At 69.2% G+C, this 111420-nt stretch carries 116 protein-coding genes; 47 read left to right on the forward strand and 69 right to left on the reverse strand.

The window, feature by feature from the left end:
- On the reverse strand, positions 1–486 hold a 486-nt coding region (locus MX571_RS00005), incomplete at its 3' end, for a transcription initiation factor IIB (protein ID WP_282594439.1).
- A 211-nt stretch (positions 487–697) separates the two neighbouring features.
- On the opposite strand from MX571_RS00005, the gene MX571_RS00010 reads away from it, so the two are divergent.
- The gene (locus MX571_RS00010; RefSeq protein ID WP_247413546.1) at positions 698–1234 is read left to right on the forward strand and encodes a DUF84 family protein; all 537 of its coding nucleotides are present in this window, start codon (positions 698–700) and stop codon (positions 1232–1234) included.
- A gap of 26 nt (positions 1235–1260) precedes the next feature.
- Here the strand turns inward: MX571_RS00010 and MX571_RS00015 are convergent, their stop codons facing one another.
- Together MX571_RS00015 and MX571_RS00020 are read right to left on the reverse strand one after the other, a co-directional pair.
- The gene (locus MX571_RS00015; RefSeq protein ID WP_247413547.1) at positions 1261–3066 is read right to left on the reverse strand and encodes a flippase-like domain-containing protein; all 1806 of its coding nucleotides are present in this window, start codon (positions 3064–3066) and stop codon (positions 1261–1263) included.
- Positions 3067–3117: 51 nt separating this feature from the next.
- Positions 3118–3627 carry a hypothetical protein gene (locus tag MX571_RS00020; protein WP_247413548.1) on the reverse strand — a complete coding sequence of 170 codons (510 nt, stop codon included), beginning with the start codon at positions 3625–3627 and terminating at the stop codon, positions 3118–3120.
- A 420-nt stretch (positions 3628–4047) separates the two neighbouring features.
- Here MX571_RS00020 and MX571_RS00025 point away from each other — a divergent pair, with 420 nt between their 5' ends.
- Positions 4048–4659, forward strand: a complete 612-nt coding sequence (locus MX571_RS00025; protein WP_247413549.1) for an acetate uptake transporter — start codon at positions 4048–4050, stop codon at positions 4657–4659.
- Positions 4660–4721: 62 nt separating this feature from the next.
- Here the strand turns inward: MX571_RS00025 and MX571_RS00030 are convergent, their stop codons facing one another.
- Positions 4722–6449, reverse strand: a complete 1728-nt coding sequence (locus MX571_RS00030; protein ID WP_247413550.1) for a radical SAM protein — start codon at positions 6447–6449, stop codon at positions 4722–4724.
- Between the two features lie 127 nt (positions 6450–6576).
- Here MX571_RS00030 and MX571_RS00035 point away from each other — a divergent pair, with 127 nt between their 5' ends.
- Positions 6577–7473 carry a hypothetical protein gene (locus tag MX571_RS00035; RefSeq protein ID WP_247413551.1) on the forward strand — a complete coding sequence of 299 codons (897 nt, stop codon included), beginning with the start codon at positions 6577–6579 and terminating at the stop codon, positions 7471–7473.
- Between the two features lie 10 nt (positions 7474–7483).
- Here the strand turns inward: MX571_RS00035 and MX571_RS00040 are convergent, their stop codons facing one another.
- From MX571_RS00040 to MX571_RS00050, 3 genes are all read right to left on the reverse strand, one after another.
- A complete protein-coding gene (locus tag MX571_RS00040) occupies positions 7484–8668 on the reverse strand; it encodes an NAD(P)/FAD-dependent oxidoreductase (RefSeq protein WP_247413552.1) in 1185 nt (394 codons plus the stop codon).
- Positions 8665–9399 carry a creatininase family protein gene (locus MX571_RS00045; protein ID WP_247413553.1) on the reverse strand — a complete coding sequence of 245 codons (735 nt, stop codon included), beginning with the start codon at positions 9397–9399 and terminating at the stop codon, positions 8665–8667. The genes MX571_RS00040 and MX571_RS00045 overlap by 4 nt, the downstream gene beginning before the upstream one ends.
- 87 nt (positions 9400–9486) lie before the next feature.
- Complete coding sequence (locus MX571_RS00050) at positions 9487–10317, reverse strand: DUF429 domain-containing protein (RefSeq protein ID WP_247413554.1); 831 nt, start codon at positions 10315–10317, stop codon at positions 9487–9489.
- Positions 10318–10373: 56 nt separating this feature from the next.
- Here MX571_RS00050 and MX571_RS00055 point away from each other — a divergent pair, with 56 nt between their 5' ends.
- Together MX571_RS00055 and MX571_RS00060 are read left to right on the forward strand one after the other, a co-directional pair.
- Positions 10374–10532, forward strand: a complete 159-nt coding sequence (locus MX571_RS00055; protein WP_247413555.1) for a DUF7559 family protein — start codon at positions 10374–10376, stop codon at positions 10530–10532.
- Between the two features lie 54 nt (positions 10533–10586).
- The gene (locus tag MX571_RS00060) at positions 10587–11246 is read left to right on the forward strand and encodes an Hsp20/alpha crystallin family protein (protein ID WP_247413556.1); all 660 of its coding nucleotides are present in this window, start codon (positions 10587–10589) and stop codon (positions 11244–11246) included.
- A 66-nt stretch (positions 11247–11312) separates the two neighbouring features.
- Here the strand turns inward: MX571_RS00060 and MX571_RS00065 are convergent, their stop codons facing one another.
- From MX571_RS00065 to MX571_RS00085, 5 genes are all read right to left on the reverse strand, one after another.
- Positions 11313–12131: a DUF7388 family protein gene (locus MX571_RS00065; protein WP_247413557.1), complete on the reverse strand. Its 819-nt coding sequence runs from the start codon at positions 12129–12131 to the stop codon at positions 11313–11315.
- Between the two features lie 633 nt (positions 12132–12764).
- Positions 12765–13364 carry an NUDIX hydrolase gene (locus MX571_RS00070; RefSeq protein WP_247413558.1) on the reverse strand — a complete coding sequence of 200 codons (600 nt, stop codon included), beginning with the start codon at positions 13362–13364 and terminating at the stop codon, positions 12765–12767.
- A 96-nt stretch (positions 13365–13460) separates the two neighbouring features.
- Positions 13461–14003: a DUF7109 family protein gene (locus tag MX571_RS00075; protein ID WP_247413559.1), complete on the reverse strand. Its 543-nt coding sequence runs from the start codon at positions 14001–14003 to the stop codon at positions 13461–13463.
- Positions 14000–15097: a glycosyltransferase family protein gene (locus tag MX571_RS00080; protein ID WP_247413560.1), complete on the reverse strand. Its 1098-nt coding sequence runs from the start codon at positions 15095–15097 to the stop codon at positions 14000–14002. The genes MX571_RS00075 and MX571_RS00080 overlap by 4 nt, the downstream gene beginning before the upstream one ends.
- Before the next feature lie 69 nt (positions 15098–15166).
- Complete coding sequence (locus tag MX571_RS00085) at positions 15167–16438, reverse strand: MFS transporter (protein WP_247413561.1); 1272 nt, start codon at positions 16436–16438, stop codon at positions 15167–15169.
- A 184-nt stretch (positions 16439–16622) separates the two neighbouring features.
- Between MX571_RS00085 and MX571_RS00090 the strand changes: the two genes are divergently transcribed.
- Positions 16623–16793 carry an HVO_0758 family zinc finger protein gene (locus MX571_RS00090; RefSeq protein ID WP_247413562.1) on the forward strand — a complete coding sequence of 57 codons (171 nt, stop codon included), beginning with the start codon at positions 16623–16625 and terminating at the stop codon, positions 16791–16793.
- A gap of 12 nt (positions 16794–16805) precedes the next feature.
- Here the strand turns inward: MX571_RS00090 and MX571_RS00095 are convergent, their stop codons facing one another.
- The 14 genes from MX571_RS00095 to MX571_RS00155 all read right to left on the reverse strand — a co-directional run bounded on the left by MX571_RS00095 (position 16806) and on the right by MX571_RS00155 (position 31122).
- Complete coding sequence (locus MX571_RS00095) at positions 16806–17897, reverse strand: aldo/keto reductase (protein ID WP_247413563.1); 1092 nt, start codon at positions 17895–17897, stop codon at positions 16806–16808.
- A 72-nt stretch (positions 17898–17969) separates the two neighbouring features.
- The gene (locus tag MX571_RS00100) at positions 17970–18869 is read right to left on the reverse strand and encodes an SDR family oxidoreductase (RefSeq protein ID WP_247413564.1); all 900 of its coding nucleotides are present in this window, start codon (positions 18867–18869) and stop codon (positions 17970–17972) included.
- Complete coding sequence (locus MX571_RS00105) at positions 18866–19294, reverse strand: DUF5791 family protein (RefSeq protein WP_247413565.1); 429 nt, start codon at positions 19292–19294, stop codon at positions 18866–18868. The genes MX571_RS00100 and MX571_RS00105 overlap by 4 nt, the downstream gene beginning before the upstream one ends.
- Positions 19295–19398: 104 nt before the next feature.
- On the reverse strand, positions 19399–22344 hold the full coding sequence (locus MX571_RS00110) for a DUF7286 family protein (protein WP_247413566.1): 2946 nt from the start codon (positions 22342–22344) through the stop codon (positions 19399–19401).
- A complete protein-coding gene (locus MX571_RS00115) occupies positions 22341–23150 on the reverse strand; it encodes a DUF7284 family protein (RefSeq protein WP_247413567.1) in 810 nt (269 codons plus the stop codon). Before MX571_RS00115 ends, MX571_RS00110 begins: the two co-directional genes overlap by 4 nt.
- On the reverse strand, positions 23147–23566 hold the full coding sequence (locus tag MX571_RS00120; RefSeq protein ID WP_247413568.1) for a DUF7285 family protein: 420 nt from the start codon (positions 23564–23566) through the stop codon (positions 23147–23149). Before MX571_RS00120 ends, MX571_RS00115 begins: the two co-directional genes overlap by 4 nt.
- Entirely contained in the window at positions 23544–24017 is a 474-nt protein-coding gene (locus MX571_RS00125) for a DUF7283 family protein (RefSeq protein WP_247413569.1), read from the reverse strand. Before MX571_RS00125 ends, MX571_RS00120 begins: the two co-directional genes overlap by 23 nt.
- Positions 24018–24087: 70 nt before the next feature.
- Entirely contained in the window at positions 24088–25902 is a 1815-nt protein-coding gene (locus tag MX571_RS00130) for a type II secretion system F family protein (RefSeq protein WP_247413570.1), read from the reverse strand.
- Positions 25896–27791: an ATPase, T2SS/T4P/T4SS family gene (locus tag MX571_RS00135; protein ID WP_247413571.1), complete on the reverse strand. Its 1896-nt coding sequence runs from the start codon at positions 27789–27791 to the stop codon at positions 25896–25898. Before MX571_RS00135 ends, MX571_RS00130 begins: the two co-directional genes overlap by 7 nt.
- On the reverse strand, positions 27721–28239 hold the full coding sequence (locus MX571_RS00140) for a DUF7311 family protein (protein ID WP_247413572.1): 519 nt from the start codon (positions 28237–28239) through the stop codon (positions 27721–27723). Before MX571_RS00140 ends, MX571_RS00135 begins: the two co-directional genes overlap by 71 nt.
- 3 nt (positions 28240–28242) lie before the next feature.
- Complete coding sequence (locus MX571_RS00145; protein WP_247413573.1) at positions 28243–28716, reverse strand: hypothetical protein; 474 nt, start codon at positions 28714–28716, stop codon at positions 28243–28245.
- A 131-nt stretch (positions 28717–28847) separates the two neighbouring features.
- Positions 28848–30197, reverse strand: a complete 1350-nt coding sequence (locus MX571_RS00150; protein ID WP_247413574.1) for an alkaline phosphatase family protein — start codon at positions 30195–30197, stop codon at positions 28848–28850.
- A 107-nt stretch (positions 30198–30304) separates the two neighbouring features.
- Positions 30305–30430, reverse strand: coding sequence for a hypothetical protein (locus MX571_RS22255; protein ID WP_282594440.1), 126 nt, complete (start codon positions 30428–30430; stop codon positions 30305–30307).
- A gap of 158 nt (positions 30431–30588) precedes the next feature.
- Positions 30589–31122, reverse strand: a complete 534-nt coding sequence (locus MX571_RS00155) for an inorganic diphosphatase (protein ID WP_247413575.1) — start codon at positions 31120–31122, stop codon at positions 30589–30591.
- A gap of 206 nt (positions 31123–31328) precedes the next feature.
- Between MX571_RS00155 and MX571_RS00160 the strand changes: the two genes are divergently transcribed.
- Positions 31329–31691: a PadR family transcriptional regulator gene (locus MX571_RS00160; RefSeq protein ID WP_247413576.1), complete on the forward strand. Its 363-nt coding sequence runs from the start codon at positions 31329–31331 to the stop codon at positions 31689–31691.
- Positions 31692–31724: 33 nt separating this feature from the next.
- On the opposite strand, the gene MX571_RS00165 is transcribed toward MX571_RS00160, so the two are convergent.
- Both MX571_RS00165 and rnhA read right to left on the reverse strand, forming a co-directional pair.
- Positions 31725–32348, reverse strand: coding sequence for a DUF7108 family protein (locus tag MX571_RS00165; RefSeq protein WP_247413577.1), 624 nt, complete (start codon positions 32346–32348; stop codon positions 31725–31727).
- On the reverse strand, positions 32341–32931 hold the full coding sequence (gene rnhA / locus MX571_RS00170) for a ribonuclease HI (protein WP_247413578.1): 591 nt from the start codon (positions 32929–32931) through the stop codon (positions 32341–32343). The genes MX571_RS00165 and rnhA overlap by 8 nt, the downstream gene beginning before the upstream one ends.
- 162 nt (positions 32932–33093) lie before the next feature.
- On the opposite strand from rnhA, the gene MX571_RS00175 reads away from it, so the two are divergent.
- The 3 genes from MX571_RS00175 to MX571_RS00185 all read left to right on the forward strand — a co-directional run bounded on the left by MX571_RS00175 (position 33094) and on the right by MX571_RS00185 (position 35617).
- Positions 33094–34050 (forward strand): transcription initiation factor IIB, encoded by a 957-nt coding sequence (locus MX571_RS00175; protein ID WP_247413579.1) that lies wholly within the window; start codon positions 33094–33096, stop codon positions 34048–34050.
- 146 nt (positions 34051–34196) lie between these two features.
- On the forward strand, positions 34197–35468 hold the full coding sequence (gene nreA / locus MX571_RS00180) for a DNA repair protein NreA (protein WP_247413580.1): 1272 nt from the start codon (positions 34197–34199) through the stop codon (positions 35466–35468).
- Positions 35465–35617 (forward strand): hypothetical protein, encoded by a 153-nt coding sequence (locus MX571_RS00185; protein WP_247413581.1) that lies wholly within the window; start codon positions 35465–35467, stop codon positions 35615–35617. The genes nreA and MX571_RS00185 overlap by 4 nt, the downstream gene beginning before the upstream one ends.
- A 101-nt stretch (positions 35618–35718) precedes the next feature.
- Here the strand turns inward: MX571_RS00185 and MX571_RS00190 are convergent, their stop codons facing one another.
- Both MX571_RS00190 and MX571_RS00195 read right to left on the reverse strand, forming a co-directional pair.
- The gene (locus MX571_RS00190; protein WP_247413582.1) at positions 35719–36162 is read right to left on the reverse strand and encodes a DUF302 domain-containing protein; all 444 of its coding nucleotides are present in this window, start codon (positions 36160–36162) and stop codon (positions 35719–35721) included.
- A 217-nt stretch (positions 36163–36379) separates the two neighbouring features.
- Positions 36380–36787 carry a DUF5789 family protein gene (locus tag MX571_RS00195; protein WP_368408961.1) on the reverse strand — a complete coding sequence of 136 codons (408 nt, stop codon included), beginning with the start codon at positions 36785–36787 and terminating at the stop codon, positions 36380–36382.
- A gap of 72 nt (positions 36788–36859) precedes the next feature.
- On the opposite strand from MX571_RS00195, the gene MX571_RS00200 reads away from it, so the two are divergent.
- From MX571_RS00200 to MX571_RS00210, 3 genes are read left to right on the forward strand one after another with little or no spacing between them, the layout of a single operon-like run.
- Complete coding sequence (locus tag MX571_RS00200) at positions 36860–37297, forward strand: DUF5788 family protein (RefSeq protein WP_247413583.1); 438 nt, start codon at positions 36860–36862, stop codon at positions 37295–37297.
- Positions 37294–39069, forward strand: a complete 1776-nt coding sequence (gene polX, locus MX571_RS00205; protein ID WP_247413584.1) for a DNA polymerase/3'-5' exonuclease PolX — start codon at positions 37294–37296, stop codon at positions 39067–39069. The genes MX571_RS00200 and polX overlap by 4 nt, the downstream gene beginning before the upstream one ends.
- A gap of 3 nt (positions 39070–39072) precedes the next feature.
- On the forward strand, positions 39073–39585 hold the full coding sequence (locus tag MX571_RS00210) for a Mut7-C RNAse domain-containing protein (protein ID WP_368408962.1): 513 nt from the start codon (positions 39073–39075) through the stop codon (positions 39583–39585).
- Positions 39586–39645: 60 nt separating this feature from the next.
- On the opposite strand, the gene MX571_RS00215 is transcribed toward MX571_RS00210, so the two are convergent.
- From MX571_RS00215 to lonB, 3 genes are all read right to left on the reverse strand, one after another.
- Entirely contained in the window at positions 39646–40548 is a 903-nt protein-coding gene (locus tag MX571_RS00215) for a cell division protein CdpA domain-containing protein (RefSeq protein ID WP_247413585.1), read from the reverse strand.
- Positions 40549–40629: 81 nt separating this feature from the next.
- A complete protein-coding gene (locus MX571_RS00220) occupies positions 40630–41640 on the reverse strand; it encodes a CPBP family intramembrane glutamic endopeptidase (protein ID WP_247413586.1) in 1011 nt (336 codons plus the stop codon).
- 7 nt (positions 41641–41647) lie between these two features.
- Entirely contained in the window at positions 41648–43678 is a 2031-nt protein-coding gene (gene lonB / locus MX571_RS00225) for an ATP-dependent protease LonB (protein WP_247413587.1), read from the reverse strand.
- Between the two features lie 168 nt (positions 43679–43846).
- On the opposite strand from lonB, the gene MX571_RS00230 reads away from it, so the two are divergent.
- Together MX571_RS00230 and MX571_RS00235 are read left to right on the forward strand one after the other, a co-directional pair.
- Entirely contained in the window at positions 43847–44371 is a 525-nt protein-coding gene (locus MX571_RS00230) for a nicotinamide-nucleotide adenylyltransferase (protein ID WP_247413588.1), read from the forward strand.
- A gap of 79 nt (positions 44372–44450) precedes the next feature.
- Positions 44451–45254: an SAM hydrolase/SAM-dependent halogenase family protein gene (locus MX571_RS00235; protein WP_247413589.1), complete on the forward strand. Its 804-nt coding sequence runs from the start codon at positions 44451–44453 to the stop codon at positions 45252–45254.
- Positions 45255–45335: 81 nt separating this feature from the next.
- On the opposite strand, the gene MX571_RS00240 is transcribed toward MX571_RS00235, so the two are convergent.
- From MX571_RS00240 to MX571_RS00260, 5 genes are all read right to left on the reverse strand, one after another.
- Positions 45336–46127: an alpha/beta hydrolase gene (locus MX571_RS00240; protein ID WP_247413590.1), complete on the reverse strand. Its 792-nt coding sequence runs from the start codon at positions 46125–46127 to the stop codon at positions 45336–45338.
- A 141-nt stretch (positions 46128–46268) separates the two neighbouring features.
- Positions 46269–47828 carry a thermosome subunit alpha gene (thsA, locus tag MX571_RS00245; RefSeq protein WP_247418395.1) on the reverse strand — a complete coding sequence of 520 codons (1560 nt, stop codon included), beginning with the start codon at positions 47826–47828 and terminating at the stop codon, positions 46269–46271.
- 167 nt (positions 47829–47995) lie between these two features.
- Positions 47996–48970, reverse strand: a complete 975-nt coding sequence (locus MX571_RS00250; protein ID WP_247413591.1) for a glycosyltransferase family 2 protein — start codon at positions 48968–48970, stop codon at positions 47996–47998.
- Positions 48971–49003: 33 nt separating this feature from the next.
- A complete protein-coding gene (locus tag MX571_RS00255) occupies positions 49004–49711 on the reverse strand; it encodes a class I SAM-dependent methyltransferase (RefSeq protein ID WP_247413592.1) in 708 nt (235 codons plus the stop codon).
- 134 nt (positions 49712–49845) lie between these two features.
- Positions 49846–50244 carry a PPOX class F420-dependent oxidoreductase gene (locus MX571_RS00260; RefSeq protein ID WP_247413593.1) on the reverse strand — a complete coding sequence of 133 codons (399 nt, stop codon included), beginning with the start codon at positions 50242–50244 and terminating at the stop codon, positions 49846–49848.
- Positions 50245–50514: 270 nt separating this feature from the next.
- Between MX571_RS00260 and MX571_RS00265 the strand changes: the two genes are divergently transcribed.
- From MX571_RS00265 to MX571_RS00285, 5 genes are all read left to right on the forward strand, one after another.
- Entirely contained in the window at positions 50515–50802 is a 288-nt protein-coding gene (locus tag MX571_RS00265) for a MarR family transcriptional regulator (protein WP_247413594.1), read from the forward strand.
- A 41-nt stretch (positions 50803–50843) separates the two neighbouring features.
- Complete coding sequence (locus tag MX571_RS00270) at positions 50844–51647, forward strand: MBL fold metallo-hydrolase (protein ID WP_379750588.1); 804 nt, start codon at positions 50844–50846, stop codon at positions 51645–51647.
- Between the two features lie 82 nt (positions 51648–51729).
- Positions 51730–52401 carry a YkgJ family cysteine cluster protein gene (locus MX571_RS00275; protein ID WP_247413595.1) on the forward strand — a complete coding sequence of 224 codons (672 nt, stop codon included), beginning with the start codon at positions 51730–51732 and terminating at the stop codon, positions 52399–52401.
- Positions 52402–52441: 40 nt separating this feature from the next.
- Positions 52442–52837, forward strand: a complete 396-nt coding sequence (locus tag MX571_RS00280) for a TRAM domain-containing protein (RefSeq protein ID WP_247413596.1) — start codon at positions 52442–52444, stop codon at positions 52835–52837.
- Positions 52838–53149: 312 nt separating this feature from the next.
- Positions 53150–53386, forward strand: a complete 237-nt coding sequence (locus MX571_RS00285) for a DUF7123 family protein (protein WP_247413597.1) — start codon at positions 53150–53152, stop codon at positions 53384–53386.
- Positions 53387–53463: 77 nt separating this feature from the next.
- Here MX571_RS00285 and MX571_RS00290 read toward each other — a convergent pair whose 3' ends face one another.
- The 12 genes from MX571_RS00290 to MX571_RS00345 all read right to left on the reverse strand — a co-directional run bounded on the left by MX571_RS00290 (position 53464) and on the right by MX571_RS00345 (position 66184).
- Positions 53464–54078: a winged helix-turn-helix transcriptional regulator gene (locus tag MX571_RS00290; protein ID WP_247413598.1), complete on the reverse strand. Its 615-nt coding sequence runs from the start codon at positions 54076–54078 to the stop codon at positions 53464–53466.
- Between the two features lie 45 nt (positions 54079–54123).
- Complete coding sequence (locus tag MX571_RS00295) at positions 54124–55380, reverse strand: SPFH domain-containing protein (protein ID WP_247413599.1); 1257 nt, start codon at positions 55378–55380, stop codon at positions 54124–54126.
- Between the two features lie 72 nt (positions 55381–55452).
- A complete protein-coding gene (locus MX571_RS00300; protein ID WP_247413600.1) occupies positions 55453–56061 on the reverse strand; it encodes an NfeD family protein in 609 nt (202 codons plus the stop codon).
- Between the two features lie 50 nt (positions 56062–56111).
- Positions 56112–56378, reverse strand: coding sequence for a DUF7312 domain-containing protein (locus tag MX571_RS00305; RefSeq protein ID WP_247413601.1), 267 nt, complete (start codon positions 56376–56378; stop codon positions 56112–56114).
- Between the two features lie 83 nt (positions 56379–56461).
- The gene (gene metG, locus MX571_RS00310) at positions 56462–58549 is read right to left on the reverse strand and encodes a methionine--tRNA ligase (protein WP_247413602.1); all 2088 of its coding nucleotides are present in this window, start codon (positions 58547–58549) and stop codon (positions 56462–56464) included.
- A 258-nt stretch (positions 58550–58807) separates the two neighbouring features.
- Entirely contained in the window at positions 58808–59485 is a 678-nt protein-coding gene (locus MX571_RS00315) for a LiaF transmembrane domain-containing protein (protein WP_247413603.1), read from the reverse strand.
- Between the two features lie 101 nt (positions 59486–59586).
- On the reverse strand, positions 59587–60165 hold the full coding sequence (locus tag MX571_RS00320) for a YqaA family protein (RefSeq protein WP_247418398.1): 579 nt from the start codon (positions 60163–60165) through the stop codon (positions 59587–59589).
- A gap of 87 nt (positions 60166–60252) precedes the next feature.
- On the reverse strand, positions 60253–61314 hold the full coding sequence (mfnA, locus tag MX571_RS00325) for a tyrosine decarboxylase MfnA (protein ID WP_247413604.1): 1062 nt from the start codon (positions 61312–61314) through the stop codon (positions 60253–60255).
- Between the two features lie 96 nt (positions 61315–61410).
- Positions 61411–62322, reverse strand: coding sequence for a DUF7537 family lipoprotein (locus tag MX571_RS00330; RefSeq protein ID WP_247413605.1), 912 nt, complete (start codon positions 62320–62322; stop codon positions 61411–61413).
- A gap of 170 nt (positions 62323–62492) precedes the next feature.
- Positions 62493–64781 carry a phosphoenolpyruvate synthase gene (gene ppsA / locus MX571_RS00335; RefSeq protein ID WP_247413606.1) on the reverse strand — a complete coding sequence of 763 codons (2289 nt, stop codon included), beginning with the start codon at positions 64779–64781 and terminating at the stop codon, positions 62493–62495.
- A gap of 156 nt (positions 64782–64937) precedes the next feature.
- Positions 64938–65834 carry a PhzF family phenazine biosynthesis protein gene (locus MX571_RS00340; RefSeq protein ID WP_247413607.1) on the reverse strand — a complete coding sequence of 299 codons (897 nt, stop codon included), beginning with the start codon at positions 65832–65834 and terminating at the stop codon, positions 64938–64940.
- Positions 65835–65950: 116 nt separating this feature from the next.
- Positions 65951–66184, reverse strand: coding sequence for a hypothetical protein (locus tag MX571_RS00345; RefSeq protein ID WP_247413608.1), 234 nt, complete (start codon positions 66182–66184; stop codon positions 65951–65953).
- Between the two features lie 142 nt (positions 66185–66326).
- Here MX571_RS00345 and MX571_RS00350 point away from each other — a divergent pair, with 142 nt between their 5' ends.
- The 3 genes from MX571_RS00350 to mtnP all read left to right on the forward strand — a co-directional run bounded on the left by MX571_RS00350 (position 66327) and on the right by mtnP (position 68449).
- Positions 66327–66719 carry a pyridoxamine 5'-phosphate oxidase family protein gene (locus tag MX571_RS00350; protein ID WP_247413609.1) on the forward strand — a complete coding sequence of 131 codons (393 nt, stop codon included), beginning with the start codon at positions 66327–66329 and terminating at the stop codon, positions 66717–66719.
- A gap of 91 nt (positions 66720–66810) precedes the next feature.
- A complete protein-coding gene (locus MX571_RS00355) occupies positions 66811–67503 on the forward strand; it encodes a phosphoribosyltransferase (RefSeq protein WP_247413610.1) in 693 nt (230 codons plus the stop codon).
- A gap of 97 nt (positions 67504–67600) precedes the next feature.
- The gene (mtnP, locus tag MX571_RS00360; RefSeq protein ID WP_247413611.1) at positions 67601–68449 is read left to right on the forward strand and encodes an S-methyl-5'-thioadenosine phosphorylase; all 849 of its coding nucleotides are present in this window, start codon (positions 67601–67603) and stop codon (positions 68447–68449) included.
- A gap of 51 nt (positions 68450–68500) precedes the next feature.
- Here mtnP and MX571_RS00365 read toward each other — a convergent pair whose 3' ends face one another.
- The 3 genes from MX571_RS00365 to MX571_RS00375 are packed head-to-tail and all read right to left on the reverse strand — an operon-like array spanning position 68501 to position 73511.
- Positions 68501–69655: a segregation and condensation protein A gene (locus tag MX571_RS00365; protein ID WP_247413612.1), complete on the reverse strand. Its 1155-nt coding sequence runs from the start codon at positions 69653–69655 to the stop codon at positions 68501–68503.
- Positions 69648–73214 carry a chromosome segregation protein SMC gene (gene smc, locus MX571_RS00370; RefSeq protein WP_247413613.1) on the reverse strand — a complete coding sequence of 1189 codons (3567 nt, stop codon included), beginning with the start codon at positions 73212–73214 and terminating at the stop codon, positions 69648–69650. The genes MX571_RS00365 and smc overlap by 8 nt, the downstream gene beginning before the upstream one ends.
- Positions 73215–73241: 27 nt before the next feature.
- On the reverse strand, positions 73242–73511 hold the full coding sequence (locus MX571_RS00375) for a DUF7518 family protein (RefSeq protein ID WP_247413614.1): 270 nt from the start codon (positions 73509–73511) through the stop codon (positions 73242–73244).
- A 149-nt stretch (positions 73512–73660) separates the two neighbouring features.
- Between MX571_RS00375 and MX571_RS00380 the strand changes: the two genes are divergently transcribed.
- The 4 genes from MX571_RS00380 (at position 73661) to MX571_RS00395 (ending at position 79027) form a co-directional block, all read left to right on the forward strand.
- A complete protein-coding gene (locus MX571_RS00380; RefSeq protein WP_282594442.1) occupies positions 73661–74530 on the forward strand; it encodes an alpha/beta fold hydrolase in 870 nt (289 codons plus the stop codon).
- A 660-nt stretch (positions 74531–75190) separates the two neighbouring features.
- Positions 75191–76672 (forward strand): Asp-tRNA(Asn)/Glu-tRNA(Gln) amidotransferase subunit GatB, encoded by a 1482-nt coding sequence (gene gatB / locus MX571_RS00385; RefSeq protein WP_247413615.1) that lies wholly within the window; start codon positions 75191–75193, stop codon positions 76670–76672.
- A gap of 150 nt (positions 76673–76822) precedes the next feature.
- Positions 76823–77431 (forward strand): ArsR/SmtB family transcription factor, encoded by a 609-nt coding sequence (locus MX571_RS00390; protein WP_247413616.1) that lies wholly within the window; start codon positions 76823–76825, stop codon positions 77429–77431.
- A gap of 6 nt (positions 77432–77437) precedes the next feature.
- Complete coding sequence (locus MX571_RS00395) at positions 77438–79027, forward strand: S8 family serine peptidase (protein WP_247413617.1); 1590 nt, start codon at positions 77438–77440, stop codon at positions 79025–79027.
- 130 nt (positions 79028–79157) lie between these two features.
- On the opposite strand, the gene MX571_RS00400 is transcribed toward MX571_RS00395, so the two are convergent.
- The gene (locus tag MX571_RS00400; protein WP_247413618.1) at positions 79158–79652 is read right to left on the reverse strand and encodes a hypothetical protein; all 495 of its coding nucleotides are present in this window, start codon (positions 79650–79652) and stop codon (positions 79158–79160) included.
- Between the two features lie 283 nt (positions 79653–79935).
- On the opposite strand from MX571_RS00400, the gene MX571_RS00405 reads away from it, so the two are divergent.
- Entirely contained in the window at positions 79936–82425 is a 2490-nt protein-coding gene (locus MX571_RS00405; RefSeq protein ID WP_247413619.1) for a DNA topoisomerase I, read from the forward strand.
- A gap of 43 nt (positions 82426–82468) precedes the next feature.
- Here MX571_RS00405 and MX571_RS00410 read toward each other — a convergent pair whose 3' ends face one another.
- Positions 82469–82801, reverse strand: a complete 333-nt coding sequence (locus MX571_RS00410) for a winged helix-turn-helix transcriptional regulator (protein WP_247413620.1) — start codon at positions 82799–82801, stop codon at positions 82469–82471.
- Between the two features lie 148 nt (positions 82802–82949).
- On the opposite strand from MX571_RS00410, the gene MX571_RS00415 reads away from it, so the two are divergent.
- The gene (locus tag MX571_RS00415; protein ID WP_247413621.1) at positions 82950–83588 is read left to right on the forward strand and encodes an NAD(P)-dependent oxidoreductase; all 639 of its coding nucleotides are present in this window, start codon (positions 82950–82952) and stop codon (positions 83586–83588) included.
- Between the two features lie 40 nt (positions 83589–83628).
- Here MX571_RS00415 and MX571_RS00420 read toward each other — a convergent pair whose 3' ends face one another.
- Positions 83629–84117, reverse strand: a complete 489-nt coding sequence (locus tag MX571_RS00420) for an ester cyclase (protein ID WP_247413622.1) — start codon at positions 84115–84117, stop codon at positions 83629–83631.
- A gap of 135 nt (positions 84118–84252) precedes the next feature.
- On the opposite strand from MX571_RS00420, the gene MX571_RS00425 reads away from it, so the two are divergent.
- From MX571_RS00425 to aspS, 3 genes are all read left to right on the forward strand, one after another.
- On the forward strand, positions 84253–84969 hold the full coding sequence (locus tag MX571_RS00425) for a phosphoglycerol geranylgeranyltransferase (protein ID WP_247413623.1): 717 nt from the start codon (positions 84253–84255) through the stop codon (positions 84967–84969).
- Between the two features lie 139 nt (positions 84970–85108).
- Positions 85109–85642, forward strand: a complete 534-nt coding sequence (locus tag MX571_RS00430) for a helix-turn-helix domain-containing protein (RefSeq protein WP_247413624.1) — start codon at positions 85109–85111, stop codon at positions 85640–85642.
- 39 nt (positions 85643–85681) lie between these two features.
- A complete protein-coding gene (gene aspS, locus MX571_RS00435) occupies positions 85682–86986 on the forward strand; it encodes an aspartate--tRNA(Asn) ligase (RefSeq protein ID WP_247413625.1) in 1305 nt (434 codons plus the stop codon).
- 66 nt (positions 86987–87052) lie between these two features.
- Here aspS and MX571_RS00440 read toward each other — a convergent pair whose 3' ends face one another.
- Positions 87053–87607: a DUF8159 domain-containing protein gene (locus MX571_RS00440; protein WP_247413626.1), complete on the reverse strand. Its 555-nt coding sequence runs from the start codon at positions 87605–87607 to the stop codon at positions 87053–87055.
- A 112-nt stretch (positions 87608–87719) separates the two neighbouring features.
- Here MX571_RS00440 and MX571_RS00445 point away from each other — a divergent pair, with 112 nt between their 5' ends.
- The 4 genes from MX571_RS00445 (at position 87720) to MX571_RS00460 (ending at position 91756) form a co-directional block, all read left to right on the forward strand.
- A complete protein-coding gene (locus MX571_RS00445; RefSeq protein ID WP_247413627.1) occupies positions 87720–88973 on the forward strand; it encodes a cation:proton antiporter in 1254 nt (417 codons plus the stop codon).
- Between the two features lie 63 nt (positions 88974–89036).
- Entirely contained in the window at positions 89037–89870 is an 834-nt protein-coding gene (locus MX571_RS00450) for a pantoate kinase (RefSeq protein ID WP_247413628.1), read from the forward strand.
- Between the two features lie 56 nt (positions 89871–89926).
- Entirely contained in the window at positions 89927–90922 is a 996-nt protein-coding gene (locus tag MX571_RS00455) for a M48 family metallopeptidase (protein ID WP_247413629.1), read from the forward strand.
- A 60-nt stretch (positions 90923–90982) separates the two neighbouring features.
- Positions 90983–91756: a 4-phosphopantoate--beta-alanine ligase gene (locus tag MX571_RS00460; RefSeq protein ID WP_247413630.1), complete on the forward strand. Its 774-nt coding sequence runs from the start codon at positions 90983–90985 to the stop codon at positions 91754–91756.
- A 6-nt stretch (positions 91757–91762) separates the two neighbouring features.
- Here the strand turns inward: MX571_RS00460 and MX571_RS00465 are convergent, their stop codons facing one another.
- On the reverse strand, positions 91763–92422 hold the full coding sequence (locus tag MX571_RS00465; protein WP_247413631.1) for a hypothetical protein: 660 nt from the start codon (positions 92420–92422) through the stop codon (positions 91763–91765).
- A 178-nt stretch (positions 92423–92600) separates the two neighbouring features.
- Between MX571_RS00465 and MX571_RS00470 the strand changes: the two genes are divergently transcribed.
- The gene (locus MX571_RS00470) at positions 92601–93527 is read left to right on the forward strand and encodes a thiazole biosynthesis protein (protein WP_247413632.1); all 927 of its coding nucleotides are present in this window, start codon (positions 92601–92603) and stop codon (positions 93525–93527) included.
- 97 nt (positions 93528–93624) lie between these two features.
- On the opposite strand, the gene MX571_RS00475 is transcribed toward MX571_RS00470, so the two are convergent.
- The 7 genes from MX571_RS00475 to truD form a co-directional block, all read right to left on the reverse strand.
- The gene (locus MX571_RS00475; RefSeq protein ID WP_247413633.1) at positions 93625–93882 is read right to left on the reverse strand and encodes a DUF3194 domain-containing protein; all 258 of its coding nucleotides are present in this window, start codon (positions 93880–93882) and stop codon (positions 93625–93627) included.
- A gap of 4 nt (positions 93883–93886) precedes the next feature.
- Positions 93887–94291 carry a prefoldin subunit beta gene (locus MX571_RS00480; protein WP_247413634.1) on the reverse strand — a complete coding sequence of 135 codons (405 nt, stop codon included), beginning with the start codon at positions 94289–94291 and terminating at the stop codon, positions 93887–93889.
- A gap of 129 nt (positions 94292–94420) precedes the next feature.
- Positions 94421–94720 carry a KEOPS complex subunit Pcc1 gene (locus MX571_RS00485; RefSeq protein ID WP_379750603.1) on the reverse strand — a complete coding sequence of 100 codons (300 nt, stop codon included), beginning with the start codon at positions 94718–94720 and terminating at the stop codon, positions 94421–94423.
- A 2-nt stretch (positions 94721–94722) separates the two neighbouring features.
- Positions 94723–94857, reverse strand: a complete 135-nt coding sequence (locus tag MX571_RS00490) for a DNA-directed RNA polymerase subunit P (RefSeq protein ID WP_247413635.1) — start codon at positions 94855–94857, stop codon at positions 94723–94725.
- Between the two features lie 23 nt (positions 94858–94880).
- Positions 94881–95156: a 50S ribosomal protein L37ae gene (locus tag MX571_RS00495; RefSeq protein WP_247413636.1), complete on the reverse strand. Its 276-nt coding sequence runs from the start codon at positions 95154–95156 to the stop codon at positions 94881–94883.
- Positions 95157–95437: 281 nt separating this feature from the next.
- Positions 95438–96160: a DUF2103 domain-containing protein gene (locus tag MX571_RS00500; protein WP_247413637.1), complete on the reverse strand. Its 723-nt coding sequence runs from the start codon at positions 96158–96160 to the stop codon at positions 95438–95440.
- A gap of 71 nt (positions 96161–96231) precedes the next feature.
- Positions 96232–97611 (reverse strand): tRNA pseudouridine(13) synthase TruD, encoded by a 1380-nt coding sequence (gene truD, locus MX571_RS00505; RefSeq protein WP_247413638.1) that lies wholly within the window; start codon positions 97609–97611, stop codon positions 96232–96234.
- 190 nt (positions 97612–97801) lie between these two features.
- Between truD and MX571_RS00510 the strand changes: the two genes are divergently transcribed.
- On the forward strand, positions 97802–98890 hold the full coding sequence (locus MX571_RS00510) for an NADH:flavin oxidoreductase/NADH oxidase (RefSeq protein ID WP_247413639.1): 1089 nt from the start codon (positions 97802–97804) through the stop codon (positions 98888–98890).
- 118 nt (positions 98891–99008) lie between these two features.
- Here MX571_RS00510 and pth2 read toward each other — a convergent pair whose 3' ends face one another.
- Positions 99009–99347: a peptidyl-tRNA hydrolase Pth2 gene (gene pth2 / locus MX571_RS00515; protein ID WP_247413640.1), complete on the reverse strand. Its 339-nt coding sequence runs from the start codon at positions 99345–99347 to the stop codon at positions 99009–99011.
- A gap of 85 nt (positions 99348–99432) precedes the next feature.
- Here pth2 and MX571_RS00520 point away from each other — a divergent pair, with 85 nt between their 5' ends.
- The 7 genes from MX571_RS00520 (at position 99433) to MX571_RS00550 (ending at position 105608) form a co-directional block, all read left to right on the forward strand.
- The gene (locus MX571_RS00520) at positions 99433–100155 is read left to right on the forward strand and encodes a Yip1 family protein (RefSeq protein ID WP_247413641.1); all 723 of its coding nucleotides are present in this window, start codon (positions 99433–99435) and stop codon (positions 100153–100155) included.
- 63 nt (positions 100156–100218) lie between these two features.
- Entirely contained in the window at positions 100219–100806 is a 588-nt protein-coding gene (gene dcd, locus MX571_RS00525) for a dCTP deaminase (protein ID WP_247413642.1), read from the forward strand.
- Complete coding sequence (locus MX571_RS00530) at positions 100803–101699, forward strand: thiamine-phosphate synthase family protein (protein ID WP_247413643.1); 897 nt, start codon at positions 100803–100805, stop codon at positions 101697–101699. The genes dcd and MX571_RS00530 overlap by 4 nt, the downstream gene beginning before the upstream one ends.
- Positions 101696–102418, forward strand: coding sequence for a class I SAM-dependent methyltransferase (locus MX571_RS00535; protein ID WP_247413644.1), 723 nt, complete (start codon positions 101696–101698; stop codon positions 102416–102418). The genes MX571_RS00530 and MX571_RS00535 overlap by 4 nt, the downstream gene beginning before the upstream one ends.
- Before the next feature lie 140 nt (positions 102419–102558).
- Positions 102559–103413, forward strand: a complete 855-nt coding sequence (locus tag MX571_RS00540) for a hypothetical protein (RefSeq protein ID WP_247413645.1) — start codon at positions 102559–102561, stop codon at positions 103411–103413.
- Between the two features lie 55 nt (positions 103414–103468).
- Positions 103469–104341: a DUF7537 family lipoprotein gene (locus MX571_RS00545; protein ID WP_247413646.1), complete on the forward strand. Its 873-nt coding sequence runs from the start codon at positions 103469–103471 to the stop codon at positions 104339–104341.
- A gap of 1 nt (position 104342) precedes the next feature.
- Entirely contained in the window at positions 104343–105608 is a 1266-nt protein-coding gene (locus tag MX571_RS00550) for a hypothetical protein (RefSeq protein ID WP_247413647.1), read from the forward strand.
- A 431-nt stretch (positions 105609–106039) separates the two neighbouring features.
- Here the strand turns inward: MX571_RS00550 and engB are convergent, their stop codons facing one another.
- On the reverse strand, positions 106040–106657 hold the full coding sequence (gene engB / locus MX571_RS00555) for a GTP-binding protein EngB (RefSeq protein ID WP_247413648.1): 618 nt from the start codon (positions 106655–106657) through the stop codon (positions 106040–106042).
- 217 nt (positions 106658–106874) lie between these two features.
- Here engB and MX571_RS00560 point away from each other — a divergent pair, with 217 nt between their 5' ends.
- Positions 106875–108083 (forward strand): inorganic phosphate transporter, encoded by a 1209-nt coding sequence (locus MX571_RS00560; protein WP_247413649.1) that lies wholly within the window; start codon positions 106875–106877, stop codon positions 108081–108083.
- A gap of 180 nt (positions 108084–108263) precedes the next feature.
- Here MX571_RS00560 and MX571_RS00565 read toward each other — a convergent pair whose 3' ends face one another.
- Together MX571_RS00565 and MX571_RS00570 are read right to left on the reverse strand one after the other, a co-directional pair.
- Positions 108264–108956 (reverse strand): universal stress protein, encoded by a 693-nt coding sequence (locus MX571_RS00565; RefSeq protein ID WP_247413650.1) that lies wholly within the window; start codon positions 108954–108956, stop codon positions 108264–108266.
- Positions 108956–110377 carry an APC family permease gene (locus tag MX571_RS00570; protein ID WP_247413651.1) on the reverse strand — a complete coding sequence of 474 codons (1422 nt, stop codon included), beginning with the start codon at positions 110375–110377 and terminating at the stop codon, positions 108956–108958. Before MX571_RS00570 ends, MX571_RS00565 begins: the two co-directional genes overlap by 1 nt.
- Before the next feature lie 209 nt (positions 110378–110586).
- Between MX571_RS00570 and MX571_RS00575 the strand changes: the two genes are divergently transcribed.
- Entirely contained in the window at positions 110587–111288 is a 702-nt protein-coding gene (locus MX571_RS00575; protein ID WP_247413652.1) for a 5-formyltetrahydrofolate cyclo-ligase, read from the forward strand.
- Positions 111289–111420: the final 132 nt, after the last annotated feature.

Below are 111420 nucleotides of genomic sequence, written 5' to 3' on the forward strand. Positions count from 1 at the left end.
GATGACGCTCGCGGTCTCCCGGACGTTCTCGGGGAGGCCGAGGGCGCTCGCCATGCGGTCGATCTCGCCGAGCGCCTGCTTGAGGTTGCGCTCCTTGGAGTCGCGGGTGCGGAACCGCTCGTTCCACTTCCGGAGGCGCTGCATCTTCGCGCGCTGGCGACTCCCGAGCGAGTTGCCGTACGCGTCCTTGTCGCGCCAGTCGATGTTGGTCGAGAGCCCCTTGTCGTGCATCATGTTCGTCGTCGGCGCGCCGACGCGGGACTTCTGGTCTTTCTCCGCGGAGTCGAACGCGCGCCACTCGGGGCCGCGGTCGACGGCGTCCTCCTCGACGACGAGACCGCAGTCCTGACAGACCGTCTCGCCGTGCTCGCTGTCGTCGATTAGCTGACCGCCGCACTCGGGACAGTCGAGTCCCTCTCGCTCGTCGGTCTGCTCGCTCTCCGCCTCGGTCGTTCTCTCTCGGGTTCGTGTGTTCGAATCACTCATTGGTCGAGGGCGCACGCTATCCGGGCAGGTATCCCCCGAAAATCCCGGACAACTGGTTAGTACAGTAGCTTCGCCCAAAACCTTCTTAACCATTCCGATACTCCGACGTAGGGAAACCAGTCTCGTCGGCACTGTCCCTCCGGGGCGAAAATACAACTGAGAGACACTTCAGTTCGCAAGAGCGAACTTCTCCTCGCGCGCACCGTCACTCATGCACGTCGCAGTCGGGAGTGCGAACCCGGTGAAACGCCGGGCCGTCGCCTCGGTCGTCGCGGGGGAGTGGACCGTCGAGAGCGTCGCCGTCCCCTCGGACGTCGCCGAACAGCCACGGGGTCACGTCGAGACGCGGACCGGCGCGGAGAACCGGGCGCGAGCGGCGTTCGACGCGACGGCAGAGACGTCGCCGTCGTCGCCGAGGCTGGGTGTCGGTATCGAGGGCGGCGTCGCAGACGTCGAGGGCTGTGACGCGCTGTTCCTCGTCAACTGGGCGGCCGCTACCGACGGAGAGCGCCTCACCCGTGCGACCGGTCCGTCGTTTCCCCTCCCCGACCACGTCGCCCGTCGCATCCGCGACGGCGAGGAGCTCGGCCCGGTGATGGACGACGAACTCGGCGAGTCGGACGTGAAGAAGAGGCAGGGCGCGGCGGGCGTGTTCACCGCCGGGATGGTCGACCGCGAGGCGAGTCTCGCGACCGGTGTGGCCGCGGCGCTCGGCCCGTTCGTCTCCGAGCAGTACGAGTCGCGCTGAGGGAGTCGCCGTCGTTTCCGAATCGCTCAGTCGTTGGTCTTCGCGGCGTCGGGCGAGACGTCGCGGGACTCCTCGACGGCCGTCGTCAGCGAGACGTTCAGCAGGAGCGTCGAGGCGACGCCGCCGACGAGGGTGACGACGTTCTTCACCGCGTGGTCGACGACGGCCGCGCCGATGACCACCGTCGACGGGACGGGCGTGAACGCGACGACGATGAGCGTGAACGCCCCCTCGTAGAGGCCGACGCCGCCCGGCGTCAGCGGTAGCACCTTCGCCAGGTTCCCGACGCTCACCGCGAAGAAGCCGACCGAGACGAGGACGACCGGCGAGAGGCCGACGTCGAACGCGGCGAACACGAGGAGCGCGGTCACCACGTCGAGCGTCCAGATGGCGACGCTCGACGTGCCGACTCGGACGAACGCCGCCCGGTTCCCGGCGACCGTCTGGACGTCGCCCACGAAGCGTTCGATGACGCCCGCGACGTAGTCGGCGTAGGAGTCAGAACTCAGCCGTCGGACGCCGCGCCGGACGAGGTTCGTCTCGGCGCGTGCGCTGGCGAGGATGAGCGACACCGCGCAGAGCGTGGCGACGCCGACGAACGCGGCGACGTACAGCGCCGTCTGTCCGCTGTCGGCGTACTGGTCCGGTGCGGCCCCGAGACCCGACGGGTCGGCCAACCCCGACACGGCCAGTCCGACGAGCACCGTCCCGGCGAGCACCGTGATGGTGAGCAGGTCGAACACGCGCTCGACGGCCAGCGACGCGAACCCCGACGGGTAGGGGATGTTCCGGCGTGCCTTCACGATGTACGCCCGGACGGCGTCGCCGGCCCGTGCGGGGAACACGAGGTTCCCGGTCTGGGAGATGAACACCGCGCCGGTGAGGAACTTCACGTTCTCGTGGTAGCCGAGTTCCGCGAGGATGTCGCGGTAGCGCGCCCCGCGGAGCGGCCACGAGAGGAGGTAGACGACGGCCGCACCCGCGACGTACCGCGGGTCGGCCGTCGCCATCTCGTCGAGGACCTGCCCGAAGTCGATGTAGAACGTCATCAGCAGCACCGCGACGGCGACCAGGAGGGACCCGGCCGCCATCGTCGCCCGCGGCGTCGCCCGCGGTTTGACGGAGAACTCGTACCAGCACCGCAGAATCTGGCTCCCCATCCCGAACACGTCGCGGACGAGGTCCACCTTCGTGTCGCCCTTCGGCGTCCAGCGTACGGGGAACTCGTTGATGCGGTAGCCCTGGCGCTGGGCGCGGACGAGCACCTCGGTGTCCCAGAACCAGTGCTGGTCGGCCACGTCGTCGAGCAGGTCGAACAGCGCCTCGCGGTCGAACGCCTTGAACCCGCACTGGTGGTCGCGCAGGTCGGAGCCGAGCATCGTCCGCGTCAGCGTGTTGAACCCGCGGGAGGGGACGCCGCGCTTGCGGGGGCGTTCGGCCACCTCGCCGGGGATCCAGCGCGAGCCGGTGGCGACGTCGTACTCGCCCGAGCGCACCGACTCGACCAGTTCTTCGAGGTGGCCCATGTCGGTGGCGAGGTCGGTGTCGAAGTAGACGAGGGTCTCGCCGTCGGCCTCCCGGAACGCCCGGACGAGCGCACCGCCCCGCCCCAGTCGCTCGTCGGAGTGGACGTGTCTGACTCGCGGGTCCCGCCCGGCGAACCGCGCGGCTATCTCCGGGGTCCGGTCGTCACAGCCGTCCTCGGCGACGATGACTTCGAACGAGTCCTCGGGGAGGAACGAACCGAGCGTGTCGAGGGTCGTCTCGATGGTGCCCTCGATGGTCGCCTCCTCGTTGTACGCGGGGAGGACGACGCTCACCTCGACGGTCATTGCGCCGGAGTTGCGCACTGTGACGTATCAACCTTCTGGGTGCGTAGCGTGTCACGTTCGAATCGCTGTCCCGTCGACGCGCCGTATCGCCTCCGTGCTGACGAAGTACGTGGCTTCGGCGGTGAGGTCTGCGTTGGACTGCTCGGCGACCTGCGTCCCGTCGACCGTCGACCGAACCGTCCGGGTCCACGAGTAGCCACGTCGCACCCGGACGTAGACCCCGCCGTCCGCACGGTCGAGGACGGTCGTCTCAGCACCGAAGACGCCGCCGAGGCCGTAGCTGTCGACGTCGCTCGCCGCGAGCGCGTTCAGGACGAACGTCTCCTCGTACTGCAGTGCCGCCTGCGTCGCGGACTGGTTCGTCAGGGTCGAGGGCGGGTCCGGGTAGCCGTTCGGACCGGCCTGTTCGGTCCAGCGTGCGGTCGGGGGGGTGGGGTCCGGGCGTGTGGTCTCGACCGTCGTCTCGTCCGTGGCGCTCGGCGGAGCGCCAGAACTCCCACCGAGACAGCCGGCAGTGAGGAGGACCGCGACGAGGAGCAGTGAGTGGATGCGGAGGGCCATACCGGGGGTAGTCCCATCAACCGATAAGTATCTTCAGGTGGAACGTTCCCGCTGTTCAGCTGTCCGACACGACGCCGTCGGGTTGCTTTCGACAGCCAGCAACCGAACGCAACGAACGGAGCGGTGTCGCCGACCCGTCTCGTCGAGCGAGGTGTTCGACCGGGCACGAGAGCGTCGTCACCTGGTGGAGCGGCGTCGGTCCGGCGAACCGCCGCCACGACCAGCGAACTATCGACGGCAGTCACCGACGCGACGGTGCCATGCACTGGCAACCCACACATCTACTCGACTCACGCTGGTAGCGCCGGACGAGTTGCCGACCGGGGCGAAGGCCGGTCCGGGCGGTCCACCCCGATTCGTGCGTCGCGCGCGACGGCCTTCGGTACTGGCGTGACCGGTCGACAACGGCGGGTCAACACCATGCCTAAGGAAACCAAACTCGCGAATCCGGCACCGCTCGGCCTCATGGGTTTCGCACTGACGACGATGATCCTGAGCCTCATCAACGCCGGGCTGTTGCCGGACGAAGGCGGTATCGCCGTCGTCATCCCCCTCGCGATGGCCTACGGGGGGACGATGCAGATAGTCGCCGGTATCCTCGCGTTCCGGAAGGGCGACACGTTCGAGACGATGGCGTTCAACACCTACGGCGCGTTCTGGTGGTGGTTCGGACTGGCCGAACTGTTCGCCGTGAACGGTCTCCTCTCGCCGAGCACGACGGCCATCGGCGTCACCCTCGTCGGGTTCGGCGTCATCACCACCATCCTGCTCGTCGGGACGCTGAGACTCAACTGGGCGCTGTTCGCCGTGTTCGCGACGCTGGCGGCGACGTTCTACCTCGTCGGCGTCGGCGACTGGCTGGGCATCGACGTCCTGGTCACCGCCGGGGGCTACGTCGGCATGGTGACGGCCGTGCTCGCCGCGTACACCGCCGCTGCCGAGGTGCTCAACTGGACATTCGGCGAGGACCGCATCCCGCTCGGAGGCAGTCCGACGAGCGGCCGGCGAACCACCGCGCAGACCGCGGACTGACGGGTCGCTGTCGACCCGAGGTTCCGCTTTCCGGAGAACTGCGACCGTCCCGAGCGCCTCGCTCAGTCGGCTCCCTCGGGCGACCGGACCTCAGCGAAGTCGGCCAGCGCCACCTCGACGCGCTCCTCGGCGTCCGAGAGCGACGCGAACGGCCGGTCGACGACGAGGTTGCCCGCCCGCTGCTTCCCGAGGCCCGGAATCGCGGTGAGTTCGTCCATCGACGCCGCGTTCACGTCGAGGGGGTACGGGACGCCCGACACGGACCGGAACCCGTGGTCCGTGACCGCGACGTCGACCGTCCGACCGAGTTCGAGTTCGCCGGGAATCCCCACCAGCAGCGGGTAGGTCCCCAGCTGTCGGCCGAACGTCTTCCCGTCCTGGTGGTACTCCAGGTGGACGTCCGGCAGGCGCGTCCCGGCGGGCGCGACCCGTCGGAGCATCGGCCGGTCGATCTCCTCCCGAACGCGCGTCTTGTACTGCTTGAACAGCTTCTTGTGGTCCTTCGCTATCTGCGACCCCGTCTCGGACATCTCGGTGCCGTCGAACGCCATCACCTGCCGGATGTTGACCCGTCGGAGCATCAGGCCCGCGTCGTACACCCGGTGGAGGAACTGCTCGTTCAGGTCGTACGTCTCGCGGGTCTCGCCCTTCAGTCCGTGGAGCAGGTTGATGCCCGGCAGGAGTTTCGGGAGGCGATTCACCGCCTCGTCGCCGTGGGTCGGTGCCGTCGAAGAGTCCTCGCCGGGTCGCCACCCGGCCGCCTCGTTGACGATGCGGACCGCCTCGAAACACTCGTCGGCGGTGACGTTGAGGTTGTTCTCCTCCTGGACGACGGGGTCCGCGCTCTCCAGACCGAACGCCGCGGTGTCGCCGGGCGTGTTGTGCTTCGCGATGACCTCGATGCCCTCCCGCGAGCGCTCGGGGTACTCGACGACGGTGATGGGGTTCATGTTGTCGAGGTGGAGCGTCCCGAGGTCCGGGGCCACCTCGCGGATACCGCCGTAGAGGTCTCGCAGCGCGTCGGGGTTGGGGGCCTCGCCGTCGCCGCCGTAGGCGAGGATGTCGGCCTGCCGGCCGAGCCGGAAGTGCCGGACGCCGCGTTCGTACAGCGCCTCGACCTCGGCGACGACGGTCTCTGGCGGTCTGAACGTCGGGTTGCCGTACAGCGGTTCCGTGCAGAACGAGCAGCGGTACGGACAGCCCCGTCCAGTTTCGAGTTCGGCGATGAGGTAGTCCGGGTGGTTCGGGTGGTTCTCGACGACGAACGCGCCCTTGCGCGCCCAGCGCGTCACCTCTTCGACGTCGCGCATCCGGTTGTTGAACCCCTCCAGCCCGCTCTCGACGAGGTCGTAGGCGGCGGCCTCGACATCGCCCTTGGCGACGAAGTCGTAGTCGAGGTCCTTGCGCTCCATGTCGCTCGCGCCCTCGTTCTGGTCGCCGACGCCGAAGCGGACGGGACCGCCCATCAGCGTCGTGCCGTCGGCGGTCCACGCCATTCGACGCACCTCGTCGGGTTCGGCGGGCGTCCCTCCGACGTACTTGCCGGGGACGGTCATGCCGCCGATGTATATCAGCAGGTCCGCCTCCTCCACGTCCTGCCACTTCGCGGGCGTCTCCCGCAGGGCGTCGATGGTGTGGTACGTGATTCGTTCGTCGGGGACCCCGGCGTCGACGAGCGCACCGGCGGTGTACCGGGGGTACGTCGAGACGTACGGCGGCACCCCGAAGTGGGCGGGCTCGTCGACGTAGCCGTCCACGAGGGTGACGTCGAGCGTCGCCGGGTCGGTCATGGCCGTTCCTACCGGTCGGACGGGTAAATCGGTGACGACACGCCGGGTCGAGGCCGAACGGGCCGTGTCACCGTCGTCCACGAGGCCGCAAGATACACGGTCGGACGGCGTACAGTGTCCACTCGCAATGCCCTCCCGACGAGCCGTCCTCGGTGGCTGTGCTGGCCTCCTCGCCTCCCTGGCCGGCTGCAGCCTCCCCGCCCTCCCCGGCGAGGAGCCACACCCCACACGCGAGTGGCTCTACGCCCCCGGCCGCTTCGCCGACGACTGGCGGCGGTATCGCGTCGTCAACCGGACGCCCGTGCTGTGGGACGACCACCGCGAGTGGCTGGACGACCAGCGGGTCGCAGACGCCATCGGTACGCACCGGCCGTACTACGGGCCGTTCGGCGTCGAGACGCGCGACGTCGACTGGCAACTGCGCGTCGGGGGCGTCGACCGGTCGCTCCCACGGCTCTGCGTCTCCGCCGCCGCGTTCAACCGAGGACGCCTCGAAGACGCCATGAACGCCACGACCGAGGAACGCGTCGACGACTACCAGACGATGGCGATGTACCGGACCCCCGACCACGACAGGGCGTTCGCCGCTGGCGGGGACTACCTCGTCGACTGCCAGTACGACGGTCCCGACGACCCGGCCACCGCGCTCCGGACGTGCATCGACACGCAGACCGGGTCGGTGGACCGCTTCACCACCACGAGCGAGCACTGTCGGCTCCTCGCCGACGCGCTGGCCGACGACGCCGAGTTCGCCTTCGACGTGTTCGACGCCCCCTCGAACGGTGTCGTCGGCCGCGGCTGGCGACGGCTGTTCGACGAGGAGACGACCCACCTCACGGCCGTCGTGCTGTTCGCTGACGAGGCGAGCGCCGCCGAGGCGAGCGTCCGCGACTCCGTCTCGCTGCCCTCGTGGCGACCCGACAGGGAGACGTCGGTCGACGTGGACGGGCGACTCGGCGTCGTCATCGCCAGCAGGCCGACCGAGACGGTCCGACTCGACGCGCCACCGTTCCAGTTCGCCTAGTGTAGTCCGACTAGTCCAGTTCCATCCCCTCGACGACGGCGAACTCCTCGTCGCCATCGAAGCGCTGCGGGTCGAACGCGTCGATACCGGGGCCGGCCCCGACCACCTGCGCCGCGAGTCGTTCCGCCAGCGCCGGGGCGCGCATGAACCCGTGGCCCTGCCAGCCGGTGGCGACGAACACGCCCGGCGCGCGTTCGCCACAGAGCGGGTGGCCGTCGGGCGTCGCCGTGCAGAGGCCCGCCCACGCGCGAGCGACGGGGTAGGACCGCCCGAGCGTGGTCTCCTGGTAGCCGGCACAGTCGGCGAGGAACCAGTCGTCGGCCTCCCGGTTCCAGTCGTCCGGGTCGCGCTCGACCGGTTCGGTCCCGTCACCGACGAGCAGACCACCGTCCCGCGGTCTGAGGTAGTACCCGCCGGTCGCGTCGAAGCACATCGGCACGCGGTCCGTGACCGGGTCGGGGTCGGTCACGAGCGCCTGTACCCGATAGGGTTTCAGCGGTATCGGTAGCCCCGCCTCGGCCAGTACCCGTCCCGAGTGCGCACCAGCGGCGACGACGACGGCGTCGTACACCTCGCTCCCGTCTTCGGTATCGACGACCGGGTCGTCCTCGCCGTCGTCCCGGTGCAGACCGACGGGCGTCTCCTCTCGAATCTCCACGCCCTCCGAGCGCGCAGCGTCGGCCATCGCGGCGGTGTACGCGCCGGGGTCGGCGTACCCGGCGTTGCGCGCGACGGCCGCGAGAGCGACGTCGTCGGTCCGGAGGGACGGGAACTCCCCGGCGAGTTCGGCGGGGGCGACCAGCGACACGTCCCGGTCGTGGTCGCGCATCCGACCGACGCCCTCGCGGATGGCGTCGGCGCGGCGCTCGTCCCCCTCGCGGACGAGGATAACGTACGGACAGTCGGTGAACTCGAAGCCGCCGGTCCCGGAGAACTCGCGGAACCGCGCCATCGCGCGGTCGCCGAGTTCGGCGTCGATTCGGTCCGCGTAGGCGTCGTAGCAGACGCCCGCCGCGCGGCCGCTCGCGCCGTCCGCGACCGACCCGCGCTCGTACAGCGTCGCGTGGGCTCCGCGCTGGGCGAGGTCGTGAGCGGTCGTGACGCCGACCGCGCCGCCACCGACGACGGCCACCGTCGGGGCGCGGTCGGTGTCGGCCGACGCGACGCTCGTCGGGGTGTCCGCCGCTTCGCTCATCGGTGCGGTTCGGCCAGCAGGTCCTCGAACGGGCGCTCGGTCAGCCAGTCGACGAACGCGTCGAGTTCCGCGACGCTCTCCTCCAGGAGGTCCTCCCCGAGCATCGCCGTCCCCTCTGTCGGGTGGCCGACCGCGCCGCTCTCGGAGAAGTCGGCCGTGTCGAAGCCGATGGACGCGCCGTGGACCGTCTTGCCCCAGGAGGTCGCCCCCTCCGCCTCCGCCTCTGCGGCGTGTTCCTCGTCGACCAGGTCCTCGGCGAGGTGGAGCACCAGACTCGTCTCGTGCTGGTCGGCGTGGCCGATGACGTAGTTGGCCGCGTCCCACCAGTGCCACGGTGCGAGGAACGCCGTCTCCTCGGCGCGGAGCGTGCGGGCCGCTCGCTCCAGCGCCCCGATGTTCCCTCCATGCCCGTTGACGACGACGACCTTCCGGACGCCGTGGTCCGCGAGGCTCTCGACCGTCTCGCGGACGAACCGCTCGAACGTCTCCTCGCTCACCGACAGCGTCCCGTGGAACTGGCGGTGGTGGCCGCTGACGCCGATAGCGAGCGTCGGCAGGACGGTGGCGGCGTCGTGGTCGAGGTCGGCGGCGACGGCCTCGGCGACGAGGTGGTCGGTCGAGAGGGGGAGATGCGGGCCGTGCTGCTCGGTCGAACCGACCGGCAGGACGCCCACCTCCACGTCGTCCAGTGCGGCGGCGAACGACCGCGTGGTGTGGTCCGCGAGGTGCATACGGTCTTGCTGACCGCCGAGGGGCTTAACTCTCGGCGGACGGCGACCGCTGGCCCAGTCCGCCGACAGTCGGCAGCGCTTCCCGTCTCAGACGTAGATGTAGCCCTCGGCGGGGTGGAACTCCCGGTCGGTGGCGAACCCCTCCCGGACCGCCCGGTACGTGGCGTAGGCCGCCAGCACCGCGTCGAGGGCGTCCCCGCCGGTGTCGTCGAGCGCCGCCGTCCGGACCGACGGGGTCAGCGTGCAGTCGTCGGGTATCCCCGCGACGATGCGCTCGCGACGCTCGGCGTACGCCTCGCGGTCGGCCGCGTCGGCGCCCTTGTAGCGCTCGTCGGGCAGGTCCAGCGAGCGGAGCGTCGCGGCGGGGTAGACTTCACAGAGCGTCGGCCGGTCGTCGGCGTCGCTCTCGCGCTCCTGCATCGGCGCGACGGTGACCGCGCCGTCGGTCACCAGCGGTCCGAGGACGTCGCGGACGCCGTAGAACGTCTGGTGAGCGACCAGCCAGTGGTACGGCGAGGACGCACCCACCTGCTCGTCGGTCGCTCGGCCGACGTACGACCGTTCGCCGTCGGTGCGGTACTCGACGCGCTCTCGACAGCGCGCCCGCAGGTCATCGGGGCCGTCGAACTCGCCGGGGAACCAGCGCAGGAACTCCGGCCACGAGTCGCAGTCGTGGACCCCGAACGGCAGCCCGAACGAGAAGTCCAGTCCCGCGGCCGTCGGTTCCTGCAGGCGCTCGCGGAGTTCGGCGAGTGCTGGGGCGCGGTCGGCGGTACCCGCGAGGTCGGTCAGCGAGCGAACGGTCTCGACGCGGAGGTGGCCGTCGCCCTGCTCTGTGCCCTCGACCGTGGCTGACGCGAGCCACGTCGTCCGGCCCGCGTCGGCCGCGCCGCTGAAGTCGACGCCGTAGACGTCCATACCCTTCCCACGGGGTCGCCGTCGAATTGATTAACGGGCGCGGCGTACGTCGGTTCATGCCGAAGACGATGGAGGTCAAGTGTACCGAGTCGGACTGCGAACTCGACATGTTCGAACTCCACTACACATACGACATGCCAGACGAGACCGGTGTCGAGGACTTCAGCTGCCCGTACTGCGGCACGGGGGACGGCCTCGAAGAGATAGTGCTGTGAGTCCCGTGCACACCGCGGGGAACGACTAAGACCATGACGAGCGAATCCACGAACATGTTCAAGGAGTTGGGCGAGCGCGTCGAGAGCGCCGTTCTCGAAGGCATCGGGCGCTCGTCGGCCCGCTGGCAGGAGAAGACGCCGCTGAAGGTCGACCTGCTGGAGAGCGAGGACGCCTTCCTCGCCGTCTTCGACGCCCCCGGCGTCCACCGCGAGGACGTCGAGGTCAGGTTCGACGAGAACACCGTCTTCGTCCGCATCGACCGCTTCCGTGACTTCCACGACGAGTTCGACATGCGCCTGCCCGGTCGCGGCCTCTCGCTCGACGGGTCCGTCGACCTCCCGGCCGACGCCGAGGTGGACGCCCGCGAGGCCGACGCCACCGTCACGCAGAACGGCACGCTCCGCGTCCACGTCCCGAAGACGGAGTCGGGGCGCTCCGTGACCGTCGGCGACGAACCGGGCGACGGCCCCCTCGACGGGGGCGCACCGGGCAGCGGCGGTGACGCGACCGGCGCGGACGACGGACCCGTCGAGGTCTCCACCGGCGACGCCGGGGTCGACACCGACGAGTCGGACGACACGGACCTCGGCAGCGACAGTACCGACCTCGGCAGCGACGACGCCGACCCCGAGACCGGGCTGAGCGAGGACGAGGTCCCCGACGGACCCGAGGACGACGAGTTCGACGGCCTCGACGGCGACGACGAGAAGTGAGGTAACTGGTCGCCGAGGAGCGACCGTCGACGCGACGGGTCGCCGAAGCACGACGTTCCGGCGACGCTATCGGAACGCGTCGAGACCGCGAGCGGGGTAGCCGACGACGGTGTCGACGCCCGCCTCGTGGAGCGACGCGACCTGTTCTCCGACCGCCTCCGGCGTCCCGGCGAGCGCGTAGTCGCGACACGCCGCCACCAGCACCTCGCGGGCGCGACCCGTCGCTCCGCCGTCCGTAGCCGCCCCGTCGGGCAGTGCCGCCCGGACCGGCCCCCGTCGGGCGACGTAGCCACCCAGCGCGTCCAGTAGCACGTCCTCGTCGTCGGTGAGGAGCGTCGGCGCGTAGACGGCGACGTCGCCCTCGTACCCCATCCGGCGCATCGCGCGGACCTCGCCCGCCGTGGAGCGGTCGAGCAGGTCGTACTGGACCGCGTCGTCGCCCGCCGCCAGCGCGACGCGTTCGATGCTCTCGGTGCCGACCCACGGTTTCGTCGCCGGCGTCCGGTCGGCGTCCGCCGAGCGCTCGGCGTGCCAGTCCAGCGCGGCCCGGAGGCGCGGTGCGATGGCTCGCGCGCGCTCCTCGGCCGTGAGGTACGCGCCGTGACCCGCGACGAACGTCAGGCCCACCTCGGCCGGCACCTCGCGGAGCAGGCCGTCGTCCCCCAGCGGGTCGAACCCGTCGGCGCGGACCGGCGCGGTGAGCAGGAGCGTCCGGTCGGCCGCGAGCGCCCGGAGCGTCTCCTCGCCCGGGAGCGCCTCGCGGCCCTCGTAGTCGAGCGCGAGCACGTCGACATCGAGCGCGGCCGCCGCGTCGAGGTCGTGCTCCGTCGGTTTCAGCGCGAGCGCGTCCAGTCCGGTTCGGGCGTAGGTGTCACTCGTCAACATAGATTCCACCGGGTCGAGAAAGCGTGGCTAGTGACCGCGCGGAACGCGACCAGCCGCGTGTGCGACCATGGATTTCGTGGGTGGCGGGACGGTAAGTGCGTGTCGATGACCGTCAGAAATTGCCCTCGGTGACGGAAACGTGTGGCGAGCCACACTCGCACCGAGCTTTGAGAACCGTTCTGAAGCCCTCGCGCTACACCCTACGCTGAACTCGCTGCTTCACCGGCGACTCCGTCGCCGGTTTCCCAGCGGGACCTTCGGTTCCGCGCGGCTCGTTCAGCGAGTTCCCGTTCGCTCCGCTCACGGGAACCCCAGGACCGCGACCGCATCGCACCTACCTTTCCCGTCGGCCGCGCACGAGCGCGCGGCCAGCCGTCGCGGTCGGTGGTCGATTTCGGTGCAGTGGCCGGGAGCGCGTGTCGCCCCAGCGACCGCGCGACTCGGGGAAGGGCAGGGCGGCTGTCGCGGTCCTGGTGGGTGAAGGGCGAGGGTGCTACGGGAAGCACGAGGACGCAAGCACCGCAGGCGAAGCCGAGGAGCGCAGCGACTCGGGCGAGCGTAGCGCCCGAGGGCTTCGGCGGTCACGGCGGTAGCTATCTCGACGGTAAAGCCAACCAACCACGACCCACCAGATCAAACTGGAAAATCAGCGTCGGGGTCCACGACCCGGTCCGGTTCCGAGGGCATCCGCCAGTCGGTCGCGAGTTCGAGGAACTGGACGAGCATCTGGCCCGTCGCCCCCCAGACGGTGTAGCCGTCGACGCGGAAGTAGTGGATGCGGAACGAGCCGCGCCGGGGGTCGTCGCGGCGCTCGGACTCGTAGTTGGCCGGGTCGGTCAGGTCGGCGATAGAGAGCACGGCCACCTCGGCGACCTCGCGTTCGTCCGGGACGAACTCGGCGTCGGGGACGCGCGCGACGAACGGCCTGACGGAGTAGTCGGTGATGGTCGGGATGTCGTCGAGGCGACCGACCACCTCGACCGTCGAGGGGTCGAGCGACACCTCCTCCTGGGCCTCGCGGAGCGCGGTCGCCAGCAGGTCCTCGTCCTCCGGTTCGCGGCCGCCACCGGGGAACGCCATCTGCCCGGCGTGTTCGCCGAGGTGGTCCGCGCGCTTGACGAACACGACCGCGGGACCGTCGCCGCGGTCGACGACGGAGACCAGCACCGCCGCCTCGCGGCTCTGACCGGTCACTGCGACCGGGTCGTGGGCGGCGAGACGGCTCAGGTCCATACACCCCGCACGGCGGGGGACGATTTACGTCCTACGACGCACGTGTGTGCCATTCGCACGCAATCGTCGACCGTTCCGCTGTCCGACCCACCGTCCTCACCCCTCGGTCGCGTCTGTCGAGTCCGTCAGGTCCGACTCGGCCGCGACCAGACGCTCGCGCACCTCGCCGACGTCGACCGGTCCCCACGCTTCGAGGTCGTAGCTCACGTCGACGAGTCGCTCGACGGCGGACGGGTCGGGCGACTCCCGCTCCAGCGTCCGTCCCGCCTCCTCCCGAAACCGGCGTTCTGCCGTCTGCGCGACGGCGTCGGTGGCCGGAGCCTCGCGGTCGACATCGAGGATGTGGGGCAGGTCGGCGGCCCCCTCGGGGAGCGTCGGGAACGCTGCGGGGCCGACGACGAGGAGGCCGTCGTGCTCGACGAGGTGGTAGGAGGCGACGGCGTCGTCGACGAGCGAATCTGGAGGCTCCGGGACGTCGCGCTTGAACGCGAGTTCGCCGAGCGCCTTCCGGAGCTCTGCGGCGGTGAGCGCACCGAACAGGTCCACGACCCCCGCCAGGTCGTCGGCGTCGACGGCGAGCGTGTCGTCGTCGCTCGCCTCGTCGCTGCTGCTATCGTCGGGGCCGCCACCGTCGCTCATCGCGCGTCCTCCACGTCGGCCGCGGCCGTCTCGCGGACCGTCTCGGGTGCGACGGGCGCGTCGTCCCACGCCGGGAGTCGGTCGTCCGTCGCGGGCGGGCGCACCGACGCGGCGTACTCGTCGACCTGCTCGCGCTCGGCGAGCGGGTCGGCGTCGAACCCGTTGAACGCGGCGTCGGTCGCGTACTGGCGGACGAGCGCGTCGGCCGCCTCGCGGTAGGCGTCGGGGAGCGTCTCGAAGTCGAGCGCGAGGCCGGCGTCGGCGAGCGCGTGGAACAGCGCGTCGCCCACTTCCTCGCTCATCGTGCCGAGGCCGCTCGGCCCGGAGACGGCGCGGTGGTCGTGTTCGTGGAACCCGAGGTCCACCTGCGCGGTCCCCTCGAAGCCGGCGTACTCGAACGCGTCGCCGAGCGTCCCGACTTCGAGGCCCCACCCGCGCTGGACGCGAAGGGTCGCCGCGAGGTCACGCGTCGCGGCGAACTCCCCGGCCAGCGCGTAGCGAAAGGCGTCGAGGTAGTCGAGGAGCGGCGCGTCGTGACGCGCGTCGAGCGCCCGGACGAGCGGCGCGTAGAACAGCCGGAAGAGGCGGCCGTACAGTCGCTCGTCCTCGACGCGGGCGTAGTAGCCCTTCGCGAACTGGTGGTCGTGGGCGAGCGGGAACAGGAGCCGAGTGACGTGTCGCTCGCTGTAGTTCGTCGTATCCGCGTCGTGGACGACGACGTACTCGGTGTCGTTCGCCAGGGCCGCGCCGAGCGCCAGCCAGACGTCCCGGCCCTTCCCGCGCTGGCCGTCGAGACCGGCAGTGGCGAGCAGGTCCGCGACGCGCGGGCCGTCACACCAGACGAGGTCCGTGTCGAGGTCGAACCCGGCCAGCCAGTCCGCGGCGTCCGCGACCCGGTCGGCGTCCGCCCGCAACGCGACGACGACGCGGGCGGGGGCGAGCGATTCGAGCGTGGACAGGACGCCCTCGGCGGCCAGGCTGGCGTACTCGCGTTCGGTCATCGGGACGACGACGCTCGCGCGGTCGACCGGCGCGTCGGGGACCGGGTCGGCGAAGTCGTGGAGCGTCGTGACCCGCTCCTGAACGTACTCCATCGGGTGTCCGTGCGGGCGGCGACGGGAAAAGTCCGCGCGAATCGAGTCGGTCGCCGTCAGTCCGTCTCGTCAGTCGTCGTTACAGACCGGGTCGGCGGCCATCGACGACCGCGCCGGCGAGGGGTCGGGCCGCACCGCGCGCTCGGGGAGGAGACCGAACTGGTAGCAGGCGAACAGGACGCCCATGACGGCGAGGACGGTGACCGCCGCCCCCGACACGAGCGACTCCCACGCGAACCCCGCGTCGAGGAGCGCACCGAACGCGACCGACCCGACCGCCTGCGGGAGCATCATCGTCCCGCTGAACACCGCGTAGGTGCTCGCGCGCTGGTGGTCAGGAGTGGACGAGAGCATGTAGGTGTCCGCCGCGGGGAACAGCATGTGGATGACGAACCCGACGACGACGCTGAGGGCGGCGATGGCGACGAACCCCGACACCGCCGACAGCGCGAGCAGCGAGACGGCGAACGTCGTCGAGATACCGATGAGCAGCGGCACCTTCGGCAGGCGCTCGACGAGGTCACCGCCGACGACGAACGCGGGGATGCCCGCCGCGAACAGCACCGTCAGCAGGGTGTTCGCCGCGGGGTCCGACAGCGACTTCGCCTCGATGAGGTACTTGACGTAGAAGTTGAACACCCCGTTCCAGACGAGTCCCGTGACCGCGACGAACGCGATACCGGCGACGATGAGTCGCCACTGGGTCCGGGCCGCACTGAGAAGGTCGCGGTCGGGGGTCCCGCTCGTCGTCTCCAGCGTCCGACCGACCAGGTACGTGACGACCGTCACCAGCGCCGAGACGGCCGCCAGCAGGTAGAACGTCGTCCGCCAGTCCGCGACCGCGAGGACGGCGACGACGATGGGCGCGGCCCCGACGGCGGCGAACTGGCTCGCCGCGCCGTGGACGCCCATCACCCGACCGACCCGCGAGGGGAACAGTTCGCTCAGCAGCGGGTTCGCCGAGAGGAAGTACCCCCCGCTGGCCGTGCCGAGGAAGAACGCGCCGAGCATCAGCGACCCGACGGGCGTGAGCGTGAGCGTCTGCCCCGCGAGGTCGACCGAGAACGACGGCGCGAGCGCGGTGTACACCGCCGAGGCGGTGAGGACGACGCCCGACAGCAACACGACCGTCTCGCGCGAGACCTTCGTCAGCAGGTAGCCGACCGGGAACCGGGGGATGGCCGACCCGAACCACGTCAGCCCGGTGATGATACCGAGGGTCGAGGCCGTCACCCCGAACTCCTGTTCGAGGGGGACGACGAGGGGGGCGAACACGATACGCGCGAGGTTGACGAGGAACACCATCGCGCAGAGGGAACCGAACACCTGACGACGAGACACGGAGGGAGTATCGACCGGGTGGGGTCAAAGCTTGCGGAACAGACACTCTCTGTCGTGGGTCGGGGTGACGCACGGACCACCGATAGCGACGCGAACGGGAGCCTCACGGTCCGGAATCGGACCGTGCGAGCGCGTCGCGCACGCGGACGGCGCCTTTTTTACCACCCTTCCCCCAAGGCAGGCTATGGAATCCGTTCGGAAGGGCCTCCGGGCCGGCGACATCGAGAAGGACACCTACGAGCGACTGGTCTGTGCGACCTGCGAGGAGCCGCTCGACACGAAGTCGGACCCCGACGAGGTCGGCAAGCTCCGGACCTGCTCCGAGTGTGGCACCGAGTGGCGACAGCTCGGCTGAACCGGGCGCTCCTCACTCGAACGTCTCGTCGAACGCGTTCGCCCCCATCGGTTCGAACGTCCCCGCAGCGAGATTCTCGTCCAGATGGTCGACCGAACTCGCCCCGACGAGCGAGCAGGTCACCCCCGGTGCCGAGCGCGCGAAGTTGATGGCTCGCTGCGCGGGCGTGTCGCCCGCCAACCGTTCGTCGACGGCGTCCGGAATCGCCCCCTCCTGCGCGAGCTCTCCCTGTCCGATGGACGCGCTCGTGAACGCACTCAGCCCCGACTCGTGGGCGAATCGGAGCGCGCTCTGTGGCCCCTCGACCGAGTCGTGGGCCGCCACGGTGAACGCGTCGGCCATGTGGACGTTGAACGGCAACTGCACGGCACGGAAGTGCGTCGCCTCCGTCCCCGCCGCGTCGCTGGCCGACCGCGCCCGGTCGACCAGCTCCGACAGCGAGAGGTGCTGGTCGTGGTCCGGCGCGACCCGGAGCGCCTGCCACGTCGCCACGCCGTAGTGACGGATGTCGCCCGCCGCCGCGCGCTCTTCGAGGCGCGTGAACGTCGCCTCTAGCTGGTCGTAGACGTCCTCGCGCGAGTTCGTCTCCAGTTGCGTCTCCGGGTTGTGGACGTAGTAGAGGTCGACGCAGTCGAGGGCCAGGTTCTCCAGCGAGCGGTCCAGCTGGTCGTCGATGTAGTCGGGCGCGATGCAGTGGACGTTGCGGGCGAACGCCGAGGACTCCGCGATGCCGCTGTCGACGTACTCCTCGCGGATGTAGGCCCCTGGGTCGTCGGGTCGTTCTCCGTCGAACGGGACGAAACCGCCCTTCGTCGCGACCATGACGGCCTCGCGGTCGGTACGTGCGGCCTCCAGCGCTCGCCCGACCGCGCGCTCCGACCGCTGGTGGCGGTAGTTGATGGCCGTATCGACGACGTTGATGCCGTGTTCGACCGCGCGACGGACCGTCTCCTCGTAGCGCTCGTCGACGGCGTCGGTCGGGTCGCCGAGGTAGGTGCCGAGACCGACGCTCGACACGACGCCCTCGCCGAACCGCCGGAAGTACGTCCGCGCGAACTCGGGGAACTCGTTGCGGTACGCCCACGTCGCCTCCTTCGTGACCATACCCGTCGTTCTCGCTCGGCGTGCTTCAGTCGTCCGCGACGGTGACTCGTCGTGTCGGTGGCACGGGGGCACTTACTCCGCGAGGTCGATGTCGGCGCGGTACGCCTCGATAGCCGCTCGGTACCCCGCTCGATACGTCGGGTACTCGAACCCGTAGCCCAGTTCGTGGAGGCGGTCGTTCGAGCAGCGCTTGCTCGTCTGCAGGCGGCGACGGGCGGCGTCGGAGAGGTCGTCCTCGTCGAGTCGTTCCTCTGTAGTGCGTTTCTCGGGGGGTTCGACGCCGCACTCGTCGGCCAGCCAGTCGGCCAGCGACCAGCGGTCGACCGGTTCGTCGTCGACCGCCAGCAGCACCTCGTCGTCCGGGTCGGTGTCGACGACGAACCGGAGGACGCCCGCCGCGTCGTCGCGGTGGAGCATGTTCAGGTACCCTTCCGTCACCGGCCCCTCGACGTACCGCTCCAGTCGGTAGCGGTCGGGACCGTACAACCCAGCGAACCGCACGACGGTGCCGTCGATACCGTGCTCCGGAGCCTCCTCGCGCGCGACGCGCTCCGCCTCGACCAGCACCTCCGTCTTCTCGGTCTGCGGGTCGAGGGGCGTCTCCTCGTCGACCCACTCGCCGCCGTGGTCGCCGTAGACGCTCGTCGAGGAAGTGTAGACGAGTCGCTCCGGTGGCGACGGCCGGGCCGCGAAGTGCTCGGTCACCGTGCGGAGCCCGTCGACGTACACCTCGCGGGCGGCCTCGGCTCCACGGCCTCCCGACGACGCGGCGAACACCAGCACGTCGCAGTCCGGGACGACCGACAGTTCGGTGTCGTCGGTGACGTCCGCCCGGACCGCGCTCGCGCCGGTGGCCTCGACGGCCGCGATGCCCTCGTCCGAGCGCCTGACGCCGGTCACGTCGTGGTCGGTCGCGAGTCGGCGACACAGTTCGAGGCCGACGTAGCCCGCGCCGAGGACGACGACCCTCATGGCTTGCGCGACTCGATGGCGTGGTGGATGCGGGCGTACTCCGCCAGCGTCACCGGGAAGCGCCCCTCGATCATCTGCTGGATCTCCTTGGGCTCTATCTGCGCGTCGATGTGGCTCGACAGCGTCTCGACGTCGAGGACGGCCATCGACATCCCCATCATCAGCGCGTCGAGCGCCTCGGCCTCGATGGCGTCCGCGGGCGGCGTCTCGGGTTCCGTCCCGAGGATGGCGGCCGCCTCCTCCAGCGTCACCTCGACGTCCTCCCCCTCGGCTATCGCGTCGACCGTCGACCGGGCGACGCCCGCCTCGTCGGCGACGGTACTCGCCCCCACGGTGTCGATGGTCTCGCGGAGTCGGTCCTCGTAACTCGCGCGGAGTTCGTCGACGGAGAGCGAGGCCGGGTCCGCGACTATGTCCTGAATCATACCACCCGTAGCGGGGGCGCGTTGAAGTGCGTTTACGTGTCGAGTGCGCCGTCGTCGAGGGCGTCGACCGGGACGAGGAGCAGCGTTCCGTGTCGCGGTCCGGTTCAGTCGTAGCCCGGCGAGCGCTCGTCTCGCGTCCCGTCGACGTCAGCGACGCCGCGGTTCCCTGCCGGGACGACGACCACGACGGTCGTCGACGCCTCGAACGACACCCTCGGAGCGACGCCCAGTCGCTCCCGCTCGCCGTTTCCGTCCACGTCGATTGCGACCGCCGACCCGTCGCGGACGTAGGTCGTGTCGCGCGCGCCGCGCCTGGAGCGGACCGTCAGTCGCTCGTAGGTGCCCCGCACCGACACCGACCAGCCGTTGAGCGTCGCGTACCAGTAGCCGGGCACCGGCGCGACGGGGAGACCGAGCGGAACGTCGTCGAGCGTCCGGTTCAACACGCGCTGGAGGACGCGGTTCGTCGCCTCCTCGCCCGCGTCCGTGGCGACCTGTCTCGCCGCGCCCCGAAGCGCTGCACGGTTTCCCTCGGAGACGGGCGAGACGGACGACTCGGTGGGGCGCGCGCCGTCCTCACGGAGCGCCTCGCGGGTCGTCGTCCGGAGCGTCGCAGCGAGGCGCTCCTCGCCGCCCGACACCGACGCGGCCGCGGTGACCCGCTCGGCCGCGGAGCCGTTGGCGAGCGCCAGCGCTCGGGCGGCGGGCGTCTCCCAGCGCCCGAGTCCCGCGGTGACGACGCCGCGACAGTCGGACGTGGTACCACAGACGCCCTCGTCGGCGAGCGTGCGAGCGAGGCGGCCCCGGACGAACGCGACGCCGTCGCGCACCTCGCCGCGGAGTGCCTCGCGGTCGGTCGCCGACGAGTTCGAGAACCGACCGCTCGCACGGAGCGTCCCGGCGGCCGAGCGCAGCGAGACGCGCTCCGGCCCGGCGAGCAGTCGGGCGAACCAGCCCGCGCCGTCGCCGTAGGGCACCGTCACCCAGTTCAGGTTGCGCGCGTCGAGCGGCGTGACGCTCCCCGCACCGTCGCCGAATCGCTCGCGTGCGACCGGGTCGAGCGTGAGGTACGACGGCGCGGTGTCGACGGTGACGCCGAGCGGTCCGCCGAGACCGTCGGTCGAACCGACCGGGCCGGGGTCGGTCGAGTCGTCGGTCGCCACGTCCAGCGAGCGCCGCACGTCGGCGAGCGAACTCCCGCGCTCTCCGAGCGACTCGTCCAGGTCCGAGCGCGTCTCCCGGCGCTCCTCGGCACGGGCGTCGAGACTGTCGAGCAGCGAGTCGAGGTACGCGCGCCGGACGGCAACGCGGGTCCTGTCGGCCATCCCGTCGTAGGTGGCTGGTGCGTCGATCAGGTCGCCGCGCTTGGCGCGGATTCGCGCCGCGAGTCGGGCAGGCGGCGAGACGGCGTACGTTCCCACGTCGACCTGCGGGAGCGTCACCGAGACGTTCCGGACGCGCCGGTCGAGGGCGGCGATGTCCTCGTCGAGCCGGGAGCGAAGGCCGGCCGGACGGTCGCCGAGGACCCGAACCGCGTCGCCGTCGAGCGTCCCCCCGACGGCGCGACGGGCGAGCGCGTCGGCTCCGCCGCGGTCGGTCACGACTCGGTCGACGGCAGCCGACGGCACTCCCTGTAGGTTCGGACCGCCGAGCGCGCCGCGCTCCTCGTACACCCCGTCCACGCCGCGCCGAGCGACGCGGCTCTCTGGGGAGTGCCGCCCGACGACGGCCAGCGAGACGCGGTGCTCGCTGGCTCGGACCGAGGTGGTAGTCGTGGTCTCATCGCCGCGCCGCCAGCGCGTCGTCGTGACCTCACGGACGGTCACGCGACGGTCGTAGCGGCGGAAGGTCCGCCAGTCCGTCGGGACGTTCGCGGTCGGGGTGTCGGCGCTCGACGCGCCAGCGACGGTCCGCTCGGTCCGGGTCGCCGCGTCGACGCGGGTCCAGTTCGGGCCGGGTCGGGAGTCGCCGTCGGTGGTGACCCCCGACGACGAGACGGCGCTGACGACCCGCGTGTCGACGGCGTAGCTACGCCGGACGATGCGGTCGAGCGTCGTCTCGTTCGACGCCGCGAGCGCGCGGTCGGCCGCGGCCGTCGGCGACACGTCGACCGTCTCGTTCCGCACGCTCCCGTCGAGACGACCGACCCCGCGTTCGGCCTCGTCGAGCGTCTCCTCGACGACCGGCCCCGGAATCGACCCGGGCGCGAGGTCCGTGGCGAGCGCCCGTGCCCAGGCGGCCGCGAGCGCCTCGTCGCTCCGCGAGTCGGTGTCGCCGAGCGTCGCGCGCTGGACGCCCAGCACGGCGTCGTTCGCCGCGAGCGCGACGTGCTGGTTCCCGACGACGGAGGCGACCGGTGCGCCGCGGTACTGGGCCGCGCCGCGGACCCACGCCAGCGCGTACATCCCGGCGGTGAAGCGCTGTCCGAAGCCCGGCGACGTGACGCCGGCGTCGAGGCGCTCTTCGAAGCGCTCGACCCGGTCGTGGAGTTCGAGGACGGGCGACGCGACGGTGACCGTCGGCGCGACGTGCTTCTCACCGACCATTCGCTCCGCGCGACTCGCCCGAACCTGCACCCCCTCGATTCGCACCCGGAGCGCGGTGCCGTTCGGTCCCGCCCGCGAGACGTGGACCCGGCGTTTGGCCGCCCGGAGGTCGGCGGGAGAGTCGACACCAGGGAGCGCCGGATCAGCCGTGACGGGGCCTGCAGTGGCCGACACCGCCCCGAGGTGCTCCCGCGCAGCGAGGTAGATACGGACGCGGAGCGCGTCCTCGAACGTCTCCGAGTCGTTCAGTACGCGGCCGTACGCCGTCGGCGCACGCTGGGTGACCGGATTCCGTGCGGCGTCGCGGGCGGCATCTGCCACCGCCTCGCGGAGTGCGGTCTGGGTGGTGGCCGTCGCCTCGCGCATCGCGCGGTCGACCGCCAGGTCCTGGGTCGCGGTCGGTCCCCCGAACTGCGTCGTCGCCACCGTCGCGCTGGTGACGAGGAGGACGACGCCGAGCAGGGCGAACGGGACGCGACCGCGGGTGTCGTCGGCCAGCCTCATCGCCAGCGCACCACCGCGAGTCTGACCGTATCGAGCGTCAGCGCCGCGGCGGCCCGCCGTGGCGACTCGAACCGACGACGCATGTCGGTCGTCAGTCGGGCCGCGAGCGCGTCCGCGAGACGGTCGCGAGCAGTCGTCGCGGACCGGTTCGCCAGAGGGCCGCGCACTTCGGCACCGACGACCGCCGCGAACCGTCGATACCGTGGAGCGGTCCGCGCGCGGGCAGCATCCGTGCCGAGGTTCGACCGACCCGCACCGGGTGGGAACAGTCGCGCGACGAACCGCTCCGCGACTGTTCGCGCGAGCGGACGGAATCCGTCGTCGGCCGCCGCCCGTGCTCGGTCCGTGTCGAGTGCGATTCCGCTCGGGACGGTCACGACGGCCACGTCGGTGACGGCGTCGCGTGGTGCGGGTGACCCGGCGGCGACGCGACCCGAGAGCGAAGCTCCGGGATAGGGCCGCCAGCGAGCGACGACCCGGACGTTCGCGACGGGACGCGCGTCGTGGACGGCCAGGGCGACCCGTCGCGGGAACGACCCTGGAAGGAGTCGGCGACCGTCGAGCGTGGCGTTCGCGAGCGCGGCCCGCCCGAGCAACCCCGCAGGCGTGCCGCTGGCGGTCCGCTGGTGGTCTGTCCCGTCGGTGGCCTGGAGCGGGACCGACAGCGTCGTCGTGGCGAGCGTCTCCGCGGTCGGGTCGGCACGCGGCGGCGTGGGCGCAGAGGGCGAGACGACGAGCGTCGCGACGGCCGCCGAGACCAGCAGCAGGAAGACGAGCGTGTCCGCGACGGTGCTGACTGCTCTCACGACCAGACCACCACCGCGAGTCGGCAGGGCCGCACCCGACCGGGGGCGACGCGGACGCTCACGGGTACGACCGCCCGCTCGGCCGTCGATGGCGGTGCGGGACCGACGGTCCACTCGCCCCCCGTACCGGCCCCCGCATCGCGGCACGCGAGCGTCGCGTTGAGTCGGTAGCCGTCGGGAGCAGTTCCCGGAACGCCGTCGAGGCGGTCGGGGTCGGCGACGCCAGCGGGCGTGAGGTGGCCACGAGCGCGGTCGGCGACCGACTCGGCGGTCGGGTCGGAGGAGGAACCACCGGTGACCGCCAGCGTATCGCCGAGGACCCCCGCGTACAGCGAGAGCGCGGCGCAGACCACCGCGAGGGCGACGAGGGCGGCCACCGGTTCGACCTGCCCCCTACGCGCCGACGAGCGTGACATCGACACCTCCCCACGTGACGCGGCGTGCGTGCAGTCGAGTCGCGTCCGGGACGACCACGCTTTCCCCATCGCGGGCGTCGCGGGCGGCCCGCTGGAACGACGCGGGCGAGTCGAACACCTGCTCGGGAGCGGTCCCGCGCAGCACCGCCGAGAGCGATGACTCGCCCGACACGGGCGTGACGGGACCGAACGCGAACGTGGCGTGAGCGCAGGCGTCGTCGCGACAGCGGTCGAGACCGTGGGGGCCGAGTTCGAGGCGCGAGCGCGTCTCGAAGGTGGCGGTCGCCGTCGCGTCGAACGACGACGCGGCGACGCGGTCGACGGTCGCTGCGGGGCGGTCGGCGTCGGGTGCGCCCGTCGGCAGGCCGAGAGCGACGCCGAGCAACGCGACGCTGGCGAGGGCGAGGCCGACCCACACGGGAACCGCGTCGGCCGGGAGGTGCCTGTCCATGGGCGCGCTGGCCCGGTGTTCCTACTTGAACCTCGGGACCGACCGGTCGAATCGTATCGTGACCGTGAACTCAGGTCAACAGCCCCGCTGCGAGGAACGCCGTGACGTAGAGCGCCGTCGCCGCCGGGAGCGCGAGTCCGACCCGGTAGCCGACGCGCGCCCGGTCGGCACCGTGTTCGAGGCCGGTCGCGAGGGCCGTCAGCAACGCCGCGAGCAACAGGACGTACGCACCGACGGCCAGCGCGAGCCCTGGGGTGGGGAGTGGCGCGGCGCTAGCAGTCCCTGTCGCCGTCGCACTGCTGGAGGCGACGCCCGACGAGACCGCCTCCTCCGTTCCGGTCCCGACAGCATCCGGTGAGAGCGACCGGCCACCCATCGAGTCGGCGAGTGCGACGGTGACGCCTGCGACGAGCGGTCCGAACACGGCGGCGGTGTTGGCGAGCGTCGTCGTCACGCGCCGGAGGTCACGACGGGCCTCCCGCTCGACCGACCGGAGTCGCTCGACGTGGTCGGCGACGAGGACGAGTGCGTCGCCCGCGGGAGCGCCCTCGCGCGCGGCGACGACGAGCAACCGGAGCGTGCTGTGGACGCGCGTGCTCGGCACGGACGCCAGCGCACCGTACTCGCCGTAGAGCGCCTCGCCGACGCCGACCCGGAGCGTCCGCTGACGGCGTGCGGCGTCGGCCAGCACGGCACCGACCGGTCCCGTCACCTCCTCGGCCGCCGAGTCGATGGCCGTCTCGACCGCACGACCCTCACAGACCCGCCGACCGACCAGGTACAGCGCGTCCGGCAGTCCCTCCTCGACGGCGCGCGTCCGTTTCCGGACGACGACTGCGGGCCGGAACCAGCCGACGAGCGCCACGCCGAGGCCGCCCCCGAGCGCGACGAGCGGGCCGGACCACGCCGGGAGGAGTCGAGGGACGACGACCCACGCGACGACGGCGACGACGGCTGCTCCCGCGAGCGACGGCCAGCGGTGCGCGGGCAGGTCCGGGTGGTCGGCAGGCACCGGCGTCGCCGGGAACGTCGCGGGTCGGCGCAGGAGGAGCCACCCGCTGGCGCACGCGAGGGCGAGCGGCAGCGCGAGGTCGTACAGGGCGACGACGACGGGGAGCGTGACGCCGACGCCGGCCGCCCGCGCGGCTGGCAGGACGGCGACAAGCGCCAGCGGCAGGAGGACGCCGAACGCGTAGAGTGCGGTCACCGGTCCCTGGAGCGCGGCGGCGGCGCTCGCCGTCCGCTCGCGGGTACCGTCGAGGATGGCTCGCGTCGCCCGGTCGAGGCTCCGGCCACGTTCGCTCGCGGGGGCGCGGCCCGCCGCCTCGACGAGCGACGTGGCGCGGCGGAGTGCGGGGAAGCGGTCACCCCACTGCTCGCCCCACGCGCCGAGACCGGACGCTGGCGTCCCGCGGGCGCGCCGGACGTGGTCGGCGAGCGACCGGGCGAGCAGGCCGTCGTCCGCTTCGGCGGCGAACTCGGCCGCGCGCTCGACGGTCGGCTCCAGCCGCATCCGGAGCACGGCGTGGGAGACGACGACCGGCGCGGCCCCGATAGCCGCCGACTCGCGGGCGGTCGCCAGCGCGTTCGGGAGGCGGCGGAGACCGTACCAGAGACCGCCCGCCAGGACCACGACGAGCGGTGTGGCCCGCGGGGCGACGGCCGCCGTCGGGAGTGCGAGACAGAGGCCGAGGAGTGCGGCGGTGTCGGCCGTACGACGGACGGTAGCGGCCTCGGTGGACCACTCCAGCAGGGCGAGCGACTCGGCGAGCGTGTCGGTGTCCTCGGCGGTCGTGGCACTGTCACTCTCGCAACCTCTCACTATACCGGCGACGTACGCGACGAAGGCGGTGAGCCGACCTGTCTCCGCGTCGTCCGTCAGCATCGTTCGCGCCGTCGTGCGTGGGCGGCGACGACGTGGTCGGGGGCGAGGTCGCCCCCTTCGACGGTTCGCCCCAGCCACTCGGTACGGTCGGCGAGCGCACCCCGTACGTCGGCGTAGGACTCGTCGGGGTGGGCGAGGGCAGCGACGAGCCGGCTGTTCCCCCGGTCGACGCGGCCGGTCGCGGTCAGTCCGGAGCGGTCGCGGTCGAACAGCGTCGCGAACCCGCCGTCGCGGGTGACCTCCTCGATGCGGGCGACGCGTCTCCCGTCGGCCGTCCGCTCGCAGGTCACCAGCAGGTCGGTCGCGGCGAACGCGTCGTCGTCGACGCCGTGGTCGCGGAGGCGGGCGCGGACGCCCGACGCCCCCTCGCCGTGGACCGTTCCGAGGACAGCCCCGTCGTTCGACCCGACGCGCATCGCCTCGAACAGCGCCGGGGCCTCGCTCCCCCGCACCTCGCCGACGAGGAGTGCGCCTTCGCCGAGTCGGAGTGCGGTCCGGAGGGCCTCGCTCGGCCCGAGTCCGTCGTCGGTGTCGACGTGGAGTCGCTGGACGTCGTGGCCGACTCGCTGGAGCGTCTCGACCGGGAGTTCGGCCGTGTCCTCGATGGCGACGGTGCGCACGGCGGCGGGGAGTTCGAACGTGAGCGCACCGAGGAGCGTCGTCTTCCCCGCCCCGCGGCCACCGGCGACGAGGGCGGCGGCACCGCGCTCGACCGCCAGCGAGCAGAGCGCTGCCGCGTCCGCCGGGAGCGTGCCGCCGTCGACCAGTCCGGGGAGGGTCCACGTCCCCCGGTCGCGTGCGCGGAACGCGAACGCCACGCCGTCGCTGACGGGGTCGGTGACGCCCGCGACGCGAACCCGGCGGTCGCCCGCCTCCGTCGTCGCGTCGAGCGTCGGCGACGCCCTGGAGAACGCGCGACCGCTCGCCCGCCGAAACCGGGAGGCGAGCGTCTCCACGCCCCGCTCCGTGAGACCGACGTTCGTCCGCATCGGCCGCCCGTCGACGTGGACCCGGAGCGTCCCCTCGTCGGCGGGAGCGGTCACGAACACGTCCGAGCAGGCCGGGTCGGCGAACAGGTCCTCCAGCACGCCGTTGCCGCGGGTGTGTTTGCGGAGGACGCGCCGCACCGTCTCGACCGGTAGCTCGGACCCGTCGCCGAGAGCAGTCGTCTCCGACTCGACGGCCGCCCGGACCGCACGCGCCGGGGCGCGTTCGCCACGGTCACCGCCAGGGACGGTCCCCGAGGCCAGGTGGTCGGCCGCGGCGGCGAGCGTGGCGAGCGCCGAGGCGTCCAGTTCGAGTTCGACCGGGACGAGGTGGTACGTCGGCAGGTCGTCGCCGGGACGCTCGTAGATGCGCACCACCGCACCCGTCGAGAGGTCCCGCCGGTCGACGAGCGTCGCCGCCTCCGGGAGCCGGCGGGCGACGCGTGACCGGGCGACCGTCGGGCCGACGGACGGTCGGAGCGCCTCGCGTTCGCTCGCGGCGCGGGCGGCCAGTTCCGCGAGGCCGGTCTCGGCCGCGACGTCGGCGACGGGGCCGGCGCGACCCGACGCCTGTCGGGCGACGTCGAGCGGGTCGCGACCGACCCGACCGGCGAGCGTCTCGTCGTGGAACGCCGCGAGGTCGGCGAACCGACCGGCGGCGAGCAGCAACGCGGCCGCCTCGTCCTCGTAGGCGCGTTCGACCCCGTTGGCACTGGTCACGACGCACTCGGCGTCCCGGTCGGTCAGCGCGCCGACGACCGTCGTACGGCAGGCCGGTTCGGTCGCGAGACGACCCGCACCGGGACAGTCGGCCGCGTCGACGACGAGTCGGTCACCGTCGAACGAGGTGGCGCAGCGACAGTCCGCGTCGGTCTCGTCGCGGAAGCGGTCGAGCAAGGTCACGGGCGGCGGTGGTCGCGTTCTCCGACTTGAACCCTCGCCGGACGACGACGACCGACCGACCGGCACGGTGTCGGTGGGAGAGAACCAGTCGCGCTCGCCCGACGACGACGAGCGGTCCGTCCGGGACGACCAGCGACGGAAGCCGGTCGACGTGCCACTGGCCGTCGCCGACCCGCCACGCCACGCGCCCGTCGCGGAGTCGGAGTCGCCCACTACGTGCGCCCCAGCCACGAGTCGGCAGGTCGAGGCGGAGGCTGTGGCGGGCGGCCGTCTCGCCCAGTGCTGGGTCGCTGGTTGCGGCCAGTCGCTCGCCGGTGGCTCGAACCCGCTCGCTCGCGTCGTCGAGGGCCGTCGCGGCCCTGGTGCTGCGGGCGTCGTCGACGGCGGGCAGGGACACGGCGAGTAGCGCGAGGGTGAGCAGGACTGCGAGGACGACGCGGAGGGCCACGGCTCAGAACGCGTCGCCGACGCGGGCGAGGAGACCGCTGTCCGCCTCCTCCTCGTCGGTGGTCTCCGACTCCTCGGTCGTGTCCCACGCCGACGCGTCGACAGGGGTCGAGAGCTCCCGGCCCGTCGGTGCGTGGAGCGGGCCGTGAGCCTCGTCGAACCGCTCGTCGTTCGCGGTCGAATCGCCGTCGGTCGCTCGGGTCACTGGTGGGTCGGAAGCGGGTGCGTCCGACGCTGCCGCGTGTGTCTCGGAAACTCGCTGCTCGATGTCGCCGACGACCGCACGAAGCGACTCGACGGAGGCCCGGAGGTCGGCGACGTCGGCTTCCAGCGTCTCGACGCGGTCGGGGTCGACGCTCGTCGTCGGTGGGAGCGTCGTATCGCCGGCAGTGGCGTCGTCGGACCCGTCGGTCAGCGCGCGTTCGAGTGCGTCGACGCGGTCGGCGAGCGAGGAGTCGGTAGTTGGGGTGTCGGTCATGGACGACGCTGGTCTCGGCCTGCTACTTGAACGCTCGGAGAGCGATGCTGCGGGTTTCAGAGCAACGAGGCGGGTCAGGAACGAGACGAGACAGGGACGAAGCGAGCGTTCGGTCGGACGGGAGAACCGGTTCAGGCGCGGGTGAGACTGGAGCCGTCGAACGCGGTGCGGTCGTACTCCAGGTCCATCAGGTCGAGGAGCGTCGGGGCGATGTCGAGCAGGTCGGCGTCGCCGATGTGGACGTTCTCGTCGTCGACGAACAGGCAGGCGTTGTCGAAGCTGTGCATGCCGTTCCGCGGGCCGCTGGTGTACACCTCGCCGCCGTCCTTGAACCCGGCTTTGAGGTCGTAGCCGTGGTTCGGGATGACGACGAGGTCCGGCGCGATGTCGTCGTGTGCGCCGCGGAACGCGTCCTCCTTCGTGACGACGCGCTCGGCGACCTTCGAGCCGTCCGGCCCCTCCATCGCTTCGAGGTCGGCCTTCAGTTCGTCGCGCACGTCCTCGTACTCGTCTTCGGGGACGCTCCCGCGCGGTTCGCGGCCTTCGAGGTTGATGTAGAACCGGCCGGGGATGAGCGCGTAGGCGCGGGTGTCGTCGGAGATGTCGGCCAGCGAGTCGTGGTCCTCGCCGTCGAAGTCCAGCCAGCCGTTCTGGCGGAGCCAGGTGTTGTAGTGGACCTCGTGGTTCAGGCTGGTGAACCCGTGGTCGCTCGCGACGACCATCGTGACGTCCTCGGGGAGCATCTCGCGGAGCTTCCCGAGGTACTCGTCGACGCGCTTGTAGAACTCCATGAACAGCTCCTTGTCGTCGGTGTCGTCCTCGTAGTCCTTGAACAGGAAGTGGTTGACCCGGTCGGTGGTCATGAAGACGCCGAAGAAGAGGTCCCAGTCGTCCTCCTCGATGTAGTGGCTGAACGCCTCGAAGCGGGCGTCGAGCGTCTCGAACGCGTCGTCGATGAACTCCGACTTGTCCTCCTGGTGGCCGAGTTTGGAGTTCATGTCGATGCGGTAGCCGACCGATTCGAGCGTCTCGCGGAGGTCGTCGGGGTACGCCGCCTTCTCGACGCTCGGCGACAGGAAGCCGCTGACCATGCGCTGGACGTTGCGCTGTGGCGGGAACGTGACGGGGACGTTCATCACCGTCGCCTCGCGGCCCGCGTCGGTCACGCGATCCCAGAGCCGCGTCGCCTGCACGTCCCGACCCATGGGGACGTACGTGTCGTACGAGCCGTTCTCGCGGTCCTGGAAGCCGTAGACACCCGTCTCGCCGGGGTTGACACCGGTGGTGAGCGAGGGCCAGCAGGCGCTGGACTCGGGCGGGACGATGCTGTCGATAGCGCCAGCCGTGCCGTCGCGCGCCATCGCGGAGAGGTTCGGGAACTCGTCGGGGTTGTCGCTGACGAGGCTGTAGGGGACGCCGTCGATACCGAAGAAGGCGACGCGGGGGCCGTCACCGCCACGAAGCCGGTCGAACAATCCCATGGTAGGCCTACCACGACTAGGATACAAGAAGCTACCCCTCTCACACGCTGCCTACGGCTGGTACGCGACGGATAGACAGCGGCAGTCCGAGGGGGCTATCGCCGACGCTACTCCGTCTCCGCGTCGAGCGGGTCCGCCGACTCCGCCTCCAGTTCCTCGGCGGTCCGCGGCGGTCGCTCGAAGTTCTCCGGGACGACGGTCCGGTGGTGCATGCCGAACTGACGGGCGCTCATTACGGTAAACGCTACCGCATCTACGGACTAATAATTACCCATAATCATAACACATGTCGCTCGTGTGCCGACATTACCGGCAGGAATCTCCGGACCGGACAGGCGACGCTGGTCGGCGTATCGGGGAGAACTGTCGAGAAGAAACCGCCCTCGCCTGACTACCCGAAGTGCTCCTCGTAGAGGTCCTGTGCGTGCTCGATGGCGTCGTGGGCGGCCTGCTTGTCCTCCCAGCCGAGCGTCTCGACCTCCTTGCCCTTCTCCAGATTCTTGTACGTCGTGAAGAACTCGTCTATCTCGTCGAGGGTCTGCTGCTGGATGTCGTCGAGGTCGTCGATGTGGTCGTAGCGCGGGTCCTCCTCCGGCACCGCGATGACCTTGTCGTCCTGTTCGCCGTCGTCGTCCATCTTCATCAGGGCGACCGGGCGCGCCTCGATGACGCAGCCGGGGAACGTCTGGTCCTCGACGAGGACGAGCACGTCGAAGGGGTCCTCGTCGTCGTAGTAGCTCCGCGGGATGAACCCGTAGTCCGACGGGTAGTGGACGTTCGAGTGCAGCACGCGGTCGAGGACGACGCCGGGGATGTCCTTGTCGTACTCGTACTTGTTGCGCTCGCCTTTCAGGCACTCCACGACGGCGTAGATGGTCTCGGGCGCGTTCGGCCCCGTTTCCAGGTCTTCCCAGAGATTCGTCATCGTCGGATGTGCGCGCAACGGCCAAAAAGTACTTTCGGCACGGTCGTCACTATACTAACACGATATCTATCCATTCCGTAGTGTCTATAAATAGCGATTGTCTCTGCATAATTATGAATGGAAAACCCTTCGCAGTAAGGCGATATTGCTGACGAACACGTTATTGGTTGAGAAGTTTTAAATAGCGGCGTATCCTCCCCTCACTCATGTCAGAGGCACAGTCAGTAGCTGGCGACCCGGGCATCAGCCGCGAATTGACAGCGTTCCAACAGAATATCCTCGTCATCCTCGCCGAGGAGCCCCGATACGGGCTCGCTATCAAGCGAGAGCTCGAGGAGTACTACAACTCCGAAGTGAACCACGGGCGACTCTACCCCAACCTGGACGACCTCGTGGAGCTCGACCTCGTCGAGAAGAGTGAACTCGACAAGCGGACGAACCAGTACGCGCTGACCGAGGACGGCAAGCAGGCAGTCCTCGACCAGCTTCGCTGGGTGTTCTCGCGCTACGTCGTCGACGACTCGCGTGCGAGCGACCTGCGCGAACTCATCGACACCGTCGAGCAGTAGAGACCGACAGCGATTCCGTTTTTATCGCGCGCTTCACTCCCGAGCGACGGCCATCGTCTTCTCGACGGACTCCTCGACGACCGCCCGCTGGTCGTCGCTCGGCCACGCGTTGCGCGGGAAGTACTCCGCGAGGAACTCCGCGCGCATTCGGTCGGTCGCCTCCTCGATGGGTTTCAGGTAGTGGTTGCCCATGAAGTCCGCGAACGCCGCGGCGTTGTCGCCGTGGACGTCGCCGTGGCGCTCTCGGACCGCCGCGACGACGGACTGGTTGTGCGCGTCGACCGACTCCCAGTCGGCGTCGTCGGCCGGTTCTTCGAGCGGAACCTCGACCGCGCGCTCGGTGTCGTCGATACGCTCGACTCGCACCGACCCGTCCGCGACCCACTCGGCCGGGTGAAGGACCAGCACGTCGTCGTCACGTTCCCGCGCGACGAACGCGTAGTCGTCGAGGAGGTCGCTGCGCCTTTCGCGAGCGGCCGTCGCCTCGTCGGGGTCGACGGCGTCACGCGCGAGGCGCGTCAGGCGCTCCGCCTCCTCGACCACCGACTCCGGGAGTTCTGCCGAGTCGGCGGTCCCGTCGGACTCGTCGGCGTCTTCCGCGCCGTACTCGTCGTCTCGGTCGGTGCCTGCTGCCGTAGAGCGGTCGTCGTCAGTCATCGAGTGCGTCGTTGGCTAGTTCGTCGGCGCGGTCGTTTATCTCGCGCGGTACGTGTTCGAGCGACCAGTCGTCGAACTCGCGGAGCAGTTCGCGCACCCGGACGCGCTTCTCGCGGAGTTCGGGGTCGTTCGTGTTCCACGCGCCCTTCACCTGCTTGACGACGAGCTGGGAGTCGCCGCGGATCTGGAGGCTGTCGAACCCGAGGTCGGCCGCCGCCTCGAGGGCACGGGTGAGCGCCGCGTACTCCGCCTGGTTGTTCGTCGCCCGACCGATGGTCTCGCCCCCCTCGGCGGCGATACCGTCGCCCGTGACGATGACCCACCCGACGGCGGCGGGACCGGGGTTGCCCCGCGACGCCCCGTCGAAGTAGACGTGGGCACGGCCGCCACCGCCCTGGAGGACGCCGACGAGACGGGTCGGGTTCCCCCCCTGGACGACGACCTTGTCGTCGTAGGCGACGGCCGTCGCGCCCTCGTGGTCGGCCCGCCAGCGTTCGTGGTCGGTGTTGCCCTCGCGGACGGTCACGCCCGCGTCGACCAGTCGCGTTCGAGCCTCGTCTGGGTCGCACTCGATAACCGGCATACCCCGCGGTCTCGTGGGTGGAATGAAGTGGGTTGCGGTCGGCGGTGAAACCGCGGGTAAACTCCCCGTCATCGGCGCTCAGTGCCCCGATTCCGACCAGACCCTCGACACCCAACCGATGCAAAGTTTTAAATAGAGCTCCCGTAATACTATAAAAACGCGATGACACGGCCCACCCGTACTCGGGAGCGTGAGCAGGAGTCCGAATCGGAGCAGGAACAAACACGTGTGTGTCCGGAGTGTGGGTCGGACCACCTCGTGAAGTCGACTGACAGGGGGGAGCTGGTCTGTGACGACTGTGGCCTCGTGGTCGAAGAGGACAAGATCGACCCCGGTCCGGAGTGGCGGGCGTTCAACCACTCGGAGCGTCAGAACAAGTCGCGCGTGGGCGCTCCCACGACGCAGACGATGCACGATAAGGGGCTGACGACGACCATCGACTGGAAGGACAAGGACGCCTACGGTCGCTCTATCTCCTCGAAGAAGCGCAGTCAGATGCACCGCCTGCGCAAGTGGCAGGAGCGCATCCGCACGAAGGACGCCGGCGAACGCAACCTCCAGTTCGCGCTCAGCGAGATCGACCGCATGGCCAGCGCACTCGGCGTACCACGGTCGGTACGAGAGGTGGCGTCGGTCATCTACCGTCGCGCGCTGAGCGAGGACCTCATCCGCGGGCGCTCCATCGAGGGCGTCGCCACCTCGGCCCTCTACGCGGCGTGCCGCAAGGAGGGCATCCCGCGCTCGCTCGAGGAGATCTCGGAGGTATCGCGGGTCGAGCGCAAGGAGATCGGCCGCACCTATCGCTACATCTCCCAGGAACTCTCCCTGGAGATGGAACCGGTCGACCCCAAGAAGTACGTCCCCCGATTCTGTTCTGAACTCGAACTCTCCGAGGAGGTCCAGTCGAAGGCCAACGAGATCATCACGAAGACGGCGGAGGACGGCCTGCTGTCGGGCAAGTCCCCGACGGGCTACGCCGCCGCCGCCATCTACGCCGCCTCACTGCTCTGCAACGAGAAGAAGACCCAGCGCGAGGTCGCGGACGTCGCGCAGGTGACCGAGGTCACCATCCGCAACCGCTACCAGGAGCAGATCGAAGCGATGGGCATCCACTCGTAGCCGTCCAGTTCCGTTCCCGAGCGGTTTTCCAGGGTCACAGTTCCCGAGCGGCGGCACTCCGCGCCGTCGGTGAGGCGAGCGTCCTGCGTTCACTTTCACCGTGCTGGCGAGAGGTTGATACGCCGGTGGCTCCAGATACGAACCGAATGGACCTCGGCGAGTACTTCACGGAACTGGAGGAGGGGGAGGCGGCCCGCAAGCGCCGCCTGGCCCGCGAGAAGTCCTACGAGATAACGGAGTACCTCGCCGACGTCGAACAGCAGTTCGACGAGGCCGTACAGGGTGACTCGCTGTTCGGGTCGACGTCCCCATCCATCTTCGTCGGGCGGTCGTCGTACCCGGACGTGTCGGCGGGCGTGCTCGCACCCGTCGCCGACCCGGAGCACGCGGCGAACTACGAGACCAGTTCCGACTGGTACCGTTCGGGGTACACCATCTCGGACGTGTTCCAGGCGCGGACGAACCTGCTGAACTCCAACCAGCGGACGAACGTCCACGTCGCCGACGAGTGGGACGGGTTCACCGGCGTCCAGCGGGAGGTGGCCATCGCCGACCGACCGGTCGACGTGGAGGTCGGACTCGACGGACCGGTCGACATCGACCTCGACGTGACGCTGGAGGACATCTCCACGCCGACCGGCCCGCGCGCGACGGCCAAATCGGCGGAACTCACCGAGAACCCCCACGTCCCCCGCGCCGTCGAGAAGACGCTCTCGGACGACGACTGGCGCGCCGAGGGCGCGATGAACTACCTCTACAACCGCGGGTTCGACGTCTACGATATCAACACCATCCTCTCGGCGGGCGCGCTGGGAGAGACCCGCCAGCGGAAACTCGTCCCGACGCGGTGGTCCATCACCGCCGTCGACGACACCGTCGGGAAGTTCCTCCGTGGCTCCATCCGCAACGCCCCCAGCGTCGACGAGACGAAGGTATGGTACAACGAGTACCTGGGGAACCACTTCTGGGTGATACTCTCGCCGGGCGACTGGGAGTTCGAACTGGTCGAGATGAAGGCACCGGGGAGCATCTGGAACTGGAAGGACGGCGACTACCTCGTCGGGTCGGACTACGAGAACAACCAGGGTCGCAGCGCCTACGTCGAGGAGACGGCGGGCGCGTACTACGCCAGCAGACTGGGCGCGCTGGAGTATCTCGCCGACGAGGGACGGCAGGCGAAGGTGCTCGTCCTCCGCCACGTCTCGGAGGACTACTGGGGACCGGTCGGCGTCTGGCAGATTCGCGAGTCGGTCCGCAACGCTTTCTCCGAGGGCGAACCCGGCGTCGCCGAGACGTTCTCCGACGCCGTGACCGAGATCGCCCCGCGGCTCCCCATCTCGATGGACCGACTCCGGCGCACCTCCGAGATGGCCGCCGGACTCCAGTCGAGTCTCGACGACTGGGGAGCGGGCGGATGAGCACCGTGATGGCGGGGGTCTGGAACGCGGTGACGCCCCTGCTCGTCACCGGCACGGACCTGATGATCGTCGCCCTGCTCGCGTTCGCGTGCTTCGGCCTGCCGGGCATCGTGCTCATGCTCTACTTCCAGCACCGCTCGGACGACTGACCTGCTCCCGAGTCCCGTTCGTCGACGGGTCAGGAGTGAGCGCGACAGAACCGACTATTCCGGAGAGCGTCGAGACGACCGGGACGACTGAATCTGAGTCGTCAGGCGGTGTCGAGTCCGGCGAACGCCTCGTCGACCATCGCGCCCGTGTCGCTCACGAGGTCGGCCCACTCCTCGGAGTCCGGCGCGATACCGACGAGCCGCCCGACGCGCATGATGGAGAGGTGGTACACCTGCTGGACGCCCGGTTCCTCCTCCCAGACGACGACGTTGCACGGCATCAACCCGCCGAGTTCCATGCTCATGTCGAGCGCCCGGTCGGCCATCTTCGGGTTGCACGCACCGAGCACATAGTACGGGTCGCGGTCCGCGTCGACCTTCTCGTTCAGGAGTTCGGACGGCGAGAACTCGACGGGGACGCCGAACCCGGCGTCGGTGAACACCTCGCGGACGTGTTCGACGGCGTCGGCGTGGTCCATGTGGAGCGTCGCACGTTTCTCGCCGATGTCCGCGGCGTCGACGTCGCTCGGGTCGATAGGTAACACGGTCTCGGATGTGGGTGGGAGAGAGAAGGCGTTTACTCCTCACGGGTCGCTTCGCTCCCCGTTCGGTTCTCGGAGATTCTCACTCGCTATGCGTGGCGACAGAGTCGCCACGACATCCGGTTGCGGGCCGCTGGCCCGCAACCCGCTCGCTCCGGAAGACTCGCTAGCGAGTCTTCCGTGCTCCCGCTCGTTTCACTCGCGGGAACTCCGAATCTCCCTACTCCTCGGAGTCGTCGACGGCCGCGTCGGTGTTCTCGCCGTCCGTGGTCACGCCCTCGGCGTCGGCGGCACCGTCCGGAGCCTCGGTCTCGTCCTCGGCATCGGTGTCACTGTCCTCGCGCTCGTGCGTCGGCACCGGGCCGGTTCCGACGATTCCCTCGACTGTATCCCGGAGGTCCTCGGAGGCGGAGAAGTACGTCTCGTCGGTCTCACCGAGCACCGACTCCATCGTCCGGGGACCGTCCGGCGTCCGGATTTCTTCGTCCCCGACGCGGCGGAGGACCTCCGACTTCGGGATGCCGAAGTGGAGACGCGAACTGATGCGTGCGAGCGGTGCCCCGTCGACCGCGGGTCCGTCGCCGAGTTCCACGACGGGCCCCTCCGCTTCTTCCTCGTCGTCAGCCATGTCGGAAGGTGCGACAGGCCTCGGGGTATGCCTTTCGTTTGGGCTTTTGTCCTCGCGCCCCGAACGACGCGTATGAAGGAGTTCGAGCGAAAGGGACTGCTCGAACGCGTCGACCGCGAGGGGGCCACGGTCGGCGCGTCCATCCCCGAGACCATCGAGGTCCAGGGCGAGGAGATAGCGCTACGCGAGTTCGTCTTCGAGATTCAACGCCGGGAGACGGTCCCCGCGGGCGAACGCGAACGGGTCGACCGGGCGAAGAAGAACCTCCGGCGCGAGCGTCTCCAGCGCCGCCAGCGACTCGAAGAGGCCGACATCAGCTACGAGGAGGGCGAGGAGATAGTCGGGTCCATCGTCGGCATCGAGCGCGCGCTCTCGGCGCTGGAGAACCTCGGGGCGACCGACATCGAGCGCGAGGCGAAGGCGAGCGAGGCAGCCGACAAGAAACGCTGGATGAAGTTCCTCCAGCAGGCGCTCGGCCGCGACGGGTCGAGTTCGCGAGGTGGCCGATGAGCGACCGTAGCGGCGGCAGCGACCGCAGCGTCCGCAACGACGAGCTCGCCGGACTGTTCGAGGAGTTCGCCGACCTGCTGGAGGCCCGCGACGTCGAGTACAAACCCCGCGCGTACCGCCTCGCCGCCGAGAACATCCGCGACCACCCCGAGAACGTCGCCGAGATGGCGCGCCAGGGCGGCGAGGAGCGCGTCGGCGAGATAGACCGCGTCGGCGACGCCATCGCCGCGAAGGTCGTCGAGTACGTCGAGACGGGCACAGTCGAGGAACTGGAAGAGGCTCGTGCGGACCTCCCCGTCGACATGGCCGGCCTGACGAGCGTCGAGGGGGTCGGCCCGAAGTCCGTCGCCAGCCTCTACGAGGCGCTCGGGGTCGAGGACCTCGACGACCTGGAGACCGCCGCGCGCGAGGGGCGCATCCAGGAGGTGTCGGGGTTCGGGCCGAAGACCGAGGAGAACATCCTCGACAACGTCGACTTCGCGCGACAGACCCAGCAGCGCCAGTTGCTCGCCGACGCCCGCCCGCTCGCGGAGGACGTGCTCGCCCACGTCGAGACCATCGACGCCGCGAACCGCTGGGAGGTCGCGGGGTCGCTCCGGCGCTGGCGGGCGACCATCGGCGACGTGGACGTGCTGGTCGCCAGCGAGGACAGCGAGGCGGTCGTCGACGGGTTCACCGACTGGCCCGAGGCGGACAGCATCATCGAGGCCGGAACGAACAAGGCGAGCGTCCGCTCGCGGGGCATCCGCGTCGACCTGCGCGTCACCGACCCCGAGGAGTTCGGCGCGGCGCTCCAGTACTTCACCGGGAGCAAGGCCCACAACATCCGCGTCCGTGACCGCGCCATCGACCGCGAGCTGAAGGTCAACGAGTACGGCGTGTTCGACGTGAGCGACGTTGAAGACCCCGATTCGGGGCAGCGCGTCGGTGAGAAGGTGGCGGGCCACACCGAGGAGGAGATGTACGAAGCCCTCGACCTGCCCCTGATTCCGCCCGAACTCCGGGAGGACCGCGGCGAGGTGCAGGCCGCCGCCGACGGCGACCTGCCGGACCTCCTGACCACCGAGGAGATTCGCGGCGACCTGCACTGCCACACGGAGTGGTCGGACGGGCGCAACACCGTCGCCGAGATGGTCGCCGGCGCGGAGGAACGCGGCTACGACTACGTCGCCATCACCGACCACGCGACGGGACCGGGGATGGTCGGCGGCGTCGGCGTCGAGGACGACGATCTGGAGGACCAACTGGCCGAGATACGCGAGGTCGACGACGGTTCGGACATCCGCGTGTTCGCCGGCGTCGAAGCGAATATCGACAGCGAGGGCGAGATATCGGTCCGCGACTCGCTGCTCGAACGGCTGGACTGCGTGGTCGCCTCGCCGCACTCCTCGCTCGACGGCGACGGAACCGACCGCCTGGTTCGCGCCGCCGAACACCCCGACGTGAACGTCGTCGGCCACCCGACCGGCCGCCAGTTGAACCAGCGCCCCGGCCTCGACCTGGACGTGGGCGAACTCGCACGCGCCGCCGCCGACGCGGGGACCGCTCTCGAAGTGAACGCCAACCCGAACCGCCTCGACCTGCGCGGCGGTGCAGTCAAGGCGGCCATCGACGCGGGCGCGACCATCGCCATCGACACCGACGCCCACCGCCCCGAGCGCTTCGACCTGATTCGGTACGGCGTCCACACCGCCCGCCGTGGCTGGGCCGAACGCGACGACGTACTCAACGCGTGGTCGCTCGACGATGTGGAGTCGTTCCTCGGTCTGTAGTCCGTGCGCCTCCTGCTCGACGTGATGTGTGGCGGGCTGCGGAGCTACCTGCGGATGTGCGGCCACGACACCGTCTACGCGCTGGACCGTGACGACGAGCGCGAGGCCGCTGCCTCGGAGTGCGAGGCCGCCGCCTCGAAGCGCGAGGCCGCCGCCTCGAACAACGACGCGCTCCTGGAACGCTCCGAGGGGGAGGACCGCACGCTCGTCACGCGGAACGTCCAGTTGGCGGGGCGGGCGAGCGCGTCGATGCTCCTGCGCGAGCGAGACGTCGTCCACCAGCTGGGCGAGCTCCACGAGGCAGGCGTCGACCTGACGCTCGACGAGACGCCGACGTACTGCGGTAGCTGCAATGGTCTACTGGAACGCGTCGCTCCCGAGGAACCGACCGCCGAGTACGCACCGGACCCACGCGACGAGCGCGTCTGGCGCTGTGTGGACTGCGGCCAGCAGTTCTGGAGGGGCAGCCACTGGGACAGCGTGCGCGAGACGCTCGACGTCGTTCGCGCGTCGTAACATCGGAGAGAATCGGAGCGTCCGAAAACGGCCAGGACAGTATGGAGCGGAGCGGCTGCGTCAGTTGTTCCGTTCCCACTGCGGGCACGGCTCCATGTCGTCCATCAGCTCCTCGTGTGCGCCGCAGTACGGCTGGAGGCCGTCGGCGGTGCGGACGTAGCGGAAGTGGGTGCACGACCCGCAGTAGCGGTCGGTGGCTTCGGGGCCGGCGTCGCCACCTGCCACGGGCGTCCGCGAATCGGGCGGCGACTCGCCCGACGAACGACCTGACTGCTCGGAAGACGGCGTCGACACCGAGGGGGATGCGGTGGTGCCGCCGTCCGAGCGCGCGTTCGAGCGCTGCGGGGCGGTCTGGGTCTCGACGTTGCCGTCGGGGTCCTTGCCCAGGAGACCGACGCCACCCATTCCACCGATGGAGCCGAGGCCGCCCAGCGAGGAGAGTTCGGAGCGGTCGACCTCGACGACGCGCGTCTCGCCCTCCTGCGTGATCTCGAGTTTGACGGTGCCGCCGGGGTCGTTGCGCGTTTTGAAGTTCGCGACGCCGGTGAACAGACACCAGAACGTGACGACGACGCCGACGACGTAGACGGCGATGGTCTGGAACATGTAATCGAGGTCGTCCATCAGCCAGTTGTTCGGGTAGCCAGCGCGGAACATGAGGACGGCGACGACGGTGATAGCGGCCCCGGCCGCCGCTGCGACCTTGACGAAGCGACTGGACGGCAACACGGCGAGGATACCGAGGAACACCGCCGGGACGCCGAGGCCAGCGAGCGTGAGACCGAGTTCTCGCGCACCCTGCCAGTCGAGTCCGAACACCGTCTCCCCCGACCCGGTCGTCCCGAGCACCATCCCGCCCAGGACGAACGCCACGCCGACGACGAACAGCGCGACCCCGAGGTACAGCCGCCGGAGGTTCGCCCCGCCAGCGCCCCCGTTGTATACCTCCGTGAGGCTGGTCATGCCGGGCCTTGTCACTCTGCACACAAAGCTCTGCGTCAGACGGCCGTCCGACGAAGCCGTCGGCGACTGACCGGCAGTGGCTCAGTGCCACTCGACGCCGAAGTAGCCCCCGAGGACGAACTCCAGCGCGTTGACGAGGTAGTGGGCGACGACGACGGCGAGCAGGCTGTTCGTGAGGACGAACGTCACCGCGAGAACGAACCCGAGGACGCCGGTGACGAGGACGCCCATCCGTCCCTGCGCGCCGTGGCCGACGGCGAACGCGGCCGAGGACGCCACCGCGAGCAGCCACGGCGAGAGGCCGTAGGCAGCGCCGAGGACGCCGACGAGCGCGCTGCGGAACAGCAGTTCCTCGAACCCCGCGATGAGCGGGAGCACGGCGACGAGCAACACGCCCCACCCGCCGCGGGAGGCCGGCGTGAGCATCTCGCGCAGTGACTCGTCGTACTCGAAGCCAGCGGCGGCCGACGCCGCCGCGCCCGCCGCGTTGGCGGCGTAGAGCGCGAGACCGACGCCGACGCCGACGCCCAGCGCCGGGAGACCGGTCGAGAGCGGGTCGCCGAGGTCGATACCGAGCGCGGGCAGCGGGATGCTCGTGTAGAACGCGCCGAAGACGAGCAGCGCGCCGAGCACGCCCTGCGACAGCGCGACGTTGACGAGCAACGCCGCGGTCGGCAACTGGTCGGAGCCGTCGAGTCCCCGGAGCGTCCGCTCCGCGGGTGAGGGACCGTCGGGGTATCGCCCGACCTCCAGCGGCGCGAACTGCGCGTCGTGGTCGACCGTCGCCGTGGTGTCGAGCGCCGACGGCTCCGCACCCGGTTCGTCCGGTCGCTCTCCGCGCTCGATACGCTCTCGGGGGGTGGCAGCGTCGTCACCCCAGGCGTCGGTGTGACCGTACCGTCGCTCGTCGCGAGGGTCGCTGGATGCGTCGCTCTCGGGGACGGTCGGTTCGTCGCTCGCAGGAACGTCGGTCGGGTCGGAGGGTGGGTCGCCGGACGGCCCGCCGACGGCGCTCTGTGAGAGTCGTGCGAGCGAGAGGAGGAGAAACAGGACGACGGCCGTCAGACCGACGAACGTCGCCCAGTCGGGCATCGAGGGGTTACTGCGGGCTCGGGCTGCCGCGGCCCGGCGAGCCGGAGCCGGATTCGAGCGCCTGTCCGGTGATGTTCTTCAGGCGGTCGACCAGCGAGTCCTTCTCGGGTTCGCCCGCCAGCGCCACGTCCAGCACCTCGCTGATGTGGCTGACCGGGATGATCTCGATCTGGTCCTTGTACTCGTCCTCGATCATCACGTCCTGCTGGTTGGCGGCGGGGATGATTACCCGGTCCATCCCGGCCTTCGCGGCGGCTTCGATCTTGTACGTGACTCCACCGACGGGGAGCACGTCGCCACGGACCGACAGCGAACCGGTCATCGCGACCGACTGGTCGACCGGGATGTTCTCCAGTGCGCTGATGACGGCGGTCGCCATGGTGACGCTCGCGGAGTCACCGTCGACACCCTGCTGCCCGGCCTGCACGTACTGGATGTGGATGTCCTTCTTGGTGATGTCCTCGTCGGAGAACTTCTTCAGGATGGCCGAGACGTTCATCACCGCCTCCTGGGCCATCTCCTTCAGCTTCCCGGTGGCGATGACCTCGCCGGGACCCTGCGAGGGAGCGACCTCGGCCATGACGGGCATCACGACGCCCGAGTCCTGGCCCATGACGGCGAGACCGTTGACCCGACCGACCACGTCGCCCTCTGCGACGGTCATATCGTAGTCCTTGCGGCGCTCGATGTACTCGTCGGCCAGCTGCTGCTCGATGGAGCGGCTGCGGCGCTTGGCGCGGAGCACGTGGTCGCGCGTCGTGAACTCGGCGTCCTCGGCACGGGCGATGTCACCCGCGACGCGGACGAGGCCACCGAGGTTGCGCATCTCCAGCGTGAGGTGGCCCTTCCGGCCCGCGCGGCGCTGTGCCTCGAGGATGAGCTCCTCGACGGCCTCGCGGTCGAAGTGGGGCAGGCGGCCGTCCTTCTCGACCTCCTGAGCGATGAACCGGGCGTACTTCCGGCGCATCTCGGGCGTGTCCTCGATGGTGTCGTCCATGTACACCTCGTACCCGTACCCCTTGATACGGGAACGGAGTGCGGGGTGCATGTTCTCCATCGCGTCCATGTTCCCGGCCGCGACCATGACGAAGTCCGTCGGGACGGGTTCGGTCTGGACCATCGCGCCCGAGGAGCGCTCGGACTGGCCCGTGATGGAGAACTCGCCCTCCTGGATGGCCGTCATCAGCTTCTGCTGGGAGCGGATGTCGAGCGTGTTGATCTCGTCGACGAATAGCACGCCCTTGTTGGACTTGTGGATGGCACCGGCCTCGACGCGGTCGTGGCTCGGCGTCTCCATCCCACCCGACTGGAACGGGTCGTGGCGGACGTCGCCGAGCAGCGCCCCGGCGTGTGCGCCCGTCGCGTCCTCGAAGGGCGCGGTCTGGTGGTCCGCGTTGTTGACCAGCAGGTTGGGAATCATCGCGTCGCTACCCCGCGAGGAGTAGCGGAACGCGAGGTAGATGACACCCGCGGCGAGGATGCCCAGGAGAACCGTCTGCTCGATGAGCAGCGCGTAGCCGAGGACGATGGCGATGATGATCCACATGAGGAAGCTGCGCATCTGGTTGCGCTTCCGGGCCTCCTCCTTGTGGGCCTCGACTATCTGTTCACCCTTGCCCGCGGGGACGGTGCGAATCTTCGGCTCGTTGCCGTCGTCGGGGTTGTGGTAGACGAGGACGTCCTGCAGCTCCTCGCGGGGGAGGAGCTGACTCATCGCTTTCGCGAGCATCGACTTCCCCGTACCGGGGGAGCCGATCATCATGACGTGGCGGCGCTGTTTGGCCGCCTTCAGGATGATGTCGCGTGCGTGGTCCTGCCCGATGACCTGATCGACGAGGCGGTCGGGGACCTCGATGTCGGCGGTGCTATCTATCTGTAGCCCCCCGAGGAGGTCGTCCGTCGAATCTTCGTCGACGACCATGTCGGCGGAGACGTCGCGCCCGAGATCAGGCTCGGTCCCCTCCGGTTGTTGCTGGTCGGCCGGGAGTTCGACCTCCCCATCCTCCGAGGGAACCTCGTCTGCGTTGTTGTCGCTCATAGAACCGTTGCTATCACCACAACTGACGGGCTGTCGATTGATATACTTTCTCCCATCGGTACCCGTTGACACACCCACGAAACCGCACCACAGCGGTCGAATAGACCGACATCCATGGTGCCCGGGTGGGTTCGGAGTGCTTATTAAACGAGCGCGACTGGAGCGAGTATGTTGCGGGGGTGCTACATCGGTCGCTTCCAGCCGTACCACGACGGCCACCACCGCATGGTCGAGGAGATCGCCAGCGAGGTGGACGAACTCGTGCTCGGCATCGGGAGCGCCGACCAGTCACACACGACCCACGACCCGTTCACCGCCGGCGAGCGCATCATGATGATAACGAAGTCCGTCTCCGACCTCGACATCATCACCTACGCCGTCCCGCTGGAGGACCTGAACCGCAACGCCGTCTGGGTGAGTCACGTCCAGAGCATGTCGCCGAAGTTCGACATCGCCTACTCCAACAACCCGCTGGTCATCCGCCTGTTCGAGGAGGCCGGTATCGAGGTCCGCTCCTCGCCGATGTTCCGCCGCGAGGAACTGGAGGGCTCCGAGGTCCGCGAACGCATCCGCACCGACGGCGACTGGGAAGCCCTCGTCCCCGACGAGGTGGTCGACATCGTCGAGGAGATAGACGGCGTCGACCGACTGCGACAGGTCTCCCAGAGCGACTCGAACGGCCACGGCCTCTGAGACGCACGGCGACGACAGCGCCACCGCTTCCGGGTCCCTTCCGATTCCGTTTTCCCCCCTCGCGTCAGCAGTGTCGAGCATGATAACGCTCGCGTCGGACTTCCAGACGCCGTATCCCGCCGCGATGCGCGGCGTGATTCTCGACCGCTGTGACGCCCGCGTCGTCGACGTGGCCCACGACTTCCCCCGTCAGGACGTCCGCGCCAGCGCGTTCTGGTTGCGCGAGACCCTCCCGTGGTTCCCGCCGGCGGTGCACTGTGCCGTCGTCGATCCAGGGGTAGGCACCGACCGGGCAGCTATCGTCGTCCGCGTCGGCGACCACGCGCTCGTCGGCCCGGACAACGGCCTCCTCCTCCCGGCGGCACGGGAGCTAGCGGACAGGACCGACGCCGCCGTCGAACCGTTCCGCTGGCGCGTCGCGGACCCGGCGAGTTCGACGTTCCACGGCCGGGACGTGTTCGCGCCCGCCGCGGCCGCCGTCCACGAGGCGGGCGTCGAGCGCGTCGAGTCGCTCGACCGCGCGACGCCGACCGAGGAGTTCGTCGACCTGCGGTTCCCCGACCCGGAGCTTGGCGACGGGACACGGGACGGCGACGGGACGGGTGCGACCGGCGAGGTGCTCGTCGTCGACGGGTTCGGCAACGTCGTGACGAACCTCCCCGGCGACCTGCTGGACGGTCACGAGACGGTCCACGTCGAGGCGAGCGGGAGCGCCAGCCGTTCGGTACCAGTCGCGCCAGCCTACGCCCACGTCGAGGCGGGCGACGCGCTGGCGACGGTGGGGAGCCACGGGAACGTCGAACTCGCGGTCAATCGGGGCCGCGGCGACGAGGCGTTCGAACTCGACGTGGGCGACGGCGTTCGACTCGCGTTCGAGGACTGAGTGCCGACGACGGGGTTCAGGGCGCGAGTTCGGTGTGATGTCGTCGGCACTGTCACGCTCTTCTCGCTGGTGGTTCCCCCTCTACACCGCCGAACGGGAAACGGTCGCGTTCGTGGTCAGGTCCCCGGTGCTATCATCCAGCCAGGACGACACCGCTTCGGCGATTCGCTGGCGTGCTTCGGTGCTGGCTATCGTTCCAGGTCGGTCCACCTGCCCGCTGTAGACGCCGACCTGGGTGTGGTTCGCCCCCTCGACATCGACGAACTCGGCGTCGTCGGGGACGAGGTCCCGCGAGGCAGCGAGCGCGTTGCGGTTCACGATATCGTCCCGCGTCCCGACGACGGTCAGCACGTCGAGGTCGGTGTCGCGCACGTCCACGTCGCAGTACGCGCCGACCAGGACCAGGCCGTCGAGTCGGTCGGCGGCCCCCTCGGCGTACCGGCAGGCCATCGCGCCACCGAGCGAGTGGCCGCCGACGTACCAGCGGTCGACCTCCCTCTCACCAGCGAACACGCTGTCCGCCGCGTCCACGTCGAGGACGGCCAGGTTCAGCGGCACGTCGACGAGGAAGACGGCGAGACCGGTCTCGTTCGCGATAGCCCCGGCGAGCGGGACGTACGCTCGGGTCGGGACGAGCGCGCCGGGGTAGAACACAAGACCGTCGGTCGATTCCCCGTCGCTGGGGTGGACGGTGTATCCCGTATCGGTCTGCTCGACGGTGAGCGCCGGAGTCTCGCGGACGGCGTCGACGGCACGCTCGTCGACGGGATACGGCTGGACGAGGAAGAGGCCCACACTGGCGAGCACGACGAGCAGCGCCACGACCCAGACGACGAGTCGTTCCCCGTTGCGGGCGAACCACGCGCGAATCACACCGTCGCTACTCGCGCGGGGAGCATGAAGGACGCGGCGCTACAGGCGATGGAAAAGGCGAGAATCGGGGGAGTCGACGCGCGACGGGCCTCGCGGCTTCGCCGCTCGACTCTCCGCGGTCGCTGCGCGACCGCGCTCTGCTCAGTTGGAGGCGATGACGTCGTCGATACGGACGATCATCGTCGCGGCCTCGGTGGCGCTCTCGATGGCCTCGCGCTTGACGGCGGCGGGGTCGACGACGCCGGCCTCGATGGGGTCGCCGACCTCGCCGGTCTCGCCACGGGTGACGAGGCCAGCGCGGTGCTGGCTCTCGAACGTCGAGCGGAGTTCGACGAGCGCGTCGATGGGGTCCATGCCGGCGTTCGCGGCGAGCGTGCGCGGCAGGACGTCGAGCGCGTCGGCGAACGCCTCGACGGCGAGCTGTTTGCGGCCCGTGATGGAGGCGGCCTCGCTGCGGAGGCGGTCAGCGATGGCGATCTCGGTCGCGCCAGCGCCGGGGACGACGCCGCCCTTGTCGAGCGCCGCGGTGACGACGTCGAGCGCGTCGTTGAGCGCGCGTTCGAGTTCGTCGACGACGTGCTCGGTGCCGCCGCGGGCGAACACGGTGACCGTCTCGGCCTCCGCGCCGCCCTCGACGAACGTCAGTTCGTCGTCGCCGTACTTCTCGACGCGGACGAGGTCGGCGTGGCCGAAGTCCTCGCTGTCGATGTCGGAGAGGGTGCCGATGCGCTTGGCACCCGTCGCGCGGGCGATGGCCGTCGCGTCGTCGTCGTCGATGTCGTCGAACGCGAGGATGCCCTCGCTGGCGAGGAACGAGGCGACGCGGTCGTCGACGTCGCCCGTGACGAACGCGACGTCGACGCCGGACTCCTTGAGCGTGTCCGCGTAGCCGCGGAGTTCGCCCTCCTCGGCGTCGATAGCGGCCTCGAGCTGGTCGATGTCGGTGATGTTGTACTCGGCGTCGATCTCGCCCTCGCGCACTTCGAGGTCGAGGTTGAGGACGGCGATGTTGGCGTTCTGGACCCGGCGCGGCATGTTCTCGTGTGCGGGCTCCTCGTCGGCGACGACGCCCTCGACGAGGTCGGTCGCGCTGGAGCTAGAGCCGACGCGGGTGCGGACGGTGACGTTGTCGCGCTGGACCTTCTCGCCGTCGTGGACCTGACGGATGGCCTTCACGACCGTCTCGGCGAGCGGGCCGGCACCGACGTCGCCGGTGCCCTTCCCGGTCATCGAGGACCTGGCGACCTTCTGGAGCAGGTCGTCGTCGAGTTCGTCCTCGACGAGCTGGTCGTCGATAGCCTCCTGGGCGATCTGAGCGGCCTCGTGGTAGCCCTCGACGATAGCGGTCGGGTGGACGTCGTCCTCCAGCAGGTCCTCGGCACGGGCGAGGAGTTCGCCGGCGAGGACGGAGGCGGTCGTGGTGCCGTCGCCGACCTCCTCCTCCTGTGTCGTGGCGACCTCGACGATCATCTGGGCGGCGGGGTGCTCGATGTCCATCCGCTCCAGGATGGTCGCCCCGTCGTTCGTGATGGTGACGTCGCCGGAGTCCGAGACGAGCATCTTGTCCATCCCGCGCGGGCCGAGTGTCGTTCGTACCGCGTTGCTCACCGCCTTCCCGGCAGCGATGTTCGAGGACTGAGCGTCCTGCCCTCGGGTTCGCTCGGAGTCCTCCGAAAGGATGAACATCGGCTGACCGCGCATCTGTTGAGCCATAATCAGTCGGGACATGGTTTGCGATTCTATATAAATGCATCGCAGTCGGTCGGGGAAACCGCGTGACGGCGCTTCGTGCCAACAATCGACACAGGTCCGAGGGTCACCTTATACTGACGGAGCAACCGACGGCGGCACCGGCGTCGGCTCCGGCCTCACTCCCGCCGGTCGTACATCGCCACGGCCCGGTCGCCCCGGTCGGAGAGGCCGCGGGGGTTCCGGACGGACGAGCGGTCTCGGAGGCGAGCGCCCGACCCGTCTTTCACGCCGGTCACCGCTCCCACGAGCACGTCCCGTCCGTTGGCCGCCCAGCCGGAGAACGAGGAGTCGCCGCGGACCACGTCGGTGAGCGCCCGCCCCGCGTCGCCGAGGGCGTGTCTGGTGACCCGCCAGCACGTCGAGGTGGTGCCGTAGTTCTTCGAGAGCCGGTAGGCGAGCGAGCGGTACCGCCAGTACCAGTCCTTCCGGTGTTCGCCGCCGTCGGCGGCCAGCGAGGGCTGGCGAATCTCCGCGTTCGCCTCCTCCCGGCAGACGCTCATCTCGGGGACCCACTCGACCTGCCGGTCCAGCGCCGCGAGCCGGTGGGCCGCGTCGCGCGCACCCCCGGTCAGGAGGTACTCGTCGAAGCCGTCGAGGGCGTCGAGCGCGTCGCTCGAGAACGCGACGTTCCCCCCGGAGAAGTACGTCACCTGTCGACCGCCGATGCTCCGACGCTCTGCCGTCTCGGTCGTGACGCCACCGCGGAGCGACTGGTGGACGGGGCCGGTCACCACTGCGGGCAGGTCGGGCCCGTGGCCGCTGGCGCGGTGGCCGCCCGCGATGCCACCGAAGGCCTCGCGGATGGCGTCGGCCCACCCCGCTTCGACGGTGAACACGTAGTCGAGGAAGGCGACGGCGTCGCCGGTCGCCCGTTCGGCCCCCGCGTTCCGGGCGACGTTGACGTTCCGTTCGTCGATCTCGACCAGTACGTCGACGTCCGCTCGGTCGCGGACCATCCCCGTCGTCCCGTCGACGCTGGGGCCGTTGACGACGATGGTCTCGACGTCGGGGGCGTGGTCGACGAGCGAGTCGAGGCAGCGTTGCAGATGCTCTCGGCCGTTCAACGTCGGGACGACTACCGAGAGCTTCATACTGCACCCACGCGCTCCGGAGCCATAAAAGACCTACTCGACGCTCGCGTCCCAGTAGGAGACGGATGCGAGGCGCTGGCCGAGAGGAGTGTCGCCGACCGCGATGTCCGCCTCCCGGAACGGTTCGGCGATGCGGTTGGGTATCGCGCGGTAGAACCCGTACGGGAGCAGGAAGTCGTGTTCCTCGTCGCGGAGGCGGAGGCTCGCGCCGTGGAGCAGGCGCAGCACCTCGCTCTCGGAGTAGAGCCGCGACCCCATCGGGAGCGCCCAGTTGTAGATGCTGCGCGTCGAGTAGCTGTTGAACGTGTCGAAGAACACCTGGTCGTTCGAGACGCGACACATCTCCGAGAGGAACGACGCCGGGGTGTCGGCGAGGTGGAAGAACCGCATCGCGAACACCGCGTCGAAGTAGTCATCGGGGAACGGCAGGCGCGCAGCGTCGCCGCGCATGAACTGCAGGTGGTCCGAGACGCCCGCCTGCTGGGCCTTCTTCCGGCCCTGCTGGAGCATCTCCGCAGAGATGTCCAGTCCGACGATGTCCGCGCCACGTTCTGCGAGCGTCACGGTGAACCTGCCTGTCCCGCAGGCTATCTCGAGGACACGCTTGCCGTCGAGGGGCGACAGTGCGTCGAGGACGGCACGCTGCTCCCGGTCGTCGATGAGACGTCCACCCTGGGAGAACCGCTTGGCGTCGTACTCCTCGGCCACCTCGTCGGCCTGATACCACTCCTGGCCCTTCACTACGTCAAACAACCTCGGCGGACCATAAAACGATACTGGATTGCCGAGTCCACGTGACTGTCCTCGGGAGGTGGCGAGTCGCGAGAGCGCCAGCGAGGACGCGGCGAGTCACGAGAGGTCGAGCCCGCGGCGACTCAGGAGGTGGCGACCTCGTCGGTCGAGATGTGGATGATGACCCGCGCGTTCTCCTCGTTCTCGCGGTTCGGGTACTCCTCGACGTCCATGTAGCGCTTCGCCAGGGCGTCGATGTGCTCGTCCGCTCCCTCCTCGGTCACCTCAACCACTTCGCCACGGACCGAGACGAACCGGTAGGGGTCGTCGGGGTCGACGAGGCTGACACCCACCTTCGGGTCCCGCTGGACGTTCTGCTCCTTGCGTCGTCCGCGTTCGGTGTTGACGAGCAGGTGCCCCGTCTCGGCGTCGTAGTCCACCCACACCGGCGTGACCTGCGGCGTCCCGTCCGGCATGTTGGTGGCGAAGTGTGCGAACGTCCGCTTCTCGAAGAGGTCGTGGAACTGCTCGGGAACTGCCATATCTCCGCTCCGCGCCAGACGACGATAGCAGTTGTGTCGGCGAGGGAACTCGACGGGGAGCGAGGCCCGATGCGACGCCGCGAACGAATCTCCCGTACGTCGCGCGTTGCGGTGGAGAGGCGCTCCGAACGCCGCAGTGTCGGTGTGACACGAGGCGAGAGTCCTGTCCGGCAGCGATTATATAAGGGAGTATTGATACCTTACAGAGTACGTATTGTACTGTGCCCCCTATAGCGAAGGTTTACACGGAAGATTGTCGCAAGCCGTGGTATGAGCACGCAGGTCGAAGAGCAGGTTGCAGCCGAGGAGGAAGGGGAGAGTCCGTTCACGGACTCCGAGTTCAGGGAGCGCCTTCGCGAGCTCCCGCCGAGCGCGAAGCTGGTCGCCAAGGTGCTGGAGGGGGAGGCACCGCTGTCCCAGGGGGAACTCGCGGACGAGTCGCTGCTCCCAGACCGGACCGTCCGGTACGCGCTGAACCGCCTCGCCGAGGAGGACCTCGTCGAGTCGCGCTACAGCTTCCGCGACGCGCGGAAGCAGGTGTACTTCCTCGCGACGTAACGCGAGCACCCTTTTTCACCCGTCCCGTCGCACGGTGAGTCGTGACTATCCGTAGCTACGGCATCGCCGAACTCGCCGTCGAGACCGCCGCCCCCGACGGCACGACGAACTGCTACCACGTCGACGACGACGACGCGCTCGTCGTCGACCCGGCGACGCGCGGCGACGGCCTGGAGACCCTCGTGCTGGACTCCGCCGTCGACGTCGGACACGTCGCCGTCACCCACCACCACCCGGACCACGTCGGGGCGGTGCGATGGGTCGCCGAGACGGCCGACGCGACCGTCTGGTGTCGCGCCGGACGCGAACGCCAGTTCGAGGACGCGACCGGCGTCCCCCCCGACCGGACCTTCCGCGAGGGGACGACCATCGAGACGGGCAGCGGGAGCGTGACCGTCCTCGACACGCCCGGCCACGCCCCCGAACACGTCGCGTTCTCGTTCCAGCGCTCGAACGGCGAACACCTCGTGAGCGGCGACCTCGCCGTCGCCGAGGGGAGCGTCGTCGTCGGTGCGCCCGAGGGCGACCTCCGGGCGTACCTCGGGTCGCTCCGCCGACTCCGCGCCCGGCACCCCGCGAAACTGCTCCCCGGTCACGGCCCCGCTATCGAGGACCCGCGAGCGACGCTCGCTCGACTCCTCGACCACCGACTCGACCGGGAGCGCCGGGTGCTGGCTGCCGTCGAGGACGGCGCGACGGGCGTGAGCGACGTGACCGACGCCGCCTACGAGAAGGACGTCTCGCACGTCCGTCCGCTCGCGGAGGCGACGGTCCGGGCACACCTGGAGAAACTGGCCGTCGAGCGCCGCCTCCGGTTCGACGGCGACCGGGCGACACCCTGCTGAATGCTGGGCCTCGCGACCCGAACTGTCGGCTGCGGACCGGTCGAACGCGGCGCTTTTCCCCGCCGCTCCCGGACGCCGGGACATGGAGTCACTCGAATCCGAACTCGACCGGGCGCGCGCCCTCTCGGTGAGCGACCTCGCGGACGCAATCGAGTCCATCGGCTTCGAGTGCACCCGCTGTGGCGCGTGCTGCAAGGGCTACGACGCCGACGGCGAGCGAGAACCCCACACCGCGACCGTGTTCCCCGACGAGGTGCGGACGCTCGACGACGCGACCGATACTGACTACGACTGGCGGGACATCGCCCGGCCGATGCCGTTCGGTCTGGAAGAGGGCGCGGACGGCCCCGAGGGTGAGACGTTCGAGTGGGCGCTCCAGACGGACTCCTGCGGTGACTGCACCTTCTACGCCGAGGACGACGACGGGCGCGGCGCGTGCACCGTCCACGAGGACCGACCGCTCATCTGTCGAACCTACCCGTTCAGCGTCGCGCTGGCCGGCACGAGTCAGCCGATGGGCGAAGCAGTCGACTCCGAAGGATTGGTCCGGGCCCACGAGTGCGAGGGACTGGGCCGCGACATCTCGCGGGCGGAGGCCGAGGAGCTGGCCGCGGCGCTGCAGGAGCGCGCCGTCCGCGAACTGGAGGAGGCAATCGCGGTCCGCGACGGGTACGACCCCGCCGACCCCGGACCGGGCGAGGTCGTCGTCCACGACTCCGAGGGGGCGAAACGCCCCGACGGGACACCGTGGTAAGCTCTTTAATCCCACACGGTGACGTGTTCCCCGAAGGTCTATGGAAATCTCAGAGAAACTCCTGTGTCTGTTTAGTGCGGACGTCTCCTCGGAGGGCGACCGCTATCTCGTCGAGGTACCGCGCCGCGAGATCGAAACCGGGTCGATAGAGTCGGGCCAGACCTACCGCGTCGCGCTCATCGCGACGGGCGAGGAGAGCGAGGCGGAGTCGACGACGTCGCAACCGGAGACCGCACCCGGCGAACCCCAGCCACCGGTCGAGAGCGGCGAGATTCGGTACGTCGAGGTCGAGGACCTGGGGAAACAGGGTGACGGCATCGCCCGTGTCGAACGGGGCTACGTCATCATCGTCCCCGACGCGGAGGTCGGCGAACGGGTGAAGATCGAAGTGACCGAAGTGAAGTCGAACTTCGCCGTCGGCGAGATCATCGACTAACGCGACCGGGGGACGGTCGCGCCTCGGCTGTTCGAGAGCCGGCACGGATACGTCGTGGGACGCCGTCGCGGTCGGCAGGGACAGCGGCGTCGTCGCCGCGAGCGGAAACCGGTCGTGAAAGGAGAGCCTATCCTATCGGCTCGACGACCAGTTCGAGGACAGCGTCACTCCACCTGTAGGATTTCCGTCCCGTACCATCCCGGAGGGTGAGGGGGGTCGTTACCGCCGAGAATCGGTCGGAAATCGCGTGACTGCGCGGCGTTAACCCACCGTACCAAACCCCCTTTACCGCGATAGTCCATCCGGTCGAGTATGAGTGCGAGCGCGGAGCCGACCACCACGATGAGCGAGAAACAGCGGCGCATCGCGAGCTTCCTCGAGGAGAACGCGACCACACAGACGTACTTCAAGTCGCGACTCATCGGCGACGAACTCGGGATGAGCGCGAAGGAGGTCGGCGCGAACATGCGCGCCGTCCGCGAGGCCAGCGCGCTCTCCATCGAGAAGTGGGGCTACTCCTCCGGGACGACGTGGAAGGTCACCGCGTAACCCGCGAGAGGACCGGTCCACAGCGTCGAGAATGCCCCGTCCGAAACCCATCCGTTCGAGGCGCGCTCTGGCTACGACTACGGGTCGTAGGTGAACAGCGACGCCGCGTCGTCGGCGAGTCGGGTCGCGTCGTCGCCGAACGAGTCCGCGTAGCGCACGAGTAGCGTGAGGACGATTTCGGGTCGTTCGACCGCGTAGCCGTCCTCCCGACTCAGCAGACCCGCCGTGTCGAGTTTCTTCGCGTACTTGCTCACCGTCGGTCGCGAGACGTCGAGCGCCGCGGCGAGGTCGCTGCCCGTCGCGTCCGGGTCGCGCAGGAGGGCGACGAGCATCCCGCGGGGCGTCTCCCGGCGGAGGTAGCCCAGCGCCCGCTTCTCGAACGTCGAGAAGCGGTTCGCCGGGACGTAGCGGCGGTACTCGCCGTCCTTGAACGACTCGACGGCACCGGCGTCGACCAGCCGTCGCAGGTGGTGCTGGGTCTCGCCGGTGCCGAGCGAGAGGTCGTCTCGTATCTTCGAGAAGTGTGCGCCGGGCGTCGTCGAGAGGTAGCCCGCGATGGCGTCGCGGGCGGGGCTCTCGTTGCCGGTGGCGTCCGAGAGGCGAGCGAGCGGCCCGGCCGCTCCGAGCGCCGCGAATCGTCTGAGGGTGGCGCGTTTCTCCTCGTCGACGCCACTACCCGACTCGCCAGTCACGCCTGTACGTTGTGGAGACGAGAGTAAAACCGCTTCGACCCGAAACTACTCCGACTCGGGTTCGGGTTCGCGCTCTGTGTCTTTCGATTCCGAGCCGCCGGACGAACCGGACTCGGTCGAGGCAGCGTCGGTACCAGCGGTGTTAGCCCCGGTGTCGTCGTCCGGCGTGTCCATCTCCGGTCCACCCATCTCCGCATCCATCTCGTCGATGACCTCGTTGGAGTCCTTGATGTCGGCGGTGTCGGCGCCGGACTTGATGGCCTGGGCCTCCTGTTCCATCTGCTCGACGTCCATCTCGGCGGCGTCGTCGATCTGCCCGAGAATCTCCTCGATGTCGTCGAGACCGAGCATCTCGCGGGTCTCGCTGTCGAAGTCGAGGCTGTCGAGAGCGCTGCCGTTCGTCGCCGTCGCCACGTCGCTGCCCGAGAGGTGCTTGCCGTAGCGTCCGACGAGCGACGTGAGTTCCTGCGGGAGGACGAACGTCGTGGACTCGCTGGTCCCGATGTCCGAGAGCGTCTCCATCCCCTTCTCGATGATGGCGCGTTCGCCCATCGATTCGGCGGACTTCGCGCGGAGGACGGTCGAGATGGCGTCACCCTGCGCTTCGAGGATCTGGCTCTGCTTCTCACCCTGCGCGCGGATGATGTTCGACTGCTTCTCACCCTCCGCGGACTCGACGGCGCTGCGACGTTCACCCTGCGCTTCGAGGATCATCGCACGGCGACGACGCTCGGCGGAGGTCTGCTGTTCCATCGCCTGCTGGACGTCGGCGCTCGGGTTGACCTCCCGGACCTCGACGGACTCGACGCGGACACCCCACTCGTCGGTGGGTTCGTCGAGTTCCTTCCGGATGCGGGCGTTGATCTCCTGGCGCTTGTTCAGCGTGTCGTCGAGTTCCATGTCGCCCAGCACGGCACGGAGGGTGGTCTGGGCGAGATTGGAGACGGCGCGCTTGTAGTCGTCGACCTCGAGGAACGCCTTCTTCGCGTCCATCACCTTGATGTAGACGACGGCGTCGGCGGTGACGGGCGAGTTGTCGCGCGTGATGGCCTCCTGTCGGGGCACGTCGAGCGTCTGGGTCCGCATGTCGAACGCGTACGTCCGGGAGACGAACGGCCAGACGAAGTTGATACCCGGTTCGAGGAGGGTCTGGAACTCGCCGAATCGCGTGTAGGCGCGCTTCTCGTACGCCTGCACGATCTCGATGGCGCTGTACACCGCCGCGATGGCGATGAGCAACACCACGAGTCCGACGAAGGTGAGCACCACACTCGCGCCTTGTAGCGGCACTACGGGGGACATAACTCGAACTTTGGTGAGCGCTACCAAAAACGTTCGCACTGTCACGTCGCATCGCAGTCAGGTCGGTCGCCGTCAGGCCATCTCGCGCTCGCCGTCCCGGTCGCGGTCCTCTCCGCTGCGGTCCGACGAGTGGTCACCGCCACTCGACTTGCGTTCCCGGTCGCGACGCAGTTCGCGGTCGATGGGGTCCTCGCCGATGGACTCGACCGGTTCGACGGTGATGACGTTGCCACCGCCGGGGTCGACGACCATCACCTCGGTGCCGACCGGGATGTCGCTGTCCATCGCCCGAGCGCGGTAGTACGGGTTGAAGCCGCCCGCGTCGAGTTTCACCTCGCCGTCCGTCTTCGTGACGCGTTCGGTGACCCGACCCGTCGTCCCCTTCAGCGAGTCGGAGTCGCGGGTCCGACCGCTGCCGCCGCTCCCGTACACGTCGAACTCGCGGAACGCGAAGAACGTCGCCGCGCCCGCTATCATCAGCGTCAGCGTCATCACCAGCAGGCCGAACGCCGTCGTCCCGACAACGAGGCCGACCAGACCGGCGAGGAGCAGTGCGATGCCGAGCACCACGAAGTGCGCACCCGGGAGCGCGGCCTCCGCGACGATGAGACCGGTCCCGGCGAGCAACAGCAACACCGGGACCGAGAGGCCGAATATCTCCCCGAGCTGGAGGACGTCCATAGTTCAGCCTACGGCCGGTCGCCTATTACCGCTTCCCCCGAGCGCCGCACTCAGACGACCAGGAGCGCGATGATGCCGACCATCGTCATCGCCCCGAGCACGACGAAGAAGACGTTCTCCGCGGCGACCGACTGCGGTTCCGGGTCCGCGAACTCGCCGTCGTTGCGCCCGAGGACGCCCTCGCCGGTCTGCCGTCGGTCGGCGTCAGCGTGACCGTCCACGGTGCGCTCGTCGGTGCGCTCGTCGGGCCTGTCGTCCTGCGTGGCCGTCTCGCCCACCTCGTCGGTAGCGAAGCGCCACTCGTCGTCGCTGCTCATACCCAGTAGTAGGAACCCACGTCGAAAAGCGTTGTCTGCCGAGCAGGGCCGACCGACTGGTCGGGGGCGCTCGTCGGGTCCGTCTACCGGACCTTCGTCCCGAGCGGCGAGTCGCCGTGGGTGGTCAGCAGGTCCGCCTCCTCGCCCGCCGCCAGCACCATCCCGTTGGACTCGACGCCGAACAGTTCCGCCTGCTCCATGTTGGCGACGAGGACGACGCGCGTCCCCGGCAGGGAGTCGACGTCGTGGAGCTGGCGGAGTCCCGCGACGACCTGCCGCGTCTCGACGCCGATGTCCACCGAGAGCTTCAGCAGTTTGTCCGCGCCCTCGACGGGTTCGGCGGAGACGATTTCACCGACGCGCAGGTCGAGCGCCTGGAAGTCGTCGAACGAGATGCGCTCCTCGGTCAGCGACTCGACGTCCTCGTGGACGTCCACCGTCTCGTCGGAGTTGGCCGTGTCGTCCGTCTCGTCGCGGCCCTCGGCCGCCTCCTCCTCGGCCGGTTCGACGCGCGATTCGAGCTTCTCGTTGAGTTCCTCGACGCGGTCGTCCTCTATCTTCTCGAACAGCTCCGTCGGTTCGCCGAACGACGCGGGCGGCGCGCGCAACGCGTCGTCGAGCGTCGCGTCGGCCACGGAGCCCTCTTCGTTCAACTGCGCCCAGACGCGGTCGGCCGCGCCGGGCGCGATCGGCTGGAACAGGACCGCGATGGCCTTGACGACCTGCACGCAGTCGCGGATGACCTGTGCGGCCTCCTCGGGGTCCTCGTCGGTGAGCTTCCAGGGCTCGTTGCGCTGGATGTACTCGTTACCGAACCGCGCGAGGTCCGTGGCGGCGTCGCCGACCTTTCGGACGGAGTAGTCGTTGACGCCCGCCGCGAAGTCGTCGATGGCCGACTCGATGCGGTGGCGAACGTCGTCGCTCACGTCGACCTCCGGGGTGCCCTCGTAGTTGCGCTCGGCGAACAGCAGCGAGCGGTAGACGAAGTTGCCGACGGTGCCGACGAGGTCGCTGTTGACCTTCTCCTGGAACCGCTCCCACGAGAAGTCGAGGTCCTGCTGGAACCCGCTCTGGCTGGCGAGGTAGTACCGGAGCGCGTCCGGGTCGAGGCCCTCGTCGAGGTACTCCTGCGCCCAGACGGCGCGGTTGCGCGACGTGGAGAATCCCTTGTCGCCGAGCGTGACGAACCCGCTTGCCATGACGGCGCGCGGTTCGACGTAGTCCGCGCCGTGGAGCATCGCGGGCCAGAAGACGGTGTGGTGCTGGATGATGTCCGGGCCGATGACGTGGACGATCTCGCCCGACTCCTTCCACACCTGCTCCCAGTCGTACGTGTCGCGGCCGACCCGCTCCGAGTACTCCTTCGTCGAGGCGATGTACTCGATTGGCGCGTCGACCCAGACGTACAGCACGAGGTCGGTTCCCTCCTCCGGGTAGTCGATGCCCCAGTCGAGGTCGCGGGTGATACACCAGTCCTGTAACTCGCCCTCTATCCACTCGCGGGGCTGGTTGCGGGCGTTCGAGGTGCCTTCGAGGCGGTCGATGAACCCCTGGAGGTACTCCTGGAACGCCGACAGTTCGAAGAACTTGTGGGTGCGTTCGCGGTACTCCGCGGGGTTACCGGTGACCGTCGAGACGGGGTCTTCGACCTCGCCGGGTTCGAGGTGGCGACCACACCCCTCGTCGCACTCGTCGCCGCGGGCCTTCTCCCCGCAGTACGGGCAGGTCCCCTCGACGTAGCGGTCGGGCAGCGGTTGCTCCTCGATGGGGTCCCACGCGACGAGAATCTCCTTCTCGTAGACGTAGCCGCGGTCGTCGAGCGTCCGGACGATCTCCTGCGTGAGTTCGACGTTCGACGGTTCGCGGGTGTGGCCGTAGTTCTGGAAGTCGACGTTGAACCCGTCGAACGTCTCCTCGTACTGCTCGTGGTAGCGCAGGGCGAACGCCTCGGGGTCGACGCCCTCCTGCTCGGCGTTGACCGCGATGGGCGTGCCGTGCATGTCCGACCCGCAGACGTACGCCGTCTGCTGGCCGAGTCGTCGGAGCGCGCGGGCGTAGACGTCCGCGCCGATGTTACCTCGGAGGTGACCGATGTGGAGGTCGCCGTTGGCGTACGGCAGCCCGCAGGTGACGACGGCCGTCTCCTCCGTCGGGAATGCGTCGTGGCTCATACGTGCGATGCCTCGTGCGCGGGCCTAAAGCCCGCCGATTTCGGTGGTTGGTGTGTCGTGAGTGCCATCGTTCTGGGCGATGTGCGAAGCGGTCGGCTCTCGGTGCAGAACAGCGACGACGGGTTCACGACACCGGACGACCGTATGAGGGTCCGCGGTGCCGATTCACCGGCGCAGCGACGGCTCCATCCGCATCGAACGCGTCCGCGGGAGCCGTGCTGCAGGCATGGACGAGGCTACAGCGTCGGCCTACAAAAATCAGTCGCTGACGCTCACGCCACCGAAGGCGGCGAAGCCGGTGACGACGAGGTCGACCTCGTCGTGTTCCTCCGCGCGGCGCGGGCGGTCGTCCTCGGCCGCGCCGAAGACGGGCAGCACGTCCACCTCGACGCGCCAGTCGCGCGGGACGACGACGTCGACGCCACCGAACAGCGCCGTCGCGGTGACGCGAACCGGCCGTTCGACCGGCGTCGCGTCCCGCAGGTCGAGTTCCGTCCCGCCGAACAGCGCGGTCAGGTTCGCGCCGGTGAACGCGTCGCCGGTCGCCCGGCGCTCGACGCCCCCGAACATGGCGAACGCGTCGACGTACGCGCCGTCGGACTCGGCGACGCGAGAGCGCATCCGGCCGGCGAGCACCGAGACGCCGAACAGCACCACCAGCAGCGGCCAGAACACCACGAGGTCGTCACCGGTGGCCCAGCCGAGGGCGACGACCTGCGCCGTCGCCGCGACGGCGACGACGAGAACCGGTCCGAACAGGTTCTGGAACCGACTTCGGACGAGCGCGTAGCCGCCGACGAGCACGAACAGCGAGGGAGTGTACAGGAGGAGGTCGCTCGTGTCGACCGTCCCCGTCGTGTCGGCCAGCAGGAGCAGTCCGAGGAGGATAATCGCGCCACCCAGTACAGTCTGCCCAGTTATACGTCGGACGTTCATGCTACGGATAGGACTGACGACAGGATACCCCTCTCGGCGATTCTCCGGGAGCGGGAATCGGCGACGCGCGACATCTCACGGGCCGTACAACCAATCGTGGGTTACTGCAGGAGATCACCGCTCTCCGCCGCGATGTCGATACCGAGGCCGATCAGCGCCAGCGTGACGAGCAGTCGGCCGACGCTCCCGACGAACGTGGCGACGGCGAACTTCGGGTAGTCCTCTTCGAGGACGGTGAACGCGTAGATGGAGAGCGTGTCCGGGAAGAACGGGACGCAGAGCGCCAGCGCGAGGCCGACGTAGCCCCACTTGCGGGCGATCTCGACGGTCCGGCGTTCGGACCACGCCACCACGTCGAACCGCGAGCGCTGGAGCGCGCGGGTGATGGGACCGTACTCCTTCGCCTCGTTCCCGATCTTCAGCGCGACGACGCTCCCGGCGGCCTTCCCGAGGCCACTGACGAGCATGATGATGCCGAGGGTCCCCCACTCCCCGAGCCCGAGGTTCAGCGGCGCGGCGAGGACGACCTCGCTCGGCAGCGGGAGGACGATGGCGATGAGGAACGAGTAGACGGCGATGATGACGAGCCCTGCTGGTCCGGTCGCGGTCTCGACGGCGACTTCGAGCGCCTCCAGCAGGCCGCTCTGGAGTACCTGGAAGATCGTCGTCAGCAGGGCCACGAGGTTCACAGTCGCGTCTTCGGGCGTTCGCCCGTAAGCCTTGTGAGAAACAGTAGTAGCCGCGGGCGGTCGAGTCGGCTACGTGTGTTACCCGAGGCGGTCGAGGTCCGACAGGACCGACGAGAGCGCGTCTCGCGTGACGTGTGGCATGACGACGACGCGCGCCTCGCCGCTCCCCGTCTTCGACAGCCGCCACCCCGCCTCGCGCAGGGCGTCGATGGTCGACGGGGAGAGGTCGACGGCCACCAGCGGGAGGTGCGGGTCGACCACGTCGTACCCTCGCTCGCGGAGTTCCGCGGTGAACCAGTCGGCGAGCGACTGGGCGCGGTCGTACTCCGAGCGGTAGCCGTCCGGCCACAGCTCCTCCATCGCCGCGACGGCGCTGGCGACGCCCGCTCCCGAACGGGTCCCGGTGAGCGTCACCTGTCCCGTCGATTCGAGGTACGGGGTGTCGACGGCCAGCGTGTCGAGCAGGTCGGGCGAGCGGGCGAGCAACCCGCCGGCGGGGACCACGGCCTGCCCGAGTTTGTGCGGGTCGACGGTCATCGTGTCCACGGCCGCGTCCGCGAAGTCCCACTCGTGGTCGGTGAACGGGAGCGCGAACCCGCCCCACGCGGCGTCGACGTGGAACAGGGCGTCCGCGTCGGCCGCGAGGTCGGCGAGGGCGGGGATGGGGTCGACGCGACCGTACTCGGTCGACCCGGCGACGCCGACGACGCCGACGGTGTCCTCGTCGACGAGCGCGGCCATCGCGTCGGTGTCGGCGCGATAGTCGTCGTCGAGCGGTGCTCGCCGGAGGTCGACGCTCAGCAGGTCCGCCGCCTTGGTGAACGAGAAGTGGGCGTGGTCGGGGACGACGACGTTCGGCCGGTCGACGTCGTCGCGCCTGCGGTTCCGGGCGATGCGGACCGCCTGGACGTTCGCCTCCGTCCCGCCGGAGGTGACGTAGCCGGCCGGGTCCGACAGGCGCGTAATCTCGCCGAGCAGGGCGACGGCCTCGCGTTCGAGGTCCGCGACGGCCTCGTACGTGCCGGGGTCGCCGGGGTTGGTCGCGAGGAAGCGCTCGGCCGCCGCACGCGCCGCTGGATGCGGTTCGGTGCACATCGACGACAGCACTCTCGCGAACTCCTGCGGTTCCGGCCGCTGCATAGCCGTTCTTACCGGATACGTTCGTTTATCCGTTGCGTTGTCGGACCGTCACACACCGGTGCCGAATCGTGACGCACCCGTCGCGGTGCCGGCCCGTCACGCCGGCGTCCCCGTCGGGGCGGGCGTTCCGGTGCCGACGGGGTCGTCCGTCTCGGTCGCCGCTGCGAGCGCCCGCCGCGCCCACTCCGGTTGCTCGACGGTCACGGTCCCGAGTCGCAGCACCTCGAACGACACCGAGAGGTCGTGGCGCTCCCCACGCAGTTCGTAGGTCGCCGAGACGTCCAGCGCCCGCACGACGCCGTCCTCGTCGACGACGACGGTCGAACTGTAGTTCCGGTAGTTCGAGGAGCCGGCGACGAACAGGTCCGAGTCGTTCTCGACGGCCAGTTCGTCGGCTTCGAGCGTGACGAACGTCGTCCCGTTCACCGTCTCACTGCCCGCGACCGTGAAGTTCCCGGCCCGGAGGTACCCCGCGACGGTGTTCCGCGAGACGACGCCGGTGACCGGGTCCGGTTCGCCGACGCTAGGTGCACGGACCACCTCCTGACCCTGTAGGGCGCGGAACACGCGCGTCGAGTCGTTCCCCCACGCCTGGAGTTCGAACCCTACCGCGCTGTCGGACTGGCGGAACCGGTACGGGCGGGCCCCCTCCTCCGCGACGACCTGGACGAGGTTGGTCGTCCGCGTGACCTGCGACGTGTTCGGTCCCGTCGAGACCACCACGCTCGCGTTCTGGACGCGGCGCGTCTCGAAACTGCTGGCAGCGAGCGCCTGCCGGTGAGCGTCGGCCAGCGCCGCCGCGTCGACGACGCGGCCGTCCTCGACGCCCGCCAGCGAGACCGCCTCGGTCGTCGTGGTGGCCGGTCCGGCCGTCGTCGCCGTGTCTCCGTCCGTCGCCGTCCCGTTCGTCGGCGTCGAGTCACCGCCACCGAACGAACACCCGGCGGTGAGGAGCAGGAGTGCCACCGCGATGACCGGGAGGGCACGCTGCACCTGTCGAGTACGCATGCCCCGTTCTGCGAGGTGCGCGCGCAAAAACGGAGGGGTTCGGTGCGATTCGACGACCCCGGCGGCGTCGCTCACAGTGGTGGGGGAAGCGCGACGGGCGTGAGTGCCGAGAACGTCGAATCGAACCGAGGCGAACCGAATCGAACCGAGGCGAACCGGGCTGAGTCGAGTTACCTGACGGAGTCGAGCAGCAACTGCTGTTCGACGCGCTTGACCTCGTGTTGCACGTCGCGGACGGCGTCGATGTTGGCCGAGATGGAGGAGACGCCCTCGTTGACGAGGTAGCGAATCATCTTCGGCTTCGACCCGGCCTGCCCACAGATGCTCGTGTTGACGCCGTGTTCGCGGCACGTCTCGATGGTCTCGCCGATGAGTTTGAGCACGCCGGGGTGGAGTTCGTCGAACCGGTCGGCGACGTTGCCGTTGTTCCGGTCGACGGCCAGCGTGTACTGGGTGAGGTCGTTCGTCCCGAACGAGGCGAAGTCGATGCCCGCCTCTGCCATCTCCTCGACGCAGAGGGCGCTGGCCGGCGTCTCTATCATCACACCCCACGAGCGCTTCTCGGGGTCGACGCCCGCCTCTTCGAGCAGGTTGCGGGCCTGCAGCACGTCCTCCGCGTCGTTGACGAGCGGGAACATGATCTCGACGTTGTCGTAGCCCATGTCGAACAGGCGGCGGAACGCCTCCAGTTCGTGGGCGAACACGTCCGGCGTGTCGAGCGAGCGGCGGATGCCGCGGTAGCCCAGCATCGGGTTGTGCTCCTTCGGTTCGTCCTCGCCGCCCTGCAGCTGGCGGAACTCGTCGGTCGGCGCGTCGAGCGTTCGCACGCGGACCGGCCGCGGGTAGAACTCGTCGGCGACCGTCTGGATGCCGTCGACGATCTCCTCGATGTACTCGTCCGCGCCGTGGTCGCGGATGTACCGCTCGGGCGTCATGTTCGTCGAGAGGATCATGTGCTCGACGCGGAGCAGCCCGACGCCGTCCGCGCCCGTCACGGCGGCGCGGTGGGCGGCCTCGGGAATCGAGACGTTCACCTTCACCTCCGTCGCCGTCATCGGCTTGACGGGGTTCTGCGGGCGCACGTCGTCGAGCGGGTCGGTCTCCTCCTCCTGGGAGGCGACCTCGCCCTCGCGGATGGTGCCCTTGTCGCCGTCGAGCGTGACGACCTGACCGTCCTCCAGTTCGCGGGAGGCGCTCCCCGTCCCGACGACGGCCGGGACGCCGAGTTCCCGCGAGACGATGGCGGCGTGGGAGGTCATGCCCCCTTCGTCGGTGATGATGCCCGCCGCGCGCTTCATCGCGGGCACCATGTCGGGCGTCGTCATCTCGGTGACGATGATGTCGCCCTCGCCGACCTTGTCGAGTTCGTCGAGTTTCCCGACGATGCGGACCGGACCGGAGGCGATGCCGGGACTCGCGCCGAGGCCCTTCATCAGCACCTCGTTGTCGTTCTTCGGCTGCGCCTCCTGCACGCCGCTGCCGTCCGTGGCGCTGGCGGCCTGCGACCCGGACGACTCGGAGATGGTCGTGATGGGCCGTGATTGGAGCATGTACACCTCGCCCTCGAAGATGGCCCACTCGACGTCCTGGGGCGTCCCGTAGTGGTCCTCGACCTGCCGACCGAGTTCGACCAGGCGCTCTATCTCGCTCCCCGAGAGCACCTGCTCGTTGCGTTTCTCCTCGGCGACCGCTCGCTCGATGGTCTCGCCCGTCTCGGGGTCCTTCTCCATCATGGTCTTCTTGTCGGCGATGGTGACCTCGTCGATGGCGGCCGTCTCGCGGTCGACGACGTAGTTGTCCGGCGAGACGGAGCCGCTGACGACGGCCTCGCCAAGTCCCCACGCCGCCTCGATGATGATCTCCGGGTTACCGGTCGAGGGGTGTGAGGTGAACATGACGCCGGACTTCTCGGCGTCGACCATCCGCTGGACGACGACGGCGATGTCGACGATGTCGTGGTCGAACCCCTGCTCCTCGCGGTAGTAGATGGCCCGCTGGGTGAACAGCGACGCCCAGCACTCCTTGACCCGCTGGACGAGGTCCTCGCGGGTGATGTTGAGGAACGTCTCCTGCTGCCCGGCGAAACTCGCGTCGGGCAGGTCCTCGGCCGTCGCCGAGGACCGGACCGCGACGAACGCCTCGCCGTCACCGAGGTCGTCGTACGCCGCGAGGATACCCTCGCGGATGTCCTCGGGGATCTCCGTCCCCAGGATGAGCTCCTCGGCCCGCTTCGATGCTTCGGCCAGTGCCTTCGAGTCGTCCGAGTCGACGTCGACGGCCGCGAACAGTTCCTCGTCGATACCGGTCTCCTCGATGAACGACCGATACGTACCCGCCGTCACCACGAATCCCGGGGGGACGGGCAGGCCCGCGCCCGTCAACTCGCCGAGCGACGCGCCTTTCCCACCGACGGCAGCGAGGTCGTCGGACCCCACCTCGTCGAGCCAGAGTACAGCCATTGCGTATCCGGGTCGTCAACCGATTCGCTAAAGAACCTTCCGAAGCTCCCAACCGTTTTCGACACCGTAACGCCGTGGTAGCGGGCCGCTACTCCCGATACGACGACAGTTCACGCAAGTACGAAATCGCGTAGTTTCGACGGGGTGCGGCCGGGATTAGGCGACGACGATGTCCTCGTCCTCGGGGTCGGGAATCGTCAGTTCACCGTCGAGAGAAATCGTCGCCCGACCGCCGACACGAATCTCCTCGTCGGCCTGCACGCGCACCCGTCCCGGTCGGTCGACGAAGTGGCCCTGTTCGAACGCGAGGTCGGCGAAGTCGTCCAGCGCCTCGTGTTCCCGGAGGTACGCCGTCACCGCACCGCTCGCCGTCCCCGTCACCGGGTCCTCGGGGACGCCCGCGCCCGGCGCGAACATCCGGGCGTGGAGCGTCGCGTGCGGGTCGATGGTGTCGAACGTGAACGCGTAGACGCCCGTCGCGTCGACCGTCTCGCAGAGCGACTCGACGGCCGCCATGTCCGGGTCGGCCTCCCCGAGCGCGTCGAGGTAGGTGACCGGCACGCAGAGGAACGCCAGCCCCGTCGACGCCCACCCGAGCGGCAGGTCGGACTCGAGGTCCGTCAGCGCCTCCAGGTCGACGCCGATGGCCGCCGCCACCTCCTCGTGGCTCACGTCCACCTCGTGGGTCTCCGGGGGCGCCTGCGTCATCCACACCGTCTCGTCCGCTTCCACCTCGACGTCGATGACGCCGGCGTTCGTCGCCAGCGAGTGCGTCCCGACGTCGACCCGCCCGTCCTCGTGGAGGAAGGCGTGGCTGGCGATGGTCGCGTGGCCACAGAGGCTCACCTCCGTCTCGGGCGTGAAGTAGCGAATCCCCCGGTCGGCCTCGTCGCTCTCGGTGAGGAAGGCCGTCTCGCTGGCGTCGAGTTCGCGGGCGACCGCCTGCATCTGTGCCTCGTCCAGTCCCTCGGCGTCCGGGACGAGTCCGGCGACGTTGCCCGTCAGCGGGTCCTCGGTGAACGCGTCCACGAGGAGCGCGCGTCGTGTGTCCATACGACCCCCAACTCGGGGAGGCGGTTTCAATCTCGGGGCAGGACGACGGGGACGGTGATCGAGGAAGGTGACGGGAGGGTCGTGTCTCCGCGGAGCGGTTCGCGTCGACGTCTGTGTCAGTCGTGGACGACGATATCGCCCGTATCGGGGTTGATGGCGTGGACGCAGTGCGGGTCGTCGTCGTACGTCGTCAGCGCCGCGTGGGTCCGGGCGTCCTCCTCGGCCAGCGCGAACGCGGAGGCCGACGTCGCCGACCGGACGGTCCGGGCCCAGTCGCAGTTCTCGCAGTACAGCCACGAGCGTCCAGGGTCGGCCCGACCAGCATTCTGTTCGTTGGTATCAGGTTGCATGGTAGTCATCCACGGAGGAACCGACTTGTCGTTCACGTCTACACGTGTAGACTCGGCGTTCGCGCGTCCGCCACTCGTCTGCCCTCCGTCAGACGGGCCGTCCGGGGCGAGCGTTTTGTCGGCTCGACTCCTTCACGCCCGTATGAGCGACGCCGTCCCACCCGAGGCCGAACGACTGCTCACCGGCGAACCCGTCGCCGCACATCTCGCGACCTGCACAGACGGCCGACCGCACGTCGCGCCGCTGTGGTTCCACTACGCCGACGGCGTCGTCGAACTCGTCACGACGGGGAGAAAACTGGAGAACCTCCGCGAGAACCCGCACGTCTCGCTCTCCGCCCAGCGGGCCGACGGCGGTATCCCGGAGTGGACGGTGACGCTCCTCGGGACGGCGACGGTCGTCGACGACGAGGCGGCGACGCGCGAGGCGAACCACCGCATCAACCGACGGTACGGCGTCCCCGAGGACGCCTGGGAGGACGAGAACACGCTCGTCCGGGTCGAGGTCGGGTCGGCGAGCTACCGGACGTACTGAGCGTCGCTGCCCCTCCGACCGTCCGGGAGTCGGCCGCTCCGGAGACGGCTGTAAACCCTTATGGTCGGTCGCCGGGGACTCGGGGACGGAAATGAGCGACCTCCCGGACGACTTCAACTGCACCATCACCAACTGGGACTACATCTACGACCTCTGCCGAGAGGTGAGCGAGGAGGTCAAACGCGCGGAGTTCGAGCCGGAGGTAGTCGTCGCGCTGGCCCGCGGCGGCTGGTTCGCGGGCCGGTGCATCTGCGACTTCCTGGGGCTGGACGACCTGGCGAGCCTGAAGATGGAACACTACGTCGGCGCCGCCCAGAAGTCGGGCGAACCGACCGTCCGCTACCCGATGCCCGAGGGGAGCGTCGAGGGCAAGAACGTCCTCATCATCGACGACATCGCCGACACCGGCGGCTCCATCCGCCGGGCCGAGGAGTACGTCGGGGAACGGAACCCCGGCGAGGTCCGCACCGGGACGCTCCAGTTGCTCCAGACCAGCGAGTTCGAACCCGACTTCATCGGCGAGCGCATGGAGGAGTGGACCTGGGTCGTCTACCCGTGGAACTTCATCGAGGACATGACCGACCTCGTCTCGGGCGTGATGGACCGCGACGGCGACGGGCCGTACACCCAGGACGAGATCCGTCACCTGCTCAGCGAGTACCACGACGTCGACCGCATCGGGATGGAGATCGCCCAGCCGGGTCGGATGGAGGAGGTGCTGCTGGAGATGGAGCGCCGCGACGTCCTCTCGTCGACGGTCGGCGGGTGGCGACTCGCCGACTGACCGGGGGACGCCGTCCTCTCTCGGGGACGCGAGGAGAACGGGTGGCTCGTGCGACGGTTCCCGTACTGTTTTACCGCCACACTCGGGAGTGAGAGGCATGATAGGATTCGTCGGTGGCAGCGGTATCTACGACGCGCTCGACCTCTCGAACGTCCGCGAGGAGGACGTGACGACGCCGTTCGGCGACCCGAGCGCGCCGGTCACCGTCGGCGAGATGGCTGGCACGGAGGTCGCGTTCCTCCCGCGCCACGGCCGGAACCACCAGTACAACCCGACGAACGCGCCGTACCGCGCGAACGTCCACGCGCTGAAGCAGCTGGGCGTCGACCGCATCCTCGCCAGCAACGCCGTCGGCAGCCTCCGCGAGGACCTCCCGCCGCAGTCGCTGCTCGTCCCCGACCAGATTTTCGACCGCACCTCCCACCGCCCGTACACCTTCTTCGGCGAGGGGATGGTCGTCCACATGGGCTTCGCGGACCCGTACTGCCCGCACATGGTCGACCACCTCACCGAATCGGCGAACGAGGCGACCGACGAAGGTGCGGAGAAGGGCGGCACCTACGTCTGCATCGAGGGGCCGCAGTACTCGACGCGCGCCGAGAGCGAGTTCTTCCGCCAGCAGGGCTGGGACGTCGTCGGCATGACCGCCATCCCCGAGGCGAAACTCGCCCGCGAGGCCGAGATGTGCTACGCCACCGTTACGGGCATCACCGACTACGACGTCTGGAAACAGGACGCCGAGGTCACCCTCGACGAGGTGCTGGAGAACGCCGCCGCAAACGAGACGGCCATCAAGCAGGTCGTCGAGCACGCCATCGAGCACCTCCCCGAGGAACGCGACTGCGACTGCGGCCACGCGCTCGAAGGCACCATCAACACGCCGAGCGAGGAGATTCCCGACGAGACGAAAGAGCAGGTCGACCTGCTGGCTGGCGAGTACCTGTAGGACGAATCGTCTCCGTTTTCTTCGCGCTCCTACGCGAGTTCGGCGTCGTCGTCAGTCCGCGATGGCCTCGGTCGGCGTTCCGGTCGCCGCCGGGTCCTGAATCCAGAGGTCGCCGAACAGTTCGTCCTGTTCGAGGCGAACCTGTTTCCGGTGGGCGAGGAACAACAGCGCGAGAAACGTCTCGACGCGCGCACCGCCCGAGCCCTCTATCTCGGCGAACAGCACCTCGCTGCGACCCGCGTCGTACTGCTCGCGGAGGTCGCGGTAGACGTGCTGGATGGTCGTCTCCATGTCCTCCTGGTGGGCCGTCCCCGTCACGTCGTCCGCCGTCGGTTCGTCGTCGAGGCGGAAGTCGTCGGCCATGTGGTAGTCGAGCGTCTGCGTACCTCGGCGGAAGCCCTGCGGCGAGTCGCTGGTGTCGTACGTCCGGGACTCCTTCCACCACGACCCGCGTTCTGCCTCCCGCAGTTCCCGGACGAGTTCGTCGAGCGTCTCGGGCATCCCGCGGGCGCGCTTGCGTTCGAGGCGGCGCTCCATCTCCCGGTCGAGCGCGTCGAACGGGTCGGGCTGCCAGTCCTCGTCGGCGTCCGCGGGCGGCGCGTCCCACGCCTCCTCCCACGGTTCGGGCTCGTCGGGGTCGTCGGCCTCCATCAGCGCGTCCGACTTCATCCGCAGGAGGACGCTCGCGTAGAACAGCGCGCGCCCGCCGGTCCGGATGTCGGCCTCGTCGAGGGCGTCGAGGAACGCGTCGGTGACCGCGACGATGTCGATGTCCCACGGCTCTATCTCGCCGCGGTCGGCCAGTTGGACGAGCAGTTCGACCGGTTCGACCGACTCGCCGTCCTCGTCGGTCGGGAGGTCGTCCGGCGTCTCGACCGACTCCGGGAGCGCCTCCGAGTCGGACTCGTCCGCCGACTCCTCGTCCCCGAACAGCGCCGCCGCGTCACCGCCCGACTCGCCTGGGCGCTCGCGGTCCTCGTGGCCGGCGATGTTCAGCGAGACGCCGTCGGTTATCTCCTCGCCGCCGTCGGTGTAGAACGCCTCACGGTCGTCTGGCTCATCCGCGTTGTCTCGCGAGTCGCTTCGCTCCTCGTCTCCTCGCGTGCTCCGCCCGCTCGGATGGTCCGCGGAACTCCGTTCCGCGCTACTCGACTTCTCCGCGGCCGAGCGAGTCGTCTTCGACGACTCGTCGTCCGCGCTAGTCATCGGCCGGCACCCCCTGACCGCTGAGGTCGATACCAGTCACGGCGCTCACGTTGTCGTCCATCATCGTCACGCCGATGGCACGCTCGGAGCGTTCGAGCAGCGCCGAGCGGTGCGAGACGACGATGAACTGCGCGTCGTCCGCGAGGTGGTCGACCATCTCCCCGACCGCCTCGGCGTTGGCGGCGTCGAGGAACGCGTCGACCTCGTCCAACGCGTAGAACGGCGCGGGGTTGTGCCGCTGGATGGCGAAGATGAACGCCAGCGCGGTCAGTGACTTCTCGCCGCCGCTCATCGCGTCGAGGCGCTGGACCGGCTTGTCCCGCGGTTGCGCTTTCATCGTCAGGCCACCCTCGAACGGGTCGGCCTCGTCTTCGAGGACGAGCGTCCCCGACCCGCTGGAGAGACGCTCGAAGATCTCCTCGAAGTGCTCGCGGATGGCCTCGTAGGACTCCATGAACGTCGCCTTCTTCTTCGCCTCGAACCCCTCGATGCGCTCGACGATACCGTCGCGCTCCTCGACGAGGGTCTCGCGTTTCTCCTCGAGGTCCGCGAGGTCGTCTGCCACTGCGTCGTACTCGTCGATGGCGAGCATGTTGACCGGTTCGAGCGCCTGCATCTCGCCGTCGAGCCGGGCGATCTCGGACTCGACGGTGTCGTGGTCCGGGACGTCCTCGGGGTCGTACTCCCCGACCTGCGAGGCGAGTTCGTCGACCTCCCACTCCAGTCGGTCGCGCTTCTCCTTCGCGGATTCGAGACGGGACTCGACGCGACCGAGTTTCTCCTTCGCCGCGTCGCGGGCCTCTTTCGCCTCCCGGAGGTCGGCCTTCAGGTCGTCGCGCTCGCCCTTCAGGTCGGCCAGCTCCTCCTCCAGTTCCTCGACCTGCTCCTGCTTCTCGTCGAGGACGGCCTCCTTCTCCTCGATGTCGCCCTCGAGTTCGTCGACGCGCTCCTCGGCGTCGGCCTTCCGGTTCTGGGCCGCCTCGATGTCGTCGTGGAGGTCCTCGATGGCCTCCTCGGCGTACTGCTTCTCGAGCTGGTGTTCGTTGAGCGTGCCGTCGAGGTCGTCGGTCTCCGCGTCGAGGTCCGCTATCTCCTCGCGGATCTCCTCGGCGCGTTCGGTGAGTTCTGCGACCTCGGAGTCGCGCAGTTCCGCTTCGAGGTCCGCGATCTCCGCTTCGACCTCGGCGATGGTCTCGTCCTGCGCCTCGATGTCGGCCTCCAGGTCGTCCATCTGCTCGGAGACCTCCTCGCGGTCGGCGTCGATGCTGTCGAGTTCCTCCTCCTTGCGCTCGACCGTCTCGCGGATCTCCTCGATGCGACCCTCGGTGCGCTCCATCTCGCTCTCGACCTCGCGGACCTTGTCTGCCGCGTCGGTCTGTCGGTCTCGGGCGTCGTCGAGTCGCGACTCCACGTCGCGCAGTTCCTCGCGGACGGACTTGCGCTTCTCTTCGAGTTCGTTGATGCGCTTGGCGACGCGTTCGAGTTGCCCCGCACCGGAGGAGAACGAGTACCGGGAACCCGACCGGGACCCGCCGGTCATCGCCCCGCTCTTCTCGACCAGTTCCCCCTCGACCGTGACCATCCGGAACTTCCCCATCAGGTCGCGGGCGGTCGCCATGTCCTCGACGACGAGCGTGTCGCCGACGACGTACGAGAAGATGCCCGCGTACGTCGCGTCGAAGTCGATGAGGTTGTACGCGAAGTCCACGACCCCGCTCTCGCTCGGCAGCGAGGGCAGCGAGCGCTGGTGCATCTTCGAGATGGGCAGGAACGTCGCCCGCCCCGCGTTCCGGGACTTCAGGAACTCGATGCAGCGCTGGCCGACGCCGTCGTCCTCGACGACGACGTTGGCGAGGCGCCCCCCGGCGGCGGTTTCGAGGGCGGTCGCGTGCTGCGGCGAGACGCCACCGAGTTGCCCGACCGTGCCGTGAACGCCCTGCTTGTCGGCGTTGAGGACGGTCGTCACTGCGCGGCCGTAGGAGGTGTCGCCGGACTCGCCGGCTTTCGCCTCCAGTTCGGCGTACTCCTGCTGGGCCGCGCTGACCTCGTCCTCGACCGAATCGAGGTCGTCCTGCAGTTCGTACTTCTCGGCGCGCAGGTCGTCGACGACCGACTCGATGGTCGTCTTGTTCTGCTCCGCCTTCTCCAGTTCTGCCTCGAGGTCCGCGAGGTCGGCTTCGAGGTCGGGTATCTCTGCCTCCAGTTCCTCTATCTCCTCGCGCAACTCGCGCTGTTCGTTCGAGCGCCGTCGCGCCTCGTCGAGCAGGCGGTCCTGCTCGCGCTGGAGTTCGTTCTTCTCGGCCTTCGCCTCCTCTAGCCGGTCGCGTGCGTCTGCGAGGTCGTCCTTGAGCTGTTCGTACTCGTCGTCGACCGAGGCGATGTCCGCCTCGACCGATTCGAGTTCCGCTTCCTTCTCCTGTCTGTCGGCCTTCAGCGACGCCTTCTCGACCTTGATGTTCCGAACCTTCGCGTGGAGGTCGTCGACCTGCTCCTGCTTGCGGTCGACCTTGACGAACGCCTGCCGGCGCTTGTTCTCGGCCTCCTCGATGCGCTCCTGGGCGCTCTCGATGGCGTCTTCGAGGCGAGCGATCTCACCCTTGACCTCCTCCATCTCGCGTTTGACGCGCAGTTGTTCGTCCTCGCCCGTGCGCTCGATCTCGGCGTTCAGGTCCTCGAGGTCCTCTTCGAGGCGCGTGACCGTCCCCTGCTTCTCGTCGAGTTCGCGCTGTCGCTCCTCGAGTGTCTCCTCGTCGCGCTCTATCTTCGACTCGGTCTGCTCGAGTTCGGCGCGCTTGTCCTCCAGTTCGGCGGCCTTCAGGTAGCCCTCGTACTCCTCGCGTTCCTCCTTGAGCTCCTGGTACTGGAGTGCCGTCTCGCGTTCGTCCTCCAGCTGGGCGAGACGCTCCCGTTTCTCCTCGATGCGGAGGTCGGCCTCGTCGACGCGCTCCTCGACGACCTCCAGTTCCTCCATCGCGTCGGCCTTTCGCGCGTCGAACTCCGCGACGCCCGCTATCTCGTCGATTATCTCGCGCCGAGAGCCGGCGGTCATGTTGATTATCTCGGTGACGTCGCCCTGCATCACGACGTTGTAGCCCTCCGGCGCGACGCCCGCCTGCGCGAGGAGGTCCTGGATGTCCGAGAGGTTGACCGAGCGCCCGTTGAGGTAGTAGTACGAGTAGTAGTTGTCCTCGGTCTGCTTGACGCGGCGCTTGATGGTTATCTCGTCGACGTCGCCGACGTCGTCCGTCCCGGCGGCCGTCGTCACCTGCGAGCGGGAGAGCGTCCCGTCGTCGTTGTTCAGGACGACCTCGACTGCGGCCTGGCGTTCGCCCGAGAACTCCGCGCCGTCGTCGTCGGGGTTGTAGATGAGGTCCGTGAGCTTCTCGGCGCGGATACCCGAGGTACGGGCCAGTCCCAGCGCGAACAGGACGGAGTCGATGATGTTGGACTTGCCCGAGCCGTTCGGGCCGCTGATTGTGGTGAAGTCCTCGTAGAACGGGATTCGTGTCTTCCGACCGAAGCTCTTGAAGTTGTCGAGGACGAGCTCTTTTATGTGCATTGGGGGCGCTCGTGGATGCGAACCCCGTTACGCGACGATGATTTCGTCGGTATCGGAGTCCGTACTTTCCTCCTGATTCTCCTCTGCAGAGTTGGATGTGTCGGTTACGTCTGTAGCCGTCTCGCTCCCGTCGCGCGTCGTCTGGCCCTCGATGATGTCCATCTCGGGGTCGACCTCGTCTTCGAGCGCTCGGAGTCGTTCCTTGCACTCGACGAGTTCGTCGGTGAGACCGGTGACGGAGGCTTCGAGCTGTTTGACGCGTGATTCGAGTTCTTCGACGCGATTCCCGCTACTCATGTGTTATGTCGTCTGTCCCAGACGTATAAACCTGCGTCAGACATTGACTTCCTTCGACGCGTGAACGTCGAGTGGTGTCGACGCAGCGACGGCCCGTCCGCCCTGCCGACGACGACAGGCCTTCGGGTGACGGTCCCGTACGACCGACCATGCACACGGCGTCGGTTCCCGGCCGTTCCGAGTACGTCTCCACCGGCGACTGCCGACTGCACGTCAGGGTCGCGGGGGCCGAGGACGCACCGCCGGTCGTCCTGCTCCACGGGTTCCCGGAGTTCTGGTACGGCTGGCACCGCCAGATGGACGCGCTGGCCGACGCGGGCTACCGCGTCCTCGTCCCGGACCAGCGGGGGTACAACCTCTCGGACAGGCCCGCCGAGCAGCGCGCGTACCGCGTCGAGCGTCTCGTCGACGACGTGACGGGCCTGCTCGACGCGACGGGTCACGACAGCGCCGCCGTGGTCGGTCACGACTGGGGCGCGATGGTCGCGTGGGTGCTCGCCCAGGACCACCCCGAGCGCGTCGAGCGACTCGGGATTCTCAACGTGCCCCATCCCGCCGCGTTCGAGGAGACGCTCCGGTCGAACTGGGAGCAGGTGTTCCGCTCGTGGTACGCCGGGTTCTTCCAGGTGCCGCGGCTCCCCGAACTGGCGATGCGGGCGCGCGACTACGGACTGCTGGAGCGGACGCTGACGGGCAGCAGTCACCGAGGGACGTTCTCCGAGGACGACCTGCGACGGTACCGAACGGCGTGGGGGCGCGAGGGCGCGCTGACGGGGATGCTCAACTGGTACCGCGCCAACGGCCTCGGGAGTGGGTTGTTCGACCGTGACCGACGCATCGAACCGGAGACGTTGCTGTTGTGGGGTGCCGACGACGTCGCGCTGGTCGAGGAGAACGCTCGGCGTAGTCTGGAGTACTGCGACGACGGTTCGTTGGAGGTGTTCGAGCAGGCCTCACACTGGCTGCAGCACGAGCGGTCTCGGGAAGTCTCGGAGCGACTGGTGGACTTCCTGGAGTAGCTTCTTGTCGTGAGTAGGGCGACCCCATCGGTGTGAACAGCTCGAAAGCCCTCGGACGCTCGTACTGCCGCGGACTCGCTGCGCGCGCTCCCTCTCCGCTCGGTCGCGTGCTTGCTTCGTCACCAGAATGCTCCGCGTTCTGGTTGGCTCACGAGAGCTCCGCTCTCGTAAACGCCGGGGCAGCGACGAGCGCCCTCGCCCTTTCAGTCCTACGCTGGACTCGTTCCACTCGTCCAGCGAGTTCCCCCTCGCTTCGCTCGCGGGAACGCCGGGAACGGGCAGCCCTGCCCTTCCCCGAGTCGCGCGGTCCTCACGGAGTTCGGACACGCACTCCCGGCCACCGCAACCGCACCGGCTGGCCGCGCGCTCGTGCGCGGCCGACGGAGTCGGGTAGGCGCGGTGCGGTCGCGGGCCTGGCGGGTGAAGGGCGAGGGCGCTCGGCGACGGCGGACACCCCAAGCACCACAGTGAGGGACCGAAGGGAGCGAACGAGGAGCGCAGGGTGTGGCCCCCAAGTCGAGCGCCCGAGGGCTTCGGAGGTCACGAACTCGCTCCCCGCCGCTGAATCGAAGCAACAACAGCCCGTTCCTCATCCTTCCCATCCCACTCCTGCTAGTCCCGACACGCTTTACCCCACCCACCGAAAACCACCACCAATCAATGACCGCGCAAACGTCCCAGGCGCGGGACCTCGCCGTCGTCATCGGGCTGGAGGTCCACGTCCAACTCGAAACCGCGACCAAACTGTTCTGTGGCTGCTCGACGGACACCGCCGACAGCGAGCCGAACACCCACACCTGCCCGGTCTGTCTCGGACTGCCCGGTGCGCTCCCGGTCGTCAACGAGGCGGCCGTCGAGGCGGCCGTCAAGGTCGGGAAAGCGCTCGACGCCGACATCCCCGAGGAGACCCGCTTCCACCGGAAGAACTACTACTACCCCGACCTGCCGAAGAACTTCCAGATAACGCAGTACGACGACCCCATCTGCCAGCAGGGCCACCTCGACGTCTCCGTCGAAGGCGAGCGTCGCTCCATCGGCATCGAGCGCGCGCACCTGGAGGAAGACCCCGGCAGCCTGCGCCACGAAGGGGGCGCCATCGACCGCGCGGAGTACACGATGGTCGACTACAACCGCGCCGGGATGCCGCTGATGGAGGTCGTCACCGAACCCGACTTCCGCTCGCCCGCGGAGGTCCGCGCGTTCCTCGAGAAGCTCGAGGAGGTGCTGGAATACCTCGGCGTGTTCGACGCGGAACGCGACGGCTCGCTGCGCATCGACGCGAACCTCTCGGTCGTCCCGACCGACGAGGTGGGCGAGGACGGCAGCATCTCGGCGGCGGTGCTCGCCGACGCCAACCGGACCGAGGTGAAGAACATCTCCAGCCACAAGGGTGCCGCGAAGGCGCTCAGCTACGAGGAGACGAGACAGAAGAACGCCGTCAGACGCGGGCGCGCCGTCGAGCAGGAGACGCGCCACTGGGACGAGAGCCGGGGCATCACCGTCTCGATGCGCTCGAAGGAGGAGGAGAAGGACTACCGCTACTTCGCGGAGGCCGACCTCCCGCCGATGCGCGTCTCCGGGTGGAAGGAGGAGATCTCGATTCCAGAACTCCCGGACGCCCGCCGCGAGCGGTTCCAGGCGGAGTACGACCTCTCGGCGGAGGAGGCCTCGAAGCTCACCTCCACGAAGCAGGTCGCGGACTTCTACGAGGACCTCACCGACGAGTTCGACGCGGCGTTCGCCGCCCGCTGGGTGGTCGACCGCCTGCTCGGCGAACTGAACTACCGCGACCGGACGCTCGACAGCGTCGACCGACAGGGGTTCGTCCGCCTGCTCGAACTCGTCGACGACGACGAGATAACGGTCAAGAACGCCGAGGAGGTCGTCCTGCGCGAGATGCTCGACTCGGGGCGCGCGCCCGACGACGTCGTCGAGGCGGAGGGCCTGGGCAAGACCTCGGGAGACGCCGTCGAGGAGGCCGTCGAGGAGGCCATCGCCGACAACCCCGACGCCGTCGAGGACTACCACTCCGGCGAGGACGGCGCGCTCAACTTCCTCGTCGGGCAGGTGATGCAGGCGACGGGCGGGAGCGCCGACCCCGGCTCCGTCAACCAGCTCCTGCAGTCGAAACTCGATGACTGAGGCGGTCGCGAGCGTCGGCGGTCCGTCGAGCGGCGAGCGTACATCTCGATGCGCAGACCAGTCCATCAGCGTCCAGACTAGTCCGCTGAGGGCCACGTCGGACGCGCGAAGAGCCGCAGATATTTGTATGATGAGAGATTATGAGGACCAATGTCAGGGCTGTTGCCTACTAGCACGGATGCCAGCTCTGAGCAAGAGGGGGAGCCTCGCACCTTCTGGCTCGACGGCGAGGACACCGGCGAACTCCTCTCTTCGCTCTCCTCGGACACGGCACGTGCTATCTTGACGTCTCTGCACGAGACGCCCGGAACCGCCTCGGAGGTGGCCGGCCGGGTCGATACCTCGTTGCAGAACGCCCGCCACCACCTCACCAACCTCCAGGAGGCCGGGCTGGTCCGCGTCGCGGACACCCGGTACTCCCAGAAGGGCCGCGAGATGAACGTCTACGCGCCGAGCGAGGAACCGCTGGTCGTGTTCGTCGGAAACGAGAAACGCAAGACCAGCTTCCTCGACTCGCTGAAGGGACTGGTCGCCACCGTCGGCCTCCTCGGTCTGGTGAGCTACGCCGTCCAGCAGCTCGTCGTCACGGACGGCGTCCAGTCGGACGTGTTCCCCCGGATGGCCGACAGCGCCGCCGCGAGCGGTGGCGGACCGCTCGTCGTCCCACCAGGCCTCGTGTTCTTCGCCGGTGGTCTGCTCATCCTCGGCCTCGCACTCGTGTATCGTCGCTGGCAACGTGTGAGCTCCCCGACGGTCTGACGCCGCATGACACGTCGCGTGGTCGTCGTCGCGTTGGTCTGTGCGCTGGTCCTCGCACCGGTCACACACCTGCCGACTCCCAGCGACGACCACGTCGTGCCGAACGACGCTGGCCTCCAGTCGAAACTCCTCGAACAGCGCCAGACGCCCCCGACCGTGCAGGAACAGGCGAGCGTCGTCCTCCGGTTGAAGGGGCTCACCGGCGTTCCCGAGATGGCCGGATTCGACGTGGAACGAACGTACACACGCGAAGGGGACCGCCTCGTCGAGGGGTCGGTATCCTACGCGGACATCGAGCGACTCTCGCGTAACCCCCGAATCACCTCCGTCCGCGTCGCCGGGACCACCATCGAACGCGACACCGTCTCACCCGGCGTGAGCGCCGTCGGCGCGGACCAACTCCACGCGGCGGGCATTACGGGAGAGAACGTCACCGTCGGTATCATCGACAGCGACTTCCGGATGAGCCACCCCGCCATCGCCGGTGTCGACACCGTCTACCGGACGTTCGGCGGCGGCAGCGACGACTGGGAACACGGGACCGCGGTCGCCAGCGTCGTCGCCGACACCGCGCCGGGAGCGGACATGCGCCTGGCCGCCGTCGGCCCGACCACCTCCGACGAGGAGTACCAGAGCGCCGTCGACTGGCTGGTCGAGGGCGGCGCGGACGTCGTCGTCGACTCGGGGAGCTACTACGCCCAGCCGGGCGACGGGAACGGGACGCTCGCACGCGTCGCCGCCAACGCGTCCGAGGAGGTCGTGTTCGTCACGAGCGCGGGGAACCACGCCAACCGGTACTGGGCGGGCAACTACACCGACGGTGCCTGGGTGAACTACGCCGGCGACGACGGCTACGTCGACGGCAACGTCCTCAACGACGGCGAGCCGTTCTCCGGGACCGTCGACGTCTCGGTGCGCTGGGACGGGTGGCCGACGACCGACGAGGACTTCGACATCTACCTGATGCGGGAGTACTCCGGCGGCGACTACGCCGTCGCGAAGGCGACCGGCCACGACGGCCAGCCGTTCGAGCACCTCACGAAGCAGGTCTCGTACGGGCGGTACTACGTCTCGATACGGGCCGCGAACGTCGACGACCCGCATCGCGTCGAACTGTTCGCCAGCCACTCGCTGGCCAACCAGTCGTCGGGCGGCGTGACCGCCCCCGCGAGCGCCCGTGACGTCGTCTCCGTCGGAGCGATTCGCAACGGGACGCTCCAGCCGTTCAGTGCCCGGACGAACGTCGACCTCGTCGCCCCCGACGCCGTCGCGCTCTCGGGCGGAAACGTCGAGGGCGGCACCTCGTTCGCCGCCCCCTACGTCGCCGGCGTCGCGGCGCTCGCCACCGGAGCGAACCCCGACCTGAACGCGAGCGAGGTCCGCGAACTGCTCTACACGAACGCGAGCGACTTCGGCGATGAGGGCGTCGACGACACGTCCGGCTACGGCGTGGTGTCGGCACTCGGCATTCTCGGGGTTGACACCGGCGAATCGTCGGACGAGGCGAACGGCGAGTCGGACGCGACGGACGCGAACAGCGAGGCGATGAGCGACCCGACTGCCCCGACGGCCACCCTGCGACCGGCGCTCGCCTGAGTCGGTGACCGCGGCGAGGGACGAGCGCGAACCGGAGAGTGCGAAGTGGCGTGTGCGAACTGAGGGGAACAACCGACGAGGGGGGACCGCTCAGAACGACGGACGAGTGGGCGGTGGCCCGAACGGCCGGTCAGGCGTCCGGGTCGGCGTCGCCGAGCGTCGACGACCGACCACCGGAGCGTGCGCGAGGGTCGACGCGCAGGAGCACGACCAGCAACAGCAGTGCGAGTGTCTCGGTGACCTTCGCGATGCCTTCGAGCGGGTCCTGGGTCAGGTGTTCGACCGTGCTGTCGAACACGGCGAGCAGGCCGCTCCCGTGACTGTGGCCGAACCCCGGTGCGGCGACGTTGTGGTAGAGGAACCAGCCGAGCAGTTGCGCCAGCATGAACGCGATACCGAGGAGGTAGAGCGTCCGGCGCGAGACGAGGTCGACCCGGAACGCGACGACGCCGGCGACGATTCCGCAGATGGAGAGCGCGATGAGGACGGTCGCGAGTCGCGGCACCTCGCCCGAGGCCCCGACGGCGACGAGGTTGCGCCAGATGGAGTCGAGGTGGACCACGGCGTCGAGCGCCACCAGTTGCAACAGGAGGAGGTGGAGGCCGTGCAGCAGGTCGTCGTCCATACCCGAAGTCGGGGCTCCTCCGATAAGTGGCTGTCAGTTTCGCCTCGGCCGCCGCTCGACACACGACCGAGGACCGGCCGTCACGGACTCACCCGAGCACTCCCCACGACCACGCACCTGCTCCGCACGACCACGCACCTGACACGTCGCGCGCGCGACGCGAGGGCCGCGCCCGTGAGCGCCCGTATCCCGCGTACGCGTGCGCTGTGACGCGGTTTCCCGGCGAAAACGTTACGTAAGGGGTCGGCTTAGCGTTCCCAATGACCGAACGAGGTGGGCCGTCGTGGAACTGATCATCACGGAGAAGGACAACGCCGCCCGCCGCATCGCGGAGATCCTCAGCGAGGGCGGGGCGAGCGTCGAGCGGCGGAACGGCGTCCCCGTCTACCGGTGGGGCGGCAAGCGCTGTATCGGACTGTCGGGACACGTCGTCGGCGTGGACTTCCCGCCGGAGTACAACGACTGGCGGGACGTCCGGCCCGTCGAACTCGTCGACGCACGGGTCGTCAAGACCGAGACCCAGGAGAACATCGTCACCGCACTGCGCTCGCTGGCCCGCGAGGCCGACAGCGCCATCATCGCGACGGACTACGACCGCGAGGGCGAACTCATCGGGAAGGAGGCGTACGACCTCGTCACCGACGAGGGCGACATCCCCATCCAGCGCGTCCGGTTCTCCTCCATCACCGACCGCGAGGTGACGAACGCGTTCGCCAATCCGGAGGACCTCGACTTCGACCTCGCCGCGTCGGGCGAGGCGCGCCAGATAATCGACCTGATGTGGGGCGCGGCGCTGACGCGGTTCCTCTCGCTGTCGGCGAAACAGCTCGGCAACGACTTCATCTCCGTGGGTCGGGTCCAGTCGCCGACGCTGAAGCTCATCGTCGACCGCGAACGCGAGATAGAGGCGTTCGACCCCGAGGACTACTGGGAACTGTTCGCCGACCTCGCGAAGACCGACGAGGGCGACGAACCGTTCGAGTCGCAGTACTTCTTCTACGACGAGGACGACAACGAGCAGGAGCGCGTCTGGAACGAGGCCGACGCCGACGCGGCGTTCGAGCAGCTACGGACCGCGAGCGAGGCGCGCGTCGAGTCCGTCAACCGCCGGACCCGGACCGACGACCCGCCCGCGCCGTTCAACACGACGCAGTACATCCGCGCCGCCGGCTCCATCGGCTACTCCGCCCAGCGCGCGATGTCCATCGCCGAGGACCTCTACACGGCGGGGTACATCACCTACCCGCGGACGGACAACACCGTCTACCCCGACGACCTCGACGAGCGCGACCTGCTCGAGCGGTTCGCCGAACACGCCCGCTTCGGAGACGACGCCCAGTCGCTGCTCGAACGCGACGACATCGAACCGACCAGCGGCGACAAGGAGACCACCGACCACCCGCCCATCCACCCGACCGGCGAGTTCCCGACCGACATCTCCGACGACGAGTGGGACGTCTACGACCTCGTCGTCCGGCGCTTTTTCGCGACGTGTGCGGAACCCGCGAAGTGGGCGCACCTCAAGGTCGTCGCGGACGCGTCCGGCTGTCTCCTCAAGGCCAACGGCAAGCGACTCGTCGAGGAGGGGTACCACGCGGTCTACCCGTACCACTCCACGACCGAGAACTACGTCCCCGCCGTCGAGGAGGGCGAGACGCTCGCCGTCACCGACCCGCGACAGGAGGACAAGCAGACCCAGCCACCGCGCAGGCGCGGCCAGTCGCGCATCATCGAGACGATGGAGCAGATGGGCATCGGGACGAAGGCGACCCGCCACGGCACGCTCCAGAAGCTGTACGACCGCGGGTACATCGAGAACGACCCGCCGCGACCGACGCGACTGGCGATGGGCGTCGTCGAAGCCGCCGAGCGGTTCGCGGACCTCATCGTCAGCGAGGAGATGACCGCCCAGCTGGAGCAGGACATGACCGCCATCGCCGACGGCGAGGCGACGCTCGACGAGGTGACCGACGAGTCCCGCGAGATACTGAAGCGGGTGTTCGAGGACCTCCACGTCTCCCGCGACGAGGTGGGCGACCACCTCCGGGAGGCGCTGAAGGCCGACAAACTGCTCGGGCCGTGTCCGGACTGCGGCGAGGACCTGCTCGTCCGCCGGTCGCGCTACGGGTCGTACTTCGTCGGCTGCGACGGCTACCCCGACTGCGAGTACACCCTGCCGCTGCCGAGCAGCGGCGAACCGATGGTGCTCGACGAGGTGTGTGAGGACCACGGGCTGAACGAGGTGAAGATGCTCGCCGGCCGGGACACCTACACCCACGGCTGCCCGCTCTGTCGCGCCGAGGAGGCCGACGACGCCGAGGACCGGGTCATCGGCGCGTGTCCGGACTGTGGTGACGACGAGGGTGGAGAGCTGGCTATCAAGACGCTCCGCTCCGGGTCCAGACTCGTCGGCTGTACGCGATACCCCGACTGCGAGTACTCGCTGCCGCTCCCCCGAAAGGGCGACATCGAGGTGACCGACGAGTTCTGCGACGACCACGACCTGCCGGAACTCGTCGTCCACAACGACGGCGACGACCCGTGGGAGCTGGGCTGTCCCATCTGCAACTTCGCGGAGTACCAGGAGCGGACGGCGATGCGGAACATCGACGACCTGGACGGCGTCGGCGCGAAGACCGCCGAGAAACTCGCCGCCGCGGGCATCGAGAGCCTCGACGACCTGCGCTCGGCGGAACCGGACGACGTGGCCTCTGAAGTCCAGGGCGTCAGCGCGGACCGTATCCGCGAGTGGCAGAGTCAGGCGGCGACCTGACGACAGAGGCGACCGACCCGACCACCTCCGACGAGCGGGCCCCTCAGTCGTCGGTCATCCACTTCGCTCCCCACTCGTGAATCTCGTCGAACGCCACCAGTAGCTCCTCGCCTTTCTGCGTCAGCGAGTAGTAGACGGCGACCGGGCTCCCGTCGTCGACGCGGCGGTCGACGTACCCGTTCGATTCGAGGTCGTCGAGCACGCGGGAGAGCGTCTGGGAGTTCGCGCCCGTCGCGCGCTTCAGCTCGTTGAACCGGAGTTCGCCCTCTCGGAGGACGTGGATGACGGTCATCCGCCACCGCGACCCGATCTCTTCGAGCGTCCTGACGACCGGGCAGTCCGCGTACTTCGCTTCGAGTGTCGAAGGTGATGACATCGGTGTGACCTGGTCAGGAGTACGTCGGCTGAGCTATAAGACGGTCACCTTCCTACACCAGGTGTGACGACGTGACCATCTGGTCGCTCCTCGAGCGTCACGAACGAGCGGACGCGAACACAGACTGACACACCCCCAACACACTACGATGCAGGTACTACTACTCGGTGCGAGCGGCCGAATCGGCCGGAGAATCGCGAACGAACTGCTGGACCGCGGACACGGCGTGACTGGCGTCTCCCGGAGCGGGACGGTCGAGGGAGTCGACGACGACGACTTCGTCGCCGTCTCGGGCGACGCGACCGACCCGGACGACGTGGCTCGACTGGCGACGGGCCACGACGCGGTGGCCTCGGCGCTCGGTCCGAGCGAGGACGAGTCGCCGGACGTACTCACGGAGATGCTCGACGGCGTCGTCGAGGGGATGCGACGGGCGGACGTCGACCGACTCGTCTGGACCGGCGGAGCGGGCATCCTGCAGGTCGGCCCCGACACGCGCCTCATCGAGACCGAGGAGTTCCCTGAGGAGTGGAAACCGCTCGCTAGCGCCGCCATCGACGCGTACGGACACCTGGAGGAGGCGACGGACCTGCGGTGGACGTACCTCGCCCCGGCGGCGCTCATCGAGCCGGGGGAACGGACCGGCGACTACCGGACCGCGACCGGCGAACTCGTCGCCGACGAGGACGGGGACAGCTACGTCTCGATGGAGGACTTCGCCGTCGCCTTCGCGGACGAACTGGAGAACGAGAACGGCGTTCACGACGTTCTCGCCGTCGGCTACTGAGCCGGCGGACGAGTTCAGGGAGCGTCCGCCGCCGTCCGTCTCAGACCAGCGTTCCGACCTTCTCGCGGGCGGCGCGCAGGTAGCCCCGGCCGAGCTGGTCGGCGAGGTCGCCCCAGTCGAGGTCGAGCCACGTCTCCGCGACCCGGTCGCCCCGGTAGCGGTGGCGGCCCCAGCCGTCGACGCTGATGCTCGCGCCGCTGGGCGGGAGCGGGCCGACCCACCCCGAGTGCGTCGCCTCGAACGTCCAGTCCGTCTCGACCATCCCGTCGGTCGTGTCGAGGCGGTGAATCTCGAACTCGATGTCCGGGAACGCTCGCAGGAACAGGCCCGCGACCTGCTGGTAGTTCGACCGCGACACCGTTCCGACGACCGGGAAGCCGTGACCACGGTAGTCGGTGTGGTAGAGGTCGGGGACGACACCGGGGTTCTGGTCGTGCCAGACCTCCTCGAAGTCCCGACGGCTGATACGTTCGATATCGGGCCTGAGGTCGGTGTCGCCACGGGTTTCGGCGGGAGACCGAGTGGACATGTCAACCGGTCCACCGGCATGGGATATAGTCGCGGGGACAATACGCATAGCCGGGCTCGGAGTGGGGGCTATACTGATAGCTCAGAGGTGTGTTCGTGTCGAAGGCGTTTTGTCCGGCCGTTTGGTCCTCGGAGTATGCACGCGTGGACCGAGTGGGACCACATCGTCAAGGTGGACCCGGACAAGACGCTCTACGAGGACGAGACGTTCGAGGACGTGGCGAAGACCGGGACGGACGCCATCATGGTCGGCGGGACGCTCGGTATCACCGAAGAGAAGATGGCCGAGTACGTCCGGGGCTGCATCGAGGGGACGCAGGCGGCCGACGTACCCGTGTTCATCGAACCGAGCAGTGCGGGCGTCGTGGTCCACCCGGACGGTCTCGGGGGCTATCTGGTCCCCATCGTGTTCAACGCGGGCGACATCGCCTGGATGACCGGCGCGCACAAGGAGTGGGTCCGGATGGACCCGAACATCGACTGGGACTGCACCCACACCGAGGCGTACATCGTCCTCAACGAGGACGCGTCGGTCGCGGAGTACACCCAGGCCGACTGCGACCTCGGTCCCGACGACGTGGCCGCCTACGCGGAGGTCGCCGAGCAGATGTTCGGGCAGGACATCGTCTACGTCGAGTACTCGGGGACGCTCGGCGACCCCGACCTCGTGGCGGCCGCACACGACGCCCTCGACGACGCGACCCTGTTCTACGGCGGGGGTGTCCACGGCTACGACTCCGCCCACCAGATGGGTCAGCACTCGGACGTGGTCGTCGTCGGCGACCTGGTCCACGACGAGGGCTGTGCGGCCGTCAGGGACACTGTCGAGGGTGTCAGGGCAGTAGACAACTAACCCCATATTATATACTCCTTGCGCACGCAGGGCTGATATGTCACTCATCGCCGCGCATCGCGTCCGGTCGCCCGGACTCGCGATGACCGACACACTTGCGGCGACTGACGTGAGTGTGTCACTCGAACGGACGAGACGGATGGCATCGGACCGGTCTCGACTGCACTTCTGGGCGAACGGGTCGGACCTCGACGGGTTCGAACGGGACCTCCGGGGCGACGACAGCGTCTTCGGCGTCGTGCAACTCGACGACGACGGGAGCGAGGACCGACTGTACAGCGCGCAGGTGGACGCCACCGCGACGGTCACGGCGGCGGGCGAGGAGTTCGACGCGACGTGGCTCACCGTCCAGTACGCCGACGACTGGTGGCACACCGAGTCGCGGTTCCCCGACATGGACACGCTCGACCAGTACCGGACCTGGCTCACCGACCGCGACGCATCGGTCCAGGTCGACAACGTCTACGTCGAGGAGATGGAGAACGAGGGGCCGGACCTCACGCGACGACAGCGCGAGACGGTCATCCTCGCCTACGAGAAGGGCTTCTTCGAGGTGCCCCGGAACGCGACGCTCACCGACCTCGCCGAGGAGTTCGACGTGAGCGAGCAGGCCATCAGCCAGCGACTCCGGCGCGCGTACTCCCGACTGGTCGCCGGGAACTACGGCGAGTAAATCCGACCCACTTTAGCCGTTCGACCGACACGCTGGCGTATGGACGACCGAACGTACACAGCGGACGCCGAACCCGGCGACGAGGTCACCGTCGCGGGCTGGGCACACGAGATCCGCGACCTCGGCGGCATCGCTTTCCTCATCGTACGCGACAAGACCGGCAAGATACAGGTCAAGTTCGCGAAAGACGAGATGGACGAGGATCTCGTCGAGACGGGCACGAACGTCACGCGCGAGTCCGTCGTGCAGGTGACCGGCACCGTCGAGGAGGAGCCACGCGCCCCCACGGGCGTCGAGGTCGTCCCCGAGACCGTCGAGGTCGTCGCACCCGCCGACCCCGAACTCCCCCTCGACCCCTCGGGCAAGGTCGACGCCGAACTCCCGACCCGCCTCGACAACCGGACGCTCGACCTCCGGCGCGACGAACCGAAGGCCATCTTCGAGATTCGCGCGACGGTCCTCGCGGCCGTCCGCGACTACTTCCGCGGGGAGAACGCGACGGAGATCAATACGCCGAAGATCGTCGCCACGGGCACCGAGGGCGGGACGGAGCTGTTCCCCATCACCTACTTCGGCCAGGAGGCGTTCATGAACCAGTCGCCACAGCTGTTCAAACAGCTGATGGTCGGCTCCGGCCTCGAACGCGTCTTCGAGATCGGCCCCATCTTCCGCGCCGAGGAGCACAACACGCCCCGGCACCTCAACGAGGCGACCTCCATCGACTTCGAGAGCGCGTTCACCGACCACCACGGCGCGATGGACGTCTGCGAGGGCGCGCTGAAGGCGGCCTACGAGGCCGTCGCCGAGGAGTGCGCCGACGAACTGGAGACGCTCGGCCTGGCCGACGAGTTCGAGGTCCCCGAGGAGGCGTTCCCGCGGCTCTCCTACGAGGAGGCCATCGAGCGCGTCAACGCGACGGGCGAACTGGACGAACAGCTCGTCTGGGGCGACGACCTCTCGACGGAGGCCGAGAAGGCCCTCGGCGCGGACGTCGGCGGCCACTACTTCATCACCGACTGGCCCAGCGAGGTCAAGCCGTTCTACATCAAGGACCACGACGACGACGAGTCCCTCTCGACGGGCTTCGACATGATGCACCCGAACATGGAGCTCGTCTCGGGCGGCCAGCGTGAACACCGCTACGAGCAGCTCGTCGAAGGGTTCGAACAGCAGGGCCTCGACCCCGAGTCGTTCGAGTACTACACGAAGATGTTCCGCTACGGCATGCCGCCCCACGCCGGGTTCGGCCTCGGCGGCGAGCGCCTCATCATGACGATGCTCGGACTGGACAACATCCGGGAGGCGGTGCTGTTCCCGAGGGACCGCCAGCGGCTGAGTCCGTAAGGGCGAAGCCCCCGGTCCCTCAGGAACGACGAGCGACCATCGGGAGCGAGTCAGTTCCCGCGAGACTCACTTCTCCGTCTTCGTCTTCACGGTGCCGAGCACCTTCTCGCCGTACTCCTTCGCCGTCGTCTCGTCGGCCAGGTACTCCTCCGCCCACTCGACCGCGACTGCGTACTCGCCCATCGTCGATTCCTCGTGTTCGAGCGTCACGGAGAGCGGTCCCGGTTCGTCGACCGCCTCGACGTAGGTCGCGTACGTCCCGGCGACGACGCCGAGCGAGCGCGCGACGCCCTCGTCGGCGAACGAGTCGACCGCCTGGGTCAGCGAGACGAACGTCTCGTACTCGGACCCGTCGACCACGTCGACCCCGCGTTCGTCGAGGGCCGCCGCGAACGAGTCGAAACCGTCGACCGAGTCGGGAGCCGACTCGACGCCCGACTCGGCGATGGACTTCACCTCCGGAACCGGCAGCGACGGGACGAGGCGACTGGTCGGCGTCTGGCGCTGTATCTTCGGCGGGGTCTTCGTGGCGGTATCGCTCCCGCTCTCGACCGGCCGGGCACAGCCAGCCGCGAGCGGTGTCGCGGCGGCGACGCTGACGACGAAGTGACGACGGCGCACACCCCGGTGGAAGGTCGGTCGACCGATAAGCCTGTGGCTGGCACGAGCCACCGAATTCGTCGGTATTGCCCCTCCTCGAAGCTATTTCAGGCGGTTGCCCGAATGGGCGTGCATGTCGCTGGTCCTCTACGATGTCGGCCTCGCCGTCGCCGGGGTGGTGGTCCTCGGCGTGACGCTCCTCGCCCGCGTCGTCCCGGACCGGCCCATCTCGCTCCCGGTGCTCTACGTCCTGTTCGGAGCCATCGCCTTCTCGCTCCCCCTGGGGTTCCCGGTGCCGGACCCCCTCGACTACGGCGACCTGACCGAGCGACTCGCCGAACTCGGCGTCATCGTCGCGCTGATGGGGACCGGACTGAAACTCGACCGCCGACCGGGCTGGCCGGAGTGGCAGTCGACGGCCCGCCTGCTCGTCGTCACGATGCCGCTGACCATCGCCGGGGCGGCGGCACTGGGGTGGGGTGTCCTCGGCTTCGCCCTCCCGACGGCGATGTTGCTGGGGGCGGTCGTCGCCCCCACGGACCCGGTGCTCGCCGCGGAGGTGCAGGTCGAGGACCCCGGCGAGGGGTCGGAGGGCGAGGAGGTGTCGGACCGGGAGGGGATGGCCGACGAGGTCCGGTTCGCGCTCAGTTCGGAGGCTGGCCTGAACGACAGCCTCGCGTTCCCGTTCACCTACCTCGCGATTCTCTTCGCGTTCGTCGGGGCGTCGCCGTCGAACTGGGCCGGGGAGTGGCTGCTGAACTTCGTCGTGTACAAACTGGTCGTCGGCCTGGTCGCTGGCGTCGCGTTCGGGTGGGTGCTCGCTCGCCTCGTGTTCGCCTCGGAGGCCCGGACCGTGCTCGGTCGGTCGCTGAAGGGTGTCGAGGCGCTTGGCGGGACGCTCGTCGTCTACGGGGCGACCGAACTGCTCAACGGCTACGGCTTCCTCGCCGTGTTCGTCGCCGCGCTGGTCGTCCGCGACTACGAGCGGGGTCACGAGTACGACGAGACGCTCCACGAGGTCACCGAGATGGCCGAGTACCTGCTGATGGTCGGGGTCATGGTGCTGTTCGGTGGGGCACTCGTCAGCGGCCTGCTCGACCCCCTGACGGTCGAAGCGGCGCTGGTCGCGGTCGCGTGCGTCTTCCTCGTCCGGCCTCTGGCGGGCCTCGTCGGCCTGCTGGGGTTCGACCGGAACTGGAGCGAGCGTGCGACCATCGCCTTCTTCGGCATCAGGGGGCTGGGGTCGTTCTACTACCTCGCCTACGCCCTGAACCACGCGCCGTTCCCCGACGCCGACCTGCTCTGGGCGGTGGTCGGACTCGTCGTCCTCGTCTCCGTCGTCGTCCACGGCGTCACCGCGACGCCGGTCGTCGAACGACTCGGGTAGCCGCCCCACCATCCCGACCACGAAATGCAACGTTCAAGTGCGTAACTCACCGACTCCGGGGCGATGACAGCCCGCGCGTTCGTTCCCGGCCACGTCACCGGCTTCTTCAGCGTCCACCCCGACGACGACCCGGTCGTCGCGGGGTCCAGGGGCGCGGGCCTCGCGCTCTCCGACGGCGTCACCGTCGGTGTCGAACCCGTCGCCGACCCGTCCGGCCGACGACTCCTCCTGAACGGCCGGGCGGTCGAGATGCCCGCCGTGACCGGCGTCCTCGACCGACTCGGTGCCGACGCGCGCGTCACCGCAGAGACCGAACTGCCCATCAGCGCCGGGTTCGGCGTCTCGGGGGCGTGCGCGCTCGGCACGGCACTCGCGCTCGACGCCGAGACAGCGGGCGGCCACACCGACCGCGAACTCGTCGCCGTCGCCCACGCGAGCGAGGTGGAGGCCGGGACGGGGCTCGGCGACGTGGTCGGACAGGCCCGCGGCGGGATGCCGATTCGTCTCGAACCCGGTGCGCCGCCGCAGGGGTACCTCGACGGGCTCCCGGCACGCCCCGGCGTCGAGTACATCACCTTCGGCGGGCTGGACACCGCCGAGGTCATCGGCGGCGACACCGAGGCGCTGTCGCGAGCGGGCGAGGCGGCCCTCGAAACCCTCCACGACTCGCCGACCGTCGAGACGTTCGTGGGGGCGTCGCGCCGGTTCGCACGCGAGGCGAGACTGACGACGCCGGACGTGGAGACGGCCATCGAGGACGTGCAGGCGGCGGGCGGCGAGGCGGCGATGGCGATGCTCGGCCAGACGGTGTTCGCGCTGGACGACGGGTTGTCGCGGGCGGGCTACGACGCGCGGTCGTGTCGAGTGACGGCGGGGGCGACACTGCTCGAAGCGTAGTCGGGGGTGAGTCACTCGTGCGAACACTGTTGGGGGTGGTCTCCGACGACGCCGGTGTGTCACGGGACCGTCGGCTGCGTGCGCTCGCGAAGACCGCGGTGACGCTCCCGGTCGTCGTCGCGCTGATGGCGATGCCACTGCTCCTGGTCCTGCTCGTCCTCGGCCTGCCGGTCGGGTTCGCCATCGGCATCGGCGTCCTCCTCGTCCTCGGTAGCATCGACTGGCTGGGGGCGTGGCTGGCCGTTCCAGTGAGCGCGCTGCTCACCCTCACCGCACTCGGTGTCCTCGCACAACGCGTCGTCGTCGAGACACGCGAGCGGCCCCCCGGCGTCATCGAGGAGGTCACTACCCACGCCACAGCCGACCAGCGACCCGAACTGCGTGAGACGGTTCGGTCGGTGGCCCAACGACTCGACACCCCCGTACCGACGGTTCTCGTCGCCGGGCCGGACGCACCGCCCGCGCTGTCGACCGGAATCACGCCGGGGACGACGACGCTGGTCGTCTCGACGCGGGTGCTGGACACCCTCTCGCCGACCGAACTCGAAGCGGTCGTGGCCCACGAACTCGCACACGTGGCGAACCACGACTCGACGCTCAAGACGCTGCTCGTCGTCCCCCACAGACTGTTCGGGATGCTCGGTCTCGCCGGGTTGGCGTACACGCAGTTTCTGTTGCCGCTCGTGCTACCGTACTACGTCGTGTTCTGCGTCGCCAGAGGCTCGTTCGAGCGCACGCGAGAACGCGCGGCAGATCGCGCCGCCGCGCGCGTGACCGGGAACCCCGCTGCACTCGCCAGCGCGCTCGAAACGCTCGACTCGGGCGGCGACGAACGCCCCGACGCCGACGCTCGCGACACCGCCTCCAGTCTCTCTATCGTCCCACTGGCCGACGAGCACGCAGTGCGCACCGACTGGAACCGCGAGCCGCTGTTCTGGTCGGTGCAGCGACCCGTCCGGCGCGTCTGGAACCGCTTCACCGCCAGACACCCCCGAACCGAGGACCGAGTCGACGAACTCCGAGCAATCGAGCGCGAGCAGGAGACGACCTGACCGCCGACACCGGAGACGACACAACGCACGGCTTTTCCCCGGACCCGCCGACCCACACGCATGAGCGACGTCGAGGTGCCGGAGAGCCACCCCCGGTACGAGTCCCTCCTCACGCGCCACCGCATCGAGGAGGGCGTCGAGAAGGGCATCACGAGCAGGCAGGGACTCATCGCGCAGGGTCGCGGCGAGGCGTTCGACTACCTGCTCGGCGAGCGAACCACGGGGAGTGCCGACGCGGCCGCCCGCGCCGCGGCCGCCCACCTCCTGCTGGCCGACCACCCCGTGCTCTCGGTCAACGGGAACGTCGCGGCGCTCTGCCCCGGCGAACTGGTCGAACTCGCCGAAGTGGTCGGGGCGGACCTGGAGGTGAACCTGTTCAACCGCACCGACGAGCGGATGCGCGCCATCGTCGACCACCTGCGCGACCACGGCGCGGAGGCGGTCAGGGGGCTCACGGCCGACGGCCGCATCCCCGGTATCGACCACGAGCGCGCGAAGGTCGACGCCGAGGGCATCGGCGACGCCGACGTGGTGCTCGTCCCGCTGGAGGACGGCGACCGGGCCGAGGCGCTGGGCGCGATGGGGAAGGTCGAACTCGTCGTCGACCTCAACCCGATGTCCCGCTCGGCGCAGGTCGCCACGGTGCCCATCGTCGACAACGTGATTCGAGCGATTCCGAACGTGACGCGCCACGCCCGCGACCTCGCGGACGCCAGCGAGGCCGAACTGCACGCCGTCGTCGACGGGTTCGACGCCGAGACGACGCTCGCGGCCGCAGAACGGGCGATTCGCGAGGGCGTGGACGACGAGGGCGACGGAGAGAACGAGAGCTGAGAGCGCTCAGCGGTCGACGAGGCGCGGCGAGACGTTCCGTCGACCGTCCTCGGTCCGTTCCTCAGGGTCGTCGACGAACGGGGCCAGGTAGCGCGCGGCGTTCGAGACCTCCGAGAGCGAGTAGTAGGTGGCGTGGAGCAGTTCCCGGGCGCGCCGTCGGCGTGGCGACTCCACGGCGTGCGGGAGACCGTCGGGGAACGCTTCGCCGTCGTATCGGCCGAGCCACTCGCGGGCGAGTCGGACCCCCTTCTCGGCGTCGTACCCGCGCGTCGCGTAGTGTTTCAGCGGGTGAGTGAGCCACGAGTACTCCCAGTGAGCGTAGACGTCGACCGCCTCACCCTCACGGTCTTCGTCGACGGCGTCGTCGACGACGTGGAGGACGAGGTGGAGCTGCCAGTCCGCCAGCGGCGACTCGCGCCACACCCACGACCCCTCCGAGGTGTTGCCGTCGACGCGGACCTTCAGCGCCGAGAGCGGGTTGCGGGAGAAGCCGAGCTCCTCGTCGAGGATGCGTTCGAGCGTCCCCTCCGAGCAGTGGACGGTCATCGCGTACTCCTCCTCGGTGGTGTGCATCACCGCGTAGCCCCCGAACGGTTCGAACAGCCGGTGCAGCGAGGGCCAGACGTGCCGACGGAGCGCGTTCACGAAGTCCTGCCTGAATCCCATCGATGGCGAGTCCGACGGCCGCGTCCCCTATCAGCGTTCGCGTCGTGGCGCGACGAGTCCGGAGCGGCCGGAGCGGCCGAACCGGCGCGGCCGGCCGAACGTTCCTCGTGTGGAGACCGACCGGTCTCACGAACGGTACCCAAACCGCTTTCAACACCGAGTGATACTACCGAGTTGTATGACTCAGTTCGACGGCTTCGCGCCCGTAGACGAGGCGGACGTGACCCGCGCCATCGCCAGTTCGTGGTCCGAGGAGTTCGAGGAACGCATCGACACCGACGTCATCGTCGTCGGCGGCGGTCCGTCGGGACTCGTGACGGCCGCCGAACTCGCCCAGCGAGACGTGGACGTGACCGTCGTCGAGAAGAACAACTACCTCGGCGGCGGATTCTGGCTCGGCGGGTTCCTGATGAACAAGGTGACCGTCCGCGCGCCGGCCCACACCGTGCTCGACGAACTCGGCGTTCCGTACGAACCGGTCGAGGACGTGGAGGGACTGTACGTCGCCAGCGGCCCGCACGCCTGCTCGGCGCTCATCGAACACGCCTGCTCGGCGGGCGCGAGCGTCCAGAACATGACCGAGTTCACCGACGTCGTCGTGCGCGAGAGCGACCGCGTCGGCGGCGTCGTGATGAACTGGACGCCGGTCCACGCGCTCCCGCGAGAACTCACCTGCGTCGACCCCGTCGCCGTCGAGTCGGACGTCGTCGTCGACGCCACGGGTCACGACGCGCTAGTGGTCTCGAAACTCGACGAGCGCGGCGCGCTCGACCTGCCGAGCATCGCCGAGGCCCGCGAACGCGGCAGCGTGATGGACGCCAGCGCCGACGACGAGTTCGGCGCGCCCGGCCACGACTCGCCCGGCCACGGCTCGATGCACGTCGCCGAGAGCGAGGACCGGGTCGTCGAACACACCGGCGTCGTCCACGACGGCCTCGTCGCCACCGGGATGGCCGTCGCCACCGCCCACGGCCTCCCGCGCATGGGACCGACGTTCGGCGCGATGCTCGTCTCCGGGAAGGTGGGCGCGCAGGCCGTCCTCGACGAACTCGGGGCCGACGCCGACCCGGTCCAGACGACGCCGCCCGCACCGGCCGACGACTGACCGCGCGGCTCTCCGAACAGTTCCTCACACAGTCGGCACTCACCGGTCGAGAACGCACCGCCAGACCGTGACGGTGAGAACGGGAGTCGCGCGCGACTCAGTTCGCGCCGGCGAACAGGTCGTCGACCGCACTCTGCGCCGCCAGCGCGGCGTCGTCGGCGACCTGTTCGGCGTCACCGGGCGCGTCGAGGTAGACGTCGACCTCCAGCACGCCGTCCTCGAAGTGGACGGTCACGTCGACGTCGCGCACGTCGCTCTGTTTGTAGCGGTCGAAGACGACGCCCTCTGCCGCGTCGCTGGCCGTCTGGACGACCGCCTCGTCGCTCGGTTCACCGGGGTCGGCGTCGTCCGCCATCGCCTCAGTCGCCGCCGGGGCCGCCCATGCCGGGACCGCCGGGACCCTGCGGGCCGCCCGCGCCGCCGCCCTGGAGCATCTCCTGCAGTTCCTGCTGGAGCTCCTCGAAGCGCTCCTGCACGCGCTCCTCCTGCTTGTTCAGCGTCTCGACGCGGACCTCCAGACTGTCGACCTTCTCCTCCAGATCGTCGTTGGCGTCGTCGTAGTTCGTCTGGACGAGGAGTTCGCCGACCTCCTGGTACATCGTCGTGTCCTCGTCGATGTCCTCCAGCTGGTCGAGAGCCGTCTTGGACTCCTGGAGCGTGGACTCGGCCTGCTGTTTCTGCATCGCGACGTTGCGCGCGGTGTCCTGCAGGTCCTGCAGGTCCTCGATCTTCTCCTGTGCCTCGGGCGGCAGATTTCCTTGCATATCCCGTCAGTCGCCGCCCACAGTGAAAAATGCCCGCTATTCGCCTCGTCGACCGGTCGACAGGATTCCCGACGGCTGAACGGTGTCAGTCACACGAACGCGCACGAACGAGGACCAGACGCTCGCGGGCTACGACTCGCTGGCCGCAGAGCTCCGCTCCGAGACCTCCACCAGCGAGCACCACGTGTTCAGTCCCGCACGAAGCGCCACCAGGTCGTCCGCGACGACGTCGACGGTGAGCGTGTCCCCGTCCAGAGACAGCGTCGCGCTCGTGCGGTCGCCCTCGATGTCGTCGACCTCCTGGCGGACGCTCCGCTCGACGATGGCTGCCGTCTCCGGGTCGGGGTAGGTGAACGTGAGAACGATGCCGTGTGGTGAGTCGTCGGACGTGCGCTCGGGGGCGTCCCGCTCGGGACGGCCGTCGGGCACGGCTACTCGACCTGGACTTCCTTCACGTCGCGGCTGCGCTCCTTCAGGAGCACGCGGTGTCCGCAGTAGGGACACCTGACGCCGCCGTACTCGTCCAGTTCGACGTCGCGCTTACACCGGGAACATTTGTAGCTCATAGCAGTGGTTGGGGGTCGAGCGGTTACTCGTTGTCGGACAGCGCTGCGCGGATGGAACGGCGGACCTGTCGGCCGCCGGGCGTCTCGGGGCGGTACGTACCGCCAGCGAAGGTGTAGCCACAGCGGCCACACGCCCAGATGCCCGTCCCCTTGCGGTCGACGGCGTCCGACCCGCAGTCGGGGCAGGTGTGGTCCTCGTTCGTGTCTGCTTCGATCTCCGCGACGCGGCGACGAGCGACGCGGCCGTAGCGAGCGCCGAAGCGGCCGGCGGAGCCGACCGTTCCTCTCTTCTTGGCCATGATACGTGTCGCTATCCCCGACAGCGGTATAAATCCGTTGAGTCACCGCTAGGAGACGCACACTCCGTGTTATCCAGTGGCGTGGCTATCGAGAATGACAGAGACAGCGACGGCCCGAAAGCCCCCGAGTTCTCGACTCGCGCGGCTCGCTGCGCGCTTCGCTCACTCCCTTCGGTCGTTCGCTCCAGTGCTTACGTCGCCGTGCTTCGCCGAGAACTCGGCCCCTTTCAGTCCCACCCGTGGTCCTCCGAGACGGGCGTCGAGCGGTGAGTCGGTCGGCCTCAATCGTCTTGCAGGCCCTCCTCGCGGAGCGCCTGGTCGATGTCGTCGCGGATGCGCTCGCCCGTCTCGCGGTCGCCAGCGGTCGTGACGATGCGGTTCTCCTGCACGCTGGAGCCGTCGCGAATGAGCAGGCGGACGTTGCCGTGTTCGTCGGCGCGCGTTGCTTTGGCTCGAACGCCCGAGCGCGACCCCGACCCACCGGCGTCGATGGGGCCGGGGATGAGCTTCTTCACGTGCGGGTGGGCGGCGACCGTCTCGACCGCCAGACGGCCGTCGCGGTTCCCGATGAGCGTGCTGTGCGAGCCACCGAGCTTCTCGATGGGTGGTTTGTCGACCGTCTCCAGGGCGGGTTCGCCGCGGCGGTCGACGACGGCCGCCACCGGGTCGTCGCCCTCGACGCGGTAGAACTGGTAGTGTGCCTGCGCCCGAACCGCCGAGAGGACGTCGCGGTCGCCCGTCGCGTACACCTCTTCCGGGCGCTTGCGGTGAAGCTCGTCGGCGACGAGACCAGCGAAGTTCCGCAGTTCGGTGCCCTCCAGTTCGCCGGACTCGGGCGTGGTCGTCACGGTACGGTCGGAGACCACCTCGTCGTCGTGGAGGGCGACGACCCGCGCCCGGTCGCGGTCCAGGTCCAGCACCGCGGTGTCGGCGTTGGCGGTCCGACAGACCAGACAGAAGTCTCCCGGTCTGTCGAGTTCGCTCGCGCACTGCCGACACGCCATGCCGGGAGGTGGGGAGAGAGGTGGATAAGGAGGACGGTTCGGCGCTATCGATAGTCAGAGTGAGGGTCGACTCAGGAGAGCACGTCGGGGTCGGCCTTCAGGAACTCCCGGAGGACGACCGTCGCGTACGACCCCGGCGGGAGCGAGAAGGTGAACCGGAGCGCGTCCGCGTCCTCGCTGGCGTCGTCGCCGTCCGCTCCGTCGACGGCGAGGTCGGTCCGCAGTCGAATCGCGCGGCGCGTCCCGGACGAGTCGAACTCCTCGGTGTTGGCGAAGTCCGCCGGTTCGAGGCCCACGTCGTCCAGCACCGCGCGCTCGATGTCGCCCGGTTCGCCGTCGGCGAGGTCGGTGTCGGTGCCGACCAGCGGCGCGGTGACGAACGCCCGACCGCGCTCGCAGTGGCGCGTGACCGTCCGGACGCGGTCCTCGTCGACGCGCTGGAGGCGGTCGGCGTCGGGCAGGCCGTCGTCGTCCGCGAAACAGACCACGTCGCCCGCGACTGGCCGGTCGAACGGGAGGCCGCGGTCGAGCCGCTCCGAGCAGATACGGTTGTAGAGGTACGACTGCGCGGCGTGGACGAACAGGCGCTGGAGGTTCGACGGCGCGGTCTCCAGCGCCGCGCGGTAGTCCTCGGGACCGTCGTCCCCCTCGGCGAGTCGGTGGCACATCGCCCGTTCGTAGCGGAGTCGACCGGGGATGCGCTCGACCGCCGCCTGCCAGTCGCGCGTCTCCTCGACGAAGCGGCGGGCCTCGCGGGTCGACTCGGGCTCGCGCTCGCTCGGCGACCCGACGTACGCCAGCACCGCTTCCTCGTACTCCTCGCGGACGATGGCGAGACCCACCTCGTGCGTGACGGGCCGCTTCGACCCGAAGCGCTGGTGGCCGAAGTAGTTCGGGACGCAGATTGGCGTCTCCTGTTCGTCGCCGCCACCGTCGCTGTCATCGTCGCTCTCACCGTCACAGAACGCCGCCAGTTCGTCGACGATGGTCTGAGCGTCCTCGGGTCGCTCCACGTCGCGGACGACGAGTTCGAACTCGTTGCCCCGCAGGTCGCCGAACAGCACCGGTCGGCCGGTTCGACCGAGTACCTCGACGTCGGCGTCGTTGACCTCGGGGAGCGTCTCGTCGTCGGTACGGACCGAGAACAGCTGCGTCGTGACGGCGCGCTTGTCCTTCGTCCCAGCCCACGAGACGCGTTCGCGGCTCATCCCGAGCTTCTCGGCGAGCGCGGCCGCGAAGTCGTTCGTGTCCCAGTTGTACAGCGTCGCCCGGAAGACGAGGTGCGCGTACGACCCCGGGTCGGCGTCGACCGGTTCGACGTCGACGGCCTCCAGTTCCCGGACCCTGAAGTCCTCGGGGCGGGCGCGCAGTCGCCCCCCGATGCCGTCGGCGTCGCTGACGTAGTACTCCATCCCGACGGGGCGTTCGACGGGGTGGCCGGGGCGGGTCATCGGACCACGCCCCGTCCGGTGCTCGCGGTCATAGCGGCCGTACACGAGGGGCTGGTAAGGCGCTGTTCATCCACGCGGTCGGGCCCGAATCGAGTCGATATCGAGACCAGCCACATCAGTCCTCGGGGTGGGTGCGAGGGGCCTGCCGATTCCGACGTGCCTTTTCTCCCGACGCCCCGAACCACAGCCGATGGATACGACGGACCTGTTCACGCCGTTGACGCTGCGCGGGACGGAGATTCCGAACCGCGTGATGGTGTCGCCGATGTGCCAGTACTCCTGCGAGGGCGACGGCCTCGCGACCGACTGGCACCATGTCCACCTCGGCTCGCGTGCCGTGGGTGGCGCGGGTATCGTGATGACGGAGGCCGCAGCCGTGAACTCCAGGGGACGAATCTCACCGGAGGACCTCGGAATCTGGAGCCAGGACCACGCCGACGCGCTGGCACCCACCACCCGGTTCATCCGCGAACAGGGGTCGGTCCCGGCCATCCAACTGGCCCACGCGGGGCGGAAGGCGTCGACGTACCGCCCGTTCGACGAGGAGTCGGGCCCCGTCCACGGCGACGAGGGGTGGCGACCCGTCGGTCCGACCGACGAGTCGTACCCCCACGACGACCCGCTGGTCGTCGAGGAACTCGACCAGGAGGGCGTCGAGCAGGTCATCGAGGACTTCCGGCGCGCCGCGGAACTGTCGCTCGACGCTGGCTTCGAGATCGCCGAGGTCCACGGCGCGCACGGCTACCTGCTCCACGAGTTCTACTCGCCGCTGACGAACACCCGCGACGACGACTACGGCGGCGACTTCGACGGCCGGACGCGCCTGCTTCGGGAGGTCACCGCCGCGGTTCGCGAGGTGTGGCCCGACGACAAGCCCGTCTTCGTCCGCCTGTCGGCGACCGACTGGCTCCCGGACCGCGAGTCGTGGACCGTCGACGACACCGTGCGACTCGCGCCGCTCCTCGAAGAGGCGGGCGCGGACCTCGTCGACGTCAGCGGCGGCGGCAACCACCCCGACCAGCAGCTACCGGGGGCCGGCGCGCACTACCAGGTGCCCTACGCCGAGCGCGTCAAACACGAGGCCGACGTTCCCGCGGGTGCGGTCGGGAAGATAACCACGCCACAGGGAGCCGACGAGGTCGTCAGGAACGACCGCGCCGACCTGGCGATTCTGGCGCGCGAGCACCTCGAAGACCCCTACTTCACGCTCCACGCCGCACAGGAGTTAGACCGGATGGACGCGGTGGACGTTCCGGACCAGTACCTGCGCGGGTTCTAGCAGGCGATTCGCGATTTCGAGACGCTGTCTTCGGTTGTAACGAGGAGGTCGGGGACGGCTCGAAAGCGCCCGGCCCCTTTCAGTCCACCCACGAACCGCGTAGACCCGAAGTTCCAGATTAGAACAGCGAGAGGTCGCCCGTCACCTTGTCGACCATCGCATCGTTGGCCGGGCCGACGGCCAGTGCGGTGACGGTGCCGGGGTCGAGTTGCGTGTGACCCGCATCGCGGATGACGGCGTGCGGGAGGCCCTCGCGTCTCGCCTGCTCGGCCAGGTCGAACACCTCGGACTCGCCGCTGGCCTTGAGGACGATCTTCTTCTGCCCGCCCGACTTCCACTCGCGCTGGGCGTCCGGTCCCGCGTTCTCGTAGGCCGAGAGCGACGCGTGGGCGACCTGCGCGGCGAGTTTCCCGGTGCCCATCCCGATGTCCGTCCGGGCGACGATGGCCTGTTTCATACCCGACGCTCGGTGAGCCAGATGAAAGCGCTGGCGACTCGCGCGCTACGGGAAGACATTTATCGACACTGACTAACGCGGAACTATGCTCGGTCCCCTCCACCGACCAGACAGTTACTTCGAGCGACACGCCCCTGGCCTGAACCTCGCGCGGGCGGCCGCCGTCGCCCTCCTCGTCGCACTCGTCGCGACGGCCACCATCGGTCTCTTCGGCTACGCCCTCGCCGAACAGGCCGGTGACGCGACGGTCACCGTCGACAACGAGAACCGGCCGCCGGACTGGGTCTGCGAGGACGACACGTTCGGGACGACGTCCCTGTCCAGGGACGGCTGTGACGAACCGAGAACACGCCAGGTGCAGGCGAGTTCGCTCGTCTGGGACGCCGTCGCGGGACAGATACCGTTCGTGTTCTTCGCGTCGCTCGCTGGCTGGCTCGTCGCGGGCGTCGCGATGCACGGACTGACCGCACTCGCTGGCGGCGAGGGGTCGTTCACCGACTCGCTGGCCGTCGCCGGGTGGGCACAGGCCGCGACGATACCGCAGTTCCTCGTGCTGGCCGTCGTCTTCCTCTCGTTCGCGAGTAGCTTCGACGCCACGGCGGGCGAGGCAGCGCTCCGGTCGCAGGTGGCGAACTTCCAGAGCGACCTGCAGAACCCGCTCGTCCTGCTGGCCGGAGCACTCACGACGGTGTGGCAGGGGTGGGTCTACTACCACGGGATGTACCACGCGCGGAACGTCAGCAGGGACGCGGCGCTCGGTATCGCCGTCGTCTGCGGACTGCTCGCGTTCGTCGGAACGCTGACCTGACGGCCCGTTACGTCGCATGGGCCGACCGGGAGGTTTTACCCCCTGTCGGTCGCTCGTACCGGCATGATACTGTCGGACGCGGACATCCTCCGGCGACTGGAGGCGGGCGACCTCGTCGTCGAACCGCTGGACGACATCGACCTGCAGGTCCAACCGGCGAGCGTCGACGTGCGCCTCGGTCGGGAGTTCCTGGAGTTCCAGCGCGCGAACATCCCGTGTATCCACCCGAACCGCGAGACGGAGGTCGACGACTACGTCACCGAGACGCGCGTCGAGGACGGCGAGGAGTTCATCCTCCACCCCGGCGACTTCGTCCTCGGGACGACCCACGAACGCGTCGAGATTCCGTCGGACCTCGTCGCACAGGTCGAGGGCCGTTCCTCGCTCGGTCGTCTCGCCGTCGTCGTCCACGCCACTGCGGGCTTCATCGACCCCGGCTTCCGGGGGCACGTCACGCTCGAACTGTCGAACCTCGGCACCGCGCCCGTCGCGCTCTCGCCGGGGATGCGCATCTCCCAACTCGTGTTCACGGAGCTGAGCAGTCGCGCCGACCGTCCCTACGGGAGCGCTCGCGGGTCGAAGTACCAGGACCAGGCCGGTCCGCAGGCGTCGAAGATCCGGGGGGATAGAGAGTTCGGAGGCGAGCAGTGAAGTTCGTCGAGGAGGTCGTCGTCGACGAGTTCCTGCCGACGTTCCGCTCGATGCTCGCGGAGGACCTGCGCGAGCGGGGCCTGACCCAGAGCGAGGTGGCGGCCCTGCTGGGCATCTCCCAGAGCGCCGTCTCGAAGTACGCCCACGGCGACGTCGAGCGCAACGAGCGCGTGCTCGCCGACCAGCGCGTGCAGAGCCTCGTCGAGCGACTCGGCGAGGGCCTCGCGGCCGAGGCGATGACGCCGGTGCAGGCGCTCGCGGAGGCCGAGGTGCTGGTCCGACAGCTCGAGCGCGGCGACCTGCTGGCGACGCTCCACGAGGAGGCGATGCCCGGACTCGCCGCCTACGAGGGCGAGTTCTCCATCCACGACGCCGACAGCGACCTCCGGGCCGCCGAGCGGGCGCTCTCCTCCGTCCGACGTGGCCTCCGCGTCCTGGAGAACACGAGCGGGTTCGCCGGGCTCATCCCCGCCGTCGGGTCGAACCTCGTGATGTGCCTGCCCGACGCGGACGGCATCGACGACGTGGCGGGCGTCCCCGGACGAATCCTCGACGTGAAGGGCCGGGCGACGGTGCCCGGCGACCCGGAGTTCGGCGTCAGCGAACACGTCGCCCGCGTCCTGCTCGCAGCGCGGGCGGGCGGGTCCGACGCCCGCGCGGCGCTCAACGTCCGCTACGACGAGCGCGTCCTCGACGGGCTGGACGCGCAGGGACTCACCGCGGTCGAGTTCGACCCCGAAGCTCCGCTCGAAGACGCCATCGACGGTGCGCTCGGCGACGACCCGGACGTGGACGCGCTCTACCAGGCGGGAGCGTTCGGCATCGAACCCGTCGTCTACGTGCTCGCGGGCGACGCGGCGACGGCCGCAGAGCGCGTTCGGGGGCTGGTGTGAGCGACTCCGAACGCCGAATCGAAGATAGCGGAGAGCGTGACCACGACGAACGCAGCGTCCAGCAGTTCTACGGCCGCTACGCCGACCTGTACGACGCTATCGCCACCGCTCCCGGCGTCGCGACCTGGCGGCGTGCGGCTGCAGACGCTCTCGACCTCGAACAGGGTGACACGGTCGTCGAGATGGGCTGTGGCACCGGCGCGAACCTCCCGTTCCTCCGCGAACGCGTCGGTTCGGAGGGGCGGGTACTGGGTATCGACCTCACGCGACCGCTCCTCGTCAGCGCACGCAGCCGTATCGACCGCCACGGCTGGTCGAACGTCGCCGTCGCACAGGCGGACGCCACCGCGCCGCCCGTCGCGCAGGCCGACGCCGTCCTCGGTTCGTTCGTCGTCGGGATGCTCCCCGACCCGGCCGGAGCGGTCGCGGACTGGTGTGCACTGACCGACGGTCGGGTCGCGCTCCTCGACGGGACGAGCAGTTCCCACCCTATCGGCGCGCTGGCGAACCCGCTGTTCGGCGCGTTCGTGGGAGCAGGTGCACCGGCCGACTCGCTCGGCGACTCGCTTCGACAGGCCCTCGCCTCGACGGTCGCTCGGACCGACCTCGACCGGAGCGTCGCCGCGGCCCGCGAATCGCTCGTCGAGCGGACGACCGACCGACGGTACGAGGAGTTCGCCCTCGGGTTCGTCAGCGTGCTGAGTGGGAGCGTGAAGTGACACCACCCCGAGGACAGACCGGCTATCACGCCGACCGATCACCACGCCGACCGACCCGCAGTCGGGCGGTCCTGAATCGAGGGCAGAGAACCGGACCGTCGTCACGGAATCCTTAACCGGCCGGGCGGGTACGGGCGACCATGCGCCGTCTCCTCCCCGTCTTCCTCGCCGTGCTGGTCGTGCTGTCCGGGTGCAACGGCATCGGCCTCCCCGGCGCGTCCGACGGGCCGCCGACCGGCGACTCGAACGTGACGACCACCGGCGAGGGCGCGACGCCCCGCACCCCCGGGGGGAACGTCACCGCGGCGTCGGTGAAGGCCGACGCGCTGGCCGCCATCGACGAGGTGACCACGTACAGCGTCCGTGTCGACCAGCACACGCGCTACGTCGAGCGTAACCAGACGAGCACCGCCAACGTCACCGGCGAGTTCAACCGCACCGAACGCGACCTGGCACTGAACCAGAGCCGCGTCGTCAGCGGAATCGCCGTCTCCACGGAGACGTACATCGACGGCCGGAACGGGACGTTCTACCAGTACAGCCCCGCGCTCGAACAGGAGTTCGGGTCGAGCTGGGTCCGCGCCAGCGTCGCCGGGGACGCCGAGGTGTGGGACCAGTACGACACGCTCTCCCGCCAGCGCGACCTGCTGGCGGCCTCGAACGTCTCGCTGGAGGGGGTTCAGACGGTCAACGGCACCGACGCCTACGTCCTCACCGGGTCGCCGAACGCGAGTCGGTTCCAGGACCTCGGCATCGGGTCGGGGAGCAGCCTCGAAGTCTCGAACATCACCGCGACGTTCTACGTGAGCGTCGAGGACGCGACGCTCGTTGGCTCGACCGTCGAACTGGCGGGGACGCAGCAGGCACGCGGCCGGTCACTGCCGTTCCAGCGCACCGCCGACATCCGATTCTCGGGATACGGCGACCCGGTCACCGTCACGATTCCCGACGAGGCCGACGACGCCGTCTCCGTCGGCTCCCTGAACACCTCGTGAACGGCCCGGTCGGCAACCCCTAACGGTTAACTCGTCGGCTCCCTGACGCGACAGTATGCGACGTGCCCTCCCGGTCGTGCTCGCACTGCTGCTCGTTCTCGCCGGTTGTAGCGGTCTGGGCGGACAGAGCGCGGACCCGACCACCACGGGCGACGAGACGACCGCACCGAACGCCACCGAGCGGCCCACCGACACGACGACGGAGACGACTCAGCTCGCCAGTGCGGAGGCGGTGAGAGCAGACACACTGGCCGCGCTCGACGCGGTCGAGACGTATCGCGTCACGGCGAACCAGACGAGTCGGGTGTCGGGGAACGTCCAGCGGACGGTTCACGTCAACTCGACCGGCGTGTTCGACCGGACCGCCCGTGAAGCGAGGCTCGACCAGTCCCAGCAGGGTGCTGGCGTCTCGGTCGACTCCGTCTCCTACCTCGTCGATCAGACGCTCTACCAGCGCAGTCCGACGCTGGCCCGACAGTACGACTCGAACTGGGTCGCCATCGACGCCTCCGAGAACTACTCCCGGTTCTGGGACCAGTACGACACGCTCACCCGACAGCGCGAACTGCTGAACGTCTCCTCGGTCAGCCTCGACGGCACCGAGACCGTCGACGGGCAGGAGGCGTACGTCCTCGAGGCCGAAGCGACGGACGAGCAGTTCGAGCGACTCGGTGTCAACGTCACTCGGCAGGGCCTCGACGTGTCGAACGTCTCGGCGACGTTCTACGTGGACGTCGAGACGAACCGGCTGGTCGCCTCGACGACGAACATCGACGCGAGACAGACGCTCAACGGCCAGACGGTGGCCATCGAGCAGCGTCTCGACCTCCGGTTCGACGACTACGACGCGCCCGTGTCCATCGACCTCCCCAGTGAAGCCGAGGAGACCGCCGTCAGCATCGGCAACCAGACGTCGGTCGGAGCGTAACGTGTCCCGAGGGGCTACCATCCTTCTGGTCGCGCTGCTCGTCCTCGCTGGCTGCGGGTCACCGTCGGGGACCGGGACGAACGCGACCAGCGACGGACCCGATACGGTAGGTGCCGAGACGCCCGTCTCCACCTCGACTCCGACCCCGTCGACGACCGCCTCCGCTACAGGGGTCACGTCGACGACCACGGCCACCACGACAGCGGCCCCGAACACGACCATCGCGGTACGCGAGGGGACGCTCCCGGTGAACGCCACGCTGGTGTTCGAGCGGCTACGGACAGTTCTCGACAGCGACGTCCGCCCTCCCGCGACCGTCGTCGTCGAGAACGGGTCCAGCGGGTTCGGTGCGACCACCGTCCGACCGTTCTGGAGTGCGGTCGGGGTCACGAACGCCGCTCCGACCGGGCCGCCCCCGGTCGTCGAGAACGGCTACACCACCGGGTTCGGAACCGTGGTCGTCGCTCCCGGCGACGACTCGAACGTCTCGTCGGTACGGATGGTGCTGGCCCACGAGCTGGTCCACTACACCCAGTTCGCGGCGGGTCGCGGCCAACAGCTCCAGACGGCGCTCCCGCGGACGACCGACGGCGAGTTCGTCACGCGAGCGCTGCTGGAGGGAGCGGCCGTCGTCACGACCGACGCGTATCTCGACCGGTACCACCCCGAGACGCGGCCGAACCGCGTGCTCTACGAGCGCATCGCCGCCGCGTACCCGACCGGGAGCGCACAGCAGTACGTCAACGACCAGTACGTCGAGGGAACCGAGTACGTCGACGGACGCCTCGACTCGCCGGGCGAGAACGCGGCGCTCTACGAACGACCGCCGCTGACCGGCGAGCAACTCGTCCACGGGCTCTCGCCCGAGGAGGAACCGGCGCTGCCGCTCTCGGTGCGCGTCGCAGCGAGCGAGTACGTCGAGGTCGGTCGAGACACGCTCGGCGAACCGTTCGTGCGAACGACGCTCGCCGGTGCCGTCGAGGAGGACGCGGCGACCCGGGCAGCCACCGGGTGGGGTAACGACACGCTCGTGACGGTCCGCGACGGCGACGCGGTCGGCTACGCCTGGACGCTCCGCTGGGACGACGCCGGAAACGCCAGCGAGGCCCGCGACGCGTTCGAGACGCGACTGTCGTCGCTCCCGGCGGCGTCACGACTCGTCCCGGTCGACGAGGAGACGTTCGTCGTCCTCCTCGGCGACGAACGGTTCGTCGAGGAGACGACGGTGAGCGGCGAGGAGAAAACGGTCGGCGTCGACACTCCCTGAGACGACCGGCCGACGAGCAGGCGACGCACCGCGGGGGAAACGTGACCGTGCGTCGCGCTCCGTGGGACCGGTGCCACGGGCGAGGGGGACTCCCTCCGGGCGGTCACGCCGCATCCGTCAGAACACGACGACGCTGGCCGCGTCCCGGTACTTGAACCTGCGGAGCGGGGCGGAGTCGGTAGGTCCGTGTGTTGCACCGCGAGCGAGTGAGCGAAGCGAGTGAGTGAGCGGGCCAAGGAACCCTCGAAAGAGCGAGCGAAGCGAGTGACTGAGGGGGTGACGCAGGTTTTTTGGTCCCATTGTGAGACGCGGAGCGTCTCACAGGCTCCCAGAAGCTTCGCTTGCTGGGAGAGCTTTTGCCAGCGAGCCGAACGCGACCGCTGAGCGCCAGCGAAGCGTGTCGCGTTCATGCGAGCGCAGCAAAAGGTGGTTTAGAAGAACTTGAACAGGTCGTCCCGGCCGGCGTCGTGGAGGTGGGTTCGGACCGCTTCGGTCAGCGGTTCGATAGAACCGCGTTTCGCGGTGATGGGAGCGACCGTGTCCTGCCACTGCTTCCACGGGGGGAGCAGGCCGAGACGGTCGCAGACGTCGTCGAGACGGTCGTCGCGGTCGTCGACCTTGTCCATCTTGTTCACCGCGACGACCGCCGGGATGCCGAGGTCCTCGAACAGGTAGAACAGTTCGACGACGTGGGGCACCTCGTCGGGGCCGGAGTGGCGGTCGATGATGTCGACGACGCTCTTCCCGTCCACGACGACGACGCCGACGAGTATCTGGTCGGCGTACTCCTCGATGTAGCGGACGATGTCGGTCTTGATGGCCTCGCGGTGGTCGGCCTCGACGCCCTCCATGAACCCGAAGCCGGGGAGGTCGGTCAGCACGAAGTCCTCCGAGGACCAGTCGTAGTGGTTCGGCGATCGAGTCACGCCGGGCTTGCCGCCCGTCGAGAACTGCTTGCCGGTGAGTTCGCGCATCAGCGTCGACTTCCCGACGTTCGAGCGCCCCACCAGCACCACCTCTGCGCCCCGGTCGGGGCGACTGTCGAACATGGCCGTCCTACCGCACCACGGCCGATAAGTGCCGCGGGACGGCTCGTGGGAGCCGTCGCTGCGAACCGCCGTGCGAATGCTTATGAAAGCACACTTTCGACTGTTCGGGTATGCGGAGCAGGGAGCGGTGGGAGACGGTCACTACCGACCGACCGTCGGCTCCTCGGACACGGGCCGAGTCAGGTAGCGAGGGTCCAGACCGCGCCATGGTGGGGTCGTGACGACCCCGACGTTCTGGGTGCTGGTCGTCCTCGCGACGGTGACCGGACTGGTGACGGCGTGGACGCTCGGAGCCAACAGCAACTCGCCGCCGTTCGCCCCGGCCATCGGCGCGAACGCGATTTCGACGATGCGGGCCGCCTTCCTCATCGGCATCCTCGCGTCGCTCGGCGCACTCACGCAGGGTGGAAGTATCTCGGAGACGGTCGGTGCCGGACTGACCGACGGCGTCGCCATCACGTCGCTGGCGGCGACGGCGGGGCTGTTGACCGCGACGGCGTTCATGGGGTTCGGAATCTACAGCGGCTACCCCGTCCCGGCGGCGTTCGCCACGACGGGGGCGATGGTCGGCGTCGGTCTCGCACTGGGCGGTACACCCGCGTTCGACACCTACCAGCAGATCGTGACGTTCTGGGCGCTCGTCCCACCCGTCTCGGGGGGGCTGGCGTACCTGACGGCGACGCTGTTGCGACGCGACGACATCCCCGAGACGGTGAGCGTCCCGTTGCTCGCGGCGGTCGTCGGTGGCATCGTCGCGAACGTGCGACTGAGCGTCATCCCCGACCCGTCGGGCGGTGACCAGGGGTCGCTCGCGGCGGTGGTCGCGGGGCTACTCGACGCGCCGACCGTCGCTGGCGTGGACTCGCTGGTCGTCCTCGCGACGCTGCTCGCGGCAGGAGCGAGCTTCCTGTTCGTCCGACGGCGGACCGAGCAGTCGGTCGACCGCGGCGTGCGGACGTTCCTCGTGGCGCTCGGGAGCGTCGTCGCCTTCTCCAGCGGCGGGAGTCAGGTCGGGTTGGCGACCGGCCCGCTGGAGAACCTCTACACGGTCGAACTCGGCGTGCCGTCGATCCTCCTGCTCGGCCTCGGCGCGGTCGGCATCCTCGGCGGGGCGTGGATGGGGTCGCCGCGACTGTTGCAGGCGACCTCGCGCGAGTACGCTCAGCTCGGGATTCGACGGTCGATCGCCGCGCTGGTACCGGGGTTCATCATCGCCCAGGTCGCCATCGCGCTGGGCATCCCCATCTCGTTCAACAACATCATCATCTCGGGCGTCATCGGCGGTGGACTCGCGGGCGGGTCCGCAGGCGTCTCTCGTCGGAAGATCGGCGTGACGCTCGCGTTCTGGGTGCTGACGCTCGTCGCCTCCATCGCTATCGGATTCGGCTTCTACCGCCTGCTGACGACGGTGCTCGGGATACAGTGAGCGACGCTGCGGCCCCACCGATTCGAGGTACCGGGGGGTGACCGCGAGCGACGGACGGACAGACGATTCCCAGCGTCGTGTGCGTCACGCTGGGGAGGCCGCTCGTCGTTCACCGGAGGCCGAGCCAGACGTAGCAGTGACCGCCGAGAGCACGCACGTCCCCGAGCGGGGGGAGACGCATCACCGTCGCTCCCGTCGGGGTCGCCGTACCACGAGTACCGGTCCGACCGACTCCGCCGCGACGCGCTCGGTCACCTCCCCGAACAGGAACGACTGGAGCGAGGGCGCCTGCTCGCCCATCACGATGGCGTCGTGGTCGGGCACCGCATCGAGGAGGGCGTCGATGGACGCTCTGTTCTCGGCGATCGTCGTCGTCACGGTGATGCCGGCGTCTTCGAGTCGGCCGGCCGCCTCGGCCAGCGGCGTCACGCCGTCGTCGTCCCCGACGCGGAGCAGCGACACGTCGATGTCCCGGTCGCCGACGAGTTCGGTCACGAAGGCGACGATGGCGTCGGCCGCGACGTCGCCCGAGAGCGACACCAGCAGCCGATTCACCGCTCCCGTCGCCCCCGAGATGGCGTACGCCCGGGCGCCGACCTCGTCGGCGACTCGGTCGACCGTCTGGTGTCGGTCGGCGGTGAAGACGAGTCGGTAGTCGGCGCTCCCGCCGGCGTCGCGGAACTCCTCGGCGATGTCGGTGAGCGCCGCGTTCGCGCGGTCCTCGTACTGGTGACGGGCCTGGTCGGGTGGCGTCTGCTCGGGAAGGACGTGGTAGCCGAGGACCGTCACGTCCATCGTGCCCAGCAGGTTCATCAGTCCCAGCGGGACGGCCTCGTTTTCGAGGACGGCGACGGGAACGAGTACGCGTGACATCAGAGTGCCCCCCGGAGACGAACGTCGCGAGCGTAGTAGAAGTACCACCCTGCAGTCGCGAGCATGAGGGCGAGACCGATGACCTGCGACGCCGGCTGCATGAAGCCGATGAGCGCGAAGCTCGCGAACGCACCGAGTGCCGGCACGAGCGGGTACCCGGGGGTCCGGAAGTCGGGGTCGTACCACTCGGGTTCGTTCCGGCGGAGGACCAGGAGCGCGACGCAGATGAGCCCGTACAGGACGAGGTGGAGGAACGAGGCGACCTCGGCGAGCACCTCGACTCGGCCGGTCGCCACCAGCACGAGGACGGGGCCGCCGGCCATCCCGAGTGCGACGTGCGGCGTGCCGTACTTCAGATTGATTCGACTCGCCCAGCGCGGCAACAGCGCGTCCTTCGAGACGGCGTAGATGGCCCGCGACGTGCTCAGAATCGAGGCGTTCGCGCTAGACATCGTCGCCAGCAGCCCGCCGAACACGATGGCCACTGCACCCGGCGCACCGAGGTAGTGCCGGCCGACGTCGACCATGGCGGTCTCACCGAGGCTCGCCAGCCGCTCGCTCCCGAACGCGCTCGTCGCGACGAACACCGTCACGACGTACAGCGTCCCCACGACGAGCACGGACCCGACCATCGCCAGGGGGAGGTTCCGGCCCGGTCGCTTCATCTCGCCGGCGACGGTCGCGACCTGCGCGAACCCGAGGTAGGAGGTGAACACGAGGGCAGCGGTCGTCAGGACCGGGAAGGAGCCGTACGGCATGAACCGTTCCGGCGCGCTCGGCTGTCCGACGAGGCCGAGCGCGTCGAGCGACCCCCACAGCAGGACGAAGACGAGAATCGACAGGAGGAGGGCGACGACGCCGTTCTGGAGTTTCGCCGCGTTCTCGGTCCCGGTGACGTTGAGCAGCGTGAAGCCAGCCCCGAACACCAGGGCGATGGGGATGACCAGTCCGCCGCCGAGCGTGACGCCGAGTTCTGCGAGCGTGTCGATGGCGTAGTAGCCGAAGCCGACGAGGTAGAACGCCGTGGCGAACACGAGGCCGAACCACAGCGAGAGGCCGACGACGGTCCCGGCGAGCGTGCCGAGCGCCCGCGAGATGAAGTAGTAGCCGCCGCCGCTCTTCGGCATCGCCGTCGCCAGTTCCGACGTCGGCAGGGCGACGAGGAGTGCGACGACGCCGCCGAGCGCGAACGACCCGGCCGCGGCAGGCCCCGCCTGACCGGCCGCGATTCCCGGAAACACGAAGATACCCGCACCGATCATCGTCCCGACGCCGATGGCGAGACCGCCCGAGAGTCCGAGCGTCCGTTCCAGCTCCGAGTCGTCGGTGTAGGTCGCCTCGTCGGTCTCGACGCTCCGCTCGACGTCCGGCCGCTCGCCTTCGAGGTTCGCACCGAGGCCCGTCGGCTCTTCCGAAGCCATGCCTGTGCTTCACGAGAACTCGTAGTAGTACTAGGCCTTGTTCAGCGGTCGGCACTCCGCGGAGCGACCACGGCGAGAGGGCGGACAACGACGGCGTCGTCGAGGCTACCGACGACAGTTCCGGAACACACCGCGGGACGCGAGGTCGCAGGAGCACCCTGCCGACGTGAGGTGACGACGTACTAGTACGCGACGCCACAATCGGGGGCATGGACAAGCAGGCGATTCGCGAGTCGGTGTGGGACGCGCTGGAGGCGGAGGGCATCGCACGGTTCCCGTTCCCCCCACACGGACGCATCCCGAACTTCGACGGGGCGAAGGCGGCGGCCGAGCGACTCGCGGGGCTCCCCGAGTGGGAGGACGCCGAGGTGCTGAAGGCGAACCCCGACGCGCCGCAGTTGCCAGCGCGGCGGGCGGCGTTGCGACGGGGGAAGACCGTCTACATGGCCGTCCCGCGACTGCGCGACGAGGAGTGCTTCCTCGAACTCGACCCCGCCGAACTCGCCGACACCGACGCGGCCGCGACGGTGAGCGGGATGGGCGACCACGGTGTGCAGGTCGCCCCCGACGCGGTGCCGCACGTCGACCTCGTCCTCTCGGGGAGCGTCGCCGTCACCGAGGACGGCGACCGAATCGGGAAGGGCGAGGGCTACTCCGACCTGGAGTTCGCCGTGCTGTGCGAACTGGGTCTCGTCGACGAGGCGACGACGGTCGTGACGACGGTCCACGAGCGACAGGTCGTCGACGAGGCGTTCGCGAGCGACGACCACGACGTGCCGATGGACGTGGTCGTCACGCCCGAGCGGACGATTCGAACGGGCGCGACGGGCCGACCCGACGGTATCGACTGGTCGGCGCTGGACGACGAGCGAATCGAGGAGATACCGGTACTCGAGCTGATGCGGGGTTGAGTAAACGGTCGTCTCTGTCTCATCTGAAGGGCTCTCTACTCACCGGACAGTGGAACGGTACTTTCACGATGTGCGGTTCGTGAGAACGTGCGATACCGAATATGCGTCGGGAATCAAACGCTCGAACAGTGA

The sequence above is a fragment of the Halomarina salina genome, assembly GCF_023074835.1.
Classification (GTDB): domain Archaea; phylum Halobacteriota; class Halobacteria; order Halobacteriales; family Haloarculaceae; genus Halomarina; species Halomarina salina.

Coding starts and splice junctions, on each gene's coding strand:
- MX571_RS00010 (WP_247413546.1), top strand. CDS start 698: ATGCACGTCGCAGTCGGGAGTGCGAACCCGGTGAAACGCCGGGCCGTC.
- MX571_RS00015 (WP_247413547.1), bottom strand. CDS start 3,066: ATGACCGTCGAGGTGAGCGTCGTCCTCCCCGCGTACAACGAGGAGGCG.
- MX571_RS00020 (WP_247413548.1), bottom strand. CDS start 3,627: ATGGCCCTCCGCATCCACTCACTGCTCCTCGTCGCGGTCCTCCTCACT.
- MX571_RS00025 (WP_247413549.1), top strand. CDS start 4,048: ATGCCTAAGGAAACCAAACTCGCGAATCCGGCACCGCTCGGCCTCATG.
- MX571_RS00030 (WP_247413550.1), bottom strand. CDS start 6,449: ATGACCGACCCGGCGACGCTCGACGTCACCCTCGTGGACGGCTACGTC.
- MX571_RS00035 (WP_247413551.1), top strand. CDS start 6,577: ATGCCCTCCCGACGAGCCGTCCTCGGTGGCTGTGCTGGCCTCCTCGCC.
- MX571_RS00040 (WP_247413552.1), bottom strand. CDS start 8,668: ATGAGCGAAGCGGCGGACACCCCGACGAGCGTCGCGTCGGCCGACACC.
- MX571_RS00045 (WP_247413553.1), bottom strand. CDS start 9,399: ATGCACCTCGCGGACCACACCACGCGGTCGTTCGCCGCCGCACTGGAC.
- MX571_RS00050 (WP_247413554.1), bottom strand. CDS start 10,317: ATGGACGTCTACGGCGTCGACTTCAGCGGCGCGGCCGACGCGGGCCGG.
- MX571_RS00055 (WP_247413555.1), top strand. CDS start 10,374: ATGCCGAAGACGATGGAGGTCAAGTGTACCGAGTCGGACTGCGAACTC.
- MX571_RS00060 (WP_247413556.1), top strand. CDS start 10,587: ATGTTCAAGGAGTTGGGCGAGCGCGTCGAGAGCGCCGTTCTCGAAGGC.
- MX571_RS00065 (WP_247413557.1), bottom strand. CDS start 12,131: ATGTTGACGAGTGACACCTACGCCCGAACCGGACTGGACGCGCTCGCG.
- MX571_RS00070 (WP_247413558.1), bottom strand. CDS start 13,364: ATGGACCTGAGCCGTCTCGCCGCCCACGACCCGGTCGCAGTGACCGGT.
- MX571_RS00075 (WP_247413559.1), bottom strand. CDS start 14,003: ATGAGCGACGGTGGCGGCCCCGACGATAGCAGCAGCGACGAGGCGAGC.
- MX571_RS00080 (WP_247413560.1), bottom strand. CDS start 15,097: ATGGAGTACGTTCAGGAGCGGGTCACGACGCTCCACGACTTCGCCGAC.
- MX571_RS00090 (WP_247413562.1), top strand. CDS start 16,623: ATGGAATCCGTTCGGAAGGGCCTCCGGGCCGGCGACATCGAGAAGGAC.
- MX571_RS00095 (WP_247413563.1), bottom strand. CDS start 17,897: ATGGTCACGAAGGAGGCGACGTGGGCGTACCGCAACGAGTTCCCCGAG.
- MX571_RS00100 (WP_247413564.1), bottom strand. CDS start 18,869: ATGAGGGTCGTCGTCCTCGGCGCGGGCTACGTCGGCCTCGAACTGTGT.
- MX571_RS00105 (WP_247413565.1), bottom strand. CDS start 19,294: ATGATTCAGGACATAGTCGCGGACCCGGCCTCGCTCTCCGTCGACGAA.
- MX571_RS00110 (WP_247413566.1), bottom strand. CDS start 22,344: ATGAGGCTGGCCGACGACACCCGCGGTCGCGTCCCGTTCGCCCTGCTC.
- MX571_RS00120 (WP_247413568.1), bottom strand. CDS start 23,566: ATGTCACGCTCGTCGGCGCGTAGGGGGCAGGTCGAACCGGTGGCCGCC.
- MX571_RS00125 (WP_247413569.1), bottom strand. CDS start 24,017: ATGGACAGGCACCTCCCGGCCGACGCGGTTCCCGTGTGGGTCGGCCTC.
- MX571_RS00130 (WP_247413570.1), bottom strand. CDS start 25,902: ATGCTGACGGACGACGCGGAGACAGGTCGGCTCACCGCCTTCGTCGCG.
- MX571_RS00145 (WP_247413573.1), bottom strand. CDS start 28,716: ATGACCGACACCCCAACTACCGACTCCTCGCTCGCCGACCGCGTCGAC.
- MX571_RS00150 (WP_247413574.1), bottom strand. CDS start 30,197: ATGGGATTGTTCGACCGGCTTCGTGGCGGTGACGGCCCCCGCGTCGCC.
- MX571_RS22255 (WP_282594440.1), bottom strand. CDS start 30,430: ATGAGCGCCCGTCAGTTCGGCATGCACCACCGGACCGTCGTCCCGGAG.
- MX571_RS00155 (WP_247413575.1), bottom strand. CDS start 31,122: ATGACGAATCTCTGGGAAGACCTGGAAACGGGGCCGAACGCGCCCGAG.
- MX571_RS00160 (WP_247413576.1), top strand. CDS start 31,329: ATGTCAGAGGCACAGTCAGTAGCTGGCGACCCGGGCATCAGCCGCGAA.
- MX571_RS00165 (WP_247413577.1), bottom strand. CDS start 32,348: ATGACTGACGACGACCGCTCTACGGCAGCAGGCACCGACCGAGACGAC.
- rnhA (WP_247413578.1), bottom strand. CDS start 32,931: ATGCCGGTTATCGAGTGCGACCCAGACGAGGCTCGAACGCGACTGGTC.
- MX571_RS00175 (WP_247413579.1), top strand. CDS start 33,094: ATGACACGGCCCACCCGTACTCGGGAGCGTGAGCAGGAGTCCGAATCG.
- nreA (WP_247413580.1), top strand. CDS start 34,197: ATGGACCTCGGCGAGTACTTCACGGAACTGGAGGAGGGGGAGGCGGCC.
- MX571_RS00185 (WP_247413581.1), top strand. CDS start 35,465: ATGAGCACCGTGATGGCGGGGGTCTGGAACGCGGTGACGCCCCTGCTC.
- MX571_RS00195 (WP_368408961.1), bottom strand. CDS start 36,787: ATGGCTGACGACGAGGAAGAAGCGGAGGGGCCCGTCGTGGAACTCGGC.
- MX571_RS00200 (WP_247413583.1), top strand. CDS start 36,860: ATGAAGGAGTTCGAGCGAAAGGGACTGCTCGAACGCGTCGACCGCGAG.
- polX (WP_247413584.1), top strand. CDS start 37,294: ATGAGCGACCGTAGCGGCGGCAGCGACCGCAGCGTCCGCAACGACGAG.
- MX571_RS00215 (WP_247413585.1), bottom strand. CDS start 40,548: ATGACCAGCCTCACGGAGGTATACAACGGGGGCGCTGGCGGGGCGAAC.
- MX571_RS00220 (WP_247413586.1), bottom strand. CDS start 41,640: ATGCCCGACTGGGCGACGTTCGTCGGTCTGACGGCCGTCGTCCTGTTT.
- lonB (WP_247413587.1), bottom strand. CDS start 43,678: ATGAGCGACAACAACGCAGACGAGGTTCCCTCGGAGGATGGGGAGGTC.
- MX571_RS00230 (WP_247413588.1), top strand. CDS start 43,847: ATGTTGCGGGGGTGCTACATCGGTCGCTTCCAGCCGTACCACGACGGC.
- MX571_RS00235 (WP_247413589.1), top strand. CDS start 44,451: ATGATAACGCTCGCGTCGGACTTCCAGACGCCGTATCCCGCCGCGATG.
- thsA (WP_247418395.1), bottom strand. CDS start 47,828: ATGCGCGGTCAGCCGATGTTCATCCTTTCGGAGGACTCCGAGCGAACC.
- MX571_RS00250 (WP_247413591.1), bottom strand. CDS start 48,970: ATGAAGCTCTCGGTAGTCGTCCCGACGTTGAACGGCCGAGAGCATCTG.
- MX571_RS00260 (WP_247413593.1), bottom strand. CDS start 50,244: ATGGCAGTTCCCGAGCAGTTCCACGACCTCTTCGAGAAGCGGACGTTC.
- MX571_RS00265 (WP_247413594.1), top strand. CDS start 50,515: ATGAGCACGCAGGTCGAAGAGCAGGTTGCAGCCGAGGAGGAAGGGGAG.
- MX571_RS00275 (WP_247413595.1), top strand. CDS start 51,730: ATGGAGTCACTCGAATCCGAACTCGACCGGGCGCGCGCCCTCTCGGTG.
- MX571_RS00280 (WP_247413596.1), top strand. CDS start 52,442: ATGGAAATCTCAGAGAAACTCCTGTGTCTGTTTAGTGCGGACGTCTCC.
- MX571_RS00285 (WP_247413597.1), top strand. CDS start 53,150: ATGAGTGCGAGCGCGGAGCCGACCACCACGATGAGCGAGAAACAGCGG.
- MX571_RS00295 (WP_247413599.1), bottom strand. CDS start 55,380: ATGTCCCCCGTAGTGCCGCTACAAGGCGCGAGTGTGGTGCTCACCTTC.
- MX571_RS00300 (WP_247413600.1), bottom strand. CDS start 56,061: ATGGACGTCCTCCAGCTCGGGGAGATATTCGGCCTCTCGGTCCCGGTG.
- MX571_RS00305 (WP_247413601.1), bottom strand. CDS start 56,378: ATGAGCAGCGACGACGAGTGGCGCTTCGCTACCGACGAGGTGGGCGAG.
- metG (WP_247413602.1), bottom strand. CDS start 58,549: ATGAGCCACGACGCATTCCCGACGGAGGAGACGGCCGTCGTCACCTGC.
- MX571_RS00315 (WP_247413603.1), bottom strand. CDS start 59,485: ATGAACGTCCGACGTATAACTGGGCAGACTGTACTGGGTGGCGCGATT.
- mfnA (WP_247413604.1), bottom strand. CDS start 61,314: ATGCAGCGGCCGGAACCGCAGGAGTTCGCGAGAGTGCTGTCGTCGATG.
- MX571_RS00330 (WP_247413605.1), bottom strand. CDS start 62,322: ATGCGTACTCGACAGGTGCAGCGTGCCCTCCCGGTCATCGCGGTGGCA.
- ppsA (WP_247413606.1), bottom strand. CDS start 64,781: ATGGCTGTACTCTGGCTCGACGAGGTGGGGTCCGACGACCTCGCTGCC.
- MX571_RS00340 (WP_247413607.1), bottom strand. CDS start 65,834: ATGGACACACGACGCGCGCTCCTCGTGGACGCGTTCACCGAGGACCCG.
- MX571_RS00345 (WP_247413608.1), bottom strand. CDS start 66,184: ATGCAACCTGATACCAACGAACAGAATGCTGGTCGGGCCGACCCTGGA.
- MX571_RS00350 (WP_247413609.1), top strand. CDS start 66,327: ATGAGCGACGCCGTCCCACCCGAGGCCGAACGACTGCTCACCGGCGAA.
- MX571_RS00355 (WP_247413610.1), top strand. CDS start 66,811: ATGAGCGACCTCCCGGACGACTTCAACTGCACCATCACCAACTGGGAC.
- mtnP (WP_247413611.1), top strand. CDS start 67,601: ATGATAGGATTCGTCGGTGGCAGCGGTATCTACGACGCGCTCGACCTC.
- MX571_RS00365 (WP_247413612.1), bottom strand. CDS start 69,655: ATGACTAGCGCGGACGACGAGTCGTCGAAGACGACTCGCTCGGCCGCG.
- smc (WP_247413613.1), bottom strand. CDS start 73,214: ATGCACATAAAAGAGCTCGTCCTCGACAACTTCAAGAGCTTCGGTCGG.
- MX571_RS00375 (WP_247413614.1), bottom strand. CDS start 73,511: ATGAGTAGCGGGAATCGCGTCGAAGAACTCGAATCACGCGTCAAACAG.
- MX571_RS00380 (WP_282594442.1), top strand. CDS start 73,661: ATGCACACGGCGTCGGTTCCCGGCCGTTCCGAGTACGTCTCCACCGGC.
- gatB (WP_247413615.1), top strand. CDS start 75,191: ATGACCGCGCAAACGTCCCAGGCGCGGGACCTCGCCGTCGTCATCGGG.
- MX571_RS00390 (WP_247413616.1), top strand. CDS start 76,823: ATGTCAGGGCTGTTGCCTACTAGCACGGATGCCAGCTCTGAGCAAGAG.
- MX571_RS00395 (WP_247413617.1), top strand. CDS start 77,438: ATGACACGTCGCGTGGTCGTCGTCGCGTTGGTCTGTGCGCTGGTCCTC.
- MX571_RS00400 (WP_247413618.1), bottom strand. CDS start 79,652: ATGGACGACGACCTGCTGCACGGCCTCCACCTCCTCCTGTTGCAACTG.
- MX571_RS00410 (WP_247413620.1), bottom strand. CDS start 82,801: ATGTCATCACCTTCGACACTCGAAGCGAAGTACGCGGACTGCCCGGTC.
- MX571_RS00415 (WP_247413621.1), top strand. CDS start 82,950: ATGCAGGTACTACTACTCGGTGCGAGCGGCCGAATCGGCCGGAGAATC.
- MX571_RS00420 (WP_247413622.1), bottom strand. CDS start 84,117: ATGTCCACTCGGTCTCCCGCCGAAACCCGTGGCGACACCGACCTCAGG.
- MX571_RS00425 (WP_247413623.1), top strand. CDS start 84,253: ATGCACGCGTGGACCGAGTGGGACCACATCGTCAAGGTGGACCCGGAC.
- MX571_RS00430 (WP_247413624.1), top strand. CDS start 85,109: ATGGCATCGGACCGGTCTCGACTGCACTTCTGGGCGAACGGGTCGGAC.
- aspS (WP_247413625.1), top strand. CDS start 85,682: ATGGACGACCGAACGTACACAGCGGACGCCGAACCCGGCGACGAGGTC.
- MX571_RS00445 (WP_247413627.1), top strand. CDS start 87,720: ATGTCGCTGGTCCTCTACGATGTCGGCCTCGCCGTCGCCGGGGTGGTG.
- MX571_RS00450 (WP_247413628.1), top strand. CDS start 89,037: ATGACAGCCCGCGCGTTCGTTCCCGGCCACGTCACCGGCTTCTTCAGC.
- MX571_RS00460 (WP_247413630.1), top strand. CDS start 90,983: ATGAGCGACGTCGAGGTGCCGGAGAGCCACCCCCGGTACGAGTCCCTC.
- MX571_RS00465 (WP_247413631.1), bottom strand. CDS start 92,422: ATGGGATTCAGGCAGGACTTCGTGAACGCGCTCCGTCGGCACGTCTGG.
- MX571_RS00470 (WP_247413632.1), top strand. CDS start 92,601: ATGACTCAGTTCGACGGCTTCGCGCCCGTAGACGAGGCGGACGTGACC.
- MX571_RS00475 (WP_247413633.1), bottom strand. CDS start 93,882: ATGGCGGACGACGCCGACCCCGGTGAACCGAGCGACGAGGCGGTCGTC.
- MX571_RS00480 (WP_247413634.1), bottom strand. CDS start 94,291: ATGCAAGGAAATCTGCCGCCCGAGGCACAGGAGAAGATCGAGGACCTG.
- MX571_RS00490 (WP_247413635.1), bottom strand. CDS start 94,857: ATGAGCTACAAATGTTCCCGGTGTAAGCGCGACGTCGAACTGGACGAG.
- MX571_RS00495 (WP_247413636.1), bottom strand. CDS start 95,156: ATGGCCAAGAAGAGAGGAACGGTCGGCTCCGCCGGCCGCTTCGGCGCT.
- MX571_RS00500 (WP_247413637.1), bottom strand. CDS start 96,160: ATGGCGTGTCGGCAGTGCGCGAGCGAACTCGACAGACCGGGAGACTTC.
- truD (WP_247413638.1), bottom strand. CDS start 97,611: ATGACCCGCCCCGGCCACCCCGTCGAACGCCCCGTCGGGATGGAGTAC.
- MX571_RS00510 (WP_247413639.1), top strand. CDS start 97,802: ATGGATACGACGGACCTGTTCACGCCGTTGACGCTGCGCGGGACGGAG.
- pth2 (WP_247413640.1), bottom strand. CDS start 99,347: ATGAAACAGGCCATCGTCGCCCGGACGGACATCGGGATGGGCACCGGG.
- MX571_RS00520 (WP_247413641.1), top strand. CDS start 99,433: ATGCTCGGTCCCCTCCACCGACCAGACAGTTACTTCGAGCGACACGCC.
- dcd (WP_247413642.1), top strand. CDS start 100,219: ATGATACTGTCGGACGCGGACATCCTCCGGCGACTGGAGGCGGGCGAC.
- MX571_RS00540 (WP_247413645.1), top strand. CDS start 102,559: ATGCGCCGTCTCCTCCCCGTCTTCCTCGCCGTGCTGGTCGTGCTGTCC.
- MX571_RS00545 (WP_247413646.1), top strand. CDS start 103,469: ATGCGACGTGCCCTCCCGGTCGTGCTCGCACTGCTGCTCGTTCTCGCC.
- engB (WP_247413648.1), bottom strand. CDS start 106,657: ATGTTCGACAGTCGCCCCGACCGGGGCGCAGAGGTGGTGCTGGTGGGG.
- MX571_RS00565 (WP_247413650.1), bottom strand. CDS start 108,956: ATGTCACGCGTACTCGTTCCCGTCGCCGTCCTCGAAAACGAGGCCGTC.
- MX571_RS00570 (WP_247413651.1), bottom strand. CDS start 110,377: ATGGCTTCGGAAGAGCCGACGGGCCTCGGTGCGAACCTCGAAGGCGAG.
- MX571_RS00575 (WP_247413652.1), top strand. CDS start 110,587: ATGGACAAGCAGGCGATTCGCGAGTCGGTGTGGGACGCGCTGGAGGCG.